111 protein-coding genes and 2 riboswitches (1 of these 113 only partly in view) are annotated in these 115,343 nt (G+C 47.6%); of the genes, 39 read left to right on the forward strand and 72 right to left on the reverse strand.

The features are described 5' to 3' along the window. Positions 1-267 carry the 3' portion of a DEAD/DEAH box helicase gene (locus tag ACFQZR_RS24115; protein WP_379350625.1) on the forward strand. The gene continues 993 nt to the left of window position 1, outside the view, so 267 of the gene's 1,260 nt are visible here — the last part of the coding sequence; its start codon lies off the left edge, out of view; it ends in the stop codon at positions 265-267. Between the two features lie 74 nt (positions 268-341). Here the strand turns inward: ACFQZR_RS24115 and ACFQZR_RS24120 are convergent, their stop codons facing one another. Further along, the gene (locus ACFQZR_RS24120) at positions 342-2,600 is read right to left on the reverse strand and encodes a helix-turn-helix domain-containing protein (RefSeq protein ID WP_379350627.1); all 2,259 of its coding nucleotides are present in this window, start codon (positions 2,598-2,600) and stop codon (positions 342-344) included. 241 nt (positions 2,601-2,841) lie between these two features. Here ACFQZR_RS24120 and ACFQZR_RS24125 point away from each other — a divergent pair, with 241 nt between their 5' ends. The 3 genes from ACFQZR_RS24125 to ACFQZR_RS24135 all read left to right on the forward strand — a co-directional run bounded on the left by ACFQZR_RS24125 (position 2,842) and on the right by ACFQZR_RS24135 (position 6,356). Next, positions 2,842-3,765 (forward strand): ABC transporter permease, encoded by a 924-nt coding sequence (locus ACFQZR_RS24125; protein ID WP_379350630.1) that lies wholly within the window; start codon positions 2,842-2,844, stop codon positions 3,763-3,765. A 44-nt stretch (positions 3,766-3,809) separates the two neighbouring features. Beyond that, positions 3,810-4,682 carry a carbohydrate ABC transporter permease gene (locus ACFQZR_RS24130; RefSeq protein WP_379350985.1) on the forward strand — a complete coding sequence of 291 codons (873 nt, stop codon included), beginning with the start codon at positions 3,810-3,812 and terminating at the stop codon, positions 4,680-4,682. Positions 4,683-4,754: 72 nt separating this feature from the next. Then, positions 4,755-6,356, forward strand: a complete 1,602-nt coding sequence (locus tag ACFQZR_RS24135) for an extracellular solute-binding protein (RefSeq protein WP_379350632.1) — start codon at positions 4,755-4,757, stop codon at positions 6,354-6,356. Positions 6,357-6,489: 133 nt separating this feature from the next. Here ACFQZR_RS24135 and ACFQZR_RS24140 read toward each other — a convergent pair whose 3' ends face one another. The 4 genes from ACFQZR_RS24140 to ACFQZR_RS24155 form a co-directional block, all read right to left on the reverse strand. Further along, positions 6,490-6,936, reverse strand: coding sequence for a GNAT family N-acetyltransferase (locus tag ACFQZR_RS24140; protein WP_379350634.1), 447 nt, complete (start codon positions 6,934-6,936; stop codon positions 6,490-6,492). Positions 6,937-7,003: 67 nt separating this feature from the next. Next, complete coding sequence (locus ACFQZR_RS24145) at positions 7,004-7,753, reverse strand: class I SAM-dependent methyltransferase (RefSeq protein ID WP_379350636.1); 750 nt, start codon at positions 7,751-7,753, stop codon at positions 7,004-7,006. Positions 7,754-8,000: 247 nt separating this feature from the next. Then, the gene (locus ACFQZR_RS24150; protein ID WP_379350638.1) at positions 8,001-8,636 is read right to left on the reverse strand and encodes a cyclodeaminase/cyclohydrolase family protein; all 636 of its coding nucleotides are present in this window, start codon (positions 8,634-8,636) and stop codon (positions 8,001-8,003) included. A gap of 2 nt (positions 8,637-8,638) precedes the next feature. Next, positions 8,639-9,490, reverse strand: coding sequence for a bifunctional 5,10-methylenetetrahydrofolate dehydrogenase/5,10-methenyltetrahydrofolate cyclohydrolase (locus tag ACFQZR_RS24155; RefSeq protein WP_379350640.1), 852 nt, complete (start codon positions 9,488-9,490; stop codon positions 8,639-8,641). A gap of 82 nt (positions 9,491-9,572) precedes the next feature. Beyond that, positions 9,573-9,658: riboswitch (ZMP/ZTP riboswitch) on the reverse strand. 212 nt (positions 9,659-9,870) lie between these two features. Here ACFQZR_RS24155 and htpG point away from each other — a divergent pair. Continuing rightward, on the forward strand, positions 9,871-11,748 hold the full coding sequence (gene htpG / locus ACFQZR_RS24160) for a molecular chaperone HtpG (protein ID WP_379350642.1): 1,878 nt from the start codon (positions 9,871-9,873) through the stop codon (positions 11,746-11,748). A gap of 75 nt (positions 11,749-11,823) precedes the next feature. Here the strand turns inward: htpG and ACFQZR_RS24165 are convergent, their stop codons facing one another. Together ACFQZR_RS24165 and ACFQZR_RS24170 are read right to left on the reverse strand one after the other, a co-directional pair. Continuing rightward, positions 11,824-12,183, reverse strand: a complete 360-nt coding sequence (locus tag ACFQZR_RS24165) for a hypothetical protein (RefSeq protein ID WP_379350644.1) — start codon at positions 12,181-12,183, stop codon at positions 11,824-11,826. A 12-nt stretch (positions 12,184-12,195) separates the two neighbouring features. Continuing rightward, positions 12,196-13,299, reverse strand: a complete 1,104-nt coding sequence (locus ACFQZR_RS24170; protein WP_379350646.1) for a hypothetical protein — start codon at positions 13,297-13,299, stop codon at positions 12,196-12,198. Positions 13,300-13,536: 237 nt separating this feature from the next. On the opposite strand from ACFQZR_RS24170, the gene ACFQZR_RS24175 reads away from it, so the two are divergent. Further along, positions 13,537-14,583, forward strand: a complete 1,047-nt coding sequence (locus ACFQZR_RS24175; protein ID WP_379350648.1) for a matrixin family metalloprotease — start codon at positions 13,537-13,539, stop codon at positions 14,581-14,583. Positions 14,584-14,732: 149 nt separating this feature from the next. Here the strand turns inward: ACFQZR_RS24175 and ACFQZR_RS24180 are convergent, their stop codons facing one another. From ACFQZR_RS24180 to ACFQZR_RS24220, 9 genes are all read right to left on the reverse strand, one after another. After that, entirely contained in the window at positions 14,733-16,235 is a 1,503-nt protein-coding gene (locus ACFQZR_RS24180; RefSeq protein ID WP_379350650.1) for an ABC transporter substrate-binding protein, read from the reverse strand. Positions 16,236-16,295: 60 nt separating this feature from the next. Beyond that, entirely contained in the window at positions 16,296-17,180 is an 885-nt protein-coding gene (locus tag ACFQZR_RS24185) for a carbohydrate ABC transporter permease (protein WP_379350652.1), read from the reverse strand. Between the two features lie 24 nt (positions 17,181-17,204). Continuing rightward, positions 17,205-18,155: an ABC transporter permease gene (locus ACFQZR_RS24190; protein ID WP_379350654.1), complete on the reverse strand. Its 951-nt coding sequence runs from the start codon at positions 18,153-18,155 to the stop codon at positions 17,205-17,207. A gap of 145 nt (positions 18,156-18,300) precedes the next feature. Further along, positions 18,301-19,917, reverse strand: a complete 1,617-nt coding sequence (locus ACFQZR_RS24195; RefSeq protein WP_379350656.1) for a response regulator — start codon at positions 19,915-19,917, stop codon at positions 18,301-18,303. Between the two features lie 20 nt (positions 19,918-19,937). Then, entirely contained in the window at positions 19,938-21,518 is a 1,581-nt protein-coding gene (locus ACFQZR_RS24200; protein ID WP_379350658.1) for a sensor histidine kinase, read from the reverse strand. A gap of 164 nt (positions 21,519-21,682) precedes the next feature. Further along, positions 21,683-23,269 (reverse strand): flavin monoamine oxidase family protein, encoded by a 1,587-nt coding sequence (locus ACFQZR_RS24205; protein ID WP_379350661.1) that lies wholly within the window; start codon positions 23,267-23,269, stop codon positions 21,683-21,685. Positions 23,270-23,382: 113 nt separating this feature from the next. Beyond that, the gene (locus ACFQZR_RS24210; protein WP_379350663.1) at positions 23,383-24,759 is read right to left on the reverse strand and encodes an aminotransferase class III-fold pyridoxal phosphate-dependent enzyme; all 1,377 of its coding nucleotides are present in this window, start codon (positions 24,757-24,759) and stop codon (positions 23,383-23,385) included. A gap of 6 nt (positions 24,760-24,765) precedes the next feature. Continuing rightward, the gene (locus tag ACFQZR_RS24215; RefSeq protein ID WP_379350665.1) at positions 24,766-26,415 is read right to left on the reverse strand and encodes an amidohydrolase; all 1,650 of its coding nucleotides are present in this window, start codon (positions 26,413-26,415) and stop codon (positions 24,766-24,768) included. A gap of 17 nt (positions 26,416-26,432) precedes the next feature. Next, a complete protein-coding gene (locus ACFQZR_RS24220; RefSeq protein ID WP_379350668.1) occupies positions 26,433-27,779 on the reverse strand; it encodes an APC family permease in 1,347 nt (448 codons plus the stop codon). A 368-nt stretch (positions 27,780-28,147) separates the two neighbouring features. Here ACFQZR_RS24220 and ACFQZR_RS24225 point away from each other — a divergent pair, with 368 nt between their 5' ends. After that, positions 28,148-28,723: a hypothetical protein gene (locus tag ACFQZR_RS24225; RefSeq protein WP_379350670.1), complete on the forward strand. Its 576-nt coding sequence runs from the start codon at positions 28,148-28,150 to the stop codon at positions 28,721-28,723. A gap of 52 nt (positions 28,724-28,775) precedes the next feature. Here ACFQZR_RS24225 and ACFQZR_RS24230 read toward each other — a convergent pair whose 3' ends face one another. Continuing rightward, positions 28,776-29,393, reverse strand: a complete 618-nt coding sequence (locus ACFQZR_RS24230; RefSeq protein ID WP_379350672.1) for a TetR/AcrR family transcriptional regulator — start codon at positions 29,391-29,393, stop codon at positions 28,776-28,778. Between the two features lie 181 nt (positions 29,394-29,574). Here ACFQZR_RS24230 and ACFQZR_RS24235 point away from each other — a divergent pair, with 181 nt between their 5' ends. Beyond that, positions 29,575-31,092, forward strand: a complete 1,518-nt coding sequence (locus ACFQZR_RS24235; RefSeq protein WP_379350675.1) for an MDR family MFS transporter — start codon at positions 29,575-29,577, stop codon at positions 31,090-31,092. A 64-nt stretch (positions 31,093-31,156) separates the two neighbouring features. Here ACFQZR_RS24235 and ACFQZR_RS24240 read toward each other — a convergent pair whose 3' ends face one another. The 4 genes from ACFQZR_RS24240 to pdxR form a co-directional block, all read right to left on the reverse strand. Beyond that, the gene (locus tag ACFQZR_RS24240) at positions 31,157-31,660 is read right to left on the reverse strand and encodes a DinB family protein (protein ID WP_379350677.1); all 504 of its coding nucleotides are present in this window, start codon (positions 31,658-31,660) and stop codon (positions 31,157-31,159) included. A 29-nt stretch (positions 31,661-31,689) separates the two neighbouring features. Next, the gene (locus ACFQZR_RS24245; protein ID WP_018756338.1) at positions 31,690-31,896 is read right to left on the reverse strand and encodes a hypothetical protein; all 207 of its coding nucleotides are present in this window, start codon (positions 31,894-31,896) and stop codon (positions 31,690-31,692) included. A 68-nt stretch (positions 31,897-31,964) separates the two neighbouring features. Further along, positions 31,965-32,885: a helix-turn-helix transcriptional regulator gene (locus tag ACFQZR_RS24250; RefSeq protein ID WP_379350680.1), complete on the reverse strand. Its 921-nt coding sequence runs from the start codon at positions 32,883-32,885 to the stop codon at positions 31,965-31,967. A gap of 63 nt (positions 32,886-32,948) precedes the next feature. Next, positions 32,949-34,403 carry a MocR-like pyridoxine biosynthesis transcription factor PdxR gene (gene pdxR, locus ACFQZR_RS24255; protein ID WP_379350682.1) on the reverse strand — a complete coding sequence of 485 codons (1,455 nt, stop codon included), beginning with the start codon at positions 34,401-34,403 and terminating at the stop codon, positions 32,949-32,951. A 138-nt stretch (positions 34,404-34,541) separates the two neighbouring features. On the opposite strand from pdxR, the gene ACFQZR_RS24260 reads away from it, so the two are divergent. The 7 genes from ACFQZR_RS24260 to ACFQZR_RS24290 all read left to right on the forward strand — a co-directional run bounded on the left by ACFQZR_RS24260 (position 34,542) and on the right by ACFQZR_RS24290 (position 37,824). Next, the gene (locus tag ACFQZR_RS24260; RefSeq protein WP_379350987.1) at positions 34,542-35,150 is read left to right on the forward strand and encodes a LysE/ArgO family amino acid transporter; all 609 of its coding nucleotides are present in this window, start codon (positions 34,542-34,544) and stop codon (positions 35,148-35,150) included. Between the two features lie 119 nt (positions 35,151-35,269). Further along, on the forward strand, positions 35,270-35,875 hold the full coding sequence (locus ACFQZR_RS24265) for a DUF2087 domain-containing protein (RefSeq protein WP_379350684.1): 606 nt from the start codon (positions 35,270-35,272) through the stop codon (positions 35,873-35,875). Between the two features lie 34 nt (positions 35,876-35,909). Further along, a complete protein-coding gene (locus tag ACFQZR_RS24270) occupies positions 35,910-36,185 on the forward strand; it encodes a hypothetical protein (RefSeq protein ID WP_379350686.1) in 276 nt (91 codons plus the stop codon). 28 nt (positions 36,186-36,213) lie between these two features. After that, a complete protein-coding gene (gene yqeK, locus ACFQZR_RS24275; RefSeq protein WP_379350688.1) occupies positions 36,214-36,828 on the forward strand; it encodes a bis(5'-nucleosyl)-tetraphosphatase (symmetrical) YqeK in 615 nt (204 codons plus the stop codon). Between the two features lie 43 nt (positions 36,829-36,871). Beyond that, positions 36,872-37,018 carry a hypothetical protein gene (locus tag ACFQZR_RS24280; RefSeq protein ID WP_379350690.1) on the forward strand — a complete coding sequence of 49 codons (147 nt, stop codon included), beginning with the start codon at positions 36,872-36,874 and terminating at the stop codon, positions 37,016-37,018. Beyond that, positions 37,008-37,187, forward strand: a complete 180-nt coding sequence (locus tag ACFQZR_RS24285; protein WP_379350693.1) for a hypothetical protein — start codon at positions 37,008-37,010, stop codon at positions 37,185-37,187. The genes ACFQZR_RS24280 and ACFQZR_RS24285 overlap by 11 nt, the downstream gene beginning before the upstream one ends. Before the next feature lie 154 nt (positions 37,188-37,341). After that, complete coding sequence (locus ACFQZR_RS24290; protein WP_379350695.1) at positions 37,342-37,824, forward strand: GNAT family N-acetyltransferase; 483 nt, start codon at positions 37,342-37,344, stop codon at positions 37,822-37,824. Between the two features lie 452 nt (positions 37,825-38,276). Here ACFQZR_RS24290 and ACFQZR_RS24295 read toward each other — a convergent pair whose 3' ends face one another. The 4 genes from ACFQZR_RS24295 to ACFQZR_RS24310 form a co-directional block, all read right to left on the reverse strand. Then, the gene (locus tag ACFQZR_RS24295) at positions 38,277-38,564 is read right to left on the reverse strand and encodes a HesB/YadR/YfhF family protein (protein WP_018756347.1); all 288 of its coding nucleotides are present in this window, start codon (positions 38,562-38,564) and stop codon (positions 38,277-38,279) included. A gap of 411 nt (positions 38,565-38,975) precedes the next feature. Next, positions 38,976-40,448, reverse strand: coding sequence for an S-layer homology domain-containing protein (locus ACFQZR_RS24300; RefSeq protein WP_379350697.1), 1,473 nt, complete (start codon positions 40,446-40,448; stop codon positions 38,976-38,978). Positions 40,449-40,587: 139 nt separating this feature from the next. Further along, positions 40,588-41,280 carry a response regulator transcription factor gene (locus tag ACFQZR_RS24305; protein ID WP_379350699.1) on the reverse strand — a complete coding sequence of 231 codons (693 nt, stop codon included), beginning with the start codon at positions 41,278-41,280 and terminating at the stop codon, positions 40,588-40,590. Continuing rightward, entirely contained in the window at positions 41,258-42,757 is a 1,500-nt protein-coding gene (locus tag ACFQZR_RS24310; RefSeq protein WP_379350701.1) for a sensor histidine kinase, read from the reverse strand. The genes ACFQZR_RS24305 and ACFQZR_RS24310 overlap by 23 nt, the downstream gene beginning before the upstream one ends. A gap of 255 nt (positions 42,758-43,012) precedes the next feature. Here ACFQZR_RS24310 and ACFQZR_RS24315 point away from each other — a divergent pair, with 255 nt between their 5' ends. From ACFQZR_RS24315 to ACFQZR_RS24325, 3 genes are all read left to right on the forward strand, one after another. Continuing rightward, positions 43,013-43,294 (forward strand): hypothetical protein, encoded by a 282-nt coding sequence (locus tag ACFQZR_RS24315; protein WP_379350703.1) that lies wholly within the window; start codon positions 43,013-43,015, stop codon positions 43,292-43,294. Between the two features lie 257 nt (positions 43,295-43,551). Then, the gene (locus ACFQZR_RS24320) at positions 43,552-44,628 is read left to right on the forward strand and encodes a glycosyltransferase family 4 protein (protein ID WP_379350989.1); all 1,077 of its coding nucleotides are present in this window, start codon (positions 43,552-43,554) and stop codon (positions 44,626-44,628) included. Between the two features lie 26 nt (positions 44,629-44,654). Then, entirely contained in the window at positions 44,655-45,413 is a 759-nt protein-coding gene (locus ACFQZR_RS24325) for a YheC/YheD family protein (protein WP_379350705.1), read from the forward strand. 54 nt (positions 45,414-45,467) lie between these two features. On the opposite strand, the gene ACFQZR_RS24330 is transcribed toward ACFQZR_RS24325, so the two are convergent. Next, positions 45,468-46,370: a DUF2167 domain-containing protein gene (locus ACFQZR_RS24330; RefSeq protein ID WP_379350707.1), complete on the reverse strand. Its 903-nt coding sequence runs from the start codon at positions 46,368-46,370 to the stop codon at positions 45,468-45,470. A gap of 340 nt (positions 46,371-46,710) precedes the next feature. On the opposite strand from ACFQZR_RS24330, the gene ACFQZR_RS24335 reads away from it, so the two are divergent. Then, the gene (locus ACFQZR_RS24335; protein WP_379350709.1) at positions 46,711-47,757 is read left to right on the forward strand and encodes a S66 family peptidase; all 1,047 of its coding nucleotides are present in this window, start codon (positions 46,711-46,713) and stop codon (positions 47,755-47,757) included. Positions 47,758-47,870: 113 nt separating this feature from the next. On the opposite strand, the gene ACFQZR_RS24340 is transcribed toward ACFQZR_RS24335, so the two are convergent. Genes ACFQZR_RS24340 through ACFQZR_RS24350 form a run of 3 tightly spaced genes read right to left on the reverse strand, consistent with a single transcriptional unit; the run spans position 47,871 to position 49,961 of the window. Beyond that, positions 47,871-48,392, reverse strand: a complete 522-nt coding sequence (locus ACFQZR_RS24340; protein WP_379350711.1) for an NAD(P)H-dependent oxidoreductase — start codon at positions 48,390-48,392, stop codon at positions 47,871-47,873. Positions 48,393-48,446: 54 nt separating this feature from the next. After that, positions 48,447-49,277, reverse strand: a complete 831-nt coding sequence (locus tag ACFQZR_RS24345) for a 1,4-dihydroxy-6-naphtoate synthase (RefSeq protein ID WP_379350713.1) — start codon at positions 49,275-49,277, stop codon at positions 48,447-48,449. Next, positions 49,278-49,961: a futalosine hydrolase gene (locus ACFQZR_RS24350; protein ID WP_379350715.1), complete on the reverse strand. Its 684-nt coding sequence runs from the start codon at positions 49,959-49,961 to the stop codon at positions 49,278-49,280. A gap of 224 nt (positions 49,962-50,185) precedes the next feature. Between ACFQZR_RS24350 and ACFQZR_RS24355 the strand changes: the two genes are divergently transcribed. Next, complete coding sequence (locus tag ACFQZR_RS24355) at positions 50,186-50,932, forward strand: SDR family NAD(P)-dependent oxidoreductase (RefSeq protein WP_379350717.1); 747 nt, start codon at positions 50,186-50,188, stop codon at positions 50,930-50,932. A 122-nt stretch (positions 50,933-51,054) separates the two neighbouring features. Here the strand turns inward: ACFQZR_RS24355 and ACFQZR_RS24360 are convergent, their stop codons facing one another. Continuing rightward, positions 51,055-51,702: a TetR/AcrR family transcriptional regulator gene (locus ACFQZR_RS24360; protein ID WP_379350719.1), complete on the reverse strand. Its 648-nt coding sequence runs from the start codon at positions 51,700-51,702 to the stop codon at positions 51,055-51,057. A gap of 95 nt (positions 51,703-51,797) precedes the next feature. Next, entirely contained in the window at positions 51,798-52,646 is an 849-nt protein-coding gene (locus tag ACFQZR_RS24365; protein WP_379350721.1) for a sugar phosphate isomerase/epimerase family protein, read from the reverse strand. 409 nt (positions 52,647-53,055) lie between these two features. On the opposite strand from ACFQZR_RS24365, the gene pdxK reads away from it, so the two are divergent. The 3 genes from pdxK (at position 53,056) to ACFQZR_RS24380 (ending at position 56,155) form a co-directional block, all read left to right on the forward strand. Further along, positions 53,056-53,868: a pyridoxine/pyridoxal/pyridoxamine kinase gene (gene pdxK, locus ACFQZR_RS24370; RefSeq protein WP_379350723.1), complete on the forward strand. Its 813-nt coding sequence runs from the start codon at positions 53,056-53,058 to the stop codon at positions 53,866-53,868. A gap of 147 nt (positions 53,869-54,015) precedes the next feature. Beyond that, a complete protein-coding gene (locus ACFQZR_RS24375) occupies positions 54,016-55,248 on the forward strand; it encodes an aminopeptidase (RefSeq protein ID WP_379350725.1) in 1,233 nt (410 codons plus the stop codon). A 145-nt stretch (positions 55,249-55,393) separates the two neighbouring features. Next, positions 55,394-56,155 carry a DODA-type extradiol aromatic ring-opening family dioxygenase gene (locus ACFQZR_RS24380; RefSeq protein ID WP_379350727.1) on the forward strand — a complete coding sequence of 254 codons (762 nt, stop codon included), beginning with the start codon at positions 55,394-55,396 and terminating at the stop codon, positions 56,153-56,155. A gap of 58 nt (positions 56,156-56,213) precedes the next feature. Here ACFQZR_RS24380 and ACFQZR_RS24385 read toward each other — a convergent pair whose 3' ends face one another. The 11 genes from ACFQZR_RS24385 to ACFQZR_RS24435 form a co-directional block, all read right to left on the reverse strand. Then, complete coding sequence (locus tag ACFQZR_RS24385; protein WP_379350729.1) at positions 56,214-56,936, reverse strand: hypothetical protein; 723 nt, start codon at positions 56,934-56,936, stop codon at positions 56,214-56,216. A 50-nt stretch (positions 56,937-56,986) separates the two neighbouring features. After that, positions 56,987-57,802: an MBL fold metallo-hydrolase gene (locus ACFQZR_RS24390; protein ID WP_379350731.1), complete on the reverse strand. Its 816-nt coding sequence runs from the start codon at positions 57,800-57,802 to the stop codon at positions 56,987-56,989. Between the two features lie 98 nt (positions 57,803-57,900). Further along, positions 57,901-58,611, reverse strand: a complete 711-nt coding sequence (locus ACFQZR_RS24395) for a CAP domain-containing protein (protein WP_379350733.1) — start codon at positions 58,609-58,611, stop codon at positions 57,901-57,903. 121 nt (positions 58,612-58,732) lie between these two features. Then, a complete protein-coding gene (locus ACFQZR_RS24400) occupies positions 58,733-59,380 on the reverse strand; it encodes a phosphatase PAP2 family protein (RefSeq protein ID WP_379350736.1) in 648 nt (215 codons plus the stop codon). Between the two features lie 14 nt (positions 59,381-59,394). Beyond that, positions 59,395-60,999: a cobyric acid synthase gene (locus tag ACFQZR_RS24405; protein WP_379350738.1), complete on the reverse strand. Its 1,605-nt coding sequence runs from the start codon at positions 60,997-60,999 to the stop codon at positions 59,395-59,397. A gap of 14 nt (positions 61,000-61,013) precedes the next feature. Beyond that, positions 61,014-61,808 carry an adenosylcobinamide-GDP ribazoletransferase gene (gene cobS, locus ACFQZR_RS24410; protein ID WP_379350740.1) on the reverse strand — a complete coding sequence of 265 codons (795 nt, stop codon included), beginning with the start codon at positions 61,806-61,808 and terminating at the stop codon, positions 61,014-61,016. Further along, on the reverse strand, positions 61,805-62,353 hold the full coding sequence (cobU, locus tag ACFQZR_RS24415) for a bifunctional adenosylcobinamide kinase/adenosylcobinamide-phosphate guanylyltransferase (protein WP_379350742.1): 549 nt from the start codon (positions 62,351-62,353) through the stop codon (positions 61,805-61,807). Before cobU ends, cobS begins: the two co-directional genes overlap by 4 nt. Positions 62,354-62,396: 43 nt before the next feature. After that, on the reverse strand, positions 62,397-63,452 hold the full coding sequence (gene cobT / locus ACFQZR_RS24420) for a nicotinate-nucleotide--dimethylbenzimidazole phosphoribosyltransferase (protein ID WP_379350744.1): 1,056 nt from the start codon (positions 63,450-63,452) through the stop codon (positions 62,397-62,399). 45 nt (positions 63,453-63,497) lie between these two features. After that, complete coding sequence (locus ACFQZR_RS24425; RefSeq protein ID WP_379350746.1) at positions 63,498-64,301, reverse strand: ABC transporter ATP-binding protein; 804 nt, start codon at positions 64,299-64,301, stop codon at positions 63,498-63,500. Beyond that, complete coding sequence (locus ACFQZR_RS24430) at positions 64,298-65,344, reverse strand: FecCD family ABC transporter permease (protein ID WP_379350748.1); 1,047 nt, start codon at positions 65,342-65,344, stop codon at positions 64,298-64,300. The genes ACFQZR_RS24425 and ACFQZR_RS24430 overlap by 4 nt, the downstream gene beginning before the upstream one ends. Continuing rightward, the gene (locus ACFQZR_RS24435; RefSeq protein ID WP_379350750.1) at positions 65,344-66,348 is read right to left on the reverse strand and encodes an ABC transporter substrate-binding protein; all 1,005 of its coding nucleotides are present in this window, start codon (positions 66,346-66,348) and stop codon (positions 65,344-65,346) included. Before ACFQZR_RS24435 ends, ACFQZR_RS24430 begins: the two co-directional genes overlap by 1 nt. Before the next feature lie 163 nt (positions 66,349-66,511). Then, positions 66,512-66,711: riboswitch (cobalamin riboswitch) on the reverse strand. Between the two features lie 163 nt (positions 66,712-66,874). Here ACFQZR_RS24435 and ACFQZR_RS24440 point away from each other — a divergent pair. From ACFQZR_RS24440 to ACFQZR_RS24460, 5 genes are read left to right on the forward strand one after another with little or no spacing between them, the layout of a single operon-like run. Beyond that, a complete protein-coding gene (locus tag ACFQZR_RS24440; protein ID WP_379350752.1) occupies positions 66,875-67,579 on the forward strand; it encodes a response regulator transcription factor in 705 nt (234 codons plus the stop codon). Then, positions 67,576-68,592, forward strand: coding sequence for a sensor histidine kinase (locus ACFQZR_RS24445; RefSeq protein WP_379350754.1), 1,017 nt, complete (start codon positions 67,576-67,578; stop codon positions 68,590-68,592). The genes ACFQZR_RS24440 and ACFQZR_RS24445 overlap by 4 nt, the downstream gene beginning before the upstream one ends. A gap of 5 nt (positions 68,593-68,597) precedes the next feature. Beyond that, positions 68,598-69,368: an ABC transporter ATP-binding protein gene (locus tag ACFQZR_RS24450; RefSeq protein WP_018756378.1), complete on the forward strand. Its 771-nt coding sequence runs from the start codon at positions 68,598-68,600 to the stop codon at positions 69,366-69,368. Beyond that, positions 69,343-71,235, forward strand: coding sequence for an FtsX-like permease family protein (locus ACFQZR_RS24455; protein WP_379350757.1), 1,893 nt, complete (start codon positions 69,343-69,345; stop codon positions 71,233-71,235). The genes ACFQZR_RS24450 and ACFQZR_RS24455 overlap by 26 nt, the downstream gene beginning before the upstream one ends. A gap of 54 nt (positions 71,236-71,289) precedes the next feature. Continuing rightward, positions 71,290-71,784, forward strand: a complete 495-nt coding sequence (locus ACFQZR_RS24460) for a hypothetical protein (RefSeq protein WP_379350759.1) — start codon at positions 71,290-71,292, stop codon at positions 71,782-71,784. Between the two features lie 110 nt (positions 71,785-71,894). Here the strand turns inward: ACFQZR_RS24460 and cbiB are convergent, their stop codons facing one another. Genes cbiB through cobD form a run of 3 tightly spaced genes read right to left on the reverse strand, consistent with a single transcriptional unit; the run spans position 71,895 to position 74,696 of the window. Then, a complete protein-coding gene (cbiB, locus tag ACFQZR_RS24465; protein ID WP_379350761.1) occupies positions 71,895-72,869 on the reverse strand; it encodes an adenosylcobinamide-phosphate synthase CbiB in 975 nt (324 codons plus the stop codon). Next, positions 72,869-73,594, reverse strand: coding sequence for an adenosylcobinamide amidohydrolase (locus tag ACFQZR_RS24470; protein WP_379350991.1), 726 nt, complete (start codon positions 73,592-73,594; stop codon positions 72,869-72,871). The genes cbiB and ACFQZR_RS24470 overlap by 1 nt, the downstream gene beginning before the upstream one ends. Positions 73,595-73,601: 7 nt before the next feature. After that, positions 73,602-74,696: a threonine-phosphate decarboxylase CobD gene (cobD, locus tag ACFQZR_RS24475; protein ID WP_379350764.1), complete on the reverse strand. Its 1,095-nt coding sequence runs from the start codon at positions 74,694-74,696 to the stop codon at positions 73,602-73,604. A 324-nt stretch (positions 74,697-75,020) separates the two neighbouring features. Here cobD and lplA point away from each other — a divergent pair, with 324 nt between their 5' ends. The 3 genes from lplA to ACFQZR_RS24490 all read left to right on the forward strand — a co-directional run bounded on the left by lplA (position 75,021) and on the right by ACFQZR_RS24490 (position 77,997). Continuing rightward, positions 75,021-76,022 (forward strand): lipoate--protein ligase, encoded by a 1,002-nt coding sequence (lplA, locus tag ACFQZR_RS24480; protein ID WP_018756383.1) that lies wholly within the window; start codon positions 75,021-75,023, stop codon positions 76,020-76,022. A gap of 8 nt (positions 76,023-76,030) precedes the next feature. Beyond that, the gene (locus ACFQZR_RS24485; protein WP_379350767.1) at positions 76,031-76,966 is read left to right on the forward strand and encodes a DMT family transporter; all 936 of its coding nucleotides are present in this window, start codon (positions 76,031-76,033) and stop codon (positions 76,964-76,966) included. A gap of 236 nt (positions 76,967-77,202) precedes the next feature. Further along, positions 77,203-77,997: a Cof-type HAD-IIB family hydrolase gene (locus ACFQZR_RS24490; RefSeq protein WP_379350769.1), complete on the forward strand. Its 795-nt coding sequence runs from the start codon at positions 77,203-77,205 to the stop codon at positions 77,995-77,997. A gap of 75 nt (positions 77,998-78,072) precedes the next feature. On the opposite strand, the gene nrdG is transcribed toward ACFQZR_RS24490, so the two are convergent. The 3 genes from nrdG to ACFQZR_RS24505 all read right to left on the reverse strand — a co-directional run bounded on the left by nrdG (position 78,073) and on the right by ACFQZR_RS24505 (position 82,309). Further along, complete coding sequence (gene nrdG, locus ACFQZR_RS24495) at positions 78,073-78,546, reverse strand: anaerobic ribonucleoside-triphosphate reductase activating protein (protein WP_379350771.1); 474 nt, start codon at positions 78,544-78,546, stop codon at positions 78,073-78,075. After that, complete coding sequence (locus tag ACFQZR_RS24500; RefSeq protein ID WP_379350774.1) at positions 78,543-80,390, reverse strand: anaerobic ribonucleoside triphosphate reductase; 1,848 nt, start codon at positions 80,388-80,390, stop codon at positions 78,543-78,545. Before ACFQZR_RS24500 ends, nrdG begins: the two co-directional genes overlap by 4 nt. 161 nt (positions 80,391-80,551) lie before the next feature. Beyond that, complete coding sequence (locus ACFQZR_RS24505) at positions 80,552-82,309, reverse strand: glycoside hydrolase family 35 protein (protein ID WP_379350776.1); 1,758 nt, start codon at positions 82,307-82,309, stop codon at positions 80,552-80,554. Positions 82,310-82,475: 166 nt separating this feature from the next. On the opposite strand from ACFQZR_RS24505, the gene ACFQZR_RS24510 reads away from it, so the two are divergent. Then, positions 82,476-83,375, forward strand: coding sequence for a helix-turn-helix domain-containing protein (locus tag ACFQZR_RS24510; RefSeq protein ID WP_379350778.1), 900 nt, complete (start codon positions 82,476-82,478; stop codon positions 83,373-83,375). An 89-nt stretch (positions 83,376-83,464) separates the two neighbouring features. On the opposite strand, the gene ACFQZR_RS24515 is transcribed toward ACFQZR_RS24510, so the two are convergent. Beyond that, the gene (locus tag ACFQZR_RS24515; RefSeq protein WP_483874916.1) at positions 83,465-84,340 is read right to left on the reverse strand and encodes an AraC family transcriptional regulator; all 876 of its coding nucleotides are present in this window, start codon (positions 84,338-84,340) and stop codon (positions 83,465-83,467) included. A gap of 129 nt (positions 84,341-84,469) precedes the next feature. Here ACFQZR_RS24515 and ACFQZR_RS24520 point away from each other — a divergent pair, with 129 nt between their 5' ends. From ACFQZR_RS24520 to ACFQZR_RS24530, 3 genes are all read left to right on the forward strand, one after another. Then, entirely contained in the window at positions 84,470-85,528 is a 1,059-nt protein-coding gene (locus ACFQZR_RS24520) for a Gfo/Idh/MocA family protein (RefSeq protein ID WP_379350780.1), read from the forward strand. A 62-nt stretch (positions 85,529-85,590) separates the two neighbouring features. Then, positions 85,591-86,448 (forward strand): sugar phosphate isomerase/epimerase family protein, encoded by an 858-nt coding sequence (locus ACFQZR_RS24525; RefSeq protein ID WP_379350782.1) that lies wholly within the window; start codon positions 85,591-85,593, stop codon positions 86,446-86,448. A 41-nt stretch (positions 86,449-86,489) separates the two neighbouring features. Then, positions 86,490-87,365, forward strand: a complete 876-nt coding sequence (locus ACFQZR_RS24530; RefSeq protein WP_018756393.1) for a sugar phosphate isomerase/epimerase family protein — start codon at positions 86,490-86,492, stop codon at positions 87,363-87,365. A gap of 78 nt (positions 87,366-87,443) precedes the next feature. Here the strand turns inward: ACFQZR_RS24530 and ACFQZR_RS24535 are convergent, their stop codons facing one another. From ACFQZR_RS24535 to ACFQZR_RS24570, 8 genes are all read right to left on the reverse strand, one after another. Continuing rightward, positions 87,444-87,749: an MTH1187 family thiamine-binding protein gene (locus tag ACFQZR_RS24535; protein WP_379350995.1), complete on the reverse strand. Its 306-nt coding sequence runs from the start codon at positions 87,747-87,749 to the stop codon at positions 87,444-87,446. A 135-nt stretch (positions 87,750-87,884) separates the two neighbouring features. Next, positions 87,885-88,970: a sulfate ABC transporter substrate-binding protein gene (locus tag ACFQZR_RS24540; protein ID WP_379350785.1), complete on the reverse strand. Its 1,086-nt coding sequence runs from the start codon at positions 88,968-88,970 to the stop codon at positions 87,885-87,887. A 38-nt stretch (positions 88,971-89,008) separates the two neighbouring features. Then, positions 89,009-90,073, reverse strand: coding sequence for a sulfate/molybdate ABC transporter ATP-binding protein (locus ACFQZR_RS24545; protein WP_379350787.1), 1,065 nt, complete (start codon positions 90,071-90,073; stop codon positions 89,009-89,011). 2 nt (positions 90,074-90,075) lie between these two features. After that, positions 90,076-90,873, reverse strand: coding sequence for a sulfate ABC transporter permease subunit (locus ACFQZR_RS24550; protein ID WP_379350789.1), 798 nt, complete (start codon positions 90,871-90,873; stop codon positions 90,076-90,078). Continuing rightward, positions 90,870-91,685: a sulfate ABC transporter permease subunit CysT gene (gene cysT / locus ACFQZR_RS24555; RefSeq protein WP_379350791.1), complete on the reverse strand. Its 816-nt coding sequence runs from the start codon at positions 91,683-91,685 to the stop codon at positions 90,870-90,872. Before cysT ends, ACFQZR_RS24550 begins: the two co-directional genes overlap by 4 nt. 229 nt (positions 91,686-91,914) lie before the next feature. Continuing rightward, the gene (locus tag ACFQZR_RS24560) at positions 91,915-92,514 is read right to left on the reverse strand and encodes a TetR/AcrR family transcriptional regulator (protein ID WP_379350793.1); all 600 of its coding nucleotides are present in this window, start codon (positions 92,512-92,514) and stop codon (positions 91,915-91,917) included. Between the two features lie 11 nt (positions 92,515-92,525). Then, positions 92,526-93,158, reverse strand: a complete 633-nt coding sequence (locus ACFQZR_RS24565) for a YigZ family protein (protein ID WP_018756400.1) — start codon at positions 93,156-93,158, stop codon at positions 92,526-92,528. Positions 93,159-93,267: 109 nt separating this feature from the next. Further along, positions 93,268-94,623: a glucose-6-phosphate isomerase gene (locus ACFQZR_RS24570; RefSeq protein WP_379350796.1), complete on the reverse strand. Its 1,356-nt coding sequence runs from the start codon at positions 94,621-94,623 to the stop codon at positions 93,268-93,270. Between the two features lie 238 nt (positions 94,624-94,861). Between ACFQZR_RS24570 and ACFQZR_RS24575 the strand changes: the two genes are divergently transcribed. After that, the gene (locus ACFQZR_RS24575) at positions 94,862-95,749 is read left to right on the forward strand and encodes an NAD(P)-dependent oxidoreductase (protein WP_379350798.1); all 888 of its coding nucleotides are present in this window, start codon (positions 94,862-94,864) and stop codon (positions 95,747-95,749) included. Between the two features lie 94 nt (positions 95,750-95,843). Here the strand turns inward: ACFQZR_RS24575 and ppnP are convergent, their stop codons facing one another. The 4 genes from ppnP to ACFQZR_RS24595 form a co-directional block, all read right to left on the reverse strand. Then, positions 95,844-96,161: a pyrimidine/purine nucleoside phosphorylase gene (gene ppnP, locus ACFQZR_RS24580; protein WP_379350997.1), complete on the reverse strand. Its 318-nt coding sequence runs from the start codon at positions 96,159-96,161 to the stop codon at positions 95,844-95,846. 38 nt (positions 96,162-96,199) lie between these two features. Then, the gene (tkt, locus tag ACFQZR_RS24585; protein ID WP_379350800.1) at positions 96,200-98,215 is read right to left on the reverse strand and encodes a transketolase; all 2,016 of its coding nucleotides are present in this window, start codon (positions 98,213-98,215) and stop codon (positions 96,200-96,202) included. Positions 98,216-98,409: 194 nt separating this feature from the next. Further along, complete coding sequence (purU, locus tag ACFQZR_RS24590) at positions 98,410-99,270, reverse strand: formyltetrahydrofolate deformylase (protein ID WP_379350802.1); 861 nt, start codon at positions 99,268-99,270, stop codon at positions 98,410-98,412. 17 nt (positions 99,271-99,287) lie between these two features. Further along, on the reverse strand, positions 99,288-100,409 hold the full coding sequence (locus ACFQZR_RS24595) for a deoxyribonuclease IV (RefSeq protein ID WP_379350804.1): 1,122 nt from the start codon (positions 100,407-100,409) through the stop codon (positions 99,288-99,290). 142 nt (positions 100,410-100,551) lie between these two features. On the opposite strand from ACFQZR_RS24595, the gene ACFQZR_RS24600 reads away from it, so the two are divergent. Both ACFQZR_RS24600 and ACFQZR_RS24605 read left to right on the forward strand, forming a co-directional pair. Then, a complete protein-coding gene (locus tag ACFQZR_RS24600; protein WP_018756407.1) occupies positions 100,552-101,025 on the forward strand; it encodes a DUF2621 domain-containing protein in 474 nt (157 codons plus the stop codon). 24 nt (positions 101,026-101,049) lie between these two features. Beyond that, positions 101,050-101,958, forward strand: a complete 909-nt coding sequence (locus tag ACFQZR_RS24605) for a TIGR01777 family oxidoreductase (RefSeq protein WP_379350807.1) — start codon at positions 101,050-101,052, stop codon at positions 101,956-101,958. On the opposite strand, the gene ACFQZR_RS24610 is transcribed toward ACFQZR_RS24605, so the two are convergent. From ACFQZR_RS24610 to ACFQZR_RS24660, 11 genes are all read right to left on the reverse strand, one after another. Beyond that, on the reverse strand, positions 101,955-103,562 hold the full coding sequence (locus tag ACFQZR_RS24610) for a DUF6382 and FHA domain-containing protein (protein WP_379350809.1): 1,608 nt from the start codon (positions 103,560-103,562) through the stop codon (positions 101,955-101,957). The genes ACFQZR_RS24605 and ACFQZR_RS24610 overlap by 4 nt on opposite strands. Positions 103,563-103,580: 18 nt before the next feature. Beyond that, entirely contained in the window at positions 103,581-104,030 is a 450-nt protein-coding gene (locus ACFQZR_RS24615) for an A24 family peptidase (RefSeq protein ID WP_379350811.1), read from the reverse strand. Beyond that, on the reverse strand, positions 104,027-104,971 hold the full coding sequence (locus tag ACFQZR_RS24620) for a TadE/TadG family type IV pilus assembly protein (protein ID WP_379350813.1): 945 nt from the start codon (positions 104,969-104,971) through the stop codon (positions 104,027-104,029). The genes ACFQZR_RS24615 and ACFQZR_RS24620 overlap by 4 nt, the downstream gene beginning before the upstream one ends. A 321-nt stretch (positions 104,972-105,292) precedes the next feature. Continuing rightward, on the reverse strand, positions 105,293-107,581 hold the full coding sequence (locus ACFQZR_RS24625; RefSeq protein ID WP_379350815.1) for a hypothetical protein: 2,289 nt from the start codon (positions 107,579-107,581) through the stop codon (positions 105,293-105,295). Between the two features lie 35 nt (positions 107,582-107,616). Beyond that, on the reverse strand, positions 107,617-108,285 hold the full coding sequence (locus ACFQZR_RS24630) for a TadE/TadG family type IV pilus assembly protein (RefSeq protein WP_379350817.1): 669 nt from the start codon (positions 108,283-108,285) through the stop codon (positions 107,617-107,619). Positions 108,286-108,324: 39 nt separating this feature from the next. Further along, entirely contained in the window at positions 108,325-108,513 is a 189-nt protein-coding gene (locus ACFQZR_RS24635; RefSeq protein ID WP_018756414.1) for a Flp1 family type IVb pilin, read from the reverse strand. 36 nt (positions 108,514-108,549) lie between these two features. Beyond that, entirely contained in the window at positions 108,550-109,428 is an 879-nt protein-coding gene (locus ACFQZR_RS24640; RefSeq protein WP_379350820.1) for a type II secretion system F family protein, read from the reverse strand. 36 nt (positions 109,429-109,464) lie between these two features. Then, on the reverse strand, positions 109,465-110,355 hold the full coding sequence (locus ACFQZR_RS24645; protein ID WP_379350821.1) for a type II secretion system F family protein: 891 nt from the start codon (positions 110,353-110,355) through the stop codon (positions 109,465-109,467). A 12-nt stretch (positions 110,356-110,367) separates the two neighbouring features. Next, positions 110,368-111,612, reverse strand: a complete 1,245-nt coding sequence (locus tag ACFQZR_RS24650) for a TadA family conjugal transfer-associated ATPase (RefSeq protein ID WP_379350823.1) — start codon at positions 111,610-111,612, stop codon at positions 110,368-110,370. Then, positions 111,605-112,750 carry an AAA family ATPase gene (locus ACFQZR_RS24655; RefSeq protein WP_379350825.1) on the reverse strand — a complete coding sequence of 382 codons (1,146 nt, stop codon included), beginning with the start codon at positions 112,748-112,750 and terminating at the stop codon, positions 111,605-111,607. Before ACFQZR_RS24655 ends, ACFQZR_RS24650 begins: the two co-directional genes overlap by 8 nt. Positions 112,751-113,026: 276 nt before the next feature. Further along, the gene (locus ACFQZR_RS24660) at positions 113,027-114,040 is read right to left on the reverse strand and encodes a sugar phosphate nucleotidyltransferase (protein WP_379350827.1); all 1,014 of its coding nucleotides are present in this window, start codon (positions 114,038-114,040) and stop codon (positions 113,027-113,029) included. Between the two features lie 504 nt (positions 114,041-114,544). Here ACFQZR_RS24660 and ACFQZR_RS24665 point away from each other — a divergent pair. Then, positions 114,545-115,330: a thermonuclease family protein gene (locus ACFQZR_RS24665; protein ID WP_379350829.1), complete on the forward strand. Its 786-nt coding sequence runs from the start codon at positions 114,545-114,547 to the stop codon at positions 115,328-115,330. Positions 115,331-115,343 lie beyond the last annotated feature (13 nt).

The raw sequence follows: 115,343 nt of genomic DNA on the forward strand, positions 1-115,343 counted from the left end.
CGCATTGGGCGTACAGGACGGGCGGGGATGAGCGGAATCGCCATTTCCTTCTGTGAAGAAGAAGAGTTCCCTTACCTGAAGGATATTGAGAAATTAATTAAGAAACAGATCCCCGAGGTGAAGGAGCATCCTTATCCGATCGGAAGCTTCGTCCCTGCTCCGCAGACCGACAAGCCTTCGAGACCAGCAGGAATGAGGCCTTCCAAACCCAAAGCGCGTACACACGCACCACGAGGCAAGCATCATGCCGGACAACGAACGGTATAAAAGACTAAGAGTACCTCTCCGAACGAGAGGTACTCTTTTTTTCATGTTGGCATCGCATCAATTTTCTAGTAAATTCAATGATCAGCAGCAGCTTGTGTGTTCTTGCGATAATCATTCGGCGTAATACCGTTGTTTTTCTTAAAAATCCTATAGAAATACGAGCTGTTCGTAAACCCTGTTTTTTCAGCGATTTCAGAAACCGTATACTCGGAAAGGCGCAACAGCTCTTTCGCTTTGTTCATGCGCATTTCACCGATGACATCAGACAGCGAATTAACGGTTAGCTGCTTATACAGCCTGCTTAGATAAATCGGTGATATCGATAGCTGATCCGCGATGAAATTTAATGAAAGATTCGGATCGCTGTAATGCTGAGCGACGATCTCGTGCACTTTGTTGACAAAATCCTCATGTTTCGTGCTGCGTTTCTCCTCCAGCATTCTGCTGATATCTTCGAACAATTTGAAAAAAGGCAAATGGATCTCTTCCATCGTTTCGGCTTGATTCAATGATGAGACGGACATATCGAAGTCAGGCGTAACGATGAAAGCATTATTCTTTTGCAAGGATCTTAAGATGTTGTTGATCGTAATCGTTAAATGAGAAATGACCAGTTGTAGTACCGCAAAGGGATATTGTTCTGTTTCACTTACGATTACGCAGAAAATGCTCTGGGATTCGTCCATACTGCCCTTCATGATACTTTCTGAGAGCTGTTTCTCTTTATGTGCGGGGAAAACATATTCCTTGGATTTCAAATTCATGATGTCTTGAGAAAAGATGATGCTCCCATGTCCCTTAAACAGCCGATGCATGGAAGCTTCCATGATTTGCATGTACGCTCCGGTCCATTGTTCGACCGACTCAATCATCGGACTTGCAGTGAAAGAGACGGAGAGCTTGATGTGATTGAGAATTGAAGTTTGCATTTCATGTATCATGTCCAGCATCGCTTCCTGATTATGTTCCTGCAGCGGATCGCGAATATTCAGGATCAGCAAAATATGATTCTCTCCCATGTCAATGGTCTCAACGCTAAAGGTAGAGGACGCAATTTCTGCGCTAATATTCATGATGGCATACTTCATTAGCTTCAAATCTCCATGATAATGCTCCAACCAATAGGCGTATTGATCGATCTTGAGCAGAACGAGGCATGATGGATGATCTACGAGTAATTTCGATTCAAAATATTGCAGCTTTTCCTGTATAACTCCTGAAAGATTCGTTTCCCGCCCCAATATCGTATTCCTCAGAAAATCTTGCTTCAAAATATACTGATGATCTCGTTTTTCGGCTTCCAGCGTCTTGAACTTGCGAAAGACTTTATCGAACGGAAGGTAAACTCTGTGAGAATAAATATAAGAAACACATAATCCTAAGAGCAGTATACCTCCAATAATATAAAGCGTCCGAAAACGCATTTTGCTAATGTCATGTGTAATGTTGTCATAAGGAGTTATGCGAACATATCTCCAGCCTAACGTATCCGGAGACGTGTAAGAGATTAATGAACGAACTCCGTTCACCGTATCTACAAAATAAGAAGAGGAATCTGTGTCCGTAAGTATCTTCTGAATATAGCTTAGATCAGATAAATCGGTAAGGATTGGCTTGGTCCTGTTTTTGGAATACAAAATCCCGTCCTTATTCATGATAAATGTCTGTTCCCCTGCAGGATTCCCATTCGTTGGCTCCACGCGTTGAGTTAGCCAAGAGTCCGCAATGTTGACAACTACCGCTGTATTTAAGAAGTCATTATCGTTGATGACACTGTAGCACAAGTAGGTGTAGCTGGACACTTTGGTCGTCTCAATGGAACCGATGTTGTACGTTCTCGGAATCGGCTGAAAAGGCTTATATTTTTTGAAATCATTGAAAATATTCAATATTCCTTCGTCGTCCAGCCCGGCTTTCGGTTGGATTCCGTTACGCATGCTATGTGAGCTGATGTAGAACTGTTTGGATTTTGCGTTATATACATAGATGGATTCAATAAATGGCAATGATGCCCGATAATTATCCAATTGCTGCTGTGCGAAGATCGCATCGTAGATGTTCGGATTCTCATAATACAGTAATTTCGATACAGCTGAATCGTTGTAAATTTGTGATGATAGGGAAGTCGCGGTTTCGGTCATCTTAGATACTTCGTTCTTGATCTGGACAAGACTGTTGGAATTGGCATGGTAGACTTGCTTGAGCGCAATATCCTCGAAGTTCATGTACAAGATTGTAGATGTCGCGAGCAGAGTAAGGATCACACAACCAATAAAGCTCATTAGGATTCGTGTATATACTTTCTTATGCTCCCTGGACTCTGGAATAGTCATCAGTTATGAAACCCCTTTCAATATGTACTGAAAGTATACAATATCAATTAATGGCATTCAATTATTGAATTCGTAAAGGGTGCAAATGTAGAAAAGATTCATGAAAGTACACAAAGTTCACTCCCGAAAAGTGCAGTTTTGTCAGCGATATGCGGCAGGATACAGTATATTTGTCCGAACACTCTAATCTACACTGTGAACATAGCAAGCAACACACTTCATATGGGGGAGGCCGTAGGTCATGTTAAAGAAGAGAGGCTTTTTTTACGAATTGAACAAAAATAAAGTCATGTTTTTAATGCTAATGCCGACACTTATTTTTTTCTTGATCAATTCCTATTTTCCAATGGTCGGTATTTATTATGCATTCACAAGCTATGATTTTGCAGGCGGTTTGTTCGGAAGTCCGTTTGTCGGACTCGATAATTTCAAATTTCTATATCAATCAGGGGCATTATGGAAGCTAACGATCAATACGATCGGATACAATGTTGTGTTCATTATATTAGGTAATGTATTGGCTATTGCGATCGCAATTCTAATTAGTGAGATTCGCGGCAAGTTATTCAAGAAATTTACCCAATCGATTATGTTTTTGCCCTACTTTATGTCTTTTGTGCTTCTTAGCGTTCTCGCCTATAACATGTTTAATTTCGAATCGGGATTTTTCAATCAGGTTTTAAAATCGCTGGGGATTGCACCGGTGGATATTTATAATACGCCTTGGGTTTGGCCGATTCTTATCACGGTATTTTATATATGGAAGAATCTCGGCTACAGTATGATCATTTATTTGGCCGCAATTATGGGGATCAGCGACGAATATTATGAGGCTGCCAAAATTGACGGAGCTAATATCATGCAGAGAATCTGGCACATTACGGTGCCGATGCTTAAGCCAACCTTTGTGATCCTCTTGTTATTTGCGCTTGGCAGCATTATGAAGGGACAATTCGATCTATTCTATCAACTCGTAGGGAATAACGGTCTACTGTTTGATGTCACGGACATTATCGATACGTATGTTTACCGCTCGTTGAAGGTGAATTTTGATATCGGTATGGCTACAGCAGCTGGCTTGTATCAATCGCTATTCGGGTTTGTACTCATTATGACCGTGAATTATATCATCAAAAAAATAAACGAGGATTATGCCTTGTTCTAGACGGATATAAAGGAGGGACTACCTTGAAAGATAATAATGCCGGAATGTCGTTGTTATTTAAAACGTCAGCCTATTTGATCATCATGCTGTTTTCACTTGCTTGTCTCTTTCCCTTTCTACTTATGATTTCGGGTTCATTCACATCGAACGAATCCATCATCCGAGACGGATTTCATTTGATCCCGCAAGTGTTCTCACTAGAAGGGTACAAAATGATCTTTACGTTCCCGGATCAGCTGCTGAAAGCTTACAGCGTAACGATATTTGTGACGGTTGTTGGAACGGTGACGGGATTATTCCTTATAACGATGACGGGATATGTTCTACAACGGAAGGATTTTAAGTATCGCAACAAGCTCTCTTTCTTCATCTATTTCACCACGTTGTTCGGTGGCGGACTTGTACCGTGGTATATCATGATCACCAAATATTTCAATTTGGCAGACACATACGCCGTTCTTATTTTGCCGGGATTGATGACGCCGTTTCTCATCATTTTGATGAAAAATTTCATAAAATCAGCTGTTCCCGAGGAATTATTCGAGTCGGCCAAAATCGATGGGGCAGGCGATTTCAAAATTTACTATAGCATTGTGCTTAAGCTCTCCATGCCGGGCGTAGCGACGGTTGGGTTGTTCTTGGCGCTGACCTATTGGAACGACTGGTTCTTATCTTCACTGTTCATTAATGACACAAGCATGTACCAGCTGCAGTACTACTTATACAATACGGTCAATACGATGCTGTTTTTATCGCAGATGGCAACAGGCACAGGTGTTACCCTTGCTAAAGAAATTCCGACGGAATCTACCAAAATGGCAATGGCGCTTGTCGTTACAGGACCTATCGTGTTCCTGTACCCGTTCGTGCAACGGTATTTTGTAAAAGGGTTGACGATTGGCGCAGTTAAAGGTTAGTACCGAAGTAAACAAATCTATTGTTGTTTGCATTCGGCTGACATATATTATTCTATTATAGGGGGAATATGGATGGTAAAGCGTAGGATAATTTCGGTATGCATGATCATGACGCTCGCGGCAAGTATGCTTGCAGGGTGCGGTGGCAGTAAGGAGAAAGACGCAGGGAATACGACGACCGACAGTACACAGACGAAGGACAACGGAACTGCAGCCAACACTTCGGATTCAAAGGATAATAAGCCGGGTGGGATCGATACATCCGAAAAGGTCGATCTTCAATTCTACATGCTGGGAGACGCGCCGAAGGATTTGCCGATCATTCAGGAAGAGATCAACAAGCTGGCAATGGCCGATTTGAACGCAACGGTGAAGTTCAATTTTACGACATGGACAGACTGGGAACAGAAATATAAGCTTCTGTTGTCTTCGGGACAGCCGATTGACCTGATCTTCACAGCAGACTGGACGCAATATCAATCCTATGCGAAGAAAGGCGCCTTCCTTCCATTAGACGATCTACTGCCAAAAGCTGCGCCAAAATTAAATGAGTTTGTACCGAAGGACATGTGGGAAGGAGTCAAAGTCGACAAGAAGATTTACACCGTTCCTGCAACATGGAAAGAGTATGTTAACGAAGGTATTGCTTATAGAGAAGATTTGCGCAAGAAATACAACTTGCCGAAACCTGAATCGATTGAAACATTAGAGCAATATTTGGACGGAATCCGTAAGAACGAGCCGAATATGCTTCCATTAGCCGATAATCAAGGGTATCAAACAGATGCAATCCTTCAATTAACAACCAAGGTCATTAACAGCAGTGGTAACATTCCATATGGTCAGATTATGATGTATGATACTCCAAGAGATATAACTTCTTATTGGGGTTCTCCGAAGCATCTTGAAGATTTGAAAATGTACAAAAGATGGGCTGACAAAGGGTACTGGCCAAAGAACGTCCTGAATGTAAAAGATAGTGCGCATGATGTATTTGCAAGCGGTAAGGCAGCTGCTGTTCTGGGTGGCGAAAATCCGAACCGTTTCAACGATTCCGTCATCAAAATCAAATCGACTCACCCGGATTGGGAGCTAGGTTACTTCCCTTATCCAAATGCGAAAGGGTTTGCTTCGCCGGTACATCCAATTCATAATGGGTTTGCCATTCCGCGCAGCAGCAAGCATCCAGAGAGAGCGCTTGCTTTCTATGAAAAATTGGTTACGGATAAAAAATACAATTGGCTGACACAATACGGAATTGAAGGCAAAAACTTCGAAGTTGAGGACGGCAAGTATTATAAAATGGTCGGTGACTCGCAGTCGAGCGGTTTCCCGAGAGAAGGTATGCAGAGCTGGGCATGGAGAAATCCGGAGTTCATGCTGTTTGATAAGAGCTTTGATTCTGTATTGGCCATGTTCAATGAATTCGATAAAATTGCGAGACCAGAAATTTTCCAAGGGTTCCCTGAGGATTGGACGCCATATCAAGCTGAGAAAGCAGCTGTTTTACAAGTGGAAAAGCAATATCTATACCCGCTTAACGTAGGTCTTGTTAGTGATGTTGAGGGCGGCTTGAAATTGTTCATGGAGAAGGCCAAGCAAGCAGGGCTGGACAAAATTCAGGCAGAATACAAGAAGCAATGGCTCAAATATATGGATGATATCGGGAAATAACTTTTAGACAGAAGCCACAACCGGACGGTTGTGGCTTTTTCGCTTGCGCTTTGTGCTGGTTTGCTCATCCGAGGCTGTATTGCGCTTGCATCGCAGCAATTTTCTGCTGAATATACATAACGGCTTCCCCGAGCTACTTAACATAGACGTGCATCAGCGGGAGATTACGATCGGGGAATACGGTAGAGGTAATCTCTCCAATTCGCTTCGCTCCCATTTTGGCATAGAACGCTTCGGCATAAGGATCGCTATCTAATGTAAATTCTGCAATATGCAGCGCCTTCACCTTGCTTAGCAGATCGGACCACATCTGCTTGCCGTACCCCTTCCCAATATGCTCCGGGTCAATAAACAACGCATCCAGCTTCTTGTCCTGGACCGAGAAACTATAAAATGCTATAAGTTCGTTATCTCGCTCCATGACATGCACAAGATGCTGCTCCAAATAGGCTTCGGTTACTGTCAGATCATCTCTGCATTTCGCAAGGAAGTCCTCGGAATATCCCCAGTGCGCTTTGGATCGATAGGCTAGGTTACTTAGGTTGTGGCAATCTTCGGTCATGGCTTTGCGTATCATCATTGCTTATCTCCTCTGTTATGTATAAAGATCCCCGTTATCGATTACATATCGAGGATCTTGGGGTTGATTATTTGTGTGCTACGATCATAAATCGTTCGGAATTCGTTCGAATCCCTCGATCGCATTGATGCTCCTCTACGAACTGATAGAGAAGCATATAGTCCGTCTCGTCCTGACCGAAGTTCGGAATGATCGGTGTATGCTTCAATAGGAATAGGAGATCTTGAACGGATTTATAGTAATCTGTCGCATTGTATTCATACACTTGAATGTTCTTCAAGCCTGCGTCCCTTAACTCTTGGATATATCGACGCTGCAAGGTGCCATGCGAGATTCCCCAGGATTGCCCTCTTCCGAACGCTTGCTTCAAGTTCCATTTGTCTCGTTCACTGACCTGCTGCGTGAAGAAGATTCCGTCGTCGGCTAGTACTCTAGCAACCTCTTGCGCATGAAATTCAGAGTGTCTGCAAGAGACGATGTTGAACAATCGATCTGGAAAAACGAGTCGCTCAGCATCCATTTGATGGAAGCGTACATTGGATTTCCCCGCTTGTCTTAAGTTATTCTCTGCCGTCTTCATCATACCAGATGAACAATCTATGCCAATTGCGAGTAGTACGGCATCCGCAATAGCTAACAGCGCTTCTCCCCCACCCGTACCGATATCCAGGAGGAGATCCGACTTTCTGCAGACCCCCGTGACTTCTTGGTAGAGATCCCACTGTATCCCTTCCGAGACCACTTTCATCCTGCTGAAATCCCAGCCGTTCATTGCACCAACCTGATCATAAAATTGTCGATATTCTTGTTCATTCATGTCTAATTCTGCCACCTTCCAAAATGATTCATATACAAACGAAAAAGCCTGCCAATAGACCTTAGTGGATATTCTCCGTTATGCAAAAGGGCATACAACCCCCTTGATAGCTGGTACGCGTGTTACCCAGCCCGGAGACTATCTACCTCGAATCATCTGGAAAGCCATGTTCCGTTCACCTCAATTTGGAAGAATACTTCAAGTATAATCGGTAGGGTGCTTTATATTCAAGTAAGCGGGACGGTCGTTACACACCCATTCGGCTTTTTACCGTGATCATCGTCACTTGCTTGAACTTATCGATGTCTCGCATTAATTGCGTGATCGTGTCGCTATATTTCTGTTGTAACGACGAATCTGTCAAAGACACTAGATTGATCTGAGCCGTCAACAAAGCCGATTGTGCCGCAGCCTCGAGCAAGATCGTGCTGATTCCTAGATCAGAGAGCACATGCGGATTGCAACAATCAGCGATTCCCTTCGCGTACCGCATCCCCGCAAGACATGCTTCGATCAGACGGATCGGCACATCAATCGCCTGAATCGTCGCTTGTTCCAGCGCCTGTTTACGTGCTTCTTTCTCCGATTCGGAGTTCCGCGGCAGCTTGAGAGCGGCCACGTACTGCTCGAAGCAATCCATATCCTGCGCAAGCAGTTGTTCATAGATTGTCGTGAGCGTATTCATCCGCTCTAATGTCTCATGAATCTGCTCCTGATAAGCTGCATATTTCTCGCCTTGCGAGAGGTTGCCTACCATCGAGGTCATCGAGGCGCCTAATGCCGCAACAAGCGCAGCGACACTGCCTCCACCCGGTGTAGGACTTGAACTCCCGGCTTGCTCAATAAAAGTCCGAATGGATTGATCCCATTGGTTCGTACGCATGATTAACGCACCTCCTTCTGCAGACGGATGGCCTTCATGAGATTCTGATAGAGAATGGCCGTCGTTAACGTCCCGACGCCGCCAGGTACGGGAGATATGGCTTGTACATGTTGAGCCACGTCAGGCGAAATATCTCCGACAATCTTCCCTTCATCCGTTTCATTAATGCCTGCATCGATGAAGACGAGCTTCGCATGCACCATATTCGGTTGAATCATATGCGCGCGCCCTACCGCTGCAATCGCAATATCCGCATGATGCAGATGCATCGCAATATCTGGCGTTCTCGAATGGCAGACCGTCACAGTCGCTTGTTCATGCTGAAGCAGATGGAATAAAGGCAATCCTACCGTCTGCCCTCGGCCGACCAAGGTCACATTCTTCCCTTCCAATGGATAGCCGTAATGCTTCAGGAGCTGAATGCAAGCCTGCGGCGTAGCCGGATAGAGTCCCACTTCCCCTGTAATGGTCGCTCGCTGATTGCTCGGGGTCACCCCATCAATATCTTTCCATGGTGTAATCGCATTCACGATGGTTGTCGCCGATAGATGCTTCGGCAGAGGGAGCTCCAGCATAATCCCGTGTACCCTGGGGTCAGTATTTAACCGTGCGACTTGCTGCAAAATCTCTTCCTCATGCACCCCTTCCGGGTATTCATAGAGATCGAATGCAACCCCGAGCCGCTGTGCAATCTTCTGCTTCGACTGCGCATAATATGCGGATGCTGGATCCCCTTCCACCAGGATGACGGCTAGCCGAGGCTCGTGCCCTTTCCCCTTCCATTCTCCTACATGCTGCTTCACGGTCTCATACACTTGATCTGCTGCTTCCTTCGCCTTCATTATTGTCGTCATTTCGACAACCTCCTATTTGAATAAAATAAGAAACAAAAAAAAGCATTCACAGCAGACTCGTACCATACGAATCTTCTGCAAATACTTTTCCCCAGGCGAACGGATCGGTAGAGCGGGAGGCTTCCTCGTGGTTCATTCCACTCATTTTCGCCAGTCACATCCCGCTTTTTTTCTTATTTTAGCAGAGATGATCTTAAGATGCACCCCTTGATTCTCAGACGAGACGTACCCTCCGCTATTGACACCCAATTTTGGAATATGGTATATAGAAATAAGAATTAGCACTCATTCATCCAGAGTGCTAATCACCCTTGCAGCCGTACTACATAATCATAGCAGCAACACATATCTGACTTTTAACCTTGAAAGGAGATTTATTCATGACTAAGAAGCAGTTTCAAGCCGAATCCAAACGATTACTGGAAATGATGATTAACTCCATCTATACGCAGAGAGAAATTTTCCTGCGCGAGTTAATCTCGAACGCGAGTGATGCCATTGACAAAATGTACTATATGGCCCTTAGCAATGACAATCTTGTTTTTGACAAAGAGAACTATTTCATTAAGGTCACTGCGAACAAAGAAGCTCGTACGCTGACGATTACTGATACGGGGATCGGGATGACGAAGGAAGACCTTGAGAACAATCTCGGCGTGATCGCGAAGAGCGGATCGCTAGCCTTCAAGAAAGAGAACGAAGCGAAAGACGGACACAACATCATCGGTCAATTCGGCGTCGGCTTCTATTCGGCCTTCATGGTCGCAGACGAAGTGAAGGTATACAGTAAAGCCTTCGGAAGCGATGAAGCTTATGTATGGGCATCGTCAGGTGCTGACGGCTACACAATTGAGCCATGCGATAAGACTACAGTGGGAACGGAAATTGTCCTTAACATCAAGCCGAATACGGAAGAAGATCAATACGATGAATATGTAGAGGAATATCGCCTCAAATCCATCATCAAGAAGTATTCCGACTTCATCCGCTACCCAATTAAGATGGATGTGCAAGGAAAACGTCCAGTAGAAGGCAGCGAAGAGCTTGAGGATTACCAAGAAGAGCAGACGATTAACAGCATGGTGCCGATCTGGCGCAAAAATAAAAACGAGTTAACTGCCGAGGATTACGATAATTTCTATGCGGAGAAACGTTACGGATTCGACAAGCCGCTGAAGCATTTGCATATCAGTGCAGACGGTGCTGTCGTATATAATGCGATCCTCTACATTCCAGAGAGCACACCTTTCGATTATTACACGAAAGAATATGAGAAAGGCCTTGAGCTATACTCCAACGGCGTATTGATCATGAATAAATGCGCAGACCTGCTGCCGGACTACTTCAGCTTCGTCAAAGGTTTGGTCGACTCCGAAGACCTCTCCCTCAATATTTCCCGGGAGATGCTGCAGCATGACCGCCAGCTGAGCTTGATCGCGAAGAACATCAAGAACAAAATTAAGAGTGCATTAACTAGCCTCTTGAAGGATGACCGCGAGAAGTATGAGCAGTTCTTCAAAGCCTTTGGCAGACAGCTGAAATACGGTGTATATAGCGACTACGGTATGAACAAAGAAACACTGCAAGACCTGCTGATGTTCTACTCTTCCACCGAGAAGAAGCTGGTTACACTCGATGAATATATCGCGCGTATGCCGGAAGATCAGAAGTACATCTACTACGCAGCAGGCGAATCTGTCGAGCGGATCGAGAAGCTTCCACAGACCGAGCTTGTGGCGGACAAAGGCTACGAAATCTTGTACCTCACGGATGATATCGATGAGTTCGCAATCAAGATGATCATGAATTACAAGGAAAAAGCCTTCAAATCCGTATCCAGCGGCGATCTTGGTATCGAAGCAGATGCGAACGATAAAGCTGCAGAAGCGGAAGAACAGGATAATCAAGCCTTGTTCGACCACATGAAGACGATCCTCGCCGGCAAAGTGAAGAACGTCAAAGCTTCGAAGCGCTTGAAGAGCCATCCAGTCTGCCTCTCTACGGAAGGTGAGCTCACGATTGAGATGGAGAAAATCCTTAGTGCTATGCCGAACAACCAAGATGTAAAAGCCGACAAGGTTCTTGAAATCAACGTCAACCACGATGTGTTCAAATCGCTCAAAGACGCTTATGCTGGGGATCAAGAGAAGTTAAACTTGTATGTGAATCTTCTCTACCACCAAGCGCTACTCATTGAAGGATTGCCGATCCAAGATCCGGTAGCCTTCACGAACGATATCTGTAAAGTCATGGTGTAAGAACCGTAACACAAAAGGCAGTTCCCACAATGATGGGAGCTGCCTTCCTCTTTTTACATAGGGTCAAGAACGGATTTACCATTTCGTAACCGCTTTATAGTACATCGACTCACTCGCTTGAATCGCAATCGCTTCTGACGTATCAACGCCTTGGATGGCGAACAACTTGGTTCCCGGCGGGTAGGAAGTCGCGTGATTATTCGGGGTTTCCAGCATCTCATCCGTCGATTGCGTTTCGATCTCACCGATTTCTTCCCCGATATCCGTCACTTCTTCCGTTGTCTCATGGTACACACGATCATTCCATTTCACACTCGGTGAAGCAATAGAAGCGATGGCATGATTCATCGTGACTGTATCTGTCTTCTCCCCGATCTGACTCGCCGAGCAACTTGTTAATAGTAATAATGCTAGTAGGATCGTTAAAGTTTTCAAGAGCAAATCACCTCAATTTTCTAACGTCATCTCCGAATCGTTTATATCCGTCTTGACTGGAATACGCTCCAGAATAATTCCATCCTTCGACCGATTAGTCAGAATAAAATTCTGTTGATAGAAACCGAGAAAACCTGAATATGTCCATACTTTCTCCATTTTTATACTCGAGAGAACATTGCCATTCTGATCAACCTGCGTCATCGTACTTGTGTCCGAATCCATCAACAAGAGTTGTTGTCGATCATATTTCGTTCTCCAGAAGGTTCCATTGTCATGAAAAACCATTCTCTTTTCGTAAATCGCCTTTCCCGTTGCGAGATCATACCTTCCATAGACCAAGTTACCGGGGGCTGGCAAGGGTCCGCCCGGACCTGGTGTAATACTTGAATTATTAACCACTAATACGCCTTGTTCTATCGTAAAATCGCTGGAGGTGTTCCAATCCATCAGAATTTCGACTGTTTTCTTCGATACTGCATTGTAGATGGAATAGAACTCCCGCACTTGCACTAAAGCTCCCCCCTCATGCTGGACAATGAGATAAGGCCATTCCAATTCAAACTCCCCTGTTAAGACACTTTCATATGATGAACTAGGCGGGATATTCACATCGATTTTCGACAATGGTTTCTTCCAAGGATATTCATAGATCAATACCGGACCTTCCGAATAAACGGCAAGCTTTTCTGTCGAACCAGAGGCGGGAGGTGACCAACTGATATGAACAAATTTGTTCTGCTTCATCCACGTTTGAACTGTAGGAATTACAATTTCCTGCTGCGTCAGAACTTTTCCCTCAGTACTTAGCGTAAATTTCATCACTTTGCCCCTGTCTTTGGCAATGACGACGATCTTGGATGGATTATTCAATATCCGAATGTCATAGATGAAATCAAACTTCTTTTCCCACGATTGTGTAAATGTTGCTAGATCAATGCACTCGATTTTACCCAAGAGATTGTCAATCAAAAGACGGCGCTGGTCATCGATAGCTTTCGAACTCCTAAAATCAAACGAGATCATAGATTGATTGACTTTAGATGTATCCGATGCAACTGCCAATGATGGGACGAATAATAACAAGGCCATGATCATCCAACTGATTTTTTTCATCCTACGTAGATCTTCCTTTCCTCGAAATACATAACATCTTAACGTGATTCTCAATACAAAAGTTGCTAGTATTTTCCTAAAAATAACAGAGAACAAACGCAGCAAACAAACCATATTGTGCCAACTAATTATTCCACTTTTTTGTCATATATAGGGAAATATTTTCATAGAAAGAAGGTTTTTGTAAATTAATGCAGAATGATATATTTGTCATTTATTAACATTATAGGAGGTTTTATGATGGGAAGAAAACAACAAAGGCTGGGTACCATGGCTGTAGCCGTAGCTACCAGTCTTACTTTATTGCTTGGCAGTACGCCTATGTTCGCAGCACCAACATCCTTCGGGAAATGGGCTAGCCGTACGCAAACGCTATCTGTCTCTAGTAGTGCAGATTTATCGGCTTGGTCTAGTGGAGCATCCAAATGGAAGAATTCCTCGAATTTCCAGGTGACTGCGAAATTGGGTGTGGATGCAACGTATTATGCAACAGATCTTTATAATGCAAATGTAGATTGGGATGGTAATGCCTCCTATTCCACGTTGAGCGGCACGATCACAAAAGCGACATTGAACTTGAATACATACTTCACGAATCAAACGAAATATACGAGCAGTATTAAAGCAGGAGTTGCAGCCCATGAAATCGGACATTCCTTGGGCCTCAATCATACGTCCGTCGTGGAGACTTCTTCGATCATGAATCCATATACCTTTACAAGCACGGGTTCCCTGAACAGACCACTCTCGCCGGCTTCCTCCGATATTTCCGTGGTGAACGGTCTATATCCGGCATTCTTCATGAACAATACGCCAGAAGAACAACCAGCAGCTAGCGCTGAAGGGGAAGAAGTAATCCATATGCATCCTTCATGGGCTATCTATTATGCAAACGAAGCCGAACTAGCTGCGGCTGCAGATCTTGTCGTCCGTGGAAAAGTAGTGGAATCCGGTCAGAGTTTCTTCCGCCAAGGCGATGCAACGTCCTATGCAACATTGAGTCAAATCGATGTTCTTGATGTTGTTAAAGGCGATGCTGCCCAAGTGGACAGTTCGATTACAGTCACGCAAATGGGAGGAGACTTCGGGAATCTCAAAGTACAGGCAGATGGTTCTACCTTGCTGAATCAAGAGCAAGATGTTGTCTTGTTCCTTCGCGACAATGGGGACGGCACCTATCGTCCAATTAACCAGGATGATGGCATTTATGTCAGCACAGGCGGGGTATTCCAGAATATCTCTAACGCGGACTCGCTCAATTTCTCCAGCTTAACAGAACGGTAAAATCATCGAGATCAGCGATCCCTCTACATTACAGAGAGGTCAAAGAAAAAGAGCAGTTCCCAGGATTCACCTTGGGGACTGCTCTTTGCTTTACCTGATAATCACAACATTGATTTTCTCAAAGCTAACGCTGTAGATTAGGCCAATGATCACTTGCTCGCTTGTGCCCAGGCGTCCAGCTGCTTCTGCTTCTCCGCGATAATCTTGTCTAGACCCGCCGCTTTCATCTTGTTATTGAATTCCGGCAAGTTCGCGGCTGGGTCTAATGTACCTGTCTCCAATCCTACTCTGAACTGGTTCATCACGTTCGTGACGGCAGCTATTTCTGTTTTTACCGGGTTAGCGTCAAATGTAAAGCCCATTGCCTTCGAGCGGACCGCAGATTTGTTGAATGCCTGCATCTTCTCCCAAATCTGCGGATCTTCTCCTTCCCACACGTAAGAAAGATAATTATTACCTATTTCCCACTGATTGAACATATATCCGGTTTGCGTCGCTCCGTCAGGCATCGCGATCATACTTTCAGACTTCTTCACATAATGCTTACCCTCAATACCATTATCGAGGAGATTGACGATCGCCGGATCCGAATACATCAGATTCAAGAATTGCATCGCTTTGTCCGGATTGCCGCTGTTTTTCGAAATCGACATCATAAATGCAGTGATCCCACCGGTCGACGTAGTGGGTTTTGTCAATCTTACAGCAACCATTTCTTTGCCAACCGCTCTGGACTCCTGCACTTCATACCCTGGTTTCATGTTGGCGACATAACCGAACGCTTTATCCGATTTCACGAGATTTTGTCCGGTCTCCTGGGAGGTGGCAATATCTTTCAAAATATAACCTGACTGATACCATTTTCGGATCAAGGCCAATGTATCCACATATTCCTTCGTTTCGAAATAATTCTCGACTTTCAGATTATTATCCAATCCTGGCAGTACACCAAAACCGTCTCCAAGACTATCAAAAGAGGCACCCAACATCACATCTGCTACAGATTGTCCCTGAGTCTGCTGAACAAGCGGAGCGATTCCTGGTTCATTTTCTTTAATTGTCTTGAGTACAGGCTCTAGATCGTTAAACGTCTTAATCTGATTGACATCGATATGATATTTGTCGACAAGATCTTTACGCATGATAAAGCCGTAATCCCCCGCCAAATCTCTCATACTCGGAACGCCGTAAATTTTGCCGCTAATCTTCGTCCCATCAAGATATTCCTGCGCTACCGCTTTCTTGATGCCTTCACCGTACTTATCGATCAGCTCATCGAGAGGAAGCAGCTGACCTTTCGCAACTTGGGTATTGTAGTTAAATAATGAGGAGGAAACGATGAGATCGAGCTTCTCGCTGCCGGCCAGTAGCAGATTGATTTGCTGGTTCCACGCCGATATGTTGACCGCAGTTAATTTGACCGTTGCATTGATCTTTTCCTTCGTGATCTTATTAATCTCATCTTGAACAAGAGCGAGATCTGTCAAATTCCCAAAGGTGATAAACGCCATCGACAACTCGTACGGCTCAGACTTCTCCTGATTCGCGTTGTCTGTTCCTTGCGGCTCCGCATTCCCACACGCGGTTATCAGCGTAGACAATGCTAATACGCAGGCGAGCAGGCCAGCAGTCATTTTCCATTTCTTAAACACTCGAAATACCCCCTTGATTGTTTTCGTATGCTAACCGAATCGAAGGATTCGGAGATAGCCTTATCCTTTTACGGCACCAAGCGTAAGTCCTTTGACAAAATATTTCTGAAAAAATGGATAAGCGCAAATGATCGGAGCAATGCCAATCACCGCCATCGCCATACGAACGGTATCCAGCGGAATTTTCGACGTTGCCCCAGACTGGTTCGTTCCCAAGCTCGTCTTCTGCAAAAATTGGATGTCGCTTAAAATCCGATTCAACAAATTTTGAATGCTGAACAGCTTGGAATCGGTAATATAAATCAATCCGTTAAACCAATCGTTCCAGTAGGAAATCGTGAGCATCAGACCAATCGTCGCCATAATCGGTAAGGAGAGCGGCAGCACGATCCGGTAAAATGTTCTAAACTCGGAAGCCCCGTCAATAAACGCAGACTCAATAACCTGCGCCGGGATCGAAGTGATGAAGAAAGAACGAATGAGCAGAATATAAAAACCGTTGGTCAATAGTCCTGGCACAATAAGCGCCGCTATTGAGTTTTTGATATGGAAAATTTCTGTATATACCAGATACGTGGAGACAAGACCGCCATTAAAAAGCAATGTGAAAAATACGATAAAAGATAACACATTGCGAAGCGGCATATCTCTTCTGGACAACGGATATGCGATCAGGCAGGAAATCAGCAATCCGACTGCAGTTCCGACAACTGTAACGAACACCGTGATACCGTAAGACCTGAGCAATGAAGTGGCATCTGCTAACAAATAAGAGTAGGCGGCCCAGCTGAGTTTGCTTGGCAGAAGCGAATAGCCCTCCTGGATGATCACCTTTTCGTCGGTAATAGATGCCATGAACAACAGCAGAAAAGGGAACAGACATGCACAAGTAATGATCAGCAAAACGCCGTTAACAAACCATGGGTTCATTTGATTCGATTTCATAAATAGCTCGCACGCTCCTTTCTGCTAAAATAGCGCCTGATCAGGGTTTCTTTTGCGGACAACATAGTTCGAAATCATAACCAATACAAATCCGACAAGCGACTGATATAACCCGGCCGCGGATGACATGCCTATGTCTCCTAGCGTCATGAGCCCGCGATACACATAAGTATCGATAACGTCCGTTGTCGGCTGCAGCGGTCCGGAATTGAGCGGAACCTGATAGAAAAGGCCGAAGTCAGCGTAAAATATACGCCCGATGCCCAGAAGCGTCAAAATCGTAATGACAGGCATGAGCATGGGGATCGTAATCCCTCGAATTTGCTGCCATTTGCTCGCTCCGTCTATCGTAGCCGCTTCGTAATATTCGTGGTCAATTCCGATAATGGCAGCCAGGAAGATCACACAAAAGTATCCGACATTCACCCATATATTCACAATCGTCAGAATATAAGGCCAATATTTAGGCTCGGTGTACCATGTAATCGGATCTATACCAAATAGCGGCAGTACATGATGGTTGACAAACCCATTTTCGACATTTAAGAACGACAGCACCAAATACCCAACAATAACCATCGAGATAAGATAAGGCAGCAAGACGACACTCTGATAAAAACGTGCCATGAAACGATTTTTCACTTCATTTAGCAGAATAGCGAGCGCAACTGCAAGAACCATATTCATGACAATAAAAGCGCCGTTATACAGCAAGGTGTTCCGGGTAATAACCATGGCATCCGACGTCGCAAACAAATATTCGAAGTTTTTGAACCCGATCCAATCGCTCCCCCAGATTCCTTTGGTGTAATTAATATCTTTGAACGCGATAAATACGCCGAACATAGGCAAATAATTATTAATGACAAGGTAGATCAGAGCAGGCAAGATCATAAGAAATAATGCGCGGTAACGCTTTAGCTTCTTCATTGCGTTCTGAATGGCAGTCTGTTTCAAGCCGTTTCCTCTTTTCATTGTAATTTCACCTTATTGTAAGGGAGGGAGGAACACGCTGCTAACCAAAAAAACGACTCTTTGCTTTTGTTTATCCGACTTTCTTCGGATCAGATGATAAAAAAAGAAACCTATCCCGGGAGAGCGAAAGAGGCTTCATGGCTGATTACCGTTGTTGCGAATGTTTGCGGAATTCGATTGGATTCATACGGGTTGCGCGCTTAAAGATGGTGGAAAAATACGATAGATTGGAGTAACCGGACGTCAATGCAATGTCACTGATCGAGTTCACTGTAGTGGTCAACAGTTCCTTAGCGCATTCAATCCGCTGCTGCTGCATATAATCGGAAAGCGACATCCCTGTTTCTTTTTTGAACAGCCTCGTCAAATAGTCTGGATTCAAATACACGTAATTGGCAATATCTTTCCGGCTTAACGCCTGCTGCCCGATGTTTTCGGCGATATATTGCTTGACTTTCTCGACAATCGACTTGTTCTCCAACGCGGAATGCATATGATTCATCGCTGCTTCAATGACAAATTCGACCCACTCCTGAAGCGCTTTCAACGAGCGAAGCGCCGCTTCCGGCTTTTCCGTCAACAGGCTTTTCGAGAACACCTGATGCGCCTGTACTCCCTTGACATGCAGCACGAAAAAAATCATTTGCATGAAATCCTGATAAAAAATATGGAGCCATTCGGCGTTAATCCCGCCTTCTACATGCCGCAAGGAATCGAGATACCGCGTGACTTCCGCGAGCAGTTTATGCTTCGTTCCTTGCTTCATCATCTCCGCCCATTCCTTCATCTGCGGCAGCAGAATCGGCCCCCCGCTCTTTTTCATCTTGTTCAGGACGAACATCTCATTGGTCCGTGTCACATTGTTCGCATCGAGCTTCTGCAATTCGTGTACCATTCCCAACATCTCATGCGGTAAAACAGCTTCGCCGATATAACAGCAAAGATCGCAGTAAAAAAAACCACTGCAAGCGCCAATATATGCTTTGCATTGCTCTTCCATAGCGGCAGGCGTAGGCGTACCGGGCAGTTCTACGGGAATAACCGCCAGCAATTTACGGGCTCCAATCGATACAACCATCGCTTGGCGGACGTTACGGGCAATCTGCTCCTCCGCGGCATTTTGCAAAGCATATTCCATGATTCGTTCCTCGCGCGAGGACAGTTCTTTGTGCCAACGCTGAACCTGAATCAGAACCGGCAAGAAGCGCATCGACGCATGGAACCTAATATTTTGCTTTTCCAAATAAGCTTTCACTTGATCCGGCGTCGAAGGGATGGCCTGATGAATCAAATCTTGCCAGAACCGCTCCATCACCATCGGCTGATGCGCTTCCCACAGCTTGTAATAATGCCTGTAGATCTCTTCAAACGCCACGATTTCTTGATCTTTCCTGATTTTGTCCAATGCCTTTTCAAGGACGTTCTCCAATTCCTCATAGTCGACTGGCTTCAGCATATAATCGAAGCTGCCCAACTGAAGCGCCTGTTTGGCATAGGAGAAATCGGCGTGGCATGTTAGGAAAATCGTCTCCGTTCTTGGATACTGCTCCCTCACCCATGCCAGAAGATCCAGGCCGCTGCCTTGCGGCATTTCGATGTCGCATACCATCACATGTACCGGATGCGATTCGAATATTTCTCTTGCCTGCCTGATATTGTAGGCGACATGTACGGTGGCGATATTCAGCTGCTCCCAACGTACACCCGCCTGAATTCCCCGCACCGCATGGCTTTCATCATCAACGATAAGCGCGTGATACATGCAACATTCCCCTATTCTACTTAAGGATTCAAGGGCAACCGAATTTGCACCGTTGCACCTTTTCCAGGTTCGTTCGAAAACTGTATGCTTGCCTGCTGCTTATAGAGCAGTCTGAGTCTTCGTCTCACATTCCAGATTCCGATATGTTCGCCGTCGTGGCTGGGCGGATCAGCGTCCCGTCTCAACTGTTCCAACACCGCATCCGGAAAGCCCGCACCGGTGTCCTGTACGATAATATGCAACCTTTGATATTGAAAGGTCGAATCCGAATCCAGTTCAACATAAACATCAATTTCAGTCGGTTCATCCAAACTGACCGCATGCTTGATCGAATTTTCCACCAACGTTTGAATGATCAAAGGCGGTATAGGCCACTCCATCAGACGGTCCGGCGCCTCGATCCGATACGATAAATTGCTTGGAAACCGGAGCTGCTGAATCCGCAAATAGTTCCTTGTATGCCTCAGCTCTTCCTGCAGAGTTACGAAATTGGAGTTGCTGCAGTACATAAAACGAAAATAGTTGACTAGGCATTTGGCCATTTCCTGAATGACCGTGTAGTCTTTGACCGTAGCCAGATTGTAGATGATGTTGAGTGAATTCAGAAAAAAGTGCGGATTGATTTGCATCTGCAAATGCTTTAACTCGGCCTGCTGATGGTTCAGCTTTTCTTCATATACGTTGATTTTTAAATCGTGAATTTCTGTAATCATCCGGTTGAACGTCTCATTCATCATGTCAAACTCGGTCGAGGACGGCGTATGATGCAGGCGCACATCCCAATTCCCGGCCTTCAGCTTTCTCATCGCGGATACGATTCGATTCATCGGCAGCAGAAACACCTTTCTCATAAATATCAAGAATAGTGTTAGAAACAGGCAAGCTCCTATGGAAATCATCGAAACCATCCATTTCAAATACGGAAGCTTCTCCAGAATCGCGCTGTCCGGAATGATGGCGATGAGGTTAAAATTGCCTTTCGTTGAACGCTCGCCCATGACTAAATATTTCGTTTCAGTTCCAGCAAGATAATAGGGATCGGGCCCAAGCTGCAATTGGATGCTTTCTTTTTTAACCAACTCTTCATGATTCATCGGTTCTAGACGATCCGTAGCCAGCAGCGCCGCTCCCGACTGACCCAAATTAATAAGATTAAGTGGAATCATGAGTTTGTCTGCATTAACCCAGGCTCCGACGTAAACATTGTCAATTTGGACAATATGGAACACATAGTGCTTCTTCTCTCCACGGCTGACATACCAAGTCAAGTTATCGTATTTTCCGTTGTTCTCGCGAACGATCCCATGGATGAGACTCCGGACAGCCGTACGCTCTTCGTAACTGCTCTCCGGCAAAGGTGTTACGATCAACTCCTCGTTCATAGCAGAATAAATAAAAAACGAGTCCATCGTTTTGTAATGGCCGATATCTTTGGAAATCGTATCATATAATCGAAGCTTCGCTGTCGTGTACTGGTTGTAATTCTCTTGCGCGGAATACTCCAGATCCAACAGGTCTGTATTTCGCTCGGACAAATCGAACAAATAGTTGTCTACTTCCGCCAAATTGCGGTCAATATGTCCCATGTAAAGACTTAACATATTCTTATTTGAAAAGGCCACCTGGTTCCGCACGACGTCTATGGAATAATAGCTTAAGATGATCAATAATGTGATCAACGGGATCATAATAATAGAAATTCCAACAAAGATTTTAAAGCGCAATGAATTCAGGTATGGTTTGATTGGCCTCATATGTCATCATCCTAGGTCATTCTCGCATGGCGCTGCTCCAGCTTGCTCAGAACTTCCTTGGCCGCCCGTTCTCCGGTTTCGACAGCTCCATTAAAAAATTGTTGATACTGCAAAGACGTATGTTCACCGGCAAAGAAGCAATTGCCTTCTGGTTCACCAAATACCCCTCTGTATTTCGTGTATTGCCCTAATTTGTAGCAAGAGTACGAGCCTTTAGCCCATCTTTGGCCAGGCCAATAATCAAGCACCGCTTTTCCGTTCCACTTATCCGTCAATCCAGGCAAATCATGCTCCATCAATTGCAAAAATCGCGCTGCGTGATCGTGTTCAGAGCCTGTACCGAATTGATGACCGATGCTGCCACCCGTGAAGTTGACTAGAATTCCGGATTCGCCCGCTTGCGCTCTCGTTGCATCCCACGTATTCTGATATCCTCCGTTAGAGACAAAAGATCCGCTGCTGCTATGCGACATCCAGTGACGGTTCGTAAATTGCATTGCAAGTTTGGAGTTCGTGGACACACCCATTTCGGCAATCGCTTCCAGCTTCAAATCTCTGAACCCGGATCGGCTTAAATCAACATCGCGCAAAGTCGAAACCGGCAATGCAAGGATGACATAATCGGCCTGAACGCCGCGTCTTCTTCCGGAAAAATGCAGCGTATATGTCCCGTTGCCGTTCTGGACGAGCGCCTCCAAAGGCGACGACATCGTGATTTGTCCATCCAAATGGTCCGCCAAACTCTGAGGAATCAGATCATTCCCGCCTTGCACGCGGTACCTTTCGTCCCCATCGCTTCCAAACGGCGAAAAGTCATTCTCCGTCGCCGTACTCATGGCATATACCATGAGAAGCGCGCTTACTTCCGTGCTCTCCAAGCCAACGCTTGCCGTATAGGCCAATGCTACCGCTTTACCGAATTTTGAACTCATGCCTCCTGGAACGTAGGTGTTAATCCAGTCGACAATGGACATATGATCCAATTCATAACCGCGCGGCGTATACTGGTTGTACAGCGTTATATCGCCTGCTTCTCTTCGATCCTTCAGAAGCTGCGGTCGAATTTCCATAAACGCCTTGGCTAACATGTCGAACGGACAAATCGAGCCGTCAAGAACAATTCGGAAATCTCCTTCCTCGTATGCCCATAAATCGTCCATTTGCAGATTCAACTCGCCAATCAAATTCAGCAAAGCCGTATGACTAGAATTAATCAGTTCTCCCCCGTGCTCATAGCTCTGACCCTCGTTAAAGTCATTTCTTCCCGTCCAGCAGCGTCCGCCGACACGGCTGGAAGCCTCGTAGACTTGTGCATGAATACCCGCCTGCTTTAGACGGTAAGCCGCGCTCAATCCCGCAAGTCCGGCGCCTACAACCACGACACGCGGAGCGATAGGTGCTTTAGCCATGTTCTCTTTGGCCGAAGGTATTACCCGAGCTGTAGAAGCCTTAACCGTTTTTTGCAAAATCTCCCTTCGCGAGGCGCTCTTTTGAATCCGCTCCTCGATGACTTGTTCAACCGTGACATTTCTTTCAGACGCTTCGCCCGCAACATTGGCAGCCGAGTTCAATTGGCGCATGAAAGGCGATTTTGACATTTGATTCATCCTCCCCATGGCAACATGTAATAACAGAGGAGGCGAGCCCGCTCCGTATTTCGAAGCCCTCGCCCCCATTCGCTATATTCATTTCCCGTGTTCCGGTAAAGTATCTACTTGCTCACCGGACTTCCAAGCTGAGCGATCCCTAGCTCGATACAGTTCAGCACGTAATCGATTTGTTCGTACGAGATGATCGCCGGCGGCTCCAGACGAATGACGGTGGCGTTGTTGATCGTGCCGCCGACCAATATCTTCTGACCGAATAATTGTTTCGCCAGCGTATAACCAAGATGATTCTCGGCGAACTCCATCCCGATCAAGAGCCCCATACCGCGCACATCGACGAGAATATCAGCGTGGCGGGATTGAATTTCCTTGAGCTTCTTCAGCATGTAATCGCCTTTTTCCTTCGCCATTTGCGGAATGTTCTCATCCAGTATCGTATGGATGCCCGCGATCGCCCCGGCACAGCAGAGCGGATTGCCGCCAAACGTGGACGAACCGAGCAGGAACGGGTTCTCTTCCATCTTGCCCCACCACTTCCGTTTGGCGACCATGGCAGCGATGGGCATTACTCCACCGCCAAACGCTTTTCCGAGCGTCATAATGTCCGGCACGACATTCCAATGATCGACACCAAACAACGTCCCCGTGCGCCCCATGCCGGTCTGCACTTCATCAGCGATCAACAGACATTCATATTGGTCGCAAATTTGGCGCAACCGCGGTAAATAATCGTCTGGCGGAATATTGACCCCGCCTTCGCCCTGAATCGGCTCAATGATGACCCCAGCCACCGTTTCGCCGCTTGCGATCAGCATGCGAATCGCTTGCTCAACCGCGTCCGCATCTCCGTACGGCACGTGCTGAAAACCAGGAACAAGCGGAAGATACGGCTCGCGGAATTTAGCTTTCCCCGAAGCGGACAGCGAGCCCAGCGTTTTGCCGTGGAATCCGTTTTCCATTGTAATGAAATATTTCTTGCCTGTCGCAAGGCGAGCCAGCTTGATCGCCATTTCATTCGCTTCGGTTCCGCAGTTGACTAGATAAGAATGCTGCAGATCACCCGGCGTAATATAGGCGACTAACTTCGAGAGATAACCGCGCAGCGGATCAACCATCTCCTGGCTGTGCAAGGCGTAACGCTTCAATTGGGCTTCGACCGCCTGAACGACTTTGGGATGACGATGACCCAGTAAATATACGCCGTAACCGCCTAAACAATCGATATACTCGTCGCCCATCGTATCCCGAAATACGGCACCTTCGTCTTCCCACTCGACGACCGAGAAATCCGTGGAGACCGATTTACGATGCATCAGAATCGCTTTTGTGACATATTCCGAGAAATTATCAACCGAATCGGAGACAATCTTTTTTTTCTGATCTTCTGTGAGTGTGTCGCTCTCAATAAAGCCTAAAATTTCCTTTGCTAAATCCAATGCTTCTTCCTTCGTTTTGCGCTGCAAATCGATCACCCTTTTCATTAAATTTTACGAATCAACCGCTTGTAGTTCCTCCTGATATACGATCTCACCATCAATCATGGTCAGCAATACTTTGGTATCTCGAATCATATCTGCAGGAACGTCAAGCAGATTACGGTCCAATATAATAAGATCCGCGAGTTTTCCGACCTCGAGCGTGCCCAATTCCTGCTCTCTGAATACGCCGTATGCAGGACTGTAAGTGTACGCCTGCAGCGCTTCCGCTATCGTGATCCGCTCCTTCGGATTCCAGCCTTCCTCCGGCTGGCCGTCGTTGTGGATTCTCGTTACAGCCCGGTAAATCTCCAGCATCGGATTGATATGGACAACCGGATAATCGCTGCCAAATCCAACCTGTGCTCCGCTGTCCATCAGCGTTTTGATCGGCCATGTGTATGGCTCCCGCTCTTGGCCGAGACGGGCAAGATACGGATTTTCTACAAACTCCTGCGTCAACGCCATATGCTCCGGCTGCATCGATGCGATGACGCCGAGTTGGGCAAAGCGACCGATATCGTCTGGATGAATCACTTCAATATGTTCGATCGTATGGCGCGAATCTCTGGTGCCGTTGATGCGGCTCGCTGATTCGTAGCAATCCAAGCCAAGACGGACGGCACCATCTCCGCAAGCGTGCAGACGGATCCGGAATCCTTCTTTGTCTGCTTCAATGACCCATTCTTTTACTTTGTCCGGGTCTATTAACGTTTCCCCTCTCGTGTCGGGTCGGTCCGAATAAGGATCCACGAGAAACGCTGTATAGGTAGCAGGCACGCCGTCCAAGAACTGCTTTAGTCCGGAGAACTTCAATTTCCCCGAAGTGCAGGCTTCCCGCAGTCGGCGAGGACGTTCCAAATCGCCGTCTAAGGTTACCAAGAAGTGAATTCGCGTCGTTAACTGACCTTTTGCCTCCATTTCGCGGTACATATCCAGATCGCCGATTTCGTAGCCGGGAACGGGGAAAAAGTCGCTGATCGACGTAACCCCCAGCTTCACGGCTTGCTCAAAAAATCCGCAATACAGCGATTCCTTGCGGGCATGCGGCAGTTGAAACGCTTCCTGCGCAAGCGCCGTCGCTGTCTCGAATAATATTCCGGTAGGTTCGCCATCTGCATCCCTGTGAATTTCGCCATACGGCGGATCAGCCGTCTCTGACGTAACGTTAATCATTTCCAACGCCTTGCTGTTCACCCAAGCCGCATGTCCTTCAGCGCTAAGCAAGTAGACGGGACGATCTGGGATAAGCCGGTCCAGCGTGGAACGATGAGGAAGCTTGTTATTTGTCCAAAACGTATGGTACCAGCTAAACCCGAGAATCCACGGGTCGTCCGGCCTTGTATCTGCGAAAGCTTTTACCATTTCCGCAGCTTCCTCCTCCGAAGTCGCCTGCAGCAGATTCACGCTGGCGTAATGAAGACTTCCTGGCAATACATGAAGATGGAAGTCGTGAAATCCGGGCATGATCAATTGATCACCATAGGAGTACACTTGCGTATGAGGGCTGATCAGTCCCTCGATCTCCTCCATAGACCCGACAGCTATAATCCGGTTCCCTGCAATGGCTATAGCACCGGGTCGTGCCTTGTCTCCGGTACCGATATAAACAGCGTTGCTGGATACGACGATATCTGCCTTTTCATCCATGTTACCTGTCATCTTTCCTCACTCCGATTCTACATCGATTCTACATCTTCAAAATGCATCTCTGGAGGACGCTTGCTGAACACCTTCGTCATAAATAACAGATAAATCAGTCCGCAAGCGGCCCATATCGTTCCTAGTAACAATGCATGCTTGTCAAGATTCGTCCACAGCCAAATGTTAAACAATGCGCCGATGACCGGTAACAGCAAGTAACGTATTGTCTCCTTCGGAGAACGCTTGCGCTGTTTCACATAATAGTGAGCAATAACAGATACATTGACGAACGTAAATGCGACAAGCGCACCGAAGTTAATGAACGAAGTAGCCGTGACCAAATCTAGAAAGAGAGCCGACAAGGAAAATATCCCGATCAAAATGATATTGTAGACCGGTGTTTTGAACGCAGGATGGATATAGCCGAAGATTTTTCTAGGAAGGATGCCGTCTCTTCCCATCGCGAACAGAAGACGGGAGACGCTTGCATGTGACGATAAACCCGATGCGATGCCTGTTGTGACTAGTCCAGCCAAAAATAGGGAACTGAACAAAGTACCCCCGATATGTTCGGCAAGCTCAAGCGAAGCAGAATCCGGATTGGTGAATGCCGTGTAATCCGGGTAAACCAGATATCCGATATAAGATACGAGGATGAACCATAAGCCTCCGATAAAAGCTGTGAGCATCACCGCTTTAGGGATCGTCTTCTTCGCATCGATCGTTTCCTCGGAAAGCATGGTCACTGAGTCGAACCCTAAGAAAGAAAGGCAAAGAATGGACGCGCCGGCTAAGACATAAGCATACGAAACCTCAGGGTTAAAGAAGGGAAGCGCCGTCAGGAAAGTGCCTGTACCCATGCCTCCTGCCACCCCTTTGATGGAGAGCGCAATAAAGATAATGACAACCAATACCTGAAATAACACCAATACTGTATTTACATTCGTAGTCACCTTGATTCCCAAGATGTTAATGACGGTGAGAACAATGACCCAAAAAACAATCCACACCCACATTGGAATTGCTGGAAAAGCCGCCGAGAGATATATGGCATTCAGTAAAATATTTATCATCGGGAGGAATAAATAGTCCATCAGGATCGCCCAACCGACTATAAACCCAAGATGAGGACTGATTGATTTTTGTGTATACGTATAAGCAGAGCCAGATAAAGGATAAGCTCTAACCATCGGTCCGTAGCTATAAGCGGTAAACAACATAGCAATCAAGGCTACAATATACGAGGCTGGAAGCATACCATGCGAAATTTCTGAAGCTATCCCATAAGTTCCGAAAACAGTCATTGGAGCCATATAAGCTAGACCAAAAATGACTACGGGAAACAGAGTTAATGTACGCTTGAGAGAAATCTGATTTTGCAAAAGATTACCTCCTTGGTCGTGTACTTTTCGCATATAACAGCCTGATATTAGACTGAATTACCAAATTCACTCCTTTCCTGCCAAGCGAATGCCCAATTTTGGACAGACATCGCTCATTTGAAAACGTTTACATTTTCTCTTGTAGTATGCAGTCATTCATACTAGATCTCACTATCCAGCTTTTTGGTAATGGTCTATGCGCACATTATACTAAAATAACAGGATGGCAAATATGTACACGATGCAGGAAAAACAGACCTGCATATTCGTTCACGATAGGTAAAAGCAATCCTTCCTATTACCTGTCCTGATGCAAGTGAAACATTATGCTCTTCGAAGCCGTCTTTAGGGATGGAGGCGGTGGAAAAATGAAGAAAATGATCATGATATTGGGTGTCTTATTCCTCACAGCATGCTCTTTTCGAAGTGAAATGGTTTCAGTACAAACACATATCCCCCATTCCACTGCTTCTTCTGAGGCATCAACAACGTCCATTATCAAAGAGATTGAGACCTTGTATCTAAACCCATCGTGGTCTGTCTTTTATAAAGATGAAAACGCGCTAGAAGCTGCCGCAGATCTTGTGATTCGCGGAAAAGCAGCGTATCGAGTCAACGACACCTTCGTTGAAGGTGATATTTCCACGTATCACACGAATTCGCAAGTCATGATTCTTGATGTGATCAAAGCGGATTCCAATCCGATTAACGATACCATTATGGTCTCTCAGATGGGAGGAACGTTCGGGAACCTCCACGTGGTCTCGGCCGCGACCACCTTACTCACGGAAGATCAAGAGGTCGTTCTCTTCCTGCGCAGAACTAGCGAAGGCGTGTATCGACCGATCAATGAAGATGATGGCGTCTATGTCAAAGCAGGAGACGTATTCCAAAATATTGCGACGAAAAGCATACTGCGTACGGATTATTACACAATACAATAACACATTCGAAAAAGAGCAGTTCCCGTGATTCATCTTGGGACTGCTCTTTACTCTATCCTACAATCAGAACCTGTGTCGGACCTAACATATGCAGCCGCTTAAGCTGCAAGGCCATAAAAGCAGGTGTATACGGCATCCCCGCTTCGAGCCAATACGTGATGAGACCCAAATGAGCCGATGTTGCGTAACGAGCGACCAGCTCCATCGGAGTCTTGTGCATCGCCTGCGAATCGGCTTCCGCGAGCTGTAGACGATGATAGAAGGATTTGCGAATTATCTGCTCCATGCGTCCGGCGAAGCCCGGGATTCCTTTATCACTTAACATTAAACGATAGAAGGCTGCATGTTCTGCAATGTGCTCGAACAAGTGAATGAAGGAGCTTGGCGGGATTTCTGGATCTAAGGATAAATCCTCGAACGCAAAGCTCGATGGTAGTGAAATCGCAGTGGCAAATTCCTCCATACGATTCCTTACGATTTTGTCGAGCAACTCGTATTTGTCCACATAGTGGCGATAAAATGTAGCTCGGTTAATCTCCGCATGCTGCGTAATATCTCGCACGGTGACATGCTCAAATCCCTTCTCATTCATGAGCGCGATCATCGCGTCCGAAATAGCGAGAAGCGTTCGCTTGATTCTCGGATCGATCTGTTCTTGGTCATGCGACATATACGTCTCTCCCTGTCTCGTTTTTTATCGATCTACAACATGAGGCCCTATTGTGTTGTTTATGCAACAGGCACCTCCATATTGTCGGTTGCGAGTCCCTTCTTTGCGCTTTATTATAAACAACACAACATCGTAAAAGCAACATAGTGTTGCATTATAAAGAAAGAAGGTGTCTTCACACGTGTCCGCGACCAAACAAAACACAACGCTCATTACGACTGGGTTATTATTTGGCTTGGTACTCGCTTCCATCGACCAGACGATTGTAGCATCAGCCATGCCGACCATTGCAAAGGGATTGGGCGGGCTATCGCTCTATAGTTGGGTTTTTGCCATCTATATGCTCGCTTCGACGACCACGATGCCGATCTACGGGAAGCTAGCGGATCTATTCGGGCGACGTAAGATGTATCTCATTGGACTTACCATTTTCCTTATCGGCTCCCTCTTATGCGGGTTCGCAACCACGATGATGGAACTCGTTCTATACCGCGGAGTTCAGGGGCTTGGTGCTGGCGCTTTAATGCCGCTATCTATGACCATTGCTGCAGATATCTTCCCTCCGGAACGTCGTGGAAAATTTATGGGTTTATTCGGGACGGTCTTCGCCATCTCCAGCATCTTCGGCCCGACACTCGGAGGCGCCTTGGTGGATTACGTCCACTGGAGCTGGATCTTCTTCATCAATCTTCCGCTGGGACTTATGGCGATCCTCTTCATTCGCATCGGATTGACCGATAATCGAACGGCTGAAGGGAAACGCTCCATAGATTGGCTTGGGGCGATTACACTAACCAGTGCAATCATCTCCATCCTCCTGGCCTTTGTACTGGGTGATCCCAGTCAGAACACAAGCTATACCTCTATTATCGCACTATTCGTCTTAGGAGGACTGCTGCTCGGAGCCTTCGTCTTCATCGAATCCCGGGCCCAAGAACCGATCATCCCTCTACATTTATTCCGGATTCGAGAGATTTCATTCGGCAGTATGATTGGCTTCTGTATGAGCGCAGCGATGTTTGGCGCCATTGCGTATATTCCATTGTTCGTACAAGGGGTGATCGGCGTGAGTCCCGCGATGGCGGGCTACATTCTAACCCCGTTGATGTTATCTACGGTTGTCACATCAACGACGAGCGGACGAATGATGCAGCGATTCTCCTATCGCACGATTCTAGTCGGCAGCCTCATCACCATGATGACAGGATTTGGTCTGATGGCGAGCATGGATGTGCATACGTCCATAACGGAAATCATGGTCTACATGATCATCACAGGCCTTGGTATGGGTGCCGTATACCCGACGCTCGGTACAGCAGCTGCGGGTGCAGTCGACTGGAACCACCGCGGCGTTGCGACCTCCTCATCTCAATTTTTCCGTTCCATTGGCGGTACGATTGGAGTGAGCATCCTCGGCAGCATCCTAACTGAACGAATGACTGCGGGTCTTGGCAATTTGCATACCGAACTGCCTACAGCCTCAGACGGTACGTTATCTCTGCTTGCGAACCCCCAGACACTGCTCGATCAAGAGATACGTTCAAGTCTGCCTCACGACGCCTTACTTAGCTTTCAACGTGTATTCAGCCAGGCGTTACATGATCTATTTATTGTCGCTGTTCTTTTTATTGGCCTAGCACTGCTCGCCAGCTTCCTCATCGGAAGAGCTCGAATGATTCAGCCGTCGAAGAACGCATGATAGGCATACGAATCATGAATATAACAAAGGGAGCCGCAGCTAAGCCGCGACTCCCTTATCTTTTTTACTTGGAATACCAATACAGCGCATATTCGGTCATGACCGACGGAAGTCCTTGGTCACGCAGCATAGTTGAGATATTGCCGCGGTGATAGGTGCCATGATTAACCACCTGCAGAATCACTTCCCCATAACTGACATCCTTCACACCGGTATACGGGTTATCAAGTACAAATGTCTGATTTAGATCTTCACAAGTCTTGAAAAAAGCCCGATATCCTTCAGCCAACGCCTCGAACGTAGCTTCTAGCTCATCCAATGACTTCGCTTCGACTTGCTCGGTCAACGCCCGCGCCTCGTGCCCGGAATCGCGCATGTTCTTCCCATTAACAATACCTAGCCAGTTGGTATCCACAATGTAGATATGCGGCATCGCCTTGGAGATCGATGAGAATGAGCTCTGTACTTCCTTGGTGTATACATCATGAGGAATTTCCTTCAGTCGCTGGATCATTGTTCGATTCGCCCACACATGGAACTCGAACATTTCAATCGCATGGTGTGTCATCGTTACACGCTCCTCTATGTTATGACTCCCTACATCCATTGTACAAGCCCGCCTTCCCATCTATGCTGCCAAATGATCGTTGCAGGTTCCGTCGCCCGGACCGCCGTACGAAGCGGAACTTTATAATGCTCATTCGCATGTTCTTGCGTTGTTTTCGGCTGATCAATAAATCGGTTTTTTGTTACTGTGTTTGCCCATACGTGATAATCATACAATTCCATCATTTGATGCGTCATAGTCCATAACTCCCTTGTCTGTTTTGTTCATAGACGCATCATAAGCTAGAAAGTCTGACAACACATTGTCATACTTCCTGATAAGTATGTAACATTTTCTCCAGCATTTCCTTCACCTGCATCCGAATCTCGAGCGGCTCAACAACGCGTATCTTATCGCCAAAGCTTAAGATGATCGGCATAAGCCAACCCAGGCCTGATACATCGCTAAGATTGATCGTAATCAGGAGGGTGCCATCCTCTAAGAACGTACGCTCATCATCGTAGAATTGATCCAAGGCTCTCGCCAGTCCATCCACCGTCACATGCAACTTCACCGCGATTCCTTCATTGTTCGCATTCGCTTGCGTCCCTTGGTCATCCTCTGAATTCGGCAGCTCCTGATGAGGCTTGAAGTGCTCCGTCATCATTCGCAATTCACCCATCCGGGTGACTTTGAACTCCCGGTAGTCATTCCGTAACCGACAATAGCCGTAGATATACCAGGTCCTGTATTTATACATAAGTTGGATGGGCTCGACGACACGGTTCACGCGTTCATTCTTCGCGCTAATGTATTCGAACCGCACGACGCGATGCTCCGTAATCGCTGTCCGCAATAGCTGAAGCGTCTCGCGATACGGCCAACTGCTAATATCCATCGTGACACTCGGAGATTTCTGATCGTTCTGAAGCGTCTGCAACTTGTTGATGGTCTCTTGCGCACGGTCATCCGAGAATACGGTGGACATGCTGTTCAAGATCGTAATCAACGTGCCGACGTCGTACGAACCCAGCAGGCTTCGATCCATTTTGTATTCCTCAATAATCCCATATCCGCCATTCACGCCTTGATACGACACAACCGGTATTCCCGCAGCGCAAATCGTCTCGATATCCCGATAAATCGTTCGTTGGGAGACGTTGTATTTCTCTGCAAGGGCTGTCGCCGAGACAACCTCATTACTCAGCAGCATGTAGATCATGGAGATTAAACGTTCTAACTTCATGAAGGTCCCCCAATCGTTCAGCATCTGTTATATTATACCAATTACATTCGCACAACGGTAAGACTATTCATTCTTACTATTCAAAATATTCGCTAAAATACGTATTCCTGTCTCCATCTGGTCCATTGAGGCGTAGGCATAAGACAGGCGAATATGCTGCGTATCTGCTCGGTCATATAAATGGCCAGGATTGAGCAGCACGCCTTGCGTTAAAGCTTTATCGAATAAGGCTTTCATTGAAAAATCAATCGTAATGCGCAGCCAAATATAGAATCCGCCAGTTGGCGCCTCCCAAGAGGCCACATCGGATAAATGGGCCGCGAGCAGCCGCAGCATATGATCTCGCCGCACACGCAGTGAAGCTCGAACCTGTTCCAGATGCTTCGCATACAATCCACTCTCAAGCCACGCCGTCACCGCCCACTGCGACAATGAGCTCGCACCGTAGTCCATCTGCATCTTCAGATCGGCAAGCCGATGAATCACTGCTTCCGGACCGATGATCCAGCCGATGCGCAGACCCGCACTAAGCGTCTTGGACATGCTCCCTAGATAAAGTACCGTGCCGCTGTGATCTCGTGCCTTGAGCGGCGGCGGCGCTTCTGCATCCAGCCACAGATCCCGGTACACATCGTCTTCGATGATCGGCAGCTGCCGTTGTAGACACAGCTCATACAGCATCTCTCTTCTACGTTCTGACATCACCCTACCTGTCGGATTCTGAAAGCTCGGGATGGTATAAAGGATGGAGCCTCGCCCCGCTTCCGTGTAGTGTCTAATCGGATCAAGCCTAACGCCTTCGCCATCGAGCGGCAACGAAGCTAGCTCCATCCCGGCGGATTGGAAAACGTGTAGCGACTGGAGGTAGGACGGGTTCTCCGTCAGCACCGCAGACCCTCTCTTCAGCAGTCCCATCGAGATCAGCTGCAGCGCTTGGAGTGCACCCGAGACGATCAGAATCGATGATGGGGACGCCTCAATGCCGTACTGCTGCACATATCGGCTAATCTGCGCGCGAAGCTCGTACAATCCTTTTGGCTCCACATAGCCAAGCTCTGTCATATGATCAGGGATGGTATGCATAACTTCCCTCATCATCTCCTGCGGGAAAAATTCAGGAGACGGTTCCCCCGTGCCTAGACGAATGATACCTGGAATGAATTCGGCGTGATTAATCTCTTGAATCGTTGGCAGATTGGGTTCATGAATCCCTGCATTCATATATCGCTCCCAATCTGGAGGCGCTGCCGATGCCAAGAGGGTCCAGGTGTTGTTCACGACGACCGTCCCCCTGCCGCTGTTCCCTTGCAGGAGGCCATCGGCTACCAGTTCTGCAAAGGCGCTCACCACCGTACTTCGATTGACACCGAAACTCTTCGCCAGCGCACGTTCGGTCGGAATACGGCTCCCCACCGTCCATTCTCCCTGTGTAATTTTACTGCGGATATACTCTGCAATTTGCCGATAGAGTGGTATGCCGTTGCCTCGGGCAGGCTTCCAATCTGTATCGAATATCATTTCCGTAACGCCTCCTTTCCCACGTTCTATTCGCTGTTAACTTGGTTGGGTCCGAGCCCAACCATTTGGATGGAGACATGGATCCTGCTCCCCATTAGAATGGTTCATATATTAAAAATGGAATGGATGTGTTGTTCGTTGTTGGCTTCATTTGTGCATGGATTTCTACTCGCACTAGGTCTTATTTTACCACTTGGCGTGCAGAATGTGTTCGTCTTCAATCAAGGGGCGCTGCAGCCCAAGCTCCGGAATGCCTTGCCTGTGGTCATTACCGCCGCACTATGCGACACGCTCTTATTAACGCTCGCCATCCTTGGCGTTTCTGTCCTCATTCTAAGTGTTCCGCTGATCAAAAGTATACTATTAGTCGCAGGAGTCCTCTTCCTGCTCTATATGGGTTATGTCACATGGCGCAGTCAGCCATCCGATCGACAAGGGCGTGAGGCGGAGTCTTATTCCGCTCGTAAGCAAATCACCTATGCCCTCTCCGTCTCCTTGCTGAATCCCCATGCACTCATGGATACGGTAGGTGTTATCGGCACCAGCTCACTAAGCTACTCCGGCACGGAGAAATGGATCTTCGCCCTCTCCTGCATCCTGGTCTCTTGGGTATGGTTCTTCGCGCTAGCGCTTGCCGGGAGATTCATCGGCTCGCTAAGCTCCTCAGACCGGTTCATTCGCTATCTGAACAAAATATCTGCATGCATCATTTGGGCTTCGGCGGTTCTCATGATCTATTTGTGGTAACGTGCACGGTAAGCAGGAATTTGCTGTTGACAGTAAATTCCTTTTGTTTTATTATCTATTTTAAAGAATATCTAATTAGATGAATATTAAATTTTATTGAGAGGATGGATTCGCCTTCCATGCAATTAGATAAAGTCGTCCAATATCACAAAGCCCTTGCCGATCCGACTCGAATTAAGATTCTCATCTTGCTCGCAGACGGAGAGCTGAACGGCCAGGTCCTAGCGGAGAAGCTGAGCGTTACCCCTGCGACCATTACACATCATGCGAGCAAACTACGTGAAGCCAGCTTGATTAACGAGCGCCGGGATAAGAACACGATCTATTTTTCATTAAATGATTATTTCATTAAGAACAGTGCGAGTGCGACCGAAGCGCTCATCTATCGTAGAACGAATACCAAAGGAGAAACGGAAATGCTGGATGAACAACAGTTAAAAGCAAGAGACGCCGTCATTCGGAACTTCTTCACCAAAGATGGCCGATTGAAACATTTGCCAGGGCAATTGAAGAAGAAATTAATGGTCTTAGAGCATATGGTCTCGAAGCTGGACAAAGGAAAGAAATACACCGAGCCGGAGATCAATGCATTTATTAAGACGTTCCATGAGGATTTTGCTACTATTCGAAGAGAATTTATTATGCATCAGTTCATGTTCCGGGAAAATGAAATCTATGAGCTGAATCCGGCCGAGATGTGGGCGCGGTGGGAGAATTTATCTTAAGTGTCCTTCACGACAGAAAGGTAGAGGTGAGTTGATGAGAATCAATCTACGTATCCTGAATCTCTCCGCTTGGATAGCTCTGCTTACGATCATCATTGTTCCAGGCAAAGTGTACACGGCAGGTATTTTGCGAACGGAATTTGGATTCCCGTTTCGATTTTATGTAGAGTATCACAATAAAGTGAGTGAGAGCCATGTTTGGTTCCTTTGCGGGACTCTTATTGACCTGCTCTATTTCATATTCGATGTCTTAATCATTTACGGGATTATTCACGGACTGTTGTATATCTTATCGAGAGCAAAAAAGTAAGATGCTTCTACCTTAAAGGGGGTATCCTATGAAATCCGCCTACAGTTCCTTGGTGATCGAACCGTTATCGGGAAATCTCCGGAACGACATCGTCAATTTCTTAAGGAATAATGGCTGTCCGAAGACGGCCGAACATAGTATTAGAGTTGGGAATGAAGCTAGTAAAATTGCTGGCCAATTTCATGCTAGCATCGCGTCAGCCGAAATCGCCGGTTATTTGCATGATATTAGTGCCGTATTTGCAAACGATGTGAGGATTCAGGTTTCTCGCGACCTTGTGATTGAAGTGCTGACTGAAGAAGAGACATTCCCCATGATTATTCATCAGAAAATCTCCAAAGAAATGGCTAGAGATATTTTTCAGATTCATGATCAAGATATCCTGGATGCCATTGGTTGTCACACGACCCTGAGGAAAAATGCAACGCTGTTAGATAAGGTTCTATTTGTTGCAGATAAGATTGAATGGGACCAAGTAGGGAGCCCGCCCTATTTGAATCAAATTTTGCGGCAATTGGATCATTTGTTGGATCATGCAGCTTTCGAATATATTAATTATCTGTGGAGTCAAAAAGAGAAACTGCGCGTCATTCATCCCTGGCTTAGAGATGCATACTACGAAATGCAAGAGAAGATTGAATAGTTGATTGAGATAAACAAATTCACGATAGAAAGGTGTGCCTGATATGAATGAGTTATTTATCATCCTATTCGTCGTCGTTATCGCAGCGATCCTCAGTAATCAATATGCAACGATCAAGCGATTGGCAGGTCTGCAAAAAACATTAGATGAGATCAATGAAAAGCTGAAGAAGGATGAGGATGATCGCTAGGGACAAATCGAATGTCCAAGAAATTGATCCGATCACCATTATTTATAGCCTCATACGCTCCTATATTGGAATTTATCCACTAACTTTAGCCTGCATCAACCAACTTCGTGCGCTATGGTGGATTTCTGCACTAACTTCGGGTGAATTCACCACAATTGAACCGTTATAAGCCTGCTACCGTGCGAGAATCCATTATAGGCAACAGATCAAGGATGATTCCACTTTCTATCCTACCTGGAATACAGTGTAGCTATGCACGGCGATGTTCATCACCCAATATCATTTATTTGTATATAGAATCTATGTTGAAAGCAGGAAGGCCTATGAACATTAAACTCGTCCCCACCACACGAGAAAACTGGCGAGAAGCCATACAATTACAAGTTCATCAGGAGCAGTCTCCTTATGTAGCTTCGGTTGTCGTATCGTTAGCCAAGGTACATATTCGGCCCGACGGAGAACAATATGATTATGCGCCGTTCAACATATACAATGCCGAAGATCGCTTAATCGGATTTATCATGACCGCTGTTGACGACACGACCACATGGTCTTATTGGTTGACTGGATTCATCATTGATGCGATGGAGCAAGGCAAAGGGTACGGCAAGGCAGCATTGCAAGCTGCGATCGATCATATTCGGACGCAATTTCCGCAGAGTCAGCGGGTGAATTTAACGGCGCACGCGGATAATACGAGGGCGAGAAGACTCTATGAGAAGTTCGGATTCACCGCAACAGGTGAAGTCTATGACGGGGAAGTTGTATATCGGTATGAACTTAATCCTCCAGACAGAGATGCTTAGATCTCGATGTGATACAGGTATTTTGCTAGTCATAGTATAATGCCTCCATTGCCCTTTAAAGTACAGGACGCCTTCCCGTGCTCAATAACTGCTTTTTGGCAGTTATTTCGTGCGCCGGGCACCTTCCCGTGCTCAATAACTGCTTTTTGGCAGTTATTTCGGGCGCCGGGTGCCTTCTCGTGCCCAATAACTGCTTTTTGGCAGTTATTTCGGGCGCGGAGCGCCTTCGCGGGCCCCAATAACTGCTTTTTGGCAGTTATTTCGAGCGCTGGGCGCCTTCTCGTGCTCAATAACTGCTTTTTGGCAGTTATTTCGAGCGCCGGGCGCCTTCTCGTACCCAATAACTGCTTTTTGGCAGTTATTTCGACTGCGGGGCAACTTCCTTCTTACAAGAAAAAGGATAGCGACCCAGCCTATGCTGAATCTCTATCCTTTCTTATTTCATACGAAGTCTATACGACTTCCAGTGCGATATCGTCATTCTTCTCATCGTACACGATGTGAAGCTCTTTATGCCCTAAATACCACATATTATCATCCTCAATATAGAACCGGATGCCTTCCACGACTTCTGAGAGCGCAGGATTTACTGGCTTATCTTGCATCACACCCAGCGATAGACCGGGCACCACACTGCCACAACCGCCCATTCGCACGAATATTCTCAAATTATCGCCATCCGATAAAGACATTTCTCTTTTGTACCAACGAGCTGCGGGTGCTTCCACTATCATTCTCATCGCTACTCTCCCCTTTCACATCTTATGAGAGGTTGTTCAAAAAGTCATCTTTGATCACGAAGTGTTTCAAAAAGCATATTCGACATCGAATCTTGCGTTCACCCTCGAAGAGCATATGCTTACGAAGTATGTTTCCTCTGGAAACATTTTAGGTACTCATTTAGGTTTTGCCTAAACTCCGTTCCTCCTTAAAGTTTTTCGCAGAAAAACTCGCTACGGAAGCATTGTCCCAAGGATTCTCGCAACCTGAGTTTATGCTTACGATGTACGTTTTCTACGAAAACGCTCAGGCGCTGAAAATCCGACTTTTTGAACTCTCACTAAGACTATTTTATCACAAATGAACGGGGGCGTCCTTTACCTTCCTGTCAAATGTTTGAACGCGCGAATTGGTCAGATTGTCGGTATGAATTACTTCGTCGTTAATGTTACTCCAGCAGCCGTAGCCCAAGCACCAACTGGTGTTACCGTATAGGTCGTGCCTGCCGTTAGTTTGCCATCCTGAGTGAGATCAAATACACCCATTGCACCTTTACGGCTGGAATATTTGTAGGTTGCAACGAGCTTATCCCCGTTCGGTGCGGTCAATGTCACGCTGCGGCCAGAGAATAACTCATCGCCTGGGTCTTGCGCCAAGGTCACGCTGATCGAAGTCTCACTAGTTGCTTCGGCATTCGTCACTTGAAGGGCTTCGAAGGACGTTGCCACAAACGTCGGATTCGCAATGTTCGCCCAATCCGAAGTTACCGTATATTTCACGCCTGGTGTAAGTGTCTGCCCTTCCGGAAGACGGAATTTCGGCTCCTGCTTCCCATCCGTCGATTGTGTAAACGGCACATATTTCGCTATGATCGGTTGTCCGCCTTCTGGCGTGATCGTCACTTGTCTTGCTTGCATCGAAGAGATGATTTGATACGTTTTGCCATCCGCTTGCTCCTGATCGTTCATTACGAATGCATTCGCGCCACGACCGGCACTGTAAGCCGAAATAATATAGCCATAGTCGACCACACCATTCGCTTTCAACGCTTCAATCTCGAACGTATCATTCGTTACTTGGCTAGCGGTCGTCATATCCAATTTCGTCGCATTTCCTGTAAAAGAGCCAGATGGCTGACCTTTATAGGCTAAATTATAAGTCGTGCCCGCTTTTTGAACAGAAGTCGGAACGATGTACGTCGCGATCGAACCCGTCTTCAGACGAGGCATGTTCGTAAGCGTTAGGCCGTCATTGAATGCGAAATCTTCTTTGGCCTTCGCGAACACTTCATCCGCAGCTGTTAGCGGCTTATCGAAGGTAACAACCAACGTAATCGCATTTAAGGAACGAACACTTGTAATTTTCGCATCTGCTGAAGGAATGGCCTGACGTGCTGTTGCTAACAAGTAGGCGACTTCGCCGCGATTTGCGTTGCTATCTGCTGCGAAGAATGCGTTCATCCAGTGATTCACGGATTTCACATCGCGTTTCAACGCTTTGGATACCACTTGAACCAATTCTGTATCGGTTACCGTACCACTAGGATTAAATTGACCATTTGCTGCTTCCATGATGCCAAGGCCTACAATTTCGCTCGCATAATCTGCATACCATGCAGTCGGATTGACATCCTTTAATGCTACTGTGTTCTCTGCTGTACCCTCGAGATTGAAGGTCTTCACGACCATTTTAGCGAGTTCTGCGCGCGTGATCAGCTTCTGCTGACCCATCGAGTGATCTGCATAACCTTGCATAACGCCGATCTTGCTTAATGTATTGATAGCGGATTGAATATCTTGATCGGTTAACGCCGCCTGTGCGTTAAGCACCGCGTAAGGGATTGTTGTCGCGCCAATGGCAGCTGCCAGCATCATCGCTGCGATTTTTTTCGATATCTTATTCATAAATGATTTCCTCCTCATAACAGTTGTTGTTGCCTATACCTGTATGATAGAGGATAGAGATTAACGCCCAAGAAACGATTTATTAACAAATTCTAAACTGGCGATTAATTTTTTCGAAACAGGCTGAGTCTTCTCTGCATTATACGGTAAAACGATATCCTGCCCCCCACACCGTCTCGATATATTGTGGGTTGGAGGGATCGACCTCCAGCTTCTCGCGCAGCTTGCGAACATGCACGGTCACGGTCGCAATATCTCCACTCGAATCAAGGCCCCAGATCCGCTCGAACAGATCTTCTTTGCCGAAGACACGGTTCGGATTGCTCGCGAGAAATGCCAGTAGATCAAATTCTCTGTTCGTAATCGCGACCTCCTTGTTGCGGACGAATACTCTGCGCGAGGCTCTGTCGATGAACAAGCCACGAATATGAATCTCATCCTGTGCACTCGGCTTCTGTTTGCCAAGCAGACGCTCATACCTTGTCAGATGGGCTTTCGCCCTGGCAACCAATTCGCTCGGACTGAACGGCTTCGTAATATAATCATCCGCCCCGAGATTGAAGGCACGGATTTTATCAATTTCTTCTTTCTTCGCGGATACGATCAAGATCGGAACTTCCTTCGCTTCCCGAATGCGGCGGCATAATTCGAACCCATCCATTCCTGGCAGCTGCAAATCGATAATGATTAGACTGTAGTCTTCTTGCAGTGCACGCTGCACCCCTTCATTCCCGGTATGGCACAGATCCACCACGAACCCATTCAGTTCAAAATAATCGCGCTCCAGCTGTGCAATGGTCGTCTCATCCTCAATGATTAGAATTCGTGTCATCCTGTTCCATGCCTCCCTCGTTCATTAACCGTTTCAATGTGAAAAATATGCTCGTGCCTTCACCTTCCTGACTTGCCGACCAGATCGAACCGTCGTGTCCTTCAATAATTTGACTTGCAATTGCAAGCCCTAGGCCACTTCCGCCCGTTGCGGAATTACGTGAAGACTCGGCACGATAGAACCGTTCGAAAATATGAGGCAGCGCATCCTGTGGGATACCCCTACCGTTATCCGTTATTTCCACCGTGACAGTGTCGGCAGTTGGCATAAGCGATACTCGGATTTCCTTTTGCGGCTTATCCATATATTTGAGCGAGTTGCCGATGATATTCAGCACCGTCCGCTTTAATTTCTCAAGATCGGCAATGACCAAGACCTCGCCCGCTTCGTGCTGATTCCAGGTGATCCCGACACCCTGATCTTCTAGGTCATAACGCAGCTCCTCGATGCAATCGTCCAGGAAGCGTACGATATTGACCGGCTCGAAGGTGAACGGCACTTGATTCAGATCCAATTTGGAATAGAGGAATAACTCATCCACCAGTTTATCCATATCGACTGCCTTGGCATAGATGATATTGACGTACTTCTCCATTTTCTCTGGCGTATCCGCAACACCGTCGCGGATCCCCTCGATATACCCTTTAATATTCGTGATTGGCGTTCGAAGGTCATGCGAGATATTCGAGATTAACTCTTTCCGATTCTCCTCATATTGCAGCTGAAGCTGTACCGATTCTTGCAGCCGTTGCCGCATACTCTCAAAGGCCCCGCTAAGTTGCCCCATCTCATCCTTCGAATGGAGATCCAGTTCGAATTGCAGATTGCCGTCCTTAATGCGTTCCGCAGAGTCACGAAGCAGGTGAAGTGGCTTGATCACGCTGCGCGTCAGCCAGCGATAGAGCAATATATTCGCTATGACTAAGACACCGACCAGCATAATCGATAGGATCGGGAGTAGATTACGTACGACTTCGGCAAAAGGACTACGTTCTCGAATGACGAACACGCCGCCCTTGGTCCCGTCCTTGAACATAAAGTCAAACTTGGCATAAGCATAAAATCGGGCTCCAATATTGAATGTGCTGCGGATTTTACTGTTCCCGAGGTCGTACGGCGGGAGCGCCTGCTTCAATTCAGGCTGATTGAACGTCAGAGATTCATAGATTTGATCACTTTCATGCCGGACATAAAGTCCTGATTTCTCAGCGCGCAGCTTAAAATCATAATCCCGCAGCAGCGCCTTGTTCTGCAATTCATCAGGATCATTTTTGGCCAAATACTTCAAATCGAGGAAGATCGATTCCCCCTGTTCCGTTAAGGGATTGATCTGGTAATGCACTTTATAGAAATCCCGGAAACTGTGCACATCCCCGGTCGATGCAATCGTAAAGAGCGAGGCGGTAAGCACGATCATGAGCAGACTAATGACCAGCATGCCTGTATAGGACAGTAATAATTTAATACGGATCGACATGATCTCACCTTCTCACGCGCATAGTTAGTCCACATCTTATCATAAGCGATGATCGTTTGCTATTTCGAATAAAAGAACCTCAGGCTGCTCAGATTTGAGTTTCGATCTCTTCAAAGTTTAAATTCACGGGATGTTCCGGAAGCTCATTTGATTGTTCATTGAAGGTAGTTGAACATAGTCACTTGCGGGATTATAATGACATCGGGTATATTTACCTATAACCTATGACTTTCGTACCTGGAGCGATCAGATCAGATGATGTGGACAATTATATTTTTTATTGGATTAGGAATATTCTGCGCAAGCCTCGGCTTTCTCCTTCATGCCGTGCTAGAACGAAATAGTAGAAGGCTTCTATTTGCGATTCTAACTGCTGTCAGCTACTGTGTTCTACTGTATGGGGGCATGCAAGCCATTGATGAATATAAGATGCGCCATGCCATCAAAGAACAAGCGACGATCAATACACTGAAAGAACTCGCGACAAAGACCACGAAGAGCACGGCTGGTGGCACCTCCAGCTCACCCCAAAAATAATATGTTCGATTCTACGGCAACCCTTCTCCGAAAAAACGCATTCGGAACCGGTTGCCGTTATTTGCATGTTCTCCCTATCCGCATGAGTCCATGTTGTTCATTGGTAGACTTCAGCCCGCTCAGCCCTCTACGCAGATACATATGATATTTCAGTTGAAGCGCCCTACGCGCATACAACAGGCGCGGAAAATCTAGCCGAAGGAGGTGCACCCATTAATATTCTTATCGTCGCCCCTGAACAAATTCCTGTCCCGCCGATCAAAGGTGGTTCCGTAGAAATTTGTATTCTTGCCATCGCTCGTCGCCTGGCTAAAAAGCATAAAGTGACCGTCATCAGTAAGAAAACGCCCAAGTACCCCAATAAGACGCAAGACGGCAACCTTACCATAGAACGTGTCGATTCCGGCTCACCTACCAAATATTTGAAAGCTGTCCTAGCTAAAATCAAGGGCAGGCATTTTGATGTGATTCAGGTCGATAACCGTCCACGCTACTTGCCAAAAATCAAAAAAATGCTCCCGCATATCCCGCTTTCATTATTTCTTCACTCACTAACCTTTGTCAGTTCACCCCAGATTCCTCGCCAAGAAGCTGCTCATTGTATGCAATATGCCGATTTGATCATCGCGAACAGCCAATCATTAAAGTCAGAGCTCCTCGTACGTTATCCAAAGACCAGAAATAGAATCAAAGTTGTACATCTCGGCACAGACGTCCATCGCTTCAGACCTCCAACAGATAAGGAACGAAGTTCTGTTCGCGCGAAGCTTGGCGTGTCAGGCGCGTATGTGGTGACCTTTGCGGGTCGAATCATTCCGCGAAAAGGCTTACCCGTACTTATTCGCGCAATTCATCATGCTAAGAAGTCGGTTCCGAACTTACAACTGCTTGTCGCAGGGAATACACAACGCAAAGGCTATGGGGCCCAAATGAAAAAGCTCGCTGCCAAGTTGAAAGTACCGATGAAAATGGCTGGGTACTATGCCCATAAACGCATGCATCAATTCTATTGGGCGGGAGATTGCTTCGTCTGTCCTTCCCAGAAACATGAAGCCTTCGGACTCGTCAATATCGAGGCCATGGCATCCGGTCTGCCCGTTGTCGCATCTGACATCGGAGGGATTCGCGAGATCATCCGCCATGAAAAGAACGGCATCCTCATTAGACGATTCCATGAGCCTTCAGCCTTTGCCACAGCCATTCACCGTCTTGCCAGACAACATAAATTCGCCAAGTCCATCCGTCGCACCGGACTTACCCATGTCAAAAAACAGTTCAGCTGGCAAGGAACGGCGGACCGCTTAATCAAGCTGTACACTAATCATCAGACCTAACTAGCGCGTTAGAGAAAGGAGCTCAGATGTCACGTTATGTCTCAAGCAAATGGAAAAAAACACTGGCCCTGTTAAAAGACAACCAATTGCGAGCAATTATTCCTACGACGGTGAGGTTCAACGAACAGAATTTGAATACGATGCTGAAGAAGCATACAATGCTCTATGTCAAACCGGAGAACGGCTCATTCGGCAATGGTGTCATACGCGTTGAGAAACATCGGAAGCATTTTCAGTACCAATCCAAAGAAAAAATATATAAATTCAACACGTATAAATTGATGTACGATGCACTGAAAAAGATGATAGGTAAGCGATCTTATTTAATTCAGACGGGCATTGAACTACTGAAACACCAGAAACATGCCTTTGATCTACGTGTGATGGTGCAACTTAATCCCAAACATCAATGGGAAGCGACTGGCATTATCGGGCGAGTAGCCGCACCGAAAAAAATTGTAACCAACTATCATAGCGGAGGGACACCGAAGCCGCTCGAACCTCTGTTAAGCCCCTATTTGTCGAAGGACGATTTACGTAAGAAGACCGTCGAACTGAACCGAATTGGCGTCCGTACAGGCCAAGCGATGCAGCGTAGCTTCGCGGGTGTCTGTGAGCTTGGGGTGGATATCGGATTGGATGGGGCGCGTAGACCGTGGATATTTGAGGTGAATACCTCACCGGATCGGTATATTTTCAAGAAACATCCGAATAAAGCCATCTTCCGTAAAATTATGTCCTATGCAAAATCTTATGAGGCGAGAACGAAGAAAATAAAAAAATAAAGCTGCTCAAATAAAAAGGGAGGCTCGACAAGAGCCCCCTTATTTATGGTTAGACTATGGCGCTTCCGAGACTGGTGCTTCTTCCTCTGCTTTCTTAGCCGATCTGCGTCTAATGAAATTCCATATTGCTACAGGAATCGCAATGACCAGGAACCAAGCCTTCTTCAAGAAGACGAGTCCTAAGGCCAGAAGTCCCACCTTCTTCGCGACCGCGATCCCCGCAGCGCCAAGAATCAATCCCGACAACCCATATTCTGCGGTCTTGTCTACACTTGCATCATATTCTTCATATTTCGCACCGGATTTGAAGCCGAAATTCGGAAGGATTTTATCTTCCAATTCTTTCTTATCGTGTGCCAAGTTCGCTGGATCCGATATGAGCACAGCGGATACATAGCCCTCTTTGGACAACAGGCGAACATTATAATTAATGAACTTCTCATTATTGGAATCATGCCCCAGCAGAGACCATGACAAATGATGCGACTTGTCATCATAGAACGGCGCTACATCCCATCCATCCACGTACAATTTTTGGCTATCTTCTAGCGTCTTGTTGTTCTCTTCCGTTCCTTCTTTGTAACTCTTTAGAATACCGTCGGCATCGATGTCCTCTTTCTCGTCATCAACGATATGGCCTGGTTCATCGTATTCGAAGATAACCGCCCAGCCCGCTTTCTCATCCATCGGGAAGACGGATCCAATCTCTTTATTCGTTGCGTAACCATTGTATTTCTGCTGCATTTTTTGAGTATCTTCGGCACCTAGGAACACCATCTCTTTGTCCAAGTTGAGCGAAGCCAAGTTGCTGCCAAGATCAACAGCCGTACCGCCTGGAATCCAGTTGTACGTGTCTCCTGCCTCCTCAGCCCATGCTGCAGTTGATCCAAATACCGTCCCCAATGCCACGACGAACGCAAGAATGAGGTAAGGTATTGATCTCCTTGTTGCTTCCATTCATATTCTCTCCTTTTCTAGAAAAAAGTACCAACGTATTATAGACGAGTATGAAATTATGCGTCAAGAGGACGATGTTCCTAGATGACGCAAGTCGGATAGGTCTTTAGTGGCAGATTATGGTATGATGGAGAGCAAGGCCAATAGCCTTTTTACATACCGGAGAGGGGAAGCCATACAAATGATGAATTAGTTCCCACTTTTTCTTAGATTCTCCCGACTATATACATTTGCTAGAATTCTTCGATCACTGGAAAATAGTGATATGAATCCAGAAGAAGCATAAAAGACTACAATTTGGCAACGCCTGGCCTACCCATCTTATAAAGGAGTGAAGTCTATGACGAAGCAAATCATCTTTCCCAAACCTCTTGCGCAAGGCGATACGATTGCTGTAACCGCGCCTTCAAGCGGCGTAACTGCGGATCTGCATCCGCTCTTGCATAAGACCCGCAGCCATATGGAACAGATTGGATTTAACATCAAAGAAGGCGATACGATTTGGACCCATAACAAATGCGTCAGCGCACCACAAGTAGTAAGAGCTCGCGAGCTGATGGATTTCCTAATGCATCCGAACATCCAGGCGATCATTCCGCCATGGGGCGGCGAATTCCTGATGGATATCCTTCCGCTGCTCGATTGGGAACAATTGAAGGAAGCCCCTCCGAAGTGGGTGCTCGGCTACTCCGATATTAGCACGTTCTTATTCGCTTATACGTTACGCACAGGTGTAGCAACGGCGCATGGCCCGAACTATGTAGACTTAAGCTCGGATCCATTAGATCCCTTAACCGCACGTTGGCTCACAGTGCTCGGTAACCCTAAAGGCTCTGCAGTTGAGCAAGTCTCATCCACGCACTATCAATCGGCATGGAATCATGAAGTACCCGGGTTCAATCTGGATACAAAGTCAGAATGGAAATCCCTCACCGGAGGCGCAACGACTTCTTCAACACCTGAGATTTCCTTCACAGGTCGATTAATCGGCGGCTGTATGGATACAATCTCCATTCTGATCGGGACACCATACGCCCCTGTTCAGCAATTCGTTCAAGACTACTGCCTTGAATCTGGCGTCATCTGGTATTTGGAGAGCTGTGAGATGAATGCCGCCGATATCTACCGCCATCTCTGGCAGATGAAGCAGTGCGGCTGGTTCGAGCACGCGAAGGGCATTCTGATCGGTAGACCAGCTGGATATTCATCGATACAAAATTTTGAATTAACCGATGCCCTCACCGCTGCACTAGGTGATCTTGGGGTACCGGTCTTATATGACACGGATATCGGCCATATGCCGCCGCAACTGACGCTCATTAATGGCGCACTCACCACAATTACCTATCAAGAAGGCCAAGGCAAGGTCGTCATGTCATTTGAATAACAAGCTAACCTAGGTCAAATAGTCCTCGCTTTTGAACACATTTTGGTGCGGAATTCACCAAAAAGGAGACCAAGATCAATCTTGGTCTCCTTCTTAATTCTTATATCCCATTCCTATGGCTGCTGGATGTACGCCACATAATTTCTTGCGCTGGCTTGGATCGCTTCATCCGTTGCCCCCAGTGCGCCGTGGTAAATAAATGCCGGCTTGTACACCGTCCCAATCAAATTACTCGTGGCGAGGAATGGCTTCAGCAGCTCACTCATCGAAAAGTGATTGCCGCCGCCGGCTTGATATTTGCCCGCTTCACTTCCCGTGGACACTGCCAGAATCAGCTCTTTGCCATGCAGCTTATTGCCTTCGGCCCCGTAGGCCCATCCATAGGTCAATACCTCATCTTGCCACTTCTTTAAGAGTGGCGGAGAACTGTACCAATAGAATGGAAACTGTAATACAATCCGATCATGTGCAAGACATAATTCCTGCTCACGTTCGACATCAATCTTCTCATCCGCATACTCTTTGTAGAGTTCATTAATTGAAACGTTATGTTGTCTTTCTAGTGCTCTTAACCACGCTGCATTCACACGCGATCCTTCAATATTGGGATGTGCAATGTTCACAAGAATTTTCATATCTAAGCTGTCTCCTTTTCCCTCTCGTTGCATCAAAAGTGTATCTTATCACAATTAGCGTAATAACGCTGGATCTATTCGAGGTACAAGCCCTTCATCCGCAGCGCGTGTGAGTAAAGCGGTGATCGCCGCATAACCGTCTTCCCCTAGGTTCGCAGTAAACTTATTCACATAGAGATCAATATGAGCTGCCGCCACCTCAGGCGATAATTCTTGTGCATGATGAAGGATATACTCTCGGGATATCTCTGGATGTGCCCATGCGTATTCGACAGAAGCCTTAATCCAACCGGCTAGAGATTCCAAGTCCATCGATCTGCGCGCAATTATCGCACCAAGGGGGATCGGCAACCCCGTATCTGTCTCCCACCACTGCCCTAAATCCGTCATCAAAGACAAACCGTAATTGGGATAAGTGAAGCGCGCCTCATGAATCACGAGACCTGCATCCATCTCGCCGTCTCGCACGGCTGGCATAATATGATCGAACGGCATAACGACAATTTCCCCTAGACCCCCAGGCACATGATCGGCTGCCCAAAGTCGGAACAATAAGTAAGCTGTTGACCGATCACTTGGGACAGCGATTCTTTTACCAGACAACGATGCTGGATCTGAACCGCCATCCTTCATAAGTACGAGCGGACCGCAGCCCCGCCCAAGTGCACCGCCGCACGGGAGCAATGCGTAATCTTCAAGCAGCCAAGGCAATGCAGCATACGAAATTTTGAGCACGTCGGGCCCTTCGCCTCTTGCTGCCAAATGATTCGTAATATCAATATCTGCATACATCACTTCAAGTTCTGGTGCACCTGGAATCAATCCATGCACCCAAGCATGAAAGACAAATGTATCATTGGGACAAGGTGAAAATGCAATTTCCATTTATAATACCTCCTCTAATCGAGCACTTGCTAAAGTCAAGGCATTCAACGCTTCTGGAATCCGCCAAGCATCACGATTGCGCGGACCAATGCTGTTCGAAATCGAGCGGAGCTCAAGCACAGGAATGCCATAAGCCGCTGCAGCAGCAGCAACGCCGTACCCTTCCATCGCTTCAGCAACAGCTGCTGGGAACCGAGTCGCGAGCGATTCAGCTGTCTCCTGCGTCCCCGTAACCGTCGATAAGGTTAGAATCATTCCTGCTTGTACCGATAAATCGGCTGCACGCAGCCCTTCAGTCACCCGCTCCACCAGCGAATCATCCACTGCAATTCGTGCCGTTCCAAACCCGAGCTCGTCCACTGAAATAAACCCATCCGCAGACTCAGCCCCAAGATCCGCAGCGATAATCGCGTTCGACACGACCAAGGAACCTATCGCAGCACGACTCACGAATCCCCCCGCGATGCCTGCGTTCACAACCATATCGTAGGTCGTTGCTTGAAGTGCCTTCGTTGTGTTAATCGCAGCCTGTACAGAGCCTACACCTGCCACACATACATCGAACCGCTGATGATCTTGTAGTCCGCGTAGCACGGCTTGTCTTTCGGCTTCGACCGAGGTCATGATTAGAACACGTAATTTCTGTTCTGCTATCGCACCATCTTCATTATGATGTGTCATCATTTTCGAATCTCCTTTGCACCTTCTACTCCCTACAACCTTATATAAATAGGGTATCATGCTTTGTCCCCATTTGAAAACGATCTGAAGTTGTGATCATTTTAATTGACATGATGTAAAATACTTCACAAAACAATCACAAAGGTGTATAATACAAGTAGGGACCCGATCCAATGATATCGCTTGCAGGCAAATCATACATTCTAAAGATAAGAAGGTTGATCTTCATGGGACGTTTAACAGGTAAAGTAGCTATTATTACCGGAGCAGCAACAGGAATGGGCGCATCTGAAGCCATGCTTTTCGCACAAGAAGGCGCTAAGGTAGTTGCAACAGACATCCAAGAAACACATTTGCACGAGCTTATCACGAATATCAAAGCAAACGGTGGCGATGCTATCGGGCTGAAACATAACGTAACATCTGAAGAAGAATGGAAACATGTCATTCAAGAAACAATTAACCACTACGGTAAGATTGATATTCTGGTCAATAATGCGGGGGTAGCTTCACCGAAAACGATCGAGCATATGGAAATGAATGAATGGAACCGTATTTTGGATATCAACCTCAACGGTTGTGTCATCGGTATGAAATATGTTATTCCTGAAATGAAAAAAGCAGGCGGCGGCTCGCTCATTAACATCTCTTCCATCGGCGGTATCGTCGGTATGGCCGGAACAAGCCCTTACACAGCTGCCAAAGGCGCACTTCGTACCTTGTCGAAATCCGCTGCCGTAGAATATGGTAAGGATAAAATCCGCGTGAACTCCGTACATCCAGGTATTATCGTAACACCAATGACGGAGGAATCATTCAAATCGGCTGAACCATTCTACCGTACGTTCACACAGCTTCCATACTTCGGTAATCCAGAAGACGTTGCTTACGGCGTGCTCTTCTTGGCATCCGATGAATCCCGTTTCATGACGGGAGCAGAGCTTGTTATTGACGGTGGATGGACAGCGATCTAAATCGAATATCATTCAAAAAACAAGCCCCCGTCCACGTTGGATGGGGGCTCTCTCGCTTTATTGTGTCCAGTGCAGGAATCTCTACACCTTGATCATCTGCGAAGATATCATTCGATGTTGTTTTACTGTCCTTTCTTCGCTTCCAATACCGGATTACGAATATACGGCCCTTGTATGGATAGATCCATCAACTGTGATGCCATTTCTTCTTCGGAATACGGCATATTCTGCTCTACCCACCAGATGATCACTTCAAGAAAAGCAGATTCGACATATTTAATAATAATTTCTCGTCTCGCTGTTAGATTGTTATCATCTGGCTCTGTACGGTTAATCCCGGTCGAGACGAACTCATGAATGACTGCCATTAAGCCTTGCGTAAAATAAGGAATGCGATTCGTTACAAGCAGTGCACGATAAAAATGAAAATGTATTGCGATCTGATGGAACATCTGAATAAAATTCGGGTGCGGCTTACCTATTGTATAATCAAATTCCTCATCTTCATGACGAATACTCACTTCACGTTGGAGCTCATCCAATACCTTATCGATACAACTCTCTAGCAAATCAGCCTTATCCTTGAAGTGCAGATAGAACGTTGCCCGCTTCACTGTCGCGTGATCGGAGATATCCTGTACGGTAATATGATCGAATTCCTGTTCTTCCATGAGCCTAATCAGTGCATCGCGAAGTAATCGTTTGGTCCGCATCACACGCGGGTCTTGTCTCGTTTGCCTCTCCACAATATCCATATCCTTTACCATCATAATATTCTTAGTATAGACGGGAAACCCTGGATTGAACACCAAAAAACCTTCTTCACAGGTCGTGTAAGAAGGTTCATCAGGCGAATCTCTATGTACTACTTAAGCAGCTTCATCATATTCTGATAGCTTTCGCGCACACTCTCAAGCTCGGACTTCGTCGTTACATCCTGCTCCAGAATAATATATTTTACCGATTCGAGTTCTTCTGCTTTCTTCAAGATTCCTGGAATATCCATTACACCCGTTCCAATCTCAACGAAATCCTCTGGTTTCACGGTACTGAAGACAACCTCCGGCGTTAGGACACCCGATACTTGCTCGAGCTCGAATAAGTTCACGGGCGATGCAGAAGCGCTCAAATCTTTCTGATGCAATAACCCAAGTCGGTTTCCCAGCTGGTCCATATACGCGATCGGATCCACGCCTGCCCGCATAGCCCAATATGTATCGAATTCCACGAGCACGTGTGACGGATCGGTATTCTCCAACAGAATATCCATGATTGTCTGACCATCGAACGCCTGGAATTCATGAAAATGATTGTGGTAATAGAAGTCCATGCCTTCCGCTCTGCACTTCTTCCCAGAAGCATTCAACCATTCTGCCAGACGAAGCGCATCATCCTTATCCTTGAAGAAATAACCGGGCAAAACAACACCGCCGCTGCCCAGCTCTGCATGATAACGAATGACTTGATCCCAGTCTAAATTCGGATGATAGGAGACATGACTCGTTACAACCTGGAGCCCCATCTGCTCCATATTCGATTTGAGCTCTTGCGCTGTATAACCAACCTCGAAGCTACCATCATTCGATGTGTTATGAAAAGCGAACTCCACATGGGTATAACCGATGTCCGCCACTTGACGTAACGTACCTAAGAAATCTTGGGCCATCGCTTCGCGAACAGAGTATAATTGTAGACCGATTGGAATGTGATTCATGTTACCCCTCCTACTAGAATTAAAGTGTAAACCCTTACATCGTCATTATATTCTAATAGATGGATGCCATGCTTCCCCTTTCTTAACTAGAAATGGGATCAATCTTCATCTTTTCGCCGCACAGCATGGAACGATCGCGATTCGCAAATATTAAATTATAACTTAACTTTCAGAGACCAAAACCTTATACTAATGGTGCGTGTTCAAAAAGTCGGCATTTCAGCACCGAGAAGGTTGCGTGAACCAGAAGAAGGAGGAACGGAGTTTAGGCAAAACCTAAATGAGTACCGGACTTCGAGGGTGAACGCAAGATTCGATGTCGAATATACTTCTCGAATGACTTCGTGATCAAATGATGACTTTTTGAACAACCTCTAATGGGATATAGAAGCAAAGGGGACAGATTACTATGATTCACAAAGCACTAACCATTGCCGGCTCCGATACAAGTGGCGGTGCAGGCCTTCAAGCCGATCTCAAAACGTTTCAGGAACGCGGTGTATTCGGCATGACAGCAATCACCGTCATTGTCGCCCAAGATCCGCACAATGGCTGGTTCCATGATGTATTCCCGATCGAATTATCACTACTTGAGAAGCAAATCGAGACCGTTCTTGCAGGCATCGGTGTCGATGCTGCCAAAGTCGGCATGCTCGGGTCGACTGAAATCATTGAACTTGTCGCACGCAAGATCGACCAATATAACGTTAGAAATTTCGTTATCGATCCTGTCATGGTATGTAAGGGTGCAGATGAAGCCCTTCACCCAGAGACGAATGAAGCGCTACGCGATATTCTCGTACCAAAGGCGCTTGTCGTGACACCGAACCTGTTCGAAGCTTCTCAGCTTAGCGGTATGGCACCGATTAAGACCGTGGATGAAATGAAAGAAGCTGCGGCGAAAATTCATGAGAAAGGTGCAGCTTATGTCCTTGTCAAAGGCGGCGGTAAACTGACTAGTGAACAAGCAGCCGTAGATGTACTCTATGACGGCAAGAACTTCGAACTGCTCCAGTCCGAGAAATTCAGCACTTCCTTCACGCATGGTGCAGGCTGCACCTATTCCGCAGCGATCACCGCAGAGCTCGCAAAAGGACGCGAAGTTAAAGAAGCCATTCATACCGCGAAGGCATTTATTACCGAGGCCATTCGCCATTCGTTCGCATTAAACCAGTACGTTGGACCAACAAATCATGCGGGGTATCGACTATCTGGTCAATAATATAGGTACTACATATCAAGGAAATCTCGACATCATGGATGCCGAGATTTTCTTTGTTGTTGGAACGATGTAGAAATTGAGAAAATTTGATACAATAAGAACATATCCCAAGCAGAATTCTGCGTGAAATAAAAGGAGATTGATCGCATGGCAACTTTCGAACAACAATTAGCGCAATATGCCGACCTTATTGTTAAAGTGGGCGTTAATGTCCAACAAGACCAGCAAGTCTTTATTACAGGTTCTACCGAAATGACAGAACTCGTCCGCCTCGTGGCGAAGAAAGCGTATGAAGCTGGCGCAAGCAACGTACATGTGGATTGGGTAGACGAGGCCCTCTCCCGACTGAAATACGAGAACGCGTCCGACGACCACTTCACGAAGTTCCCAGAGTGGGAAGTTGCGAAGCGTAATACGTTCTTGGATGCGCGTGCAGCATTCATCGCGATCGTATCCCCGAACCCGGATTTGCTCAAAGGCATTGATCCACAGCGAATCGGCAGTTTCCAGAAAGCTTCAGGACAAGCGCTCGAGAAGTACCGTCAATATGTACAATCGGACAAAGTAAGCTGGACGGTTGTCGCTGCTGCAACGAAGAACTGGGCTGCGAAGATCTTCCCAGACGTTACGCCAGATGAAGCACAAGTGCTATTATGGAATGCGATCTTCGAATCTGTTCGTCTGAACACACCTGATCCGGTTCAAGCATGGGAAGAACACAACGCGAACCTACATAAGAAAGTCGAAGTATTGAACGGATACCACTTCCACAAACTTCACTACACGGCACCAGGAACGGATCTCACAATCGAATTGCCTGAGAAGCACCTCTGGGTGGGCGCAGGCAGCACGAGTGAGAGCAATGTTGCTTTCATGGCGAATATGCCAACAGAAGAGGTATTTACAGTACCTTACAGAAACGGTGTTAACGGATATGTATCCAGCACGAAGCCTCTAAGCTATGGCGGCAATATTATCGATAACTTCAAATTAACCTTTGAAGAAGGACGTATCGTTAAGGTTGAAGCCGAACAAGGGCAAGCGATCTTGCAACAGCTTGTAGATACAGATGAGGGCTCACACTACTTGGGCGAAGTTGCACTTGTTCCACACGAGTCCCCTATCTCACAGTCCAACATTTTGTTCTTCAATACCTTATTCGATGAAAATGCATCCAACCACCTCGCGATCGGCAGCGGTTATGCGTTCAACGTTGAAGGCGGCAAAACAATGACAAGAGAAGAATTGGATGCGAGTGGTGTGAACGCAAGTATTACACACGTCGACTTCATGATTGGTTCTGCGAAGATGGACATCGATGGCATTCAACAAGACGGTACTGTGGTTCCGGTATTCCGTGGCGGCAACTGGGCAATCTAATCAAAGACCATAATTAAGACTGCATCTCCTACGATAGGGATGCAGTCTTTTTCAATATCATAAAACACTTGACTTTAGTATGTAATAAAAATATACTAACTTATATAAAGTAAGTTACTAATTATCGATTCAGGAGGTCATTCCTATGATACCATCATTATTTCTTGCTCATGGATCACCGATGCTCGCCATTGAAGATACACCGTATACAGCGTTCCTCGAACAACTTGGACAACAATGGAAGCCGAAAGCCATTGTCATTTTCACCGCACACTGGGAAAGTGAAGTGCTTACGATTTCCACGCATGATCAAGTCTATGAGACCATTTACGATTTCGGCGGATTCCCGGATGCCTTGTATGAGGTTGTCTACCCTGCCAAAGGCTCATCACAGCTTGCCAATCAACTCGCTGAGAGGTTTAAACAAGCTGGTATCGAGACGCGCACCGATACGACTCGAGGACTGGATCATGGATCTTGGACGCTGCTGCATCGCATGTATCCTGCCGCAGATATTCCGGTCGTCCAAATTTCGGTTCATCCTTATCTTGCGGCAGAAGCACAGTATAAGATCGGTCAAGCGCTGCAAGGTCTAGGCGATGAAGACATCCTCATCATCGGCAGTGGCGTCACGGTACACAATCTGCGATTGCTTAATTGGGGTCAGAAGGAGCCAGAGGCCTGGGCTGTTGCTTTTGATGATTGGTTATTGGATAAGGTCGAGCACGGCGATCTACCATCCCTGTTCGCCTATGATCAACTTGCGCCGTATGCACGCCAGGCCGTGCCTCGTGCCGAGCATTTCGTGCCGTTCTTTATCGCGATGGGCAGCGGTTCATCGAAACCGCAAGTGATTCATCGCAGCTATGATCTTGGAACGTTGAGTTATTTGAGCATGGCATTCTAACGCACCTAAATGAACGAAGACCATCATCCTACAGGTGTTGGTCTTCTTCTTACTTATCTTATCCACGCTTAGGGATAAATTGCTCAATCTCTTGCGATATCGTATGCGTCTCCCCAGGACTGAAATAATAATGCTTGCTGTCGTAGGCAAGGGATATTTTATAAGCCATGACTTGGTCGGTATAGAAGACCATCTGGTAATAGATCGAGTCACCTTGCGTTTGATCCGGTACATATTCGGGGGTCTTGCTACCTGCCACAAGCAGATCGGTGAATTTCTGTATGTCAGGCCCATCCTGTATTTTATGAAGAAGTTCGTTCGAGCCAGCGTCTTGGTAGATTTCAATACGCTTCACCTTTACCGCCTCGAGATCTTTAAATTTCATATGTTGAAAATCAGGGTCGTTTACTTGATACAGCCGAAAACCATGAATGGAGCGATCATCCTTTGCTGCAATGAGTGATTGATCCTTATACCCTTTCATTTCGAACAGTTCTGTACCTACTGCCAGAAAAGCGGCGTCCCCGTCCTGTGTTCGGTATTCAGGATTGGTCACCACATCACTGACTTGAAAGGCAACCTTACCAACAACACGATCTAGTAAGACAGCGGCTGGATCTGCAAGTACAGCTTCGTGCAACCCCATATACGTCTTCTGATTGATTTTTACAAAATCGACCCAATCGATAGCTGCATTACCTTTGATCGGATTCAACACAGATCTGCAGGCGGTTAATGCAACGATAGCCAACAATATGACTACAACAAGACCTCTCTTCATCGTGATCCCCCCTGCCCCTTTAACGAGTCAGAACGGGAAGAGGTTGCGTCTTATAACCCTAATTCTTTACGAATTTGATCTTGATTACTCGTATGGTAATTTTTCATGTTCCGTGGGAAAGGAACGCCCTCGATCATGGCATCGATAGCTTCATGGTCCCCTTCGATAATGTGTTGGCGCAGCGTCTCGATATAAGCAATCGACTGATCAATCCGCGTCTTCATTTCAATCGCATCCGTCGTAATATTCCCGTGACCTGGAACAAGCACTCGAATATCATGCTTCTCCAGGACCTGATGCAGTTGACTCATTGTCGCTGCGTAATCGCTACTGCTAGAGTAGATATACGGAAACTCGATATCCGAACAATAATCTCCAGCTAGCATAATACCCTCCGGGTCGATAACCGTCACGATCCCATCATCCGTATGGCCCGGTGCAAGATAGAACGTCAAGAGCGTCTGCCCCAATTGAACCTGCTGTCCATTCTCGGCAATCAGGATATCGGCGACAGGATATTTCAGCTCATAATCCCGAGTTAAGTAAAACTTATCATCAAAGGACTTGATCTGTTCCACAATTTCATCCGGATTCGGATGATGATGTAGCTTCTCGCTCGCGATCACCTTCGCTTCAGGAAATGCACCGTAGCCTAGAATATGATCCCAATCGCTATGTGTGAAGAGCAGATAGATGGGCCAGCCTCTGCCTACTTGATCAACGTAATCACGAATCTCACGAACCTCTTGCGGCAACCATGTTGGGTCTACGACAATTGTACATTCATCCAAAGTAATAACGGAAGATGTCGTATGATACAAAGCGCTCTGGAATACTGTAATTCGACTGTTCTGATAGACAATCAATTTCGTTCGCCCCTCTCGGTCTTGTTACTTCTTATTATAGCAAAAAAATAGGCAGCTCCCATGGACGGGAACTGCCTTTGTTTGTATGATTTGTGCAATTATGCTTTGCTGATGAATTCTTGCACCCATTCACCTTGGTAGTACGCTACACCAATGTGTGTGAAGTTCGCATTCAAGATATTCGCACGGTGACCTGAACTGTTCATCCAGTCATTCATCACTTGCTGTGGTGTTGTCTGGCCTTTCGCAATGTTCTCACCTGCATAACCAAAAGCAATGTTGTATTGCTTCATCATATCAAATGGCGAACCGTACGTTGGCGATTGATGATCGAAATAGTTGTTGCTATACATATCTTTTGCTTTATCTAGAGCCATTGCAGCAAGTCTGCTGTCTGTCGATAGCGGCTGCAGACCAGCCTTTGCACGTTCTTGGTTCACTAAGCTCACAACTTGTGCAGCGAAGCTAGTATCCCCTTGATTCGGTTGTGTTGGCTTATTGTCATTTGTCGGCGGAGTTGGCTTCGTTGGTTGCGTTGGTACCGTTGGCTTGCTTGGCTGTACAGGGACTGTCGGCACTGTCGGCTGCTGAGGGTACGTTGGGAATGTCACGTTTCCTGGGAATGTCGGGCATGCGCCACCACCTACAACCTGAACTTGCTTCGGCATATTTTTCATGAAATTATTAATAAAATCATTCCAGTTGCATTGAACTGGTGCAGCTGAAACTGCTGTTGGCAACATCCACGCACATGCCACCGCAGTGACCATAACCGTCTTGGAGAAACGATTCATCATCTTCTTCTTCATATGGTATAAATCCTCCTTGTATGCATTGCATTTTGTTGTGTGAATGCTAAGCCCTCATTCACTGAAGGAAGTGTAACATACGTCATAAGATGCGATCATTACCAAAAATTTGGGAATCTCATTATTTTCCAGATGTTTTACGCTCTCGGTACCACTGATACCAATAGATACAAAACGCAAGCCAACTGCCTGATACCAGATAGCCAGCGAGTACATCACTCGGATAGTGCACGCCCGCATAGACCCGGCTAATTCCGATCATCGCAATGATCAACGAACCAAGAATTAACAGCAAAACACGTCCCCATCTCGGCCGAATGTGCTTCCAGAGCAGGAAGACGATGACCCCATATAGCGAGAAAGCAGCCATCGCATGACCCGATGGGAAGCTATAACCTGTTTCCTCCAGTATCCTGTGAATGGTCGGGCGTTCACGTGTAAATAATCTTTTTAACACCACATTCAGTAATGCCGAGCCACCGACTACAATGCCGAAGAGGATCAATTCTTCGCGATGCTTCAGAACAAAAAATAGGAATAACATGGTAAGAAGCGTGATACAGATGACAGGTACCGTCGAACCGATAAAGGCACAGAATTTTGCAAATCCCGTCCAGAAGGGCGACTCCTTCCCTTGTACAAAGTGAATAATCGCTTCATCAAATGCGGAGACTCGGTTCGTCGCTACGAAATACGCCACGACGATGGATGCGATAAGTCCTACGAGTGTAAGATACAATGGCGTCTTTCGTACTTTCATTGCTTGCATGCTCTATTTCCTTTCTATTCAGAGATCGAGGGTTCCTTAGCTGTTCGTGCTGGTAAGCCAGCAATCTCATAGATTAATGCGATATTCATGGATTTCCGCGTCTCATCAGCCAATCGATCGAAGGCGAGCTGCTGTCGATCTGCAAAAGGAATGATATCCTCGATCGCATGCAATCCTTTGCGCTTACGTATCTGATTAAGCCACTGCCGACGGAAGACATCATTATGGAAGATCCCGTGCAAATACGTGCCCCATACTTGACCATTTGCCGATGCTAATCCTTCCGCCCTGTGATTCGACATCTGGAACAGCGGATAGACGGATTCCTTCTTGCCATCCAATCGAATCGTCTGACCCATATGGATCTCATACCCGGTAATCGCTGTGCCATTCCCTTGGCCCCACTGCGGCTGCGAACAATCGATAACACCTTGAACCCGTTCGGTTTTCTTCTCCGCATAGAAGGTTGTCTGTAGTGGAAGCAAACTAAGCCCCAGCGCTTCGGCTCCCGCTTCAACCTCAACCCCATGCGGATCAAGGAGCTGTTCGCCCAGCATCTGATATCCACCGCAAATACCAACGATGTCACAGGAAGAGTGTCCCTCATCCTCATGAACATGAGCGAAGGTAAGTATGGCGTCAGCTAGACCCGATTCGCGTAAGAAGCGTAAATCATCCATCGTATTCTTCGTTCCTGGTAAAATGATCCCATCCGGCGTCCCTAGTTCGGCGAGCGATTGCACATAACGAACGCGCACATCCTGCTCCGCAACCAAGGCGTCAATATCCGTAAAGTTCGAGATTCGTGGATATCGGATGACAGCAATATCGAGCTCATATTCTTCATTGTCCCCGAGTGCCTTCCCTTTGTATGCATCCAATACGACGGAGTCCTCTTGTTCAATATCGATATTCGGCAAATAAGGCAGTACACCGACCACGGGAATGCCCGTCCGCTCTTCGAGCCAGTCTAGACCAGGTTGAAGCAAACTGAGGTCTCCGCGGAATTTGTTTATAATGAAGCCTTTGACACGATCACGTTCATGCGGTTCTAAGAGTTCCAACGTTCCGACCAGCGAAGCGAATACGCCGCCGCGATCAATGTCCGCAACGAGCAGGACAGGCGCTTCCGCCCATGCGGCCAGATTCATGTTCACAATATCATTTTGCTTCAGATTAATCTCTGCCGGACTGCCTGCACCTTCAATCACAACGACTTCGTATTCTGCCCGTAAGCGTTCAAGCGCATCGACCACCGTCGTTTTGGCAAAAGGGAGAAATTCGGACCGATAATCACGTGCGCTTAACTGCGTATAGGGTTTGCCGTGGACAACGATTTGTGCGTTCATCTCTTTCATCGGTTTGATGAGGATCGGGTTCATATCGGTCGTCGCCGGAATCTCGCAAGCTTCCGCTTGCACGCCTTGCGCTCGCCCGATTTCTTTGCCATCCATCGTCACATACGAATTTAGCGCCATGTTCTGCGATTTATAAGGAGCAACCTTCCACCCGTCCTGCTTCAAAATCCGACATAATGCCGTCGTTACAATGCTCTTGCCTACATCGGATGCCGTTCCTTGCAGCATAATGGTTCTTGCTTTTGGCCGTTCACTGGACATGCAGTCGCCTCCTTCTAGACGATTATTGTACATATAAGCAGCAGTAGAATTTCCAAACATTCGTTCAATGCGCCATAAGTGTCGCCGGTTAGACCACCGAGCTTATTCGCCATGGATCTTGCTATGATCATCCCGAGCAATAATGCGCCCATCCCAATCCATACAATAGATAACCCGTCTGATGTGGTGATTGTACCTATGCCACCCCACATCGCAGTACCAATCCAGATCAGCACAGATACAACAACCGCCATCAGCGTTGCTCCCGTTACATGCCGCGCACCTACGCCTTTAAAATAACTGCCGAGTCCAGATTCCTTCCTTGCATAAGGAAATGCTGCCATCCCAATGACCATAAACCAGCGGCTCCAAATGAAGGGCAGGACGATCTCCCAAGACCATTTCTGATCCAATAAGGTGTAGAAAATAACGGCCTTGAGCAGCATCGCAAGAACACAGACAATGACGCCCATAGCTCCTACCCGGCTGTCCTTCATAATTTCAAGCATTTGTTCCCGTGGTCGATGGCTTAGAATCCCATCTGCGGTGTCCATTAACCCATCAATATGTAAGGCCCCTGTCAAAGAAACCGTCCAGACCAAGGTCAGGACGGCCGCTAGTACAAGAGGGAAGAGCAGTGAGCTGCCGTAGCCGAAGCCCCACACCAGCCCACCGAGAACTGCGCCAACAAGCGGATAGAACACCACGCTGCGAGCGAACACCTCTTTGGAATAATGAATTTGAATCGGCAGCGGCAGCCTCGATAAGAATTGAAAGGCTGCTACACAGGCTTGCGCTGCTTGTTTCATAACTGAACCGCCCTGCTCTTGAGTTCGATCGGGATGCCTGCGGTGACCAGATACACTTGCTCACAGACTCCCGCTAGCTTCCGATTCATATAACCAGCTAGATCCCGATATTGCCTGCCTAGCGGATATTCCGGCACAATCCCGCTGCCAACCTCGTTCGTCACGAAGATTAGCGTACCCGCGTAAATTCGAACCCGTTCTACCAACTGATCAATCTGCTGCTTTACCAAATCAGTTGCATTCGGCTCCGCTTCGCAGCGCAGTAGAATATTCGAGAGCCACAGGGTCAAGCAATCGACGAGAATCATCTTCGACCCTTCGAGATCTCCGAGTAAGGCGATTAAGTCGTAGGGTTCTTCGATGGTCTTCCATTCGAAAGCAGCTTGATCCCGCTCCATTTGGTGCATGCGAACCCGTTCTCGCATCTCATCGTCGTAGAGTTGTGCCGTCGCGATATAGATACCGCGATCGCCATAGTTTGCGCAGAGCTTCTCCGCGAAGGAGCTCTTCCCGCTTCGCGCACCACCTGTTACCAGAATCGGCATGCCTTTTCTCTCCCCTCATGTGATACATCCATTCATCATTTCTTTATTCGCCTGAGCTTACGCCTGCACTTGCGAAGGTTGCCATCTCACGCATGATTTTCGTTGCTGCATCGATCAAGGTAAAGGCAAGCACGGCACCTGTCCCTTCACCAAGCCGCATGTCCAATTGCAGCACTGGCGTTAATCCGATTTCTTCAAGCAAGCTCTCATGCCCTTGTTCTTGGGATAGATGCGATCCGATCATATATCCGCTTGTTAGCGGTTCAATACGGCTGGCTATCAACGCTGCTGCAGAAGAGATGAATCCATCAATCACAACAGGGCATTGATGTCTTGCTGCGCCCAGGATCACGCCGACCAGACCAGCGATCTCTAGTCCCCCTACCTTCGCCAGGACATCCAGCGGGTCCTTCGCATTCGGACGGTTTACTTGAATTGCTTGGCGAACAACCGCTTGCTTATGTAGCATACGTTCATCATCGATGCCAGTTCCGCGTCCTACCGTCTCCTCGGATGACATGCCCGTGAGCACACTTAGAATGGCTGCACTCGCTGTCGTGTTCCCAATGCCCATCTCGCCTGTCGCGAAGATCTTATACCCATCGGCAACACGCTGCTCTACAATCTCAGCTCCTGCGAGGATAGCTTGGATCGCTTCATCTCGTGACATGGCTGGGCCCTTCGCCATATTTGCCGTTCCTTTACGGACTTTCCGGGACACCAGCTGCGGATGCTCCATATCTGCATTCACGCCGATGTCGACACATACGACATCCGCACCTGCATGACGTGCCAGCACGTTCACGGCTGCGCCGCCGTTCAAGAAATTATAGACCATCTGCGGTGTCACTTCCGAGGGGAATGCACTAATCCCTTCTTCACACACGCCATGATCTCCAGCCATGACGATAACGGCTTTCTTCGCGAATGCGGGGTGCAATTCACCTGTAATGCCTGCGACCTGCGCCGCAATATTCTCAAGCTTGCCAAGGCTGCCTGGAGGCTTCGTCAGCTGATCCAAATGCTGCATCGCTTCCTCGACCATCTGCCCATCTAATGGTTCAATGTGTGAAATGAGTTGTTCTAATTGTTCTCTCATTATCTCGCTCCAATCTGTGTATGATTCTTCGATGTAAGTAAGATTCTATTTTGCTTCATTTCCTAGTGTCTCATGGGAATCCGGTTGAAGCAAGATTTGTGGCGCGCCGTTCACAGGATGAGGAATAATAATCGGTTCCGTACCGAAAACTTCGTGAACGCGCTCCCGGCTTAATATTTCAGTTGGCTTGCCAATCGCCACCTGTTTCCCTTCATGCAGCACAAGCAATTGATCACAATATTGCGCCGCTAAGTTCAGATCATGAAGAACAGCGATGATCGTCAAGCCGCAGTCACGCTGCCATTTCCGCACATAATCCATAAATTGCAGCTGATAGCGAATATCCAGATACGTCGTTGGTTCATCCAGCAGCAGAATTTCAGGCTGCTGAACCATCACTTTGCCGAGGGCGACACGCTGCCGTTGTCCACCGCTAAGTTCATGCAGTGGTCGATCGAGCAGCTCCGCTAAATTCAATTGCTCCGCGACCCCAGCGATAAGTGAGGATGCATCCGTCTGATCCCGGCCGAGCCAATTCTGGAATGGGAACCTTCCCATCTCAAGAACCTCCTGCACGGAATATCCAACAGGTGGCAGCGTCTCCTGCTGTAGGACCGCAAGATGCTGTGACAAAGCTTTCCGCGAATACGCCGATAAAGGTTGGTTGCGAATGACAATCTCGCCCGCAGAAGCCGGCTCCACGCCGGATATGCATTGCAGCAACGTCGATTTCCCGCTTCCATTCGGACCGATGATGCCAAGACAAGTCCCTGGCTCCACTTCAAAATGAATATTTTGCAGCACCTTCGCAGCCCCATAATGCTTATCTACATGTTCGACTCGGATCATGACAATCGACCCCTTCGCGTTTTTTTGTTGCGGTGCAGCAGATAGGCGAAGAATGGTGCGCCAATAAATGCGGTTACAACGCCAAGCGGAATTTCAGTGGGTGCGAGTACCGATCGAGCAAGGGTATCTGCGATCACCATGTAGATTCCACCACCAATTGCGGATAACGGGACGATCAGTCGATAATTCGAGCCGACCAGCAATCGAATCATATGGGGGACGATCAACCCGACGAAGCCGATGACACCTGATACGGATACGGCCGCAGCCGTCATAAATGTCGCCGTTAATAGAATAATCATCTTCGTCCGATCCACACGAATCCCTAAATGCGCGGCTTCACGTTCCCCTAGCGCAAGGATGTTCATCGTCCTGGCATAACCCATCACAATAATAAAGCCAACGATCAAATACGGCCCCAGCACCGCGGTATATGCCCATCCGCGCAGCGAGAGGCTGCCCATGAGCCAGAACATAATTTCATTGATCGTCTTATCCGACAATGCGACGAGCAGGGACACGAACGCTCCGAGGAAGGCCTGCATGACAACACCGGCGAGTATTAACCGTTCCGTCGGTATTTTGCCTTCATCTTGCGCAAGCCGCATCACAAGCCATAGGGTTAAGACCCCTGTCGTGAAAGCAACAATGGGCACGGACCACTGTCCAACAAGTGAATATTGGATGCCAAAATAAATCATAAATGCCGCACCTACAGAGGCGCCGGAAGACACGCCAAGCGTGTACGGGTCCGCCAGCGGATTGCGCAAGACCCCCTGAAATGCCGCACCGGATAAGGATAGGCATGCACCAACCAAGACCCCAATCGCAATGCGAGGAATCCGTACCTTTAATAAGATCTGTTCATAGGAACCTGGCCACGTCTTGGGAATCATATCTTGAAGCCAAGGAATCTGATGCAGCAAAATGGCTGGGATTTGCTGCAGCGGAATATGCACTGAGCCAATGGTAGCCGAGACGCAAATCGTAAAAAGGAGGAGGAGTATTCCTCCCCCTCCCCACAGCAATCCTGTTCGGTTCATTATTTCACCAAATCCGGATAGATCGCCTTCGCCATGGCGATCAAGCCATCGGTTAGACGTGGACCTGGTCTGCTAAGCAAGTTGCCATCCACGCCAATCACTTGATTATTCTTAATCGCATCAATTTGATCCCAGCCGCTGCGACCTAGAATGATATCTTTAATCGGTTTGCCTGTCTCATAATCTTTGGCATCATTCGCGAATAGAATGACATTCGGATTCGAATGAATAATATTCTCTTCATTAATCTGCACCCAGCCTTGTACATCGGATGCCACGTTCACGCCGCCAGCGATTGTGATCAATTCATCCATGAATTCGCCTTTACCGACCGTCCAGCCTGGGGAGAATTCGATGTATACCTTCTTCTTCTGATCCGCAGCGACATTCTTCACCGCTTCAATGACCGAATCGCGGTCCGCCTTCATCTTATCGATCACTTGCTTCGCTTCCGCTTGACGATCCGTAATTTGACCGTACACTTCGATATTTTTCATAATATCTTCAAGCGTCTTCGGTTCGACTTTGAAAATTTTGATTCCCAGATCACGAAGCTTCTTCACGGATTCTTCTTTCATGGAAATTCCCGTAAAGACGATGTCCGCATTGGCACCGATAACCGCTTCTTCATTCGGCTTCATAATGCTTCCCATTTTCGGCTTGGAGCTTGCTGCTGCCGGGTAGTCATCATAATCCGATACACCAACGATTTGTTGATCCAGTCCAAGTGCGAAGAGCGACTCCGTCTCTGCCGGCGATACCGATACGATACGCTCAGGTGCTTTGTCAAATGTAAACTCCTCGCCTGTCGCATCCTTAATCGTAAGAGGATACTTCGTCTTGAGGTCCGATGTTTCGGTATTGTCTTTTTGCTCCTGTTTGCTCTGCTCTGTCTGAGCCCCTTGCTTTGCTGCGTCTTCTGTCCCCTTCGTACCGCAAGCCGCGATACTGACAACGAGCGCGAGAATCAGTGCCCACGTCGATAAACCTTTCCAAATCTTCATCCTTGTCTCTCTCCCCTTATTCTTAATGGAAGCTGAACGTTTGAACAGAGAAAACCCCAGATCCTACAGGACCCGGGGCACGTCAATTTCGGAATATATCCGTATGTATGCGTACTGCATGTCACACGTCTTCCAACTGAGCGCAACCCTTTCCTCGAAGGTTTGTCATTCGTATCCATAGGCAGGTCTCCTGACTTATGGGTCTTGCATGCCCTCGCCTTCCCATTCCTGTTATGGAACAGTGGCTATTGAGGTCATCCCCAGATTACAGTGGCGGGACCGTTCCGGATTTGCACCGGATTCCCTTTTAACCCGATCTATACGACATTCGCACAGATAGGGACCTACAGATTTCCTATTCAATTCAAGCTAAGCCTTTCACCTTGTTATTATAGGGGAAAAGCCCCCACCTTACAACTAAATATGTAGCACATTTGCAGCCCCTTGATTTGTATTTCGAATAAGAAATCTTTATCATCATAACTAGCAAATAATGAACCTCTTATTGAAGGAGAGAAATGCCCTCATGGATAGAATCATGATTGTAGAAGACGATCCCAAGATATACACCTTGCTCAAAGAGCAGCTTGAGAAATACGGCTATAAGGCTGTCGTCGCAGATGATTTCGACCGCATTGCGGATCAGTTCACCCAGATCGAACCCAATCTCGTACTGCTCGATGTCAATTTGCCGAAGTTCGATGGATTCTATTGGTGCCGCCAAATCCGCCAAATCTCCACCTGTCCCATCCTCTTCATCTCTGCAAGGGAAGGTAAAATGGAGCAAGTGATGGCCCTAGAGCACGGTGCCGATGATTATATTACCAAGCCTTTCGATTATGAGATTGTCATGGCCAAAATCGCCAGCCACCTGCGCCGCGCCTATGGTAGCTATGCACCAAAAGCTACGGAGCGCTCTTTAAGTCTCCACGGACTTACCCTCTTGCCTGAACGTCTGGAGGTCTCCTTAGCGGATCAGAGTCTGGAGCTGCTCCGCAAAGAATCGTTGCTGCTGGAAGTGCTCATGGAGCGTTATCCTCGCGTTGTTAGCCGTGATCGAATTCTGGAGAAGCTATGGGATGAGAACCATTTCGTGGACGAGAATACGCTCAATGTATATGTCACGCGCCTTCGCAAGAAGCTGAAGGATCTTGGCATAGAAGAAGCGGTCGAGACGGTACGGGGCGCGGGCTATCGCCTGAAGGTGACATGGGCGGATGTCTCCTCATGAGACTGTTCCTTCGTGATCACGTTCCATTAATGATTATTCTAGGACTTCAAATTGTTATAACATCCATTGTTTATGCCTTTAATGACGGTTCAGCACTATCGACCATCAGCTACGTCTTCTTCGTAAGTCTATTTCTGTTACTGGTCTTCCTCGTCTATCAATATGTGTCCAAACGGGGGTTCTATGCCAGATTATCGAATCCGGAGGCATCCATGGAGCCCATCTTCACATCCAAGAGCAGACAGTTCACACCGATCGAACAAGCATTGCAAGATTTGCTCACTGACCAGTTTCATTTTATGCAGCAAGAGCTTCATCAGGCAGAGAATCGTATGAACCGCCATGTTACGTTTATGAATCAATGGGTGCATGATATGAAGACACCGCTCTCCGTTATCCATATGACGATTCAAGATGAAGATGAGCCGATTTTTGACAGTATACGGGAAGAGACAGACCGGCTAACCAAGGGGCTTGAGACCGTGCTCTATATGGCTAGGCTGGATAGCTTCGAGCATGACTTTTATATTGAAGAGGTCGACCTCGCCCAGATGATGGGGCAATTCGTGAAGCAGAATAAAAGGTTATTCATTCGCAGTCAAGTCTTCCCGAAAATCGGGATCGATGAGAACCAGACGGTCGTGTCCGATGAGAAATGGCTTACCTTCGTCTTTAGTCAGATCATCAACAATGCCGTAAAATATTCCGCAGGCAAAAGCCGCACCATCGAGATCAGCGCTTCCATGGAGCAGGAGCATACCGTGGTCCAAGTACGTGATTATGGCATTGGTATTCCAGCGCACGATGTTGAACGTGTATTCGAACCGTATTTTACCGGAGATAATGGGAGACAATATCCCGCTTCCACCGGCATGGGCTTATATCTCGTCCATGAGATCTGCAGTCGACTCGGTCATCGCATCACCGTTGAGTCGGAACAAGGCGAAGGCACAAGTGTAAGAATATATTTCACCAATACAACCGAAGACGATGCTTACCGGCGAAAGGAGTGAGGCGCGTGGATATGCTTCAAGTTCGAAATATCAATAAAGTATACAGCGGGCGCAAAGCGTTCCGAGCATTGACCGACCTCAGCTTAACGATCCGTGAAGGTGAATTCGTCGGTATTATGGGACCATCCGGCAGTGGGAAGACCACGCTCTTAAATGTAATCTCGACGATTGATATGCCGTCATCCGGCCAGATTCTCATTAACGGCAGCAACCCGTACAAGCTTCGCAAGAACAAACTTGCCGCTTTTCGAAGACAACAGCTCGGGTTCGTATTCCAAGAGTTCCATCTTATTGAGACGCTGACAATTGGAGAGAATATCATCCTTCCGTTAACGCTGGACGGCGTGCGCGTCTCCGAAATGGAAGAGCGGCTGAGCAGCATTATTCAGAAGCTCGGGATCAAGGATATTCGTGATAACAGTATTTTCGAAGTATCACGGGGACAGCAGCAGCGAGCAGCAATCGCACGAGCAATTATTCATCGTCCATCGCTCTTGCTCGCCGATGAGCCGACAGGGAACTTGGACTCTAAAGCATCCAGACATGTCATGGAGACGCTTCAGCAGATTAATGAAACCGATCGCACCACGATGATGATGGTAACCCATGACCCGATCGCAGCCAGCTATTGCCACCGGGTGATCTTTATTAAGGACGGGATGCTCTATAATGAGATCGTTCAAGGACAGAATCGTTCCGCATTCTATCAGAAGATCATCAATGCGATCGCGCTTCTAGGAGGGGACGCGAATGAATTTTCTACAATTCGCGTTTAACAATGTCAAGCGGCATGCTCGGAAATATGCAGCCTATTTCTTCAGCAGCGCCTTCGCTGTGATGATCTTCTTCTTATACGTTGCTTTTAGCCTACATCCCAAAATTCTACCAAGCACGGTCAATGAAATCGTATCCGGCGGCATGACGCTTGGGGCAAGCTCGATCGTATTTTTCTCATTCATCTTCATTCTCTATTCCACGGCCGTCTTTGTCCAAGCTCGCAGTCAGCAGTTCGGCATTCTGACGATCCTCGGAATGACGAAGAGGCAGCTGCGATTTATGCTGTTTTTGGAGTTTTCCATTATTGGCGTCGGTTCGATACTAACAGGGACTGTCACAGGACTTGTCTTCCTGAAATTATTCCTGATCATCGCATCGCTTGCGGTTGGCGGCAGCTCGATGACGTTCTATTTTCCAATCGAAGCATTGAAGACAACGGCCATCACATACGGCATCTTGTTCATCTTCATCTCGCCACTGTCCTATCTGTTCATTGGCAGACAACCGCTGATGGAGCTGCTCACGGTTCGCCGCAGAAAACTACGATTCCGTAATTCATCCTACATTTTCGCGACCATCGCACTATGCTGCTTGATCTGGAGTTACGTGCAAGCTTTCAGAAAAGATGTAGGGACCTTTCTCATCGCGTTTATGGTCATTCATATTGGGTTATATGGATTGTTCAGGCATGTCCTTCCTATCGTTATGCGCTGGATGAAGAAGATTCGCTCGCTGTTCTGGAGGAAGACAAATCTGCTCAAATTATCGGAGACGGAGCTTCGCATTCGTGAGAATGGGCTGATGTTCTATTTGCTTACGATACTCTGGACCATTACCTGCTTATGTGTTGTCGTCCTCGTATCCATCCGATTTCTGATGGACGTAACGCCGAACAAAGAACCGTTCCAGTTATACTATGTTTCCAACTTGAACAATCCGAAGCAGGATACGCATATCCAATATATTGAGCAGAGTCTGAAGGAAACGGGTGTAACGTACAGTAAACAACGTATACCATTGTTGCGTTTCACAACAACACCAGAGAACTATGTGGATTATTTCATGCGATATCAAGATTATGTGCGTCTCGGCGAGTTCTATAAGTCTCCGATCACGTCATTGCACGAAGGTGAGGCGTTATGGCTTTCCAGAGGGAAAGATAACATGGCGAAAAATCGCACCTCGATTCAGATACCTAACTATTCGAGCTCACTGCAACTGTTAAAGCCACCAGATACCAAAAAGAACTGGATGCCAGAGCTGCGAGGTAAGAACGGGAGCGTACTGGTGATCACCGATTCCCTGTACAAGGAACTAGCAGCCAACACAGCAGGCGAAAGCATGACTTTCTTCGGTTATCAATTTACAAATAGCAATAATGCATTAACCTTGTTCGCACTCGTGGAGAAAGGACTAGGCCAGGAAGGGGTACAAGATCGTTATCAATATTCCCTCGCTGCCTATTATGAATATCTCTTCCAGCAGATGCCGTACATTGTGATTTTCATCGGCTTATTCATTACAGCCGTATTCTTCACAGCGGGGGCCAGCTTCGTCTATTTCAAGATCTACTCGGACTTGAACAAAGATCTCGTTCAATTCCGGGCGCTCTACAATATTGGCGTCAGCATTCCTGAGCTCTATCAGATCGTCAGAACCCGCGTCGTCCTGATGATGGGCATGCCGAGCTTGTTCGCAATATTGAACAGCGCAGGGCTCTTGCTCTTCATCAAGCAGCAGGATGACACAATGTTCAAGTGGCTTCCGTTCATTGTGTCCTTCGTCCTCTTCATCTTGATCCAGACGTGCTTCAGTTTAATTCTGCGGAAGCGGTATTGGGCGCACATTGTGAATAGTCTGAAGTGAGAGGTGAGTGCGGCGAGGGGGAATCCGAGACGGTAAGGGCAAATAACTGCTTTTTTGCAGTTATTTGCGCCGCTGCGAGCGGGGGATCGCGATTTAACTGCGTTTTTGCAGTTATTTGCGCCTCTGCGAGCGGGGAATCGCGATTTAACTGCATTTTTGCAGTTATTTGAGCCTCTGCGAGCGGGGTATCGCGATTTAACTGCGTTTTTGCAGTTATTCGAGCCTCTGCGAGCGGGGTATCGCGATTTAACTGCGTTTTTGCAGTTATTTGAGCCACTGCGAGCGGGGTATCGCGATTTAACTGCATTATTGCAGTTATTCGTACCACTGCGAGCGGGGTATCGCGATTTAACTGCATTTTTGCAGTTATTTGCGCCTCTGCGAGCGGGGTATCGCGATTTAACTGCATTTTTGCAGTTATTCGAAGCCTCTGCGAGCGGGGTATCGCGATTTAACTGCATTTTTGCAGTTATTCGGGCCTCTGCGAGCGGGGTATCGCGATTTAACTGCGTATTTGCAGTTATTCGCGCCTCTGCGAGCAGGGTATAGCGATTTAACTGCGTTTTTACAGTTATTTGAGCCGCTCAATGAGACATATAAGAAAAGGGGCTTGTCAACCTGCATACCATGCGGTGACAAGCCCCTTTTTTCGTTCGTGATTACCACATCGATGACGATGCAGCTAGCCATAGGATGGCTGCGCTGATCAGCGCGAACATTGCTGAGCTCAGGTACATCAATCTCACGGTCATCGGAATGTGGTCCGCTCGAAGGGGCTCCTTCGGTTCACCCATGTACGCTCGAAAGGACGCGATCCCCTTGTAGACGTTATGCCCTCCAAGCCTTACACCAAGTGCGCCAGCAACCGCAGACTCCGGGTATCCACTGTTCGGACTCGGGTGCTCCTTCGCATCTCGGCGAACCGTCCGCCAAGCACTTCGTGCATCATGACGCAGCAGCCAAGCAGCTATCGTGAGTAATATCGCGGTTATCCGCGCCGGGATCCAGTTCGCCACATCATCCAACCGAGCCGATGCGAATCCAAGGTCTTTATACTTCTCATTCTTGTAACCGACCATCGAATCGAGCGTATTTACCGCGCGGTAAGCCATGGCGAGCGGTGCGCCCCCAATAGCAGCATAGAATAAAGGCGATGTAATCGCATCGACGATATTTTCGGCGACGGTCTCGACTGTTCCTCTCACGATTTCCGGTTCGTCCAAATGCTCCGTATCTCGACCAACGATCATCCCGAGTGATCGTCGTGCCGCAGGCATATCCCCTGCACGGAGATGACGGTATACCTCCATCCCTGCATCCTTCAAGCCTTTCGTCGCAATGGTCGTCGCGATCAGCAAGACCTCCAGCGCCCAAGCCAGCCACGGATGAATCAACGCAACCAAGTAGAGCACTCCCCATGTGAGCAGGAATACCCCCCCGACGAGGATCAGTGGGAGTAAGAACCCTCCTGCTTTCAATTGCTTCGGTGTATGTGCGATGCGGCGAACGCCACGTTCCAATTGGGTAATCGCTCTGCCCATGAAGATAACCGGATGCGGAATCCAGCGGGGATCGCCGATGATGCAATCGACGATATAAGCGAGAATAATAAAATACGCATGCTCTAACATCATTATGCTTCTCCTTGCGTTCGTGCCGCTTCATAAACGGTGTTGTACACGAGACGCCCGAGCAGATTGCCGAGCGTCGTCGCGCTGCCCGCATACTGGTGCTCCGCACCATAGCGGGCGCTCTGGCTCACGGCGAGCACGACGGTGTCCGTCGTCGTGCCCGTCGCCACATCACCGTCCTGCGGGTCGGTGATGCCTAGATCTTGCAGCGCGGCGGCCTTCGCTTCCGTCGCGGTAATAATCGCGCCGACCAGCGCAGCCGGCGCGAGCCGCCCGTCCACGGCCACGATCGTATTGATCGTGCCCGGCGCGTAGGCGGCGAACGTCTCGCGCGCTCGCCCGGCGCGCGCGGCATTGGAGGTGCCCGCCGTCGTACACACGACGATACGGGCCTGATCGCCCTCCGCTTCCGCAATGGAGGCATGCGTCAGCTTCGCTGCGGTCAATAGGCCTACCGTCTGATCCAGCGGATAGCCCCAAGCCATAATCTCCGATTCCAGATGCTGAATCGGATCGGGGCGATTATAATCCTTCGTGACGTAGACGTTCACGATATGATCAGCAACCGTACTGCCGCCAGCATATGGTGCACTGCTAAGCGTCTGCAGCGGTTCCGGCGCGAGCATCCGAATATGATGCTGTTCCCGATCATAACGGAATGCAAGTCCTGGCCAGCACGTACTCTCATACACCATCAACGCTTCACCAGCTCGAAAAGGCTGTACCATCTTCACGCTACACCCCTTCCTGCCACACTTCGGTAAGCTTATTGAATAGGATTTCATTCCGTTCTCGATCCTTCACCGCAAGCCGGATGTCCGTTTCGCTGAGCCCTTCATACATGGCACAGCTCCGAATCAATATTCCTTTCAGCCCCAGCTTTGTCTGAAGCTGCTCCGCAGTCCAGGGCTTCGGTAACCGCACGAGGATAAAATTCGCAAGACTTGGCCAGGTCTGGCAGCCAAATTCCTGTTCCAATCGCTCAATCATGTAATTCCGTTCAATCACCGTCTGTTCTCGCGTTACCGCCTCATATTCCTCACAATCTACCAAACAGGCTTCCCCAGCCGCTAATGCAAGCCGATTCACGCTCCATGTTACCTGCTTCGATTTCAGCCGATGAATGAGTGACGGCCCTGCGACCGCATAACCCAACCGCAATCCAGGAATCGCATAGAACTTCGTCATCGAACGAATGAGGATGACATGCGAATATTGCTCCACACAAGGCAGCAAGGTCGCCTGCCTATCCGGTGCGATGAAATCCATGAACGCTTCATCAATAATCAACATTGTGTCCGTATCAGCCGCGATCGCCGCAAGCTGCTCCAGCTCTTCGAGATCGTACTGCACACCTGTCGGATTGTTCGGCTGCCCGAGGAAGAGAAGATCCACCTCCTGCATCAAGCCTGCAATTTCATTCAGTTCCGCACGAAACCCCTGTTCCGCATGCCCATGGATCCCAATAACCTCCGCACCGAATTTTCGGGACAACTCCGCATATTCGGAGAAACATGGGTAGATCACGCCAACGCGGCTCGGCGCCATCGCAAGCAATGCGAGTGCCATGCATTCCGCCGCGCCGTTCCCAATGCAGATCATCGATTCATCCACATGCAGCGCTTCCGATAACAAAGCCCGCAGCCGCCGATGATCCGGGTCCGGATAATGCACCACATCCCGCAGCTCCTGTTGAACCCTTGCCAGCACATGCGGCGGCGGACCGAGTGGGTTAATATTCGCGCTATAATCGATGAATGCCCCTCGGTCCACACCAAATGCCGCCTGGGCCGTCTCTAAATCTCCCCCATGACCAAACCTTTCAATCATTTTTTCAATCGTCCTTTCCCCATCGCGTACATGTTTATTTCGTTCAAATATAAGAGTCTATAAGTTATAGAGGTTGTTCAAAAAGTCAACTTTTTGAACACGCACTTATACGTTCTTATATTTCTCGCTTAAACGCTTCCCATCCATGTAAGGATCCCGTAGTCGTTTATGCTTGATTATGGGCATGAATGCACCTTGGCGTCAACACTGATTCTGCCTTGATCCTTTGTAGATTTTGACGAAATAGATTACAATGAATAGTTGAATGAACATTCGTGAAATTTGCAATATTTTCAGAAAAATCGATCCGCTGGAGGGGTACACATGTTATTTATTGACAACCAAGGGATTACCGACCCGACACTCAATCTAGCCATTGAAGAATATGCGCTTCGGCATCTCCCAATGGATGACAGCTACTTGCTGTTCTATATTAATGAACCGTCCATTATCATCGGTAAGCATCAGAATACGATTGAAGAGATTAATGCGGAATATGTCAAAGAACATGGCATTCACATCGTACGCCGTTTATCCGGTGGCGGAGCCGTGTATCACGACCTTGGCAACCTGAACTTCAGCTTCTTGACCAAGGACGATGGACAATCCTTCAACAATTTCAAGAAATTCACCGAGCCTGTCGTCGATGCCCTTCGCAAGCTTGGCGTCGAGTCCGAACTAACAGGCCGCAATGATATCCAGATCGGCGAGCGTAAGATCTCGGGGAATGCGCAATTTAGCTCCCGCGGACGTATGTTCAGCCACGGTACATTACTCTTCAACTCCGAAATGGAGAATGTCGCTTCCGCGCTGAAAGTGAACGCTGAGAAGATCGCTTCCAAAGGAACCAAATCGGTTCGCAGCCGCGTCGCGAATATCTCGGAGTTCCTCACCGAGCCGATGACGATCGAACAATTCCGTGCTGAGGTTTTACGCAGCATTTTCGGCATGGAGCCAGATCAAGTTCCACAATATCGACTTACCGAGGAAGATTGGGTCAAAATCCGCCAAATCGCGGATGAGCGCTACCGTAATTGGGATTGGAACTACGGCGAATCACCAAAATTCAATATCCGCAACTCGAAACGCTTCCCAATTGGCATCGTCGATCTACGTCTTGATGTGGAAGATGGCAACATCCATGAAATCAAAATTTATGGCGATTTCTTCGCTAAACGTGATATTTCAGAACTCGAAGATCTTCTACGCGGTACTCGATATGAAGAATCCTCTGTTCGCGCCAAGCTAGAAGGTACAGACATTACGCAATTTTTCGGCAATCTCGAATTCGATGCATTTGTGGGCTTGCTCTTCTTGGAGGCTTAATCCGCACCATGAAACGCTCGCTCTTCGCAGATCTGATTCTTCTATCGGTTGCCCTCATTTGGGGGACGACCTTTCTTATTGTGCAGCATGCTGTTCAGGCCTTGCCGCCGCTTGCTTTTAATGGTATCCGGTTTACAGGAGCCGCACTATTATTCTTTATTATTCTAGTCTTCGTGCACCGAGATTGGTTGAAGCACATGAACACAAAATTGCTCTGGCATGGCTTCGTACTCGGCGTACTGCTGTTCGGCGGGTATGGGTTCCAGACCTACGGCCTCCTATATACGACATCCTCCAATGCAGGATTTATTACAGGACTCTCCGTCGTTTTGGTTCCCTTCTTCTCGATGTGGTTCCTACGCCAGCGGCTGAACTGGATCGCTTGGCTCAGCGCAGCCGTTGCACTTATCGGCTTATTCCTGCTCTCCACCGGAGGAGCATCATTATCCATTAATTTCGGAGATCTACTCGTGCTCCTCTGCGCGATTTGCTTCGCATTGCAAATTGTCGCAACCGGCCGATATGCCCCGGAGCATCCGACACTGCTGCTCGTGACAATTCAACTCGGTACGGTAGGGATTCTCGGCATCATCGGTTCTATTCTACTCGAGGACACGGGGACGATGCAGGATTGGATTCACCTAGCCTCGCAGCCGGAGGTTTTGATGGCACTTGGCATTACCTTGCTGTTCGGTACCGCCTTCGCGTTCTGGGCACAGACTTACTGTCAGAAATACACGTCTCCGGCGCGCGTCGCGATTATTTTCGCCATGGAGCCCGTGTTCGCAGGCATTACAGGGTACATCTGGGGCAACGAAAAGCTCGGCGTCACGGCCATTATCGGTTGTGTCCTCATGTTCATCAGTATGTTAATCGCAGAGTTGCGTCCCTCAGGGCAGCACGCTTCTGAACCCTCTGCTGAACGATTGGAACGAGCGAACTAGTCATGCTTCCACGAAAAGTACCGGACACTGGATCCGCTAAGTGCCCCGATTCTAGCCATTTGTGATGACTTACGGACCGACGTGCTCTTATTGACCCATTCATGAACACTTTATGTGTAAAAAGGAGCGAATAACGGATTCATTGTCCGTTACACCGCAATATAAAGATCCCATATCCAAAATAACGGACGTACCATCCGTCGGGAGTTGGGATGCTTACTTTAGGAGGTTCCACCATGTACAAACTTATCGCGATCGATGTAGATGACACACTCATCAATGATGATAAAATCGTGACCGAGGCGACCCAACTCGCCCTCGAGCAATCGATTGCCCAAGGCGTGACGGTCACACTCGCAACAGGACGCATGTATGCGTCCGCACAGGCCATCGCCCGCCAAATCGGGATGAACGTACCTTTGATTACCTATCAAGGTTCCTTGGTCAAAAACTTACTGGACGGTCACGTATTATATGAGCGTAGCGTGCCACAAGATGCGGCGCGCCGCATTCTTCAATATTCCGAAGCGCATGGACTGCATTTGCAGCTCTATATTGATGACCAACTCTATGTGCAAGTAGATAACGAGAAGACGCAATCGTATGCGGGACTCTCCAAAATCCCTTACATCGTCGAGCCCGACTTCAGCAAACTGATCGATCAACCTTCTACCAAAATGCTCATCATCGATGAGCCAGATTACCTGGACGAAGTCGCTGTGAAGCTTCGCGACATGTTAGGCGATCAAGTGCACATCACGAAGTCCAAGCCGCATTTCCTCGAGATCATGCACAAAGAAGGTACCAAAGGCCACGCGCTCACGTATCTCGCTGAGCATTTTGACTGCGACCTCTCCGAAGTCATGGCGATCGGCGATGCGTGGAACGACCGTGAAATGCTTGAGGTAGCTGGACTTGGGGTAGCCATGGGTAATGCAGTCCCATCCCTCAAAGAAATCGCCGATGAGATCACCCTCTCGAACAATGAAGACGGCGTGGCGCATATCATTCGCAAGCATATCTTGAACTAGCTAGTACACAGGATAAAGCCCTCCCGTTGTCGCAACACTGAGATGTTGCTGACACGGGAGGGCTTCTTATTTTATTTACCCTCGAATCGCATCCATCAACACTGCTTTTGAGAGCAGTCTCTGATTCCAACTCCCCCGAAAAGCAAGCGTGATATCCCGCTCCGCGAGCACAAAAGGACCATCTACCAGCATATCGCATTCCTCTAAGAGCAATCGCTGTTCGGCCGTTCCATGCTCAAGCAGCTGCTCTAACGTGTAGCCCGTGTAGACCCATAAGTTCTTGCCCATTCGTTTCACTTCGCGTGCTAGCAGATAAGCTTCCTCGGCTTGCGCGAACGGATCGCCCCCTGAGAAGGTCACATCCGATATCGGATTGCTCGCAATCTCATCGGCAGCTTCCGCAATCGTCATTTCCGTTCCATTCGTCATTCGCCAGCTCTGGGGGTTATGACATCCACGACAATGATGCGGACAGCCTGCGAAGAACAGCACCGTCCGCAATCCTTCACCATCCACGACAGAATCATGAATGATATTCATCATTTTCATGTATGCTTCACCCGGTCCGACTCTTCCGCCTTCTTGGCTGAATTCCAGCGGGACAAGGCCCCGACCAGGTACCCCGTAATGCGGCGAATCCGTTCAATGTCCGCTTCATCTTTCGCTCCGCAAGATGGGCATGCTTCATGAATGATTCCCGAATATCCACATTGTTTGCAGCGATCGACCGGATGATTAATCGATCCATAGCCAATCCCTTCCCGGTGCATCGTACGCACGAGCGCATCAATAGCAGCGGTATTGTGTCGCAGCGACCCGTCGCATTCCACATACGTAATATGCCCTGCATTGCATGCGGCATGGAACGGCGACTCTTTGCGGATTTTATCGACTGCCTTCAACTTATAATAGACCGGTACATGGAAGCTGTTCGTGTAATACGACCGATCAGTAATGCCTGTCAGCTCGCCAAATTGTTCCCGATCCTGTCCGACGAACTTCCCGGACAAGCCTTCTGCAGGCGTCGCAAGAAGCGAATAATTCAACTGATATTGCTCCATCGCTTGATCCATCTTCTCACGCATATAGCGCACGATCGTAAGTCCCAGCTCCCATGCTTCATCACTCTCGCCATGATGCCGTCCGCACAGCGCAACGAGCGCCTCCGCCAGTCCAATGAATCCTAAGCTCAATGTCCCTTGCTTGAGCACTTGCTCCAGCGTATCATCCATTTGGAGCTGCTCCCCACCGCGCCAGACGCCTTGGGCATATAGGAAGCGGAAGTTCACCGCTTTTTTCTTGCATTGATAGAGATAGCGGTCATAGAGCTGTTCAACCCCGACTTGCATTACTTGGTCCAGTCGGCGCCAGAAATCTTCCAGATCCGTACTGAGGAGCGCGAGACGAACCAAATTCACCGTTGAGAACGAGAGATTTCCCCGTCCGATGCTGTTCTCTTCGCCATGGAGGTTCCCCATCACCCGGGTACGGCATCCCATGTAAGCCACTTCACTTTCCGGCGTTCCATTCAGATATTGCGCATTGAACGGTGCGTCGAGGAAGCTAAAATTCGGGAATAACCGCTCACTCGTCGTCTCCAACGCCAGTTGATACAGATCATAGTTCGGATCACCGGGATTGAAATTGACGCCTTCTTTGACCTTGAACACCTGAATCGGGAAAATCGGCGTCTCACCGTGTCCTAGTCCTGCCTTGGTTGCGCGCAGCAAGCTTCGCGTCAGCATACGCCCTTCTCGCGATATATCGGTGCCATAATTGACCGAAATGAACGGCACTTGTCCACCCCCACGCGAATGCATGCTATTCGCATTATGTACGAAAGCTTCACATGCTTGATACGTATCTCGTTCCGTCTCCAGCCACGCCTGTTCCTCGCACTGCTCTATTGTAAAAGTCGTCGGATAGCTCTGAATTCGTGCGAGATTCCGTTCATAGGTTCGCGTTATATATGGCGCCAGATCATAATCGAACATCGGATAGGCTTGTCCCCCATGCTGCATATTTTGATTCGATTGGAGAATGATCGAAGATAGTGCCATCGCACTCTTAATGTCCCGCGGTGAACGCATATGCCCATGTCCTGTATTGAATCCCGAAGCCAATAACTGCCCGAGTGGGATTTGACAACATGTCGTCGTTCCGGTCGCCATGAAGTCCGCATCATGGACATAGAGTAGATTCTCATCCACCATCGCATGTGCTTCTACAGATAATAGATGCTGTTTCATATACCATTTACTGCTCTCGGAAGCGAGCTTCGCCATCTGCCCCATTGGAGAGCGTCCATCCATATTCGCATTCTCCTGCAAAATATCGCTATTCTCCTCCCCGAAAATAGCCTCAAAATGGTTATCTAAATGATGTGATTTCATAGTCTCCGTCCTTATCCCTACAAGATATAGTTGATATTTACGGATTTTACTACGAGATATAGATTTTCACTGTGACTATTCGCACTACTCCAAATCGTTCCCAAGACGCAGCGAAGCGCCTCTCGCCCGTTACTGACAGGGCTGGAAGCGCTTCGTAAAAATTAATTTTTCGTCGATGCTAAAATAGGCTGATCTGTGAACTCAAGTTCGGATTGTCCGGAAGGGTGAAGCTCAAGCACCACGATTTCATTCTCGCCTTGACGCAATAGCGGAGCCGGGATATAGAGCGTCTGCTGCGGTCCGCGATTCCAGTAGCGTCCGATGTTGAAGCCATTCACATACACGACGCCTTTCTTCCAGTCTTCCATCTGCAAGAACGTATCGGCTGGCGCGCCTTCAATGTTCAGGACTGCACGATGGAAGGTTGGTTCATTCGATAACGACTCGGTTCTATAGGCAATTCCTTCTGCATTATCGAGCGGTAAGCAATAAGTCGTCCATCCGAACAGGAATTGGTAACCGTGGCGTACGCCTTCCGTGATCCCCTTACGGTCCATCATGTACGGGCCATAATTGATTCGGCCCATATTCTCAAGAATGATTCGCAGCTTCGCGCCGCCTGCAGGCACCGAGAAGGCAACTTTCTTCGAGGCATCCCAACGCTCGATCACGCCCATATATTGATCATCCAGGAAGACAATCGCACGGTCATGACAATCCTGAATCGTGAGCTCGCTCTCGCCGCGTGGCCCGGAAATGAAAGTCTCGTAGACGATAAAGCCATCATTTTGACCTAACGCTTCCATCGTCTCCGGCGCTGCGGTCTGAATCGGCGTCGAAATTCGGTTCAACTGCGCGAAGAAGCCAGCCGTCTCTTGAATCGCAACTTTGCCATAAGCCGCCTTCGCAATTGGCGCAGGCAGTTCAAGCTCAGGAAGATCGACATACTTCCCGACAACTTCTCTGACTTTGAAATATTTCTCCGTCGGTTCGCCGGACTCGTTCAGCGACACATCGTAATCGTAGCTCGTAATTGTAGGATCGTACTTGTCGCCGCAGTTTGCCCCGCTCGTAAATCCAAAGTTCGTGCCGCCATGGAACATATAGAAATTGACAGATGCGCCAAGCGCCAACATCTCTTCGAAATTCGCAGCAGCATCATCCGCATTACGTGTATGATGTTCCTCGCCCCAATGATCGAACCAGCCGTTCCAATATTCCATACACATCAACGGCCCTTCCGGCTGATACTGGCGAAGCTCCTCGAAGGCTTCTTTGGCCCGTGATCCAAAGTTAACCGTCTCAAGAACGCCAGGAACCATGCCCCCTTGAAGCATGAAATCACCAGGTCCGTCAGAAGTGAAGAGAAGCACGTCGATGCCGCGCTGAATCATCGATTGTTGTAGATGTACAAGATAAGACGTGTCATTGCCGTAGCTGCCATATTCATTTTCGATTTGCATCGCAATGATCGGTCCGCCGTTCGTAATGAGAAGCGGCTTCAGGATCGGAAGCAAGGCATCATAGTACGCATCCACGTGATCTAGGAAAGGCTTGTGATTGCAGCGGATTTTCATCCCTGGGTCTGCAAGCAGCCATGCCGGCAATCCGCCGAACTCCCACTCAGCGCAAATATATGGACTCGGACGCACGATCACATGCAGCCCAATTTCGCCTGCCGTGCGGATGAATCCTGCCACATCCGCCATGCCATCGAAGCGGAATTCCCCTTTTTTCGGCTCATGGAAGTTCCATGGAATGTAAGTCTCCACCGTATTGAACCCACAAGCTTTCAATTTAAGCAGCCGGTCGCGCCAATATTCCGGTACGACGCGGAAGTAATGGATTGCTCCTGATAGAAGGCGAATCGGTTCGCCGTTTAGCACAAAATCATTCTTTTTGACGATAAACTCTCCCATTATGCCACCTCAATATTCATGATTTGTAAACGCATACTCTCATACTAAATGAAATCGCGTGATCTCCACATAGCCAAACCCGCCCATTATTTGACCTTTTTTTCCCGCATCATTATACTTGAAATGATATCAAGCCCAAATCTTCTTTTCGGAGGAGAGGACGAACATGGAACTCTATTTGCCGGACCAGACCAGCACGATGCAGATTATCGGATGCCACTTCGGAACGAAACCGCCCGGGTGGCGTTATGCACGGCATCACCATTTTTTGTTCGAAATTCTACATTGTATGGAAGGTTCAGCTTACCAAATGATCGGGAACGATGAGACGACCCTTCATGCCGGCGAATGGATGCTCTTCAAGTCAGGCGTTGCGCATGAGATGATGAATCTTGCCGATCAACCTTATCGTTATTTCAACGTCCATTTTGACCTCGACGATCCGATCCTGCGCGCTGCGCTGTGTCAATTCGACTATACGATCCTAACGCCTGAGGAGATTGGCGCGAGTATGGATCAGCAATTAGCCATCGTGGAGGAGACAATATTGTCGCTGACGCAGAATACCGGCAATAAGCTTAGCGGCTCGATACAACAGCTGCATATTCAAGCTTTTATTCTGGAGCTGATCGAACGGTTCTCACAGAAAATCCAAGCCCAGCTATCGGCATCTGCAGGCGAAAGCGCTGCCAGACCTACATCCTATACCCCAACGAGCAGCGAGACGGCCATCGCCAGGGAGATGGAGTACATTCTAAGAACAGAGCAGCTTTATAAAGGAACGATCGGCGATATCGCATCCGGTATGGGCCTCAGTCGAAGCCAATGCAGCAAAATTTTCACCAAAGTGTATGGGCAATCTCCGCGTCAATATATTAGCCGACTCATCTTGAACAAAGCGAAGCACTTATTGGTTAACTCCAACTTATCGATTGAACAAATCGCCGAAGAACTCGGCTTCGAATCCACGAGTCAATTTTCTAGACAATTTCGGAGATGGACGGGAACGGCACCATCGCATTTCAGACCGCGTCTGCACAATTCCGTGACTGTCGCTTCGCAATAAATGCTAAACACAAATAAGACGCCTACAGCAATAATGCGGGCGTCTTTTTTCTTATGCGATTGAAGGCAAAGCTCCATATTGGCGGTTGTTTAGTGCAATTCCATACGACGCACATGCGAAGGGGAGACACCTTTATAGGATTTAAACAATCGGCTGAAATAATAAATATCGTTAAACCCTGTAGCCAGTGCGATCTCCGAAATACTCTTCGACGTATTGTGCAGCATATATTCCGAATTGTTGATGCGCACATGATTGATATAATCTGAAATCGTCTTCCCGGTTAGCTCCTTGAACAGGCGGCTAAAATGGAATCGGCTCATATTGACCTGCTTGGCTAGATCGTCCACGGTCATTTTCGACGCATAGTTCTCCTCAATATATTGTAGGATTGGATCGAACCGTTCTAGATTTTTGATCCTTGTCTTATATTCGTTCACAGGCAGAACCCGCGCCACATATCTTCGCAGCAAGATTGTAAGCAGACGGTACAATTCTGACTTTACCGCGAGCTCATAGCCGAACACCCTGCCATCGTACTCTTCGATCAGCTTCTTCAGGCAGGCATTTACCTCGGCATCCTGCGATATTTTATGCTGGAACGAGATCTGATTCTGGGTAATCGGCGTAATGTACTTCGTCTCCACTGCATCCACGGATTGACTGTGCAGTAATGACGGGTCCGCAATCACGGTAAAATAGAACAAATTATCCGATAGATTCACGCCGTGGTGCAAATCCGTACTATTCACAACCACTAAATCCCCGCCCGACACATAGCTCGGTTCCGAGTTGCATTCGATCATCGCCTCACCCTCAACAATGACAAGGAATTCAATATGTTCATGCCAATGATGCGGAAAACACGTCATACCATATTCGGTAAAACGCGTTCGATGAATTTTGAGCGGAAAATGCGGATCGGGCATATCCATATGCTCACGATGGGATTGTAGTTTTTCCAATTGCCTCACCTCAAATAGCACAATAATACAAAACATCAGCAATGCTTTTCATGGAGTTCCTTCCTCTAAATAATATAATACAGACATAAAGATTAATAGATGAAATCATTGAGAGGAGCAAAAAATATTATGTCTACAATTAAAATTGGTGTCATTGGTGCAGGTTCCATCTCGGAGGCGCATTTTAATGCGTACAAAGGCAATAAAGAAGTTGAGATTTACGCGGTTTGTGATTTGAATGAACAAAGAGCGCAAGACAAAGCAAATAAATACGGTGCTTCGAAAATATATACAGACTATAACGAGCTGCTAGCTAACCCGGAAATTGAAGCTGTCAGCATCTGTACTTGGAATAACACACATGCAGAGATTAGTGCTGCAGCGATTCGCGCAGGCAAGCATGTTCTTGTCGAGAAGCCATTATGCCGCACCGTTGAGGAAGCGCTTCAATTACAAGAAGTTGTTCGTTCTTCGAACAAAATCCTTCAAGTCGGTGTCGTTCGTCGTTACGATCCTAACGCGCAAATGCTTCGTAAATTTATCGACAATGGCGATATTGGTGAGATCTACTATGCCAAAGCATCCAGCATTCGCCGTCTTGGCAACCCAGGTGGTTGGTTCTCGGATATCGAGCGTTCCGGCGGCGGACCACTTATCGATATCGGCGTACACGTCATCGACTTGTGCTGGTACATGATGGGCAGACCAAAAGTAAAATCCGTAAGTGGTAATACGTACCGCAAGCTGGGCAACCGTTCAAACATTCAGAACCTTTCCTTCTATCAAGCAGCAGACTATGATGCAGAGAAGAATACGGTTGAAGATATGACGAACGCATTGATTCGCTTCGAAAATGGTGCTTCCCTACTCGTTGATGTGAGCTTTACGCTGCATGCAAGAAAAGATGAAGCGACTGTGAAATTGTTCGGAACGAAGGGCGGCCTTGAAATCGATCCAGAAATTTATATTGCAACAGAGAAATATGACACGATTCTTAATATCAAGCCGCAAACAGACGCAGCTAGCTTCGACTTCGGACGCGCGTTCCAATCGGAGATCGATAACTTCATCCGCTGCGTGAAGACGGGTGAAGAGCCGATCAGCCCGGTTGAAGATGGCGTTGAGATTATGAAAATCCTACGTGGTATCTATGAATCTGCTGAAAAAGGCGAAGAAATCCACTTTTAGAGGTAGTTCAAAAAGTCATCTTTGACGAATAGCATCATAACTAATAAAAGGATGTGTACGAGATGAAACTCGGATTAAGTTCATATAGTCTATATCAAGCCATGGAGTCTGGCCAATTGACATTTCCAGAGGCCATTGAATGGGCGGCAGATCATGGCGCTGAACATATCGAGATCGTTCCGCTCGGATTCGATCTGAACAAGAACCCAGAGCTAATCGATGTGATCCGTCAAACGGCGGAGGCGAAAGGCATCGAAATCTCAAACTACGCGATTGGCGCGAACTTCATTACGGAAGACGAAGCATCCTATGAGGCAGAAATCGCCCGCGTCATGAAAGAAGTCGATAACGCAGCCGCGCTCGGCGTGAAGCTGATGCGCCACGACGTTGCGAGCCGCAGCGACATTTCCATCAATAACTTTAATAGCGATCTGCCGAAGCTTGCTGACGCATGCCGCCGCATCGCGGATCATGCCGCGCAATACGGCATCACGACAAGCGTAGAGAACCACGGCTACTACATTCAGAACGCAGATCGCGTGCAAGCGCTCGTGCATGCAGTTGATCGTCCGAACTACCGCACGACGCTCGATATCGGGAACTTCATGTGCTCCGACGAAGAATCTGTTGTTGCGACGAAGAAGAATATCGGCATTGCATCGATGGTTCACATTAAAGACTTCTACCTGCGTCCAGCAGGACAGAATCCTGGCAGAGGCTGGTTCCCGACGTCTTCCGGCAACTACTTACGCGGAGCGATCGCAGGACATGGCGACATCAAGATGCGTGAAGTACTGCGCGTTGTGAAGCAATCCGGCTATGATGGTTACCTCTCGCTCGAATTCGAAGGCATGGAAGAATGCCGCCTAGCTTCGGAGATTGGCCTTGAGAACATCCGTCGTATCTGGGATGAAGTATAAGCGCAGGAATCTACGAATAACGAATGAAGGAGAGAATCGAGATGGGAATTCCAAATAAAATCGGCGTTATCGTCGATAGCTTCCAGGTGGGCGTACGTGAAGGCCTCATTAAAGCTAAAAATGTAGGCGCAGACGGCGTACAAATCTATGCGGTCAAAGGTGAGATGGATCCCGACAATCTATCCACTGCACAGCGTAAAGAGCTGAAAGAATATATCGCGTCACTTGGTCTTGAAATCTCCGCCCTTGTCGGCGACCTTGGCGGTCATGGATTCCAAGACAAGAATGAAAATGCATGGAAAATCGAGAAGTCCAAACGAATTCTTGACCTGGCTGTAGAGCTCGGAACGAATGTCGTAACGACACATATCGGAATTGTGCCTGACGATACGAACAGCGAAGTCTACCATGCCATGCAGCAAGCTTGTGATGAGCTTAGCCGTTATGCAACGAGCGTCAATGCATATTTCGCGATTGAGACAGGTCCTGAGCGTTCCGCTCATTTGCGTGACTTCCTTAATACGCTTAGCACGAACGGATTATCCGTTAACTTCGATCCTGCGAATATGGTCATGGTCACAGGCGATGACCCCGTTGAGGGCGTACACAACCTGAAGGATTACATCGTGCATACGCATGCGAAGGACGGTATTCGCTTGCAAGAAGTTGATCCTCGTGTCATCTATGGGGCACTTGGTTTCGAACCGCTTGATCATGAGAAGATGGCTAAGATGGTTACAGACGGCCAATTCTTCCGTGAAGTGCCGCTTGGCGAGGGGAAAGTCGCATGGCCTGCTTATATTCAAGCGCTGCAAGATATCGGCTATACTGGCTACTTGACGATTGAACGCGAGGTAGGCACGAATCCAGAGGCCGATATTGCGAAGGCGGTTCAGTTCTTGAAGCAATTCAAATAACATCCAAAGATATGCAAAGACCCTTCCGGTTCATCTGAACCTTGGAAGGGTCTCTTCGTATTCTACATCTTCACGAACCTAGGTATTCAGCTTCGCTCTCACCGATTCAAGCTTCTGCGCCACCGAGCTGTCTTGATCTCTACGGTCATCGATCTTCACCACCGTCGATACACGTCCTGCTCCCGCTTGGAATGGACACTCATGCAGCCTTCGGATCGCCTCGAACAGTCGATCAATCGAACCTTCGATGATCGTCCCCATCGCCGTCATCTCATAGTTGATGCCTTCAACTGAGGATAAGGTTCGCTGCATATCTGCCACGTACCCGCTAAGACTTGTCGTTGCCGTCCCAATGGGAATCACCGTAATTTCAGCAATTGCCATCATTCCCCCTCCTCTCTTTGTGCTTCATTCTTCTATTTTACCCGATTTTAGGCCGTAACCCTAGTCATACGAAAAGACTCCTACCAGGAACAGCTTTATGCCCGCTGATAAGAGTCCTTCAATTCGTTAAGGAATTTAAATCCCTGCCAACACCTGATACCATACCCCGCGCTTCGAATACAGCTTCTCTCGAACTTCTTTCCACCCACCTAGATACTGGATGTCGAAAAGCCCTTGCGATGTTGCATAGTGATCTTTTACTGTCGCATAGACTTTCGGATTTACAGGTCTAAATCCTGCATCCGCAAATGCCTTCTGCGCTTCATCTTGAACGAGATAGTCAATGAACGCTTCGGCGACTTCCCTCGTACCGTGCTTATCTACGTTCTTATCGACAACCGCTGCTGGGTTCTCGATCCGAATCGTATTCGTCGGAACAACGATATCGTATTTCTTCCCTTGCTGAATGCGTGCGAGCAGCTCATTCTCGTATGTCACGATGACATCCCCGACACCGTATTCGAACGCAGCCATCGATGCCCGCCCGCTCTTATCGAGCGACTCAATATTCTGATGCACTCGTTCTAAATACTGCTTGGCAATGGCAGGGTCCTTCACACCCTTCGCTTCTGACACTTTGAGACCTGCGCCATAAATCGCATTAATGTCCCATTGCGCACCGCCGGATGTCTTCGGATTCGGGTAGAGCACCTTCACGCCTGGCTTCATCAGATCTTCCCAATCCTTGATTCTGAGCGGGTTGCCTGAACGTGTGCCGAGGACAACAATCGAATCTGTGATCATCCCTTGATTCGCTTTCTTCTTCCACTCATGCGTGATCAGGCTAGCCTTCGTTAGTTTATCGATATCGCCTTCCATCGCAAGTAAGGTAACATCCGCCTCGAAGCCACCGACAATTGCCCTAGCCTGTGTACCCGAAGCTTCATAGGACTCTTGGAATTCCACGCGTTGCCCCGTCTTCGCCAACCAATAAGACTGAAATTTCGGTAAAATGTCCTGAAGTGCATCCTTCACGACACTATAAGCACCAATCACCAATGTCACCTCTTGACCCGTTGACGACGTCTTCGGTTGTGAATCCGATGCGCCAGCTGTTGAAGCAGAAGGTTGTGATGCGCCCCCGCAAGCCGTCATACTTACGCTGAGTAGACTGATCATTAACAATAAGGCCAGCGCAGAGCGCAAACGCTTCGATCGCATCACATTTCCTCTTTTCTTGATTATATTTGAAATCTCATCTAGATATGGACCGGCATTGGATCGACCTTGAGCCGATTCTCCATCATCCAGCTGTCATGATCATTGAACAGATATGCCCTGTGAATTAGCACGTGAATCTCATCCCCCGGATGCAGCACTTCTTTCTCCAAGGAACGATACGTAATTAACGTATGCTTACCGACGACCACTTCAACCATCCATTCACTGCCTCGGAAATGAATATGCTTAATTCGGCCCTGCTCCGTCGCCGAAGCGATCGGGAACTCATGCCGACTGCCAATCTCGATATATTCCGGGCGAATCAACGCCTTTGTACTTGGCCAATGCGCAGCATCCTCAAAGCCTTTTAATTCTGATATATTATCTACAATCGAAGACTCGCCGATAAAGCTCGCAACGAACGGTGTCTGCGGCGCCTTATAAATATCCCAAGGCGTTCCCTTCTGCTCGACCCGCCCCTGGCTAATAATCATAATCTCATCGGCAACCTCAATCGCCTCATCTTGGTCATGCGTGACGAAAATGGAAGTAATACCTACACGCTCAATCAGATCGCGCAGCCAGGTACGAAGCTCCTGCCGAATTTTCGCATCAATCGCTGCGAATGGCTCATCTAACAGCAGTAACTGAGGTTCAGGTGCGAGTGCCCGCGCGAACGCGACACGCTGCCGCTGTCCACCCGATAACTGATGTGGATAACGGTGCTCGAATCCAGATAACCCTGTCAATTCGACGAGTTCCATTACACGTGCCTTGATCTGCTGCTTCGATTGCTTCTTAATTTTCAGGCCGAACGCAATATTGTCATAGACCGTCATGTGCTTGAACAATGCATAGTTCTGAAAAACAAACCCAATGCCACGCTCCTGCGGAGGCAGATCATTGACGCGACGTCCATGGAATAGGATATCCCCCGAATCCGGACTCTCAAGCCCTGCCAGCATCCTCAATATCGAGGTTTTCCCGCCGCCGCTTGGGCCGAGCAGCCCGATCAGATGCCCTTTCTCAATCGAGAAGCTTACATCTTTCACCGCATGAAATTGACCGAAATGTTTATTTAACCCTGACACTTCAATATGCATCGTTAATGCACTCCCCTTCTTCTTTTGGCCCATTCCATAAATAACAGCAGCAGCACCGAGAATATAGCCAACACAAGTGCCACACCATTCGCGGACACCACATTGAAATTCTCTACATCCTGATAGACGAGCGTCGTCGCTGTCTGCGTCTTATTCATCACGTTGCCGGATACGACGAGTACCGCACCGAACTCCCCGAGTGAACGCGCAATCGTCAGCACGACGCCATAGATCACACCGAACCGAATAAGCGGCCATGTCACTTTCCAGAATGTCGTCCACCCATAGGCGCCAAGCGTCGAAGCGGCCTCCTCCTGCTGTGTGCCGACTTCTTGCAGAACAGGCATCACTTCGCGCACCATAAGTGGGAAGGTGACGAATAAAGTGGCGAGCACCATCCCTGGGAATGCATAGACAATTTTGAATCCGATCGATTCGAAGAAAGCCCCGATTGTCGTGCTCGGACCGAGGATCAACACAATCATTAATCCTCCAATGACCGGCGATACAGCAAAAGGTAGATCCACAATGCTATTTAAGAACTGCTTCAGCCGAGAACCCATCCAAGTTCCTCGAACCAAATACATTGCGAGCATAACGCCAAAGATTGTATTTAACACCGTCACGACCACGACAATCCAAGCGGTCATCATGAGTGCATGAACGGCTTCAGGACGCGTAATCGCATGAATAAGCCCATCAAGCCCTTCCTGCCAAGCACCGGTACCTATTTTGAAGAGGGGGATAATCAATAAGACGATGAATACGAGATACGTTAATGCAATTAGTATTCGTCTCACTTCGCATGCCTCCTCATCTGCACCCAGTTCACAAGCCATAAAATGAGGAACGATAACGACAATAGCAGAATCGATACGGCTGCCGCACCTTGCGGATTATCGCTCTCCACTTCACCAAAAATATATACAGACGCGATGAGCGTTTTGCCGGGAATGTTCCCTGCAACAAGCACTACCGCACCGAATTCTGCGAGCGCACGCGAAAATGCAAGCATTGCTCCACTTAACACACCAGGAAGAATCGATGGTAAAATGACACGACGAAACACATGAAACTTCGAAGCCCCCAATAAATAAGCAGCTTCTTCTTCTGATTTATCCAATTCTTCGAGCAGCGGTTGAATCGCACGAATGACGAATGGAAACGTAACGAAGACCATCGCAATCACAATGGCTGGTTCATGGAAGACGATCTGCAGTCCTAATTGTGCGGCGATATTGCCCACCCAACTGTTCGGACCAAGCAACAGCAATATCATTAATCCACCTACAGCGGTGGGTAAGGCGAAGGGCAGATCCACGAGGCTGTTCAAGAAGGTACGACCAATAAATTTATAGCGATTTAGTACCCACGCGATCATCGTGCCAATGAGTATATTGATCGCCGTTGCAATCAGTGACAGCTTCAAGGTTAACAGAATCGACTTCCATGCAAGCGGATCACTTACGCTATCCGCGAACGCGCTCCATCCGAGCGAGAATGACTTGGTGTATACACCGATAATTGGCAGGGCAATTAATACGATAAAATACAGCATGACTGTACTTCGAAATCCCCAGCTCCATCCTTTGTGACGCAAAATGCCATTCATGCGAAGATCCTCCTCAAGCAGCGAAGTTCATATAATTCCTATTTATTTACTTGGTATTATGAACACTCTACCATTTGTTACCGAATAACGTCAATGACTAAATAACATATCCGTTTATCAGGTTTTCTAATGCATTCTATTCGTTTTCCTTATGATGTGTGAATGCCTAATGCGCGCATCTGAAGGATTGCATGAAAAAAGCCGACCACCCTTATCGGGTAATCGGCTGCTATTGCTGAATCGCAGGTGATTCAATGATTTTCAATAATGATTGAATGTGGGATAAGGCCGCGGGCTTAACTTCGTCAAATGAGACGCGATCCTGAATATAATACGAGATGAATCCATGAACGGATAAAAATAATGTTAATGGGAGCGTAAGCTTCAGCGTCTCGGGATGTTTGAGTCCCATGCTTTGACGAACGATGACAGAGAACAATTCCAGACTGCGAGCTTGTTCCGTTCTGCAATAAGCCAGCATTTCTTCTTCACGCATTAGGAACATAATCTCATAATGATGCGGTTTCTCAAGACCGAACCGGATTAACTCGAGCATGACATGCTCTAGCTTGGCAATACCTTCTCCTGGCGCATGGGTGTAGACACGTTCCATGACTCGGATCAGTGCATTGAAATCCTCCACGACGAGCGCATAGAACAATTCGGCTTTTTCTTTAAAATGATAATATAATGACCCATGGCTGTAACCAAGTTGCTGCCCGATACTACGCATCGAGATCGCACGGTACCCTTTGGTTACGAATAAATGCCGAGCGACTTCCAATATGCGTTCCCGGGTGAGCTCCTGCTCAACTGCTCTTCTCGCCATACCCTTTTCTCCTATTCTCCCTCGATGAAATACACCTGTTCTCCATTCGTTATCAATCCTTGACCTTGCGTTAAATCCGTCATCCAAGCAACGAAGGCATCCGTGTCCTTCGCTTCCGGCAGGCAAAGTAAGACAACCTTATCTGTGAACTGTGTCTCGCCCATTCGCATGCCGCGGTTTCGAAGTTCATTCTCGAGCTTCCCGAGCCATGTATACTCCACTTCCACGAATACTTCCTGATGCAGCACCTTCGTAATCGACTCCGCTGCTTCAATGGCAGCGACAGCGCCGTCGGTGTATGCCCGGACGAGTCCGCCGGCACCTAGCATGATACCGCCGAAGTACCGTGTCACGACGATTGCAACATTTTTCAAACCTTGATTCTTGATTACTTCCAGAATCGGCTTCCCGGCTGTACCGCTCGGTTCGCCATCATCGGATTGTTTCTGAATTTCATCACGTTCGCCGATCATATAGGCGGAACAGTTATGTGTGGCATTCCAGTGCAACTTCTTGATCTCATCAATAAAACGAATCGCTTCATCTTCTGTTGCTACAGGTCTGCCGTAACCGATGAACCGTGACTTCTTAATGACGATCTCCTTACTGCCAAACGCCCTAACCGTCTTATAACGATCTAACATGACTGATCATCCTCTGCTTATTGCTAAGAAAGCAGTCCACCTTATCGCTAACGCCCGCGGTGAACTGCTTCTTGACATGTTGTATATCTGGTTGCTGCCTGGCTACAGATTATTCGGATAGTCTCGACTCGAGCTCCGCTTTTTCTTTTTCATATCCTGGCTTACCAAGAAGTGCAAACATGTTCTTCTTATAGGCTTCTACACCCGGTTGGTCAAATGGATTGACGCCAGACAAGTAGCCGCTGATTCCACAAGCAATTTCAAAGAAATACACGAGCGACCCGAATGCATAAGGTGTCATATCCGGAATCGTCACGATCAAGTTTGGTACTTGACCGTCCGTGTGCGCGAGCATCGTGCCTTGGAAGGCTTTCTTGTTCACGAAATCCATCGTCTTGCCTGTTAGGAAGTTCAAGCCGTCCAAATCGTCTGGATCGCTCTCAATTGTAATGTGCGAAGGCACTTCTTCCACTTGGATGATCGTCTCGAATAAGTTACGGGAGCCTTCTTGAATGAATTGTCCCATCGAGTGAAGGTCTGTCGAGAAATCAACGGATGCTGGATAGATCCCTTTGTAGTCTTTCCCTTCGCTCTCGCCGTACAATTGCTTCCACCACTCGGATACAAAGTGGAGCGCTGGCTCATAGTTTACGAGAATTTCGATCGCTTTGCCTTTACGATATAATGCGTTACGAACGGCAGCGTATTGGTAAGCTTGGTTCTCTGCTACGTTCGGGTTGTTATATTCTTTGGCCGCATCTGCAGCACCTTGCATCATTTCATCGATGTTGATGCCTGCAACTGCAATTGGAAGCAAGCCAACTGCTGTTAATACGGAATAACGTCCACCTACATCATCAGGAATAACGAATGTCTCGTAGCCTTCTTCGTTCGATAGCTTCTTAAGTGCACCTTTTTCTTGGTCCGTTGTTGCGTAGATGCGTTTGCGAGCGCCCTCTTTGCCGTATTTCTTCTCGAGCAATGCACGGAATACACGGAATGCAATCGCTGGCTCTGTCGTTGTACCGGATTTCGAGATCACGTTCACGGAGAAGTCACGGTCCCCGATCAAATGAATCAAATGATTCACATAGTTCGAGCTGATGTTGTTCCCTGCAAAGTAAATCTCAGGTGTTTTGCGCTCTTCTTTTGGAAGCATATTGTAGAACGAGTGCGACAACATTTCGATCGCCGCGCGTGCTCCGAGGTAAGATCCACCGATACCGATCACAACCAGCACTTCGGAATTCGATTGAATTTGCTCTGCGGATTTCTTAATGCGCGCGAATTCTTCTTTATCATAGTTAAATGGCAAGTCGATCCAACCTAGGAAGTCGGAACCTACGCCGGACTTATTATGTAGCTGTTCATGAGCAAGACGAATCGGTTCTGCGAAATAATCGACTTCATGCTGCCCTACGAATGCTGCTGCTTTGCTGTAATCAAACTGGATTTTTCTACTCATGGTATTTCCTCCTAGCCATTCTTTTTTTTATCTCTATAACTTTCGTCCTTTAAACCGTCACATTATCGGTTAGCATTAGGATACTGGATTTACGACAATTATTCAAGTTCAGACGGTACACTTCTTGCAAACTTTTATCCAATGTAGACAAAACTCGTATCCATCGAAATTTTATAATACTATTGTGGTAAAATGATCTAAGCTATTGACTACAATGTGTAAGGACGAGGTGAGCCTGATGAAAAACATCGGTTTTATTGGACTCGGGACAATGGGTGCCCCGATGGTCGCTAATCTACTCAGTAAAGGTTTTGCCGTAACGGTATATAATCGTACAGCATCCAAAACAGAAGAATCACGTGCGCTCGGCGCAACTGTCGCAAATACGCCAGCAGAAGCTGCGCAAGCATCAGATGTTCTCATTTCCATCATCAGCAACGATCAAGCAACGGAAGAGGTCTATTACGGCGAAAATGGGATCTTCGCAGGCCTCCATGCCAATCTGACAATTATCGATTGCAGCACGTTATCCCCTGCACTCGTGAAGCGCCTATCGAAGGATCTCGCTGCGCAAAGCGTAAGCTTCCTGGATGCACCGGTAACCGGCAGCAAGCCTGGCGCGGTAAACGGAACCCTCCTCTTCATGATCGGCGGAGAAGAATCCGTCATGCAGCAGCATATGGATGTATTCGAAGCGCTAGGCACGAAATTCCTATACATGGGTGAGAACGGCAGCGGTTCGATTGCTAAGCTCGCACATAATACCATTGTCGGCATTAACAACGTTGCCCTCGTTGAAGGCTTCTCTATCGCAGCCAAAGCGAATCTGCCTATGTATAACTTCATGGAGCTCATTCAATCCGGTTCCGCCGGCAGTAAAGCGGCAGAGCTCAAGGGACGCAAGATCATTGAACATGACTTCAGCAACCAATTCTCGCTCAATCTCATGCTCAAAGATATGAAGCTATCTTCGCAGCTGACGGATGAGATGCAGCTTCCGACACCGATGCTTGAAGCCGCGAAAAGCATGCTCCAAATGGGACAAGCCCATGGCTTCGGTGAGGAAGACTTAAGCGCCGTAGCCAAAGCGTATGAACAATGGATCGGCAAACGAATTGGTGACTAACCAATATTTCATATTGGGAAAAGGGTGGCTCGTCAAAGGTCCTGCTATGGACTGACGAGCCACCCTTTCCATATTCAATGAAACATGTCGGTGGTTATTCTGTGATGTAAGAGCAGCAATAGTCCGTAACGGAAGCAATTTGCAGCTTGAATTTCGCGTTCGCCGGAACAGTAAACTCGCCTTCGCCTTGAATGTGAATCCACTCTTCCCGGCCAGGTAGTTGAACTTTCAGATCCCCTGCAAGGATTTCCATAATTTCAACACAATCCGTACCGAACTCGTAATCCCCTGGCAGCATAATGCCAAGCGTCTTCTTCGTTCCGTCTGCGAACAATACGGTACGGCTTGTTACCTTACCATCGAAATAAATATTTGCTTTTTTGACTGCAGTTACATTATCGAATTGTTGAATCTCCGCCATGTCTCTCTTCCCTTCCCCAGGACCACAAATTATAACAATGCTTTTACTTTGCTAACAACATTCTCAACAGTAAAGCCGTATTCTTTGATCACGCGATCGCCAGGAGCGGAAGCGCCGAATGTGGAGATGCCTAGGATATCGCCTTGATCGCCGACATATTTCTCCCAACCCATTGGATGTGCCATCTCGATCGCAAGACGTGCTTTAACGCCTGGCAAGATAACGGAATCCTTGTACTCTTTGGATTGTTTGTCGAATAGATCCCAGCTTGGCATACTGATGACACGTACTTGAATGCCTTCTTCAGCCAATGCTTTTTGTGCTGCAACAGCCAGTTGAACCTCAGAACCCGTTGCGATGATTTGAGCTTGCGGCGTACCGTTCGCATCGGATACCACATAAGCACCTTTCTTGATGCCTTCACGGGACAAATCAGCCGTTGTCTCCAAGATTGGCAAGTTCTGACGCGTCAACACGAGCGCTACTGGATTCTTACGGTTCTCAATCGCATATGCCCAAGCTGCCGACGTCTCGTTGCCATCTGCCGGGCGAAGAACCGTCAAGTTCGGGATAATACGAAGCGAAGCCAATTGTTCGATCGGCTCATGCGTAGGACCATCTTCACCTACGGCAATGGAATCATGCGTCAAGACATACACCACTGGAAGTCCCATCAATGCGGACAGACGAACAGCCGGACGCAGGTAATCTGTAAATACGAAGAATGTACCGCCGTATACGCGAACACCGCCATGCAGCATCATACCGTTAATTGCTGTCGCCATCCCGAACTCACGAACACCAAAGTAGATATTACGTCCTGCATAGTTCTCTGCATTGTAGACGTCGATCCCTTTCAGATGTGTCATCGTGGAGCTCTCTAGGTCTGCAGAACCGCCCATCAAGTTGGGCACGTTCGGTGCAAGACCGTTCAATGCATTACCGGAAGCAACACGTGTCGATAATGCTTTGTCTGCTGCTGTATATTTCGGAAGGTCGCTATCCCAACCTTCAGGAAGCTCGCCATTAACCGCTTGCTCGAATTGCTTTGCAAGTTCAGGGTAAGCTGCTTTGTATGCTTCGAATTGCTCATTCCATGCTTTGTTCGCTGCAATTCCGCGATTTTTCACTTCTTGGAAGTGAGCGCGTACTTCTTGCGATACGAAGAATGGCTCTTCGGAAGACCAGCCGTAGAATTCTTTCGTTAATTTGGTCTCGTCAGCACCAAGTGGGGATCCGTGCGTACCGCCGTGGCCGCCTTTACCTTGTTTGTTCGGACTGCCGTAACCAATCACGGTTTTCACTTCGATCAACGTCGGTTTGTTAAGCTCTTGCTGCGCAGCTTGGATTGCTGCTTCAAGCGCTGCCAGATCGTTACCGTCTTCAACGCGAAGCACTTGCCAGCCATAAGCCTCGAAACGCATTTGAGCTTGTTCGGAGTTCGACAACCCTAGTTTACCATCTAGTGAAATATCATTGGAATCGTACAGAACGACTAATTTACCGAGCTTCAAGTGACCTGCAAGGGAAGCTGCTTCATGCGAAACGCCTTCCATCAAATCACCGTCTCCACAGATAGCGAATGTGAAGTGGTCCACAACTTTGAATTTATCTTTGTTATATGTTGCGCCAAGTTGCGTCTCAGCAAGCGCCATACCTACAGCCATCGCAATCCCTTGACCCAGTGGTCCAGTCGTTGCGTCAACACCTGCCGTGTGACCATACTCTGGATGTCCTGGTGTCAAACTTCCCCATTGACGGAAATTTTTGATTTCTTCGAGAGGAAGATCATAGCCGCTCAAGTGAAGCAAGCTGTACAATAGCATGGAACCGTGTCCTGCAGATAGAACGAAACGGTCGCGGTCTATCCAAGTTGGGTTCTCCGGGTTATGGTTCATCACTTTCGCGAATAATTCATACCCCATTGGTGCTGCACCCATTGGCATACCTGGGTGACCTGAATTGGCTTTCTCGATCGCATCGATCGCTAATGTACGAATTGTATCGATGGATAACTGTTCTACAGACTTGTTGCTCGCTGTCATGTTGTGATTCCTCCATTCATTACTTTTAATAATATCAAATTGAGTATATTACATTGCTACTATTGTAACACGTAACCCCACTACATTCCAATCCTCAATTTCTACACAAGGAAAATCTCCCCATTGGCCCTTTTTATCATATCCACTTTTTGAAAAAAATCCCCTCAAAATTGAGGGGATTCCATGTCAACTCTCTAGTTGAAAACAACCGTTTTATTCTGATGTACCAAGACGCGGTCTTCAATGTGCCAATGAACGGCACGTGCAAGAACAACACGTTCAATCGTGCGCCCGATGCGCTTCAGATCGTCCACATCATCACTATGGCTTACACGCTGCACGTCCTGCTCAATGATCGGGCCGCCGTCAAGCTCTTCCGTCACGTAGTGAGCCGTTGCGCCGATAATTTTAACGCCGCGTGTATAGGCTTGCGCATAAGGCTTACCGCCAACAAACGCAGGTAAGAACGAGTGATGGATGTTAATAATTCGGTTCCGGTAATGTTCTATAAACTTCGGCGAGATGATCTGCATATATCTCGCAAGAATAATAACGTCGACTTTACCGTCTACGACAGCAAGCTGTTGACGTTCTGCCTCAGCTTTATTGTCCTTCGTCACTGGAATGTGGTGGTACGGAATACCGAACTGCTCCACATATTCGCGCATATCATCATGATTGCTGACGACCATAGCGATATCCGCATCCAAATCCCCTGCTTGCCATTGCCAGAGCAATTCCACAAGGCAGTGATCTTCCTTGGATACGAAAATAGCAAGGCTCTTACGCTTGCTTACTTCATGAATTCCCCACTTCATCTGGAACTTGCTCGCAACCTCTGCGAAATCTTGTTTCAGCTTCGGCAATAAATCGCTAAGCTGCTGTAGATCAAATTCGATGCGCATGAAGAACATACCGCCTTCAGGGTCCATCGTGTATTGATCCGATTGTACGATATTCGCGCCATGATCAAAAAGAAAATGTGATACCGTTGCTACAATTCCAGCCTGATCCGGGCATGAAATAAGCATTCTTGCTCGATTCTGTTTGTCCATCTCTCTACCCTCTGTTTCTATTTAATAAGTTGTTTACCCGCAAACCATCCCATAATCCGCTGATTGATTGCCTCTTCACTCAGCTCAGGGAATACATTCGCCTCCGCGATCATGTCATAGAGACGATCCATCGGCTCGCGAGGATCTGCCTTCTTCGCTTTGGCATCATTCTTCAACGTCGTCCATACCGACAATATAAACTGACGCGAATCTACTTCTTGTTGATCGAAGAAAGCGTGTAGTCGCTCTACATCCGCTAGATAAGCTTGTCCAAAGCGCTCTCCAGCGTCACCGCGAAGAAGTGCAATTTCCGCTTCATACATCGGACGTTGCTTCTTGTCGTCTTTACCGATCCAAGGCGTCTCCAAGATAAATGGTCTTCCAGCAAGCCCTTCATGCGTAATGACACGCTTCATCGCTTCATGACCAATCCATCCAGCACCGACAGGAGCATGTCTATCTTTCCCTGCGCCTGTCGGATTCTTACTATCATTCATATGCACAACGGCAATACGATCAAGACCAACAACTTGGTCAAATTTCGTAAGAACGCCGTCTAGATCATTAACGATATCGTAACCCGCATCGTGAATATGGCATGTATCCATACAAACCGTCAAGCGATGATTGTCTTCAACCTTCTCGATGATCGATGCAATTTCCTCGAAGCTGCGTCCGATTTCGGTACCTTTACCAGCCATCGTCTCAAGGGCAATGTTCACATCCAGCTCTTTCGTTCCGCGAAGCACTTCATTTAGTCCTTCCGCAATACGGTTAATCCCGTACTCTGGATCTTTTTCGGTATAGGCCCCTGGATGGAGAACGATATTGCGCACGCCAATCGCTTGCGTACGACGAATTTCTTCCTGCAAGAAGTTCACGGCAAGCTCGAACGTGTCAGGCTTGTAGGAACCCAGGTTAATAATATATGGCGCATGCACGACAATCTCATCAATGCCATGCTGCCCCATAAGATCTCTGCCTTCAGCAATATATAGCGAATCGATCGCTTTGCGGCGTGTATTCTGCGGTGCGCCTGTATATATCATGAATGTATTTGAGCCGTATGAAATCGCTTCTTTAGCTGCCGTTAGCAAGCCTTTGTCCGAAAATGAAACGTGTGATCCGATTTTCAACATAATTCATGCTCCTTTTCCAAATAATCAACCCTTATTTTACCTTGAATATCGTCATAAAGCTAGAAATACGTTATAATTCTTAATATCCAATATTGCTCTATTTCGGGGCAATGCAGTGCATTTACATAACTATGGGGTGACAATGGTGGTTCAATCTACAATATTTTTCGCTGCAGCAGACAATATGCCAGGTACGGGCTATATGCGATTTATCGCACTCTGGACATTTGTGCTTATTTTCTTTATGTCGATCGGCGGATTTTTCATGTTCCGCAAATTCTTTAAGGTCCTCCCGAAGCAAGATGGGAAATCAAAATTAGATTGGCAAAATCACTGGGTCGATGCGAGCCGCCATCTCTGGACGGAAGAGTCCAAGACTTTCCTCGAACTGCTGGTATCGCCTGTACCGAAGGCATTTCGCGATATTGCGAAGCATACCATTGCAGCGAAGATTGGTCAGATTGCTGTCGAGAGCGGCGCTTCCGAAGTGACACGCGATCATTGCATCCAAGGATATATTGAAGCAACACCGAAGCGCGACTATCGCAGCTTAATTTCTTTCCTAGAGAAACATCAAATCGACTATCAACCATATAAGCATCTATTGAACAAATGAGAATGGATGGGGTGTGGTAAGACGATGAAAATTGCCATTTGCGGGGGAACGGGATTCATTGGAACGGCATTGACGTCCTTCTGGCTGAACCAAAAGGATGAAGTCATTATTATTACGAGACGGATACCTGATCGAGACAAAGCCAACCCACACGTTCGTTATGTCACATGGGAACAGCTCGAAACAGATCCTCAGCTTATCTCCGGGACGGGAGCGATCGTGAATCTCACGGGTGAATCGATCAACCAACGCTGGACTGCAAGCGCGAAGGATCGGATCTTACAGTCTCGCTTGCAGGCTGCCGCACGAGTCGCTAAGCTAGTCCGATCACTCGATCCTAAGCCATTGGTCGTCGTGAATGCTTCTGGGATTTCGATTCATGGCACATCCGAAGTGGAGTGCTTCGACGAGACGAGTCCTCACCATACAACCGATTTCCTGGCCGAAGTGGTAGAACAATGGGAACAGGCTGCAGATGCCATTCCTGTTGATCGTCTCGTGAAGCTGCGTGTTGGATTAGTACTGGGGAATCATGGCGGGGCTTACCCGCTTATGAAGCTGCCTTATCTGCTCGGCGCAGGCGGCCGTGTAGGCGGCGGTCGACAATGGTTCTCGTGGATTCATCTCGAAGATATGGTGCGATTAATCGACTTCTGCATCCGTCATGAGACGGTGAAAGGGCCAGTCAATGCAACGGCTCCAACGCCTGTTCGCAATGATGAATTCGGACGCATTCTCGGTAAGATCTATCATCGGCCGCATTGGTTTCCTGTTCCTTCGATCCTCTTCAAGACCTTATTCGGAGAGCTCTCCATTCTCTTGCTTGAAGGTCAGCAAGTGCTGCCGAATGTAGCCATTCAGCAGGGATTCGAATTTCGGTATCCGACGTTAGATACAGCACTCACTGCATTGAAGAATGATAAATCCTATTAAGTTAAACGAAACACATATTCAGACTGCGCAATCATGAATCGATCCCCATCCTTCAGCGGATAAGGCGTATACGGCACCATAGCTTCCTCGAGAAGCCGGGTGCCGTTTTTGGATCCGAGATCTTTTAACTGATACCCTTCCTCTGTACGAATAATCTCGGCATGGGAGCGTGATACCCCTGCCGATGTATCGAGATAATGGGCAACATCCTCACTCCGTCCAATAATAAAGTGAGTCTGGTTCACAGCAATACGTTCCTTCTCACCGCCACCTGGAATACTCCGCTCTAAGACGGGATGCTGCTGCGCGACAGATGCGACCAACACTTCAGTCTGTCCGCCATTCAGCATCACGGTTGCTTCTTGATGGATACCCCGGTTCACTGGTGGAGTGACAGTACTAATTGAATGGAATCGATGATCCTCTGGCTGCCGACCCATGAGCGACCTCGCTTCCTGCTCTGCAGTTCGCAGTCCGCTAGTCAATCGATCCGCCGTAAATGCAGGTGCTTGAAACAATAGTCCTGACGCATCATGATCTGACTCTGGCTCATTCCACCGCGGCGACTTCGCATGTAATTCACTGCTGCTTCTCATCCCTGCCTCTACTCCGAGAGGAGTCGGACCCTTGAACAGCCACGAAGGCCGATACCCTCTCCAAGCAAGAAAGGCGATGTCCCCAATAAGAACCGTGATCCCAACGGTGATATAGAACATTCCCTGTACAGACGCATAGGCCGAATAAAGAAACTTCCATAGCATTACGATAATCAAAAGTGCTCCGCCAATGATATAAATTGTATGTTTCGACGAAGATGGTTGTGTGGCTGTAACTGTTGCTTGCTCTCGTGCTTGATCATCAGAAATGATCGCTTGATTGTAAGTGTCCACACTCGATGTCTGCACAGTGTTTCCTTTGGGTTGAACCGGTTCTCTAACAGGAACGAACTCATCCGGTGGAAGAGCGGGGGTCCGTTGAGCATGCGATTTATTGTCTTGTCTAGACCTCGGTATATCTGTTCCTCCATCCTCATTAGCCAGCAGCTGCAACAGAAGCGTCTTTAATCCTTGGAGACTAAAGTGATCTTCATGACAATAATGAATCAGCTGTTGAATCCCCTTACCGGTTAATTCAGCAACTGAGGCCATGAACAAAGTCAACATACTGCCTAATCGATGCTGTAACGAATCTGTCTGGACCGCACCCTGCGTTGGAACATAACACAACCATAACGAGCCCATATCCAACGATCCTTCGACGAACATATAATCGGCATGAAGGATGTATTGTTCCGGACGCAGCATATACCGCCGACTATCGTCTAGTATCGTTACGAGTTGCATGAGAATCGTATAGTACGTCGTAAGAGACAGCTTCTCGCTACGAAGACATTGCGACAGCATTCTTTTGCCAGAGATGTTGTATCGCAATTGGATCTGAAGATCCAGCTCATGCATGTTCAGCGGAACGAATTGCGGAATCGTCGATGACTGGATCATTTTCACCTCGAGTCTCGCCATATCATTGGCCTTTAGCCCCTCCGCTTTGTCCAGGATCATCCAGGTCGAACCATCTTGAATAAATCGAACTCCAAAGTCTAACATCCTATTCCTCCTCTCACGTTAAGGCATGTATAGAAATGCGGTAACTGCACCCGGCAGTACAGCATACATAAATGGGAATTTCAGCATCTTCCCCTCTCCAAAAGATATCCACGTTCTCCGCCGAAACAGCATGATGACCACAGCAATTGCTCCTGCATATAAGACGGAATACATCAAGGATTGCATCGTAAATTGCAGGCCTGTTACCGCTCCGAGCGCTGCGAATAACTTCACATCCCCGGCTCCAACCGCTTTGAACAGATATAGTACGAATAGGATTGCAAATCCCGCTCCAGCACCATAGATTGCATATAAGAATCCAGCCCATCCTTCCGTCACGGCATGAAGCCCCAGCCCAAGAATGGCAATCGGCACTGTCAATCGATTCGGGATTTTCGAACGCGTCACATCCGTATAGAAAGCAATACCTAAATAAATGGCGCATAATACCACTACAATAATCGTCAACCCTTACCCTCCTTCATCGATTCTTGAACTTGAACCTGCATTTCCGACTTCTGACCATCGACTGTCTCAACAACAATCTGGACCGTACTTCCCTTGGTCGTATTACCCGATACACGCCATGTCCACTCTACGTTGCCTTCTGCATCTGCCGTCTTCTCACCCAAATATTTCGCCGTACTCTTACCGCTCTTATAGTAAACGACCACTTGAACCGTCTGATTCGGCTGTACCTTCACTTTGACTGTAGCATTGGATCCAGGCTTCATCGGATTCGGTTCCATCCCGACGATTTGCGGTTGACCCATTGTCCCTTCCGAACCCGTTCCCGTGCCTGCACCCGAGGTATCACCAATCCATGCCCGTTCTGCCGCTCTCGCCTGTATGACCAGCTCCTTGTCCAGGAACGGGACTCGCATCGGCATCGTATACGAAAGCTCTAGAGCAACGAAAGTTGGGGTTTTCTTCTTCAAATTCGGGAACGAAAATCGTGTCACATGAATTCGTTCCTCACGCAGCATGGCATCCTGAAGATAAGATTTAAGCAGCGGCTTCACGAGTGTATCCCCAGCGGCTTGATAGAGCGCATCTTCGGTGCGACGATATAGCTCTGTATTCTTCACCCAATCCCCAATTGGAGGTGGCAGAATCCGGTTATACGTCTGTGCTACCTCTTCCATCGTCAGCATTCCCCCGCCACCAGTCTCGGCCCCCTGTGCCGCTGCATCTCGGTCCATGACAATAGAAACAGGATACATATGAGTCGCCAGCTGTTTGACCGTATTCGAGACGGTTAATTGCAGTGCAATTGACGTATATACCATCTGGATCATATAGATCAGAAAAATAACAAAAAACAAAAAGATAGGCAGAACCATGGCAGCTTCAACCGTCATGCTCCCATGCTCTTGGCGCCGCATCTTCTTATGGAGTTGCTGTAACATGATTCGCCTCCTTTGGGAGCAAATAATGAGTTAAAAAGTTCAAAATTTGATTTATTAGCACCTGAAAGTTTTCTTAGAAAACTAACTTCGTAAGCGAGTTCTAAGGTTGCTTGAAACCTATGCTGTGCTTCCGATGCGAGTTTTTCTACGAAAAACTTTTAGGAGGAGCGGAGTTTAGGAGAAACCTAAATGAGCACCTGAAATGTTTCCGGAGGAAACATACTTCGTAAGCATATGCTGTTCGAGGTTGAATGCAAGATTCGATGCCGAATTCACTTCTTGAAAATCTTCGTGATCATGAGTCGAATGTTGAACTACCTATTAATAGGTAAAGGCTGCTTTTTTGGTAATATAGTAGCGACTCCCCTCCACTTCCCCTTGGGAGATAAACTGTGTTAATCGCAACGTCTTCATGACTCCGGGTAGGAACCACAGCCGTATGGACGCCCTTACATCCCCTTCGATTGTCGTCACCCTCTCGTTCGGATTGATTTTCGTATTGAATTGAATGACGGCCAGCATACGGGACATCATTGCTTCGTTCCGGCTGTGCAGCATGAGGAACATCCGGAGATAGTCTTTATATGTCAGACGGACAGGTACATATTTGGACATTTCGATATCCCCGTTATTCACCAATTCGAGCATATCCTGAATCGCATGTTCGACCCCATAGAGAATTGCTGCTGCTAGAATCAGAAGCGGATTACCCATCCGGCTGCATTCCACAAGTCCTTCCATTGTTCGAATCGCAAGTCGCACACTGAAAATTTCACCATAAGAAGCCGCTAGATTACTGCCCGGATGATGAAAGCCATATAGGATATATTCCAGTTCTTGACTTGGCACTTGCAGCGCATCCACCAATTGATCACTCATATTTTTCGAGGTGAAGAGGTCTTTCAGCTTCTCGGGCTCAAATCTCGTAAACCGATTCACCGCATATTCATTACGATAGAATTCATCACGCATACCAACCAACATGCCCGCCATTCCGCCATATAAGTCATCCATCATCGACATGGAATCCTTGCTCGCATCTTCGGGTTGATCATTTAGATTGGATTGACTTGCTTCCTGTTCCGCACGAGCATTGAAATTCAGATTATCATCATAAAATTGCCGTAACTGATTGAATTGCTCTTGCCCCTTCTGTGCTCCAGCTCCTACTTCTTTCAGCTTCTTCAGTAGACCAACCACTTCACCCAGCTTCGCCTTAGACTTCGCTTCCGCCTTCTTCCGCTCGGCGTCCGAACTGCGGTAGGCCTGAATAGCAGCCTCCCTTGATTGCAGGACATTAACACCACCATGCCTCACATAGGCATTCAAATAGTCATTAATTGCTTGGCTCAGTCGGATTACTGCTTGCTTCAGTGGATAGGCGCTTCCTGTAGTACTTGGTACAGCCGACGATACGATGGAATCAAAATCCTGACTTACGCGTTCAAAACGTTCAAAAGCTTGGATCTGACCTTGAACTTCGCGTTCAAATTGCTGAATGAATTCATCCGGTAGAATCAACTGATCCACCTGTTTACGTATATCTTCGATCGCCGTTGAAGTGTTACCCGGGATTTCTGGAAGCCCTCCACTCGGTGTGCGACCATTCCCTACCTGATCGTAAGCCTCTTTGTTCTGCGATCTAGCTTCAGCAATAGTTCGCTTCATTTGTTCATTAAGTGCCCTGATATCTGCAAATTTCGGAAGCACCGCTTGCAGCTTTTCTCGATGCTGCCGCTGTACACGATCCACAAGCTCTCTAAAATCACGCTTGAACGAGCGAACATCTTCCTCGTACCCTGAGGTCTCATCCGAATATGCCGGCGATTCATCTTCATCTCTCATCGAATCCGCATATTTCATCCGAACATAGTCTTCATATTGCGCGGCAATATCGACAGCTCGACTGATTGTTCCTACCATTGTATTTGCAATGCTATACTGACCATTGCCTCCAACATAGCGGACATCAAAATTGGTACGGGATACTTGCTCGCTGGCCCGCTGCTGCGCTTGAAGTACCTCATCCATCAGCTTCTCTCGCTTCTCATATTGTTTCTGGAGCGATACGAGTAAATCTGTCGTGCGTGACGCTTCCTTCATCTGCTGCGACATCGGCTTCAATCGATTAATGATTTCAAGGGTAAAGTCAATTGGCGCCTTGTATTTCATATCCTCCTGGATCTGATGCTCAAATACGGGATAGCGTCCTAACTGATTACTGCCCTCGATACTCTGTGTATCTGGAACAATATCTAATAGTCGAACAGCTGACCCTTTGAGGGATTGTATCCCGGTTGCCTGTTTCAACGAATCGGCTAGCAGTGAATTGGAATCTGTTCCGCCTTGAGCGAATAAGCCGTATTTTTCTTGTAAAATCGGATCATAACTTGACATCACTGAACGCATACCCGACTTCGCCAGCTGTTCTGTCTGGAATTGAAAAGCTGCGATTCTGGCGTAATCAATAAAAACCGCAATAAACATAAAAATAATGGCCACAATCATCATGAGAAATACCGTTACAGCTCCATGCTGCTGATCACGCAGCTCCCGAAAGGGGAGCAAAATGCTCAAGCGGTTGTTGTTCTTACGTCGCTGCTTGCGCATGTCTCTCCCCCTCATTTCCACAAATGACAAGCAATTTATTTCTTGCCTTTACTTCGCTGCTGCTCAAGCACTTCCCGTGCTTGCTCTTGGGTTACGGGCGATCCGCCTCCGCTTCCCGCATTCTTGAATTTCGTACCGTAATAGCGAACCAGCTCAACGGTTCGTATAAATTCAACGGGGTCGACAACGGAACTGCTAACCTGCGTCTGCAAAGAGACTTGTCTGCCCATCATCCATTCTAGCGGCTTAAATCGGAGCGGATTCAGAACATCCACCGTCACCGAACGTCTCCAGCCTTGGTTCTGATACTGCATCGTCCCTCGGATCGCTGCTGGAACCGCGACAGATGCGCCCGCCATCTTACGCGTAGGCAAGCTGCTCACCTCACTCCCTGAACGATGAAGTTCATAGGAAGTTCCTTGTGCCTGCCCCGTTAACCCAAATAGAACATCCAGGGTCTGATCATCCGTAAGCCGCCAATACAAGCCATCAAATTGACCATATTGGAAGGCGCCTGTCGATGCTTCTTTCGAAGAATTATCCCAGTTATACGCCGTTCGTTCCACGGACACCGATCCAATATAGACGAGGACAACTTTCTGATAGGTATAGAGACAGAAGAATAGCAGTCCAATAATGATCATGAATATAAATGGGAACAACATCGACGCCTCGACGGTGAAGCTGCCATCTTCCTGTCTCAACTTGTTAATTTGCCGTCTAAAGTTACGCATCATATCCACTTATTTCTGATACAGCTTATCCGTTTCGTCCATCGTTTTCCCCATCAACGTATCAATCAGTTCCGATATCTTATCTTTAAAAATAAGAACAATGACTACGAGCACAGCAATAATAAAGATGATCTCCACCGTCCCAAGACCTTCTTCCTCTTTCCAGACCGCCTTTAGCGATTTTCCTACATTCAACATCCTTCAACACTCCTCATCGTTATTAATCCTTTACACTCATGCACTCATCATCATGAAGATCGGGGTACATACCAATACCAGCAACAGAAAAAATACAACAACCATCGGGAACACTAACTTAGATGAGGCCTCCTCCCCGCGCACGCGGCTTACTGCTTTGCGTTTCTCCCATAGGATTCGGGACAAATCGCGCAAGGCAACGACAAATTCACCCCCTCCTCTTCGATAGTTCAGCATAATGGTGGTCGTGAAGATTGAGACTTCCTGCAAGGCACATCGTTTGCTGAACTGTTCAAAGGATTGCTGGAAGGAATACCCTCCGCTCCATTCATGGATCATCTGAATCAATTCCTTGTATAGCGGATGCGATGTTTGCGACCTCTTGCGATCCACACATAATGTGAGCGCTCGTTGAACCGTTTCCCCCGCATCTACCAGCAAAATCATCTGATTCAAGAACTCCGGCAATTCCAGCAAAATCTCATGTTCCCTGTTCTTCACACGCTTGTCCAATTCTTTCAATTGAGCCAAAGGCAGCAGTACCGCGAGCATCAGTCCTACGCCAAACCCAGCTAAGCCACCATCCGTCAGCATGGGGAGCAGACAGGCGAATATAAGCATGAAGAAGGCATAGTTCAGAATCTCTGCCATGAACAACGTACTATACAAGGCCGATACCTGACTTCCATACAACACCTGCATAGCGCGTTGGATACGGTAAAATATCGCTGGAATGCGTTCAATCCATCGACCCTCCTCGAGTAAATAAAGCATCGGAGGCGCAGCACGCAGCAATTTCAGATTTGGAACAGCCTCTGGGATTCGTTCTTTGAATCGCCCCCCTGCACGCAGGCCGCATACTCCCCAGCCAATGAGCAGCAGCACCGCCATCAATCCCCATCCTAGGATCGGCATTTCCATTCAACCTCCTTTACCAGGGGAAATATCATGTCATACACGTATATCCATAATCTTCAGAATCCAAGCACTGCAAACCACTAATCCCAACAGAACAAAAGTTGATACAACGAATCCAAACCCTTGATACATCGGTTGCATGAACTCGGGAGCGCTCATATTCAAGAAAGCAAGAAACCCAACGGGAGCCAGCATAATAATCTTGGATTCGAACTTCTTCTGGGCTACCATCACCGCAATCTCTTGTTTCACGTCCATCTTCTCCCCGATCAAATTCGACGTTCGGCGTACAACCTCGACGAGATCGCCCCCCGTACGCTTACATGCCGAGAACACTTCCGCAAAATTCGTAACATCCTCTATTCCCGCTCTCCGACTTAAATCAAGTAAAGCCTGCTCAATTGGCTCCCCATTCTCCAAGCGTGAACGGATAATGCGGAATTCCCGGATCAAATCGGTATTCGCATCGGGATACAAAAGCTGTAAGTCTTGAATCACCTCATGAAAGCTATTCTCGACGGATCTTCCTGCAGCGAGCGATGATGAAATCGAGTACAACGCCTGCTTGAATTGCAGACTAAGCTCGGTTCTACGCTTTAGTAACAAGGCTTCACGCCGGAATTTGGGATATAGCGTACCTGCGCCAAAGCACAGGATTGCAGCAACGAGATTGTGATAGAACAAGTAACCTACGATACCGAAGATCAATCCTGCCGCAACAAACGCCGTCAGCCATTGTATCCGAGACAGCTTGTACACCGTGTAGATCGTTAATCCTTCAGGCATTTGCCTATCAATCTGCACGGAGGACACTTCCAGATCAACACCGGCAACCTTCAACCGTCGTCGTCGTATCCGCTCCTGTACAACGAAAAACCCGCCTGTCGCGATCGCAGCTACCAACGCCAAAACAAGTACGTTCATCCATCTCCCCCTCTACCTTCTTAGTTGATCGACTTCGTTCAGCAGGCCTGCCATCTGAAGCTTGCTCATATCCTGTAATCCATGTCCTGTCGCACGCAGTTCACCTTTTACTTGACCGGCCTCTTCCCCCTCTTCTTGGAATCGGAATAATGGTCGTAGTACCACCTCCCCCTCCTCAAGTCCTATTACTTCGCTAATATCCATCACATGTCTGGATCGATCACGAAGACGAGAGAGGTGAACAATAATATCGATCGCAGAACAGATCTGCTGACGGACAACCTCTATTGGTAGCGGTGCACCACTTAGCACCATCGTCTCCAAGCGGCTAATCATATCCTGTGGACCGTTGCTGTGCCCGGTGGACAGGGAACCATCGTGGCCGGTATTCATCGCCTGCAGCATATCTAACGCCTCAGCCCCCCGCACTTCCCCAACAACAATTCGGTTCGGACGCATCCGCAGTGAGGATCGAATCAGATCCCGGATCGAGATTTCTCCCTTCCCTTCGGTATTCGCATTCCTCGTCTCCAAGGCAACTAGATTCGGCACGGTACGAATTTGCAGCTCCGCGGAATCCTCAATCGTAATGACCCGTTCATCGCTAGGAATATATTGAGACAACGCGTTCAAGAACGTCGTCTTCCCAGAACCCGTCCCCCCACTAATAAAAATGTTATATTTGCCGCGAACGAGCTGCTGGAGAAACTGTGCCGCCTCGTAAGTCAGTGCCCCCTTGGCGACCAGATCATCCATCGTCATTGGCTGATCCGGAAATTTCCGAATCGTCATCGTTGGCCCTTTCAGCGCAATCGGCGGCAGAACCACGTTGACACGCGATCCATCCTTGAGCCGTGCATCAACGATTGGCGACGATTCATTCACAACGCGATTCACTTGCGCAACAATCGACTGAATGATGTCTTCTAGCCGCTCCTGCGATTCAAAGACAACCTTGGCCCGTTGAACTTCCCCATCGACCTCAATAAAGATCTCCTCATGACTATTAATCATAATCTCTGTAATGCGGCGGTCCTCCACGTAAGGCTGAAGTACGTCCAAACCGCGAAACGTGTAGTACACCCGGCGAACAATTCGCTGCTTCTCCGACGCCGTCCAACTTGGAGCAAGTTCATATCTGAACACAGCTTGTTCGATCATCTTGTACAACTCGTCATCACTCGTTGAGCCGGATAAATTCAAACCCGTTCGGACGGTCTGGCGGATTGATGCTACCCATGCCTCTTGATCATCCATGCTGCATCATCCCCTCATCAGCGCATAATTTCATAACAGCGGATTGAAAGGAAGCTGCTTGCAGCAAAACATGGGGCTGCTCGATTTGTTTCCATGCGGCGATATAGGGAAGATAGGCCCCCACGCGAATGCGCGGAGAGCGAACTGCGTTCACCATTTGTCCGACAAATCTATTAACTGTAAAGCAGGTCTTATGCAGCAGAGCCGACACCTCCTGGCTCGATTGTTGAAGCTCCAAATACTGAAGCACTTGCTCCGTCTTCCATAACGCCAAGGCATCATCTTGAATGAGCCAGAAGAGCTGATCAGAACGCTCCAATGCTGCAAGAGTCCGCTCTTCTAACGCCGAATCCAAATCCATGACAACCGTATCATAGGCACCCGTCTGCAGGATCAGATCAAGCAACTGGCACGTATCCGCCTTATTCAACTGTTTCATTTCATCCAAATTATGCAGCGGCTCAAAATAATCAAAACTCATCGCCGGTCCCCTCGATTTCATCCCGTTCCATTCAGCGAGCAGTTCTTCCATGCGGCGCCCCGCCTTCAAATAATACAGGAGCTTCGACAATCGATTGTCGGAATCAACGGCCTGTGGGCTTCGACTGGGCTCCATAATGAGTGCCGAACCATTCAGCATCTCCAGACTAAGATAGAACACGCGCTGTCCCTGCAGCGTCAGCTGCTTGCATAGATTAAGCGCAAGTGTCGTCTTGCCCATCCCGGCAGCAGAGGAGTAGACCGAAATAACTTTCGTGCGCCCTGCATTGCCCCCGTTCGCCGAGCTCGAAATCCGCTCTCCGCCATAGTGTAACAATAAGGAGGAGAGGAGCACATGCAACGGCTGGTATTTACCAATCTTCTTTTCAGCCTCCGCAGCCCCCTGTCCCCTGGTGTCTTCACTTAAGATCAGAATCGGACAAGCACAATTCGCGGTACTATCCCCTGCTAGAAATGCCTCCTCCGCTAAGATGAGGTCTACCGAAGGCTCATGCTGCACGTAATATCGGAAGGATTCAAGCTGTGTGAACGACTTCATCATCACATCATGCACAAACTCCGAAGACTGCACATAATGCATGAATAGCTCCGCATATTCACGATCCGCAGAGGCCAAAACAAGGTTTAATTTCTTCATGTGATCTCCCTCCTTCCGTATCTGTTCGTCATCACATCGCCCCTACCATCTTGAGCACACCGCCAATACAACACACGACACCAATCACAACCATGAACACCGCCGTCTGAAGTTCCCATCGTTGCAACCGGAACCCTCCTTTCTCGCTGAAACGCAAAAAAACCGCCACCAACCACAGGATACCTGCGATTGATGACGGTGCTTCCGTTCATCTGCTCTATATTTAACGCCAGAATAGCACATTTATTTCCAACTGTCAAGAATGTAAGTGTGCTTTCAGTCCTTGACGATTGACTTGTCTCCCATGATGAATTTAGATGGTTTCGTTTTATTCACGGAACCAGCAAATTTGGTGTTAGAGCCAAATATACTATCCTGCGCGAACACATGAGAGATTTGGACGTGATCAGTCAGTATACTGTTCTCAATACGGCAGTTATCCACAACACAGTCTGGACCAATATATACATAAGGCCCGACTACACTTTGGGTTATTTGGGCTGAGGGGTCAATTTGTACAGGAGGGTTAATGACGACATCGGTATTTCCAAGTAAATGCTCACTGTTTCTTTCCATCTTATCCTTACTCATTTTGTAACGATTTGCGCTGAGCCAGCGTTCAGGGCTTCCTATATCAAAGAAAGGCTCTGTTGTTATGCTATAATCTACATGCTGGCCTTGATCAATCAGACTCTGCAAGGCATCAGACAATTCATACTCCCCCCGCTTGGATGGGACAAGTTGATCAAGGATACTCCATATGCCGCTGCTGAATACATATGCACCCACAATTACAAGATCAGATCGGGGGACTTTGGGCTTCTCCTCCAGACTCACAATCTTGTTATTAGAAACTTCCACTACCCCGAAATCATACGGGTTCTCCACGCGAGCGAGAAGAAGTGCGGCAGCAGATTTACCATCGCTCATCAAATCGATCAGCGGCTGAAGATCCCCTTCGATCAAATTATCGCCAAGCATCAGGAAGAAGGACTCATCCTGTATAAACGAACGGGCAATTTTCACAGCATGAGCGATGCCCAAGGCTTTTTCTTGCAGCAAGTAAGTGAGCGTTGCCCCATAAGCTTCTCCGCTGCCTAATAGCTCTCGAATACTTTCTTGTGATGTGTTCAGGACGATACCAATTTCATGAACGCCTATATTCATCATCTTATTAATAATCGATACAATAATAGGTTCACCGTTTACCGGAATCATACACTTTGGCCTTGCATAGGTGAACGGTTGAAGCCTCTTTCCTTGACCCGCACATAATATTAGTCCTTTCATAGCAGCCTCCTAAAAACCCACGCCCAACCGTAGTTATGGGCAATTCTTATTCGCAGGATCTCACTGTGCATCGCCTTATTCTTTTCTTTGTTCTAATGACAAGCACACTTAAATGACTCTACCTGCCGGTATGACGGTTGGGAGTATCAGCCAATACATACAAGCCTGCGTCTATACGTTGATAGAGCAAGCTCCTGCTATAGCCTCAAGCATCTCAACTGGGAATGTAATGGGATAAAAATGAGTATGATGATTAAAACTTTTCGTTAATTCATTGATCCGTCGCTCATCGTTTGTACACTCATGTTCCATTATATTATGTTTGTTGAGAACGATTGGAAAGGCATCCCCCCAGTCCATTCACCCAATTTTATGTACTCCTGGTTCATCAACTTCGGCCATTGAAGCAGTACTTTTAAGCCTTTGTTCGCTTGCCAATGACGTTATTTCTGCGCCATACTTAAGTTTACATACATATGAATGACATAAGGAGTGCCTATTGCTTTGAAAAAAAACTTATCTGCCTCATCTCTTCTCATTTGCATTATACTAACGTTTGTTCTTATTACTGCTGGTTGCAGTACAAATTCTACATCCGCTGACGATACCAATGCGAAAGTCGTGAAGGTCGTGGATGGCGATACACTGGATGTCGAATTCAACGGCAAAACCGAGCGTATCCGCCTCCTGCTCGTCGATACACCAGAGACGGTACATCCATCCAAGCCAGTGGAGCCTTTTGGCCCCGAAGCATCGAAGTTCGCCAAAGAAACCCTCTCGAATCAGCGCGTTAAACTGGAATTCGATGTCTCGGAACGCGATAAGTACGGACGACTGCTCGCCTATGTCTGGATCGATGGCAAGATGTTCAACGAACTGCTACTCGAAAAAGGTCTTGCCCGGGTCGCTTACGTCTACCCGCCGAATGTGAAATACGTCGATCCATTCCGCGCCATTCAATCCAAAGCGCAGAAGGCAGAGCTCGGCATCTGGAGCATCGAAAATTATGCAACGGATCGTGGATTCGATGATTCAGCAGCTAAGAAGAATAGTAAGGCTAACGAGAATTCGAAGCCTTCAACCCAAACGAAAGACAGCAACAGCTCGAAGTCAAATCAGCCTTCCATCGGCTCCTGCAAGAAGCCGACGATTAAAGGCAATATCAGTAGCAAGGGCGATAAAATCTATCATGTTCCTGGCGGTCAATCGTACGAATCGACCAAAGCAGAGGAAATGTTCTGCTCCGAGGCAGACGCCGAAGCAGCTGGCTTCCGTAAAGCGAAGCGTTAAAACACAAAAAAGA

This window comes from Paenibacillus sp. GCM10027629, from assembly GCF_042676425.1.
Classification (GTDB): Bacteria; Bacillota; Bacilli; order Paenibacillales; family Paenibacillaceae; genus Paenibacillus_K; species Paenibacillus_K terrigena.

Bases quoted from the DNA above. Each gene is read 5' to 3' on its own strand.
- ACFQZR_RS24120 (WP_379350627.1), bottom strand. From the start codon at position 2,600: ATGACTATTCCAGAGTCCAGGGAGCATAAGAAAGTATATACACGAATC.
- ACFQZR_RS24125 (WP_379350630.1), top strand. From the start codon at position 2,842: ATGTTAAAGAAGAGAGGCTTTTTTTACGAATTGAACAAAAATAAAGTC.
- ACFQZR_RS24130 (WP_379350985.1), top strand. From the start codon at position 3,810: ATGTCGTTGTTATTTAAAACGTCAGCCTATTTGATCATCATGCTGTTT.
- ACFQZR_RS24135 (WP_379350632.1), top strand. From the start codon at position 4,755: ATGGTAAAGCGTAGGATAATTTCGGTATGCATGATCATGACGCTCGCG.
- ACFQZR_RS24140 (WP_379350634.1), bottom strand. From the start codon at position 6,936: ATGATGATACGCAAAGCCATGACCGAAGATTGCCACAACCTAAGTAAC.
- ACFQZR_RS24145 (WP_379350636.1), bottom strand. From the start codon at position 7,753: ATGAATGAACAAGAATATCGACAATTTTATGATCAGGTTGGTGCAATG.
- ACFQZR_RS24150 (WP_379350638.1), bottom strand. From the start codon at position 8,636: ATGCGTACGAACCAATGGGATCAATCCATTCGGACTTTTATTGAGCAA.
- ACFQZR_RS24155 (WP_379350640.1), bottom strand. From the start codon at position 9,490: ATGACGACAATAATGAAGGCGAAGGAAGCAGCAGATCAAGTGTATGAG.
- htpG (WP_379350642.1), top strand. From the start codon at position 9,871: ATGACTAAGAAGCAGTTTCAAGCCGAATCCAAACGATTACTGGAAATG.
- ACFQZR_RS24170 (WP_379350646.1), bottom strand. From the start codon at position 13,299: ATGAAAAAAATCAGTTGGATGATCATGGCCTTGTTATTATTCGTCCCA.
- ACFQZR_RS24175 (WP_379350648.1), top strand. From the start codon at position 13,537: ATGATGGGAAGAAAACAACAAAGGCTGGGTACCATGGCTGTAGCCGTA.
- ACFQZR_RS24185 (WP_379350652.1), bottom strand. From the start codon at position 17,180: ATGAAATCGAATCAAATGAACCCATGGTTTGTTAACGGCGTTTTGCTG.
- ACFQZR_RS24190 (WP_379350654.1), bottom strand. From the start codon at position 18,155: ATGAAAAGAGGAAACGGCTTGAAACAGACTGCCATTCAGAACGCAATG.
- ACFQZR_RS24195 (WP_379350656.1), bottom strand. From the start codon at position 19,917: ATGTATCACGCGCTTATCGTTGATGATGAAAGCCATGCGGTGCGGGGA.
- ACFQZR_RS24200 (WP_379350658.1), bottom strand. From the start codon at position 21,518: ATGTTAAGTCTTTACATGGGACATATTGACCGCAATTTGGCGGAAGTA.
- ACFQZR_RS24205 (WP_379350661.1), bottom strand. From the start codon at position 23,269: ATGTCAAAATCGCCTTTCATGCGCCAATTGAACTCGGCTGCCAATGTT.
- ACFQZR_RS24210 (WP_379350663.1), bottom strand. From the start codon at position 24,759: ATGAAAAGGGTGATCGATTTGCAGCGCAAAACGAAGGAAGAAGCATTG.
- ACFQZR_RS24215 (WP_379350665.1), bottom strand. From the start codon at position 26,415: ATGACAGGTAACATGGATGAAAAGGCAGATATCGTCGTATCCAGCAAC.
- ACFQZR_RS24225 (WP_379350670.1), top strand. From the start codon at position 28,148: ATGAAGAAAATGATCATGATATTGGGTGTCTTATTCCTCACAGCATGC.
- ACFQZR_RS24230 (WP_379350672.1), bottom strand. From the start codon at position 29,393: ATGTCGCATGACCAAGAACAGATCGATCCGAGAATCAAGCGAACGCTT.
- ACFQZR_RS24240 (WP_379350677.1), bottom strand. From the start codon at position 31,660: ATGACACACCATGCGATTGAAATGTTCGAGTTCCATGTGTGGGCGAAT.
- ACFQZR_RS24245 (WP_018756338.1), bottom strand. From the start codon at position 31,896: ATGACGCATCAAATGATGGAATTGTATGATTATCACGTATGGGCAAAC.
- ACFQZR_RS24250 (WP_379350680.1), bottom strand. From the start codon at position 32,885: ATGAAGTTAGAACGTTTAATCTCCATGATCTACATGCTGCTGAGTAAT.
- pdxR (WP_379350682.1), bottom strand. From the start codon at position 34,403: ATGATATTCGATACAGATTGGAAGCCTGCCCGAGGCAACGGCATACCA.
- ACFQZR_RS24265 (WP_379350684.1), top strand. From the start codon at position 35,270: ATGCAATTAGATAAAGTCGTCCAATATCACAAAGCCCTTGCCGATCCG.
- ACFQZR_RS24270 (WP_379350686.1), top strand. From the start codon at position 35,910: ATGAGAATCAATCTACGTATCCTGAATCTCTCCGCTTGGATAGCTCTG.
- yqeK (WP_379350688.1), top strand. From the start codon at position 36,214: ATGAAATCCGCCTACAGTTCCTTGGTGATCGAACCGTTATCGGGAAAT.
- ACFQZR_RS24280 (WP_379350690.1), top strand. From the start codon at position 36,872: ATGAATGAGTTATTTATCATCCTATTCGTCGTCGTTATCGCAGCGATC.
- ACFQZR_RS24285 (WP_379350693.1), top strand. From the start codon at position 37,008: ATGATCGCTAGGGACAAATCGAATGTCCAAGAAATTGATCCGATCACC.
- ACFQZR_RS24290 (WP_379350695.1), top strand. From the start codon at position 37,342: ATGAACATTAAACTCGTCCCCACCACACGAGAAAACTGGCGAGAAGCC.
- ACFQZR_RS24295 (WP_018756347.1), bottom strand. From the start codon at position 38,564: ATGAGAATGATAGTGGAAGCACCCGCAGCTCGTTGGTACAAAAGAGAA.
- ACFQZR_RS24300 (WP_379350697.1), bottom strand. From the start codon at position 40,448: ATGAATAAGATATCGAAAAAAATCGCAGCGATGATGCTGGCAGCTGCC.
- ACFQZR_RS24305 (WP_379350699.1), bottom strand. From the start codon at position 41,280: ATGACACGAATTCTAATCATTGAGGATGAGACGACCATTGCACAGCTG.
- ACFQZR_RS24310 (WP_379350701.1), bottom strand. From the start codon at position 42,757: ATGTCGATCCGTATTAAATTATTACTGTCCTATACAGGCATGCTGGTC.
- ACFQZR_RS24315 (WP_379350703.1), top strand. From the start codon at position 43,013: ATGATGTGGACAATTATATTTTTTATTGGATTAGGAATATTCTGCGCA.
- ACFQZR_RS24325 (WP_379350705.1), top strand. From the start codon at position 44,655: ATGTCACGTTATGTCTCAAGCAAATGGAAAAAAACACTGGCCCTGTTA.
- ACFQZR_RS24330 (WP_379350707.1), bottom strand. From the start codon at position 46,370: ATGGAAGCAACAAGGAGATCAATACCTTACCTCATTCTTGCGTTCGTC.
- ACFQZR_RS24335 (WP_379350709.1), top strand. From the start codon at position 46,711: ATGACGAAGCAAATCATCTTTCCCAAACCTCTTGCGCAAGGCGATACG.
- ACFQZR_RS24340 (WP_379350711.1), bottom strand. From the start codon at position 48,392: ATGAAAATTCTTGTGAACATTGCACATCCCAATATTGAAGGATCGCGT.
- ACFQZR_RS24345 (WP_379350713.1), bottom strand. From the start codon at position 49,277: ATGGAAATTGCATTTTCACCTTGTCCCAATGATACATTTGTCTTTCAT.
- ACFQZR_RS24350 (WP_379350715.1), bottom strand. From the start codon at position 49,961: ATGATGACACATCATAATGAAGATGGTGCGATAGCAGAACAGAAATTA.
- ACFQZR_RS24355 (WP_379350717.1), top strand. From the start codon at position 50,186: ATGGGACGTTTAACAGGTAAAGTAGCTATTATTACCGGAGCAGCAACA.
- ACFQZR_RS24360 (WP_379350719.1), bottom strand. From the start codon at position 51,702: ATGATGGTAAAGGATATGGATATTGTGGAGAGGCAAACGAGACAAGAC.
- ACFQZR_RS24365 (WP_379350721.1), bottom strand. From the start codon at position 52,646: ATGAATCACATTCCAATCGGTCTACAATTATACTCTGTTCGCGAAGCG.
- pdxK (WP_379350723.1), top strand. From the start codon at position 53,056: ATGATTCACAAAGCACTAACCATTGCCGGCTCCGATACAAGTGGCGGT.
- ACFQZR_RS24375 (WP_379350725.1), top strand. From the start codon at position 54,016: ATGGCAACTTTCGAACAACAATTAGCGCAATATGCCGACCTTATTGTT.
- ACFQZR_RS24380 (WP_379350727.1), top strand. From the start codon at position 55,394: ATGATACCATCATTATTTCTTGCTCATGGATCACCGATGCTCGCCATT.
- ACFQZR_RS24385 (WP_379350729.1), bottom strand. From the start codon at position 56,936: ATGAAGAGAGGTCTTGTTGTAGTCATATTGTTGGCTATCGTTGCATTA.
- ACFQZR_RS24395 (WP_379350733.1), bottom strand. From the start codon at position 58,611: ATGAAGAAGAAGATGATGAATCGTTTCTCCAAGACGGTTATGGTCACT.
- ACFQZR_RS24400 (WP_379350736.1), bottom strand. From the start codon at position 59,380: ATGCAAGCAATGAAAGTACGAAAGACGCCATTGTATCTTACACTCGTA.
- ACFQZR_RS24405 (WP_379350738.1), bottom strand. From the start codon at position 60,999: ATGTCCAGTGAACGGCCAAAAGCAAGAACCATTATGCTGCAAGGAACG.
- cobS (WP_379350740.1), bottom strand. From the start codon at position 61,808: ATGAAACAAGCAGCGCAAGCCTGTGTAGCAGCCTTTCAATTCTTATCG.
- cobU (WP_379350742.1), bottom strand. From the start codon at position 62,353: ATGCCGATTCTGGTAACAGGTGGTGCGCGAAGCGGGAAGAGCTCCTTC.
- cobT (WP_379350744.1), bottom strand. From the start codon at position 63,452: ATGAGAGAACAATTAGAACAACTCATTTCACACATTGAACCATTAGAT.
- ACFQZR_RS24425 (WP_379350746.1), bottom strand. From the start codon at position 64,301: ATGATCCGAGTCGAACATGTAGATAAGCATTATGGGGCTGCGAAGGTG.
- ACFQZR_RS24430 (WP_379350748.1), bottom strand. From the start codon at position 65,344: ATGAACCGAACAGGATTGCTGTGGGGAGGGGGAGGAATACTCCTCCTC.
- ACFQZR_RS24435 (WP_379350750.1), bottom strand. From the start codon at position 66,348: ATGAAGATTTGGAAAGGTTTATCGACGTGGGCACTGATTCTCGCGCTC.
- ACFQZR_RS24440 (WP_379350752.1), top strand. From the start codon at position 66,875: ATGGATAGAATCATGATTGTAGAAGACGATCCCAAGATATACACCTTG.
- ACFQZR_RS24445 (WP_379350754.1), top strand. From the start codon at position 67,576: ATGAGACTGTTCCTTCGTGATCACGTTCCATTAATGATTATTCTAGGA.
- ACFQZR_RS24455 (WP_379350757.1), top strand. From the start codon at position 69,343: ATGAATTTTCTACAATTCGCGTTTAACAATGTCAAGCGGCATGCTCGG.
- cbiB (WP_379350761.1), bottom strand. From the start codon at position 72,869: ATGATGTTAGAGCATGCGTATTTTATTATTCTCGCTTATATCGTCGAT.
- ACFQZR_RS24470 (WP_379350991.1), bottom strand. From the start codon at position 73,594: ATGGTACAGCCTTTTCGAGCTGGTGAAGCGTTGATGGTGTATGAGAGT.
- cobD (WP_379350764.1), bottom strand. From the start codon at position 74,696: ATGATTGAAAGGTTTGGTCATGGGGGAGATTTAGAGACGGCCCAGGCG.
- lplA (WP_018756383.1), top strand. From the start codon at position 75,021: ATGTTATTTATTGACAACCAAGGGATTACCGACCCGACACTCAATCTA.
- ACFQZR_RS24485 (WP_379350767.1), top strand. From the start codon at position 76,031: ATGAAACGCTCGCTCTTCGCAGATCTGATTCTTCTATCGGTTGCCCTC.
- ACFQZR_RS24490 (WP_379350769.1), top strand. From the start codon at position 77,203: ATGTACAAACTTATCGCGATCGATGTAGATGACACACTCATCAATGAT.
- nrdG (WP_379350771.1), bottom strand. From the start codon at position 78,546: ATGAAAATGATGAATATCATTCATGATTCTGTCGTGGATGGTGAAGGA.
- ACFQZR_RS24500 (WP_379350774.1), bottom strand. From the start codon at position 80,390: ATGAAATCACATCATTTAGATAACCATTTTGAGGCTATTTTCGGGGAG.
- ACFQZR_RS24505 (WP_379350776.1), bottom strand. From the start codon at position 82,309: ATGGGAGAGTTTATCGTCAAAAAGAATGATTTTGTGCTAAACGGCGAA.
- ACFQZR_RS24510 (WP_379350778.1), top strand. From the start codon at position 82,476: ATGGAACTCTATTTGCCGGACCAGACCAGCACGATGCAGATTATCGGA.
- ACFQZR_RS24520 (WP_379350780.1), top strand. From the start codon at position 84,470: ATGTCTACAATTAAAATTGGTGTCATTGGTGCAGGTTCCATCTCGGAG.
- ACFQZR_RS24525 (WP_379350782.1), top strand. From the start codon at position 85,591: ATGAAACTCGGATTAAGTTCATATAGTCTATATCAAGCCATGGAGTCT.
- ACFQZR_RS24530 (WP_018756393.1), top strand. From the start codon at position 86,490: ATGGGAATTCCAAATAAAATCGGCGTTATCGTCGATAGCTTCCAGGTG.
- ACFQZR_RS24535 (WP_379350995.1), bottom strand. From the start codon at position 87,749: ATGGCAATTGCTGAAATTACGGTGATTCCCATTGGGACGGCAACGACA.
- ACFQZR_RS24540 (WP_379350785.1), bottom strand. From the start codon at position 88,970: ATGCGATCGAAGCGTTTGCGCTCTGCGCTGGCCTTATTGTTAATGATC.
- ACFQZR_RS24545 (WP_379350787.1), bottom strand. From the start codon at position 90,073: ATGCATATTGAAGTGTCAGGGTTAAATAAACATTTCGGTCAATTTCAT.
- cysT (WP_379350791.1), bottom strand. From the start codon at position 91,685: ATGAATGGCATTTTGCGTCACAAAGGATGGAGCTGGGGATTTCGAAGT.
- ACFQZR_RS24560 (WP_379350793.1), bottom strand. From the start codon at position 92,514: ATGGCGAGAAGAGCAGTTGAGCAGGAGCTCACCCGGGAACGCATATTG.
- ACFQZR_RS24565 (WP_018756400.1), bottom strand. From the start codon at position 93,158: ATGTTAGATCGTTATAAGACGGTTAGGGCGTTTGGCAGTAAGGAGATC.
- ACFQZR_RS24570 (WP_379350796.1), bottom strand. From the start codon at position 94,623: ATGAGTAGAAAAATCCAGTTTGATTACAGCAAAGCAGCAGCATTCGTA.
- ACFQZR_RS24575 (WP_379350798.1), top strand. From the start codon at position 94,862: ATGAAAAACATCGGTTTTATTGGACTCGGGACAATGGGTGCCCCGATG.
- tkt (WP_379350800.1), bottom strand. From the start codon at position 98,215: ATGACAGCGAGCAACAAGTCTGTAGAACAGTTATCCATCGATACAATT.
- purU (WP_379350802.1), bottom strand. From the start codon at position 99,270: ATGGACAAACAGAATCGAGCAAGAATGCTTATTTCATGCCCGGATCAG.
- ACFQZR_RS24595 (WP_379350804.1), bottom strand. From the start codon at position 100,409: ATGTTGAAAATCGGATCACACGTTTCATTTTCGGACAAAGGCTTGCTA.
- ACFQZR_RS24600 (WP_018756407.1), top strand. From the start codon at position 100,552: ATGGTGGTTCAATCTACAATATTTTTCGCTGCAGCAGACAATATGCCA.
- ACFQZR_RS24605 (WP_379350807.1), top strand. From the start codon at position 101,050: ATGAAAATTGCCATTTGCGGGGGAACGGGATTCATTGGAACGGCATTG.
- ACFQZR_RS24610 (WP_379350809.1), bottom strand. From the start codon at position 103,562: ATGTTAGACTTTGGAGTTCGATTTATTCAAGATGGTTCGACCTGGATG.
- ACFQZR_RS24620 (WP_379350813.1), bottom strand. From the start codon at position 104,971: ATGTTACAGCAACTCCATAAGAAGATGCGGCGCCAAGAGCATGGGAGC.
- ACFQZR_RS24625 (WP_379350815.1), bottom strand. From the start codon at position 107,581: ATGCGCAAGCAGCGACGTAAGAACAACAACCGCTTGAGCATTTTGCTC.
- ACFQZR_RS24635 (WP_018756414.1), bottom strand. From the start codon at position 108,513: ATGTTGAATGTAGGAAAATCGCTAAAGGCGGTCTGGAAAGAGGAAGAA.
- ACFQZR_RS24640 (WP_379350820.1), bottom strand. From the start codon at position 109,428: ATGCCGATCCTAGGATGGGGATTGATGGCGGTGCTGCTGCTCATTGGC.
- ACFQZR_RS24645 (WP_379350821.1), bottom strand. From the start codon at position 110,355: ATGAACGTACTTGTTTTGGCGTTGGTAGCTGCGATCGCGACAGGCGGG.
- ACFQZR_RS24650 (WP_379350823.1), bottom strand. From the start codon at position 111,612: ATGGATGATCAAGAGGCATGGGTAGCATCAATCCGCCAGACCGTCCGA.
- ACFQZR_RS24655 (WP_379350825.1), bottom strand. From the start codon at position 112,750: ATGAAGAAATTAAACCTTGTTTTGGCCTCTGCGGATCGTGAATATGCG.
- ACFQZR_RS24660 (WP_379350827.1), bottom strand. From the start codon at position 114,040: ATGAAAGGACTAATATTATGTGCGGGTCAAGGAAAGAGGCTTCAACCG.